At 68.6% G+C, this 114,126-nt stretch carries 110 protein-coding genes and 1 pseudogene (1 of these 111 only partly in view); 58 read left to right on the top strand and 53 right to left on the bottom strand.

What is annotated here, in order from left to right; all coding sequences use genetic code 11:
* Positions 1-154, top strand: partial view of an acyl-ACP desaturase gene (locus ACIA5H_RS13465; protein ID WP_355078608.1) — the end only. Its footprint begins 704 nt before the window's first position; only the last 154 of its 858 coding nucleotides appear in the window; its start codon lies off the left edge, out of view; it ends in the stop codon at positions 152-154.
* Positions 155-233: 79 nt separating this feature from the next.
* Here the strand turns inward: ACIA5H_RS13465 and ACIA5H_RS13460 are convergent, their stop codons facing one another.
* A complete protein-coding gene (locus ACIA5H_RS13460; RefSeq protein ID WP_397076175.1) occupies positions 234-1,637 on the bottom strand; it encodes a class II fumarate hydratase in 1,404 nt (467 codons plus the stop codon).
* A 421-nt stretch (positions 1,638-2,058) separates the two neighbouring features.
* Positions 2,059-3,102 (bottom strand): class II fructose-bisphosphatase, encoded by a 1,044-nt coding sequence (gene glpX / locus ACIA5H_RS13455; protein WP_356966745.1) that lies wholly within the window; start codon positions 3,100-3,102, stop codon positions 2,059-2,061.
* 127 nt (positions 3,103-3,229) lie between these two features.
* On the opposite strand from glpX, the gene ACIA5H_RS13450 reads away from it, so the two are divergent.
* Together ACIA5H_RS13450 and ACIA5H_RS13445 are read left to right on the top strand one after the other, a co-directional pair.
* Positions 3,230-3,796, top strand: a complete 567-nt coding sequence (locus tag ACIA5H_RS13450; protein ID WP_379255282.1) for a DUF4245 domain-containing protein — start codon at positions 3,230-3,232, stop codon at positions 3,794-3,796.
* 189 nt (positions 3,797-3,985) lie between these two features.
* A complete protein-coding gene (locus ACIA5H_RS13445) occupies positions 3,986-4,483 on the top strand; it encodes a GNAT family N-acetyltransferase (protein ID WP_397076172.1) in 498 nt (165 codons plus the stop codon).
* 18 nt (positions 4,484-4,501) lie between these two features.
* On the opposite strand, the gene ACIA5H_RS13440 is transcribed toward ACIA5H_RS13445, so the two are convergent.
* From ACIA5H_RS13440 to ACIA5H_RS13425, 4 genes are read right to left on the bottom strand one after another with little or no spacing between them, the layout of a single operon-like run.
* Entirely contained in the window at positions 4,502-4,846 is a 345-nt protein-coding gene (locus ACIA5H_RS13440) for a VOC family protein (protein ID WP_397076170.1), read from the bottom strand.
* On the bottom strand, positions 4,843-5,118 hold the full coding sequence (locus ACIA5H_RS13435; RefSeq protein WP_397076168.1) for an exodeoxyribonuclease VII small subunit: 276 nt from the start codon (positions 5,116-5,118) through the stop codon (positions 4,843-4,845). Before ACIA5H_RS13435 ends, ACIA5H_RS13440 begins: the two co-directional genes overlap by 4 nt.
* Position 5,119: 1 nt before the next feature.
* Positions 5,120-6,442 (bottom strand): exodeoxyribonuclease VII large subunit, encoded by a 1,323-nt coding sequence (gene xseA, locus ACIA5H_RS13430; protein WP_379255275.1) that lies wholly within the window; start codon positions 6,440-6,442, stop codon positions 5,120-5,122.
* On the bottom strand, positions 6,439-7,092 hold the full coding sequence (locus ACIA5H_RS13425) for a lipid droplet-associated protein (protein ID WP_397076165.1): 654 nt from the start codon (positions 7,090-7,092) through the stop codon (positions 6,439-6,441). The genes xseA and ACIA5H_RS13425 overlap by 4 nt, the downstream gene beginning before the upstream one ends.
* 253 nt (positions 7,093-7,345) lie before the next feature.
* On the opposite strand from ACIA5H_RS13425, the gene ACIA5H_RS13420 reads away from it, so the two are divergent.
* Positions 7,346-8,356, top strand: coding sequence for a 4-hydroxy-3-methylbut-2-enyl diphosphate reductase (locus ACIA5H_RS13420; protein WP_379255271.1), 1,011 nt, complete (start codon positions 7,346-7,348; stop codon positions 8,354-8,356).
* 57 nt (positions 8,357-8,413) lie between these two features.
* Here the strand turns inward: ACIA5H_RS13420 and ACIA5H_RS13415 are convergent, their stop codons facing one another.
* Together ACIA5H_RS13415 and ACIA5H_RS13410 are read right to left on the bottom strand one after the other, a co-directional pair.
* Positions 8,414-9,274, bottom strand: a complete 861-nt coding sequence (locus tag ACIA5H_RS13415; protein WP_379255269.1) for a DUF6542 domain-containing protein — start codon at positions 9,272-9,274, stop codon at positions 8,414-8,416.
* A gap of 58 nt (positions 9,275-9,332) precedes the next feature.
* Positions 9,333-10,478 (bottom strand): DNA recombination protein RmuC, encoded by a 1,146-nt coding sequence (locus ACIA5H_RS13410; protein WP_355078617.1) that lies wholly within the window; start codon positions 10,476-10,478, stop codon positions 9,333-9,335.
* Positions 10,479-10,786: 308 nt separating this feature from the next.
* Between ACIA5H_RS13410 and ACIA5H_RS13405 the strand changes: the two genes are divergently transcribed.
* Both ACIA5H_RS13405 and ACIA5H_RS13400 read left to right on the top strand, forming a co-directional pair.
* The gene (locus tag ACIA5H_RS13405) at positions 10,787-11,962 is read left to right on the top strand and encodes an exonuclease SbcCD subunit D (RefSeq protein ID WP_397076161.1); all 1,176 of its coding nucleotides are present in this window, start codon (positions 10,787-10,789) and stop codon (positions 11,960-11,962) included.
* A 34-nt stretch (positions 11,963-11,996) separates the two neighbouring features.
* Positions 11,997-15,197, top strand: a complete 3,201-nt coding sequence (locus ACIA5H_RS13400; protein ID WP_397076159.1) for an AAA family ATPase — start codon at positions 11,997-11,999, stop codon at positions 15,195-15,197.
* A 514-nt stretch (positions 15,198-15,711) separates the two neighbouring features.
* On the opposite strand, the gene ACIA5H_RS13395 is transcribed toward ACIA5H_RS13400, so the two are convergent.
* The 4 genes from ACIA5H_RS13395 to ACIA5H_RS13380 form a co-directional block, all read right to left on the bottom strand.
* Positions 15,712-16,254 carry a methylated-DNA--[protein]-cysteine S-methyltransferase gene (locus tag ACIA5H_RS13395; RefSeq protein WP_355078620.1) on the bottom strand — a complete coding sequence of 181 codons (543 nt, stop codon included), beginning with the start codon at positions 16,252-16,254 and terminating at the stop codon, positions 15,712-15,714.
* Positions 16,251-17,882 carry a DNA-3-methyladenine glycosylase 2 family protein gene (locus ACIA5H_RS13390; RefSeq protein ID WP_397076156.1) on the bottom strand — a complete coding sequence of 544 codons (1,632 nt, stop codon included), beginning with the start codon at positions 17,880-17,882 and terminating at the stop codon, positions 16,251-16,253. The genes ACIA5H_RS13395 and ACIA5H_RS13390 overlap by 4 nt, the downstream gene beginning before the upstream one ends.
* Positions 17,883-18,045: 163 nt before the next feature.
* Positions 18,046-18,249 carry a YbdD/YjiX family protein gene (locus ACIA5H_RS13385; protein WP_379255412.1) on the bottom strand — a complete coding sequence of 68 codons (204 nt, stop codon included), beginning with the start codon at positions 18,247-18,249 and terminating at the stop codon, positions 18,046-18,048.
* 53 nt (positions 18,250-18,302) lie between these two features.
* The gene (locus ACIA5H_RS13380; RefSeq protein WP_379255262.1) at positions 18,303-20,561 is read right to left on the bottom strand and encodes a carbon starvation CstA family protein; all 2,259 of its coding nucleotides are present in this window, start codon (positions 20,559-20,561) and stop codon (positions 18,303-18,305) included.
* Between the two features lie 203 nt (positions 20,562-20,764).
* On the opposite strand from ACIA5H_RS13380, the gene ACIA5H_RS13375 reads away from it, so the two are divergent.
* From ACIA5H_RS13375 to ACIA5H_RS13365, 3 genes are read left to right on the top strand one after another with little or no spacing between them, the layout of a single operon-like run.
* Positions 20,765-22,075, top strand: coding sequence for an ABC transporter substrate-binding protein (locus ACIA5H_RS13375; protein WP_379255261.1), 1,311 nt, complete (start codon positions 20,765-20,767; stop codon positions 22,073-22,075).
* 50 nt (positions 22,076-22,125) lie between these two features.
* Entirely contained in the window at positions 22,126-23,001 is an 876-nt protein-coding gene (locus ACIA5H_RS13370; RefSeq protein WP_397076477.1) for a carbohydrate ABC transporter permease, read from the top strand.
* Positions 23,002-23,054: 53 nt separating this feature from the next.
* Entirely contained in the window at positions 23,055-23,906 is an 852-nt protein-coding gene (locus tag ACIA5H_RS13365; protein ID WP_397076475.1) for a carbohydrate ABC transporter permease, read from the top strand.
* A gap of 85 nt (positions 23,907-23,991) precedes the next feature.
* Here the strand turns inward: ACIA5H_RS13365 and ACIA5H_RS13360 are convergent, their stop codons facing one another.
* The 3 genes from ACIA5H_RS13360 to ACIA5H_RS13350 are packed head-to-tail and all read right to left on the bottom strand — an operon-like array spanning position 23,992 to position 25,574.
* Positions 23,992-24,408, bottom strand: coding sequence for a VOC family protein (locus ACIA5H_RS13360; protein ID WP_397076153.1), 417 nt, complete (start codon positions 24,406-24,408; stop codon positions 23,992-23,994).
* Positions 24,409-24,418: 10 nt separating this feature from the next.
* A complete protein-coding gene (locus tag ACIA5H_RS13355; RefSeq protein WP_397076151.1) occupies positions 24,419-25,255 on the bottom strand; it encodes a helix-turn-helix domain-containing protein in 837 nt (278 codons plus the stop codon).
* 4 nt (positions 25,256-25,259) lie between these two features.
* Complete coding sequence (locus ACIA5H_RS13350; protein WP_397076473.1) at positions 25,260-25,574, bottom strand: NAD(P)H-binding protein; 315 nt, start codon at positions 25,572-25,574, stop codon at positions 25,260-25,262.
* 92 nt (positions 25,575-25,666) lie between these two features.
* Here ACIA5H_RS13350 and ACIA5H_RS13345 point away from each other — a divergent pair, with 92 nt between their 5' ends.
* The 4 genes from ACIA5H_RS13345 (at position 25,667) to ACIA5H_RS13330 (ending at position 29,528) form a co-directional block, all read left to right on the top strand.
* Positions 25,667-26,590: a zinc-binding alcohol dehydrogenase family protein gene (locus ACIA5H_RS13345; protein WP_379255258.1), complete on the top strand. Its 924-nt coding sequence runs from the start codon at positions 25,667-25,669 to the stop codon at positions 26,588-26,590.
* Between the two features lie 106 nt (positions 26,591-26,696).
* Positions 26,697-27,776: a redox-regulated ATPase YchF gene (gene ychF / locus ACIA5H_RS13340; protein WP_397076148.1), complete on the top strand. Its 1,080-nt coding sequence runs from the start codon at positions 26,697-26,699 to the stop codon at positions 27,774-27,776.
* Between the two features lie 266 nt (positions 27,777-28,042).
* Positions 28,043-29,005, top strand: a complete 963-nt coding sequence (locus ACIA5H_RS13335; RefSeq protein WP_397076146.1) for an RNA polymerase subunit sigma-70 — start codon at positions 28,043-28,045, stop codon at positions 29,003-29,005.
* Positions 29,006-29,042: 37 nt separating this feature from the next.
* Positions 29,043-29,528, top strand: a complete 486-nt coding sequence (locus ACIA5H_RS13330) for an SgcJ/EcaC family oxidoreductase (RefSeq protein ID WP_397076144.1) — start codon at positions 29,043-29,045, stop codon at positions 29,526-29,528.
* Positions 29,529-29,765: 237 nt separating this feature from the next.
* On the opposite strand, the gene ACIA5H_RS13325 is transcribed toward ACIA5H_RS13330, so the two are convergent.
* On the bottom strand, positions 29,766-30,761 hold the full coding sequence (locus ACIA5H_RS13325; RefSeq protein WP_397076142.1) for a helix-turn-helix transcriptional regulator: 996 nt from the start codon (positions 30,759-30,761) through the stop codon (positions 29,766-29,768).
* 103 nt (positions 30,762-30,864) lie between these two features.
* On the opposite strand from ACIA5H_RS13325, the gene ACIA5H_RS13320 reads away from it, so the two are divergent.
* Positions 30,865-31,263 carry a VOC family protein gene (locus tag ACIA5H_RS13320; RefSeq protein WP_364435253.1) on the top strand — a complete coding sequence of 133 codons (399 nt, stop codon included), beginning with the start codon at positions 30,865-30,867 and terminating at the stop codon, positions 31,261-31,263.
* Between the two features lie 105 nt (positions 31,264-31,368).
* On the opposite strand, the gene ACIA5H_RS13315 is transcribed toward ACIA5H_RS13320, so the two are convergent.
* Positions 31,369-32,331 (bottom strand): NAD-dependent epimerase/dehydratase family protein, encoded by a 963-nt coding sequence (locus ACIA5H_RS13315; protein WP_397076140.1) that lies wholly within the window; start codon positions 32,329-32,331, stop codon positions 31,369-31,371.
* 84 nt (positions 32,332-32,415) lie between these two features.
* On the opposite strand from ACIA5H_RS13315, the gene ACIA5H_RS13310 reads away from it, so the two are divergent.
* From ACIA5H_RS13310 to ACIA5H_RS13290, 5 genes are all read left to right on the top strand, one after another.
* Positions 32,416-33,033, top strand: coding sequence for a TetR/AcrR family transcriptional regulator (locus ACIA5H_RS13310; RefSeq protein ID WP_379256020.1), 618 nt, complete (start codon positions 32,416-32,418; stop codon positions 33,031-33,033).
* Positions 33,034-33,176: 143 nt separating this feature from the next.
* Positions 33,177-34,043 (top strand): hypothetical protein, encoded by an 867-nt coding sequence (locus ACIA5H_RS13305; protein ID WP_355078633.1) that lies wholly within the window; start codon positions 33,177-33,179, stop codon positions 34,041-34,043.
* A 225-nt stretch (positions 34,044-34,268) separates the two neighbouring features.
* Positions 34,269-34,679 (top strand): hypothetical protein, encoded by a 411-nt coding sequence (locus ACIA5H_RS13300; RefSeq protein ID WP_397076137.1) that lies wholly within the window; start codon positions 34,269-34,271, stop codon positions 34,677-34,679.
* A gap of 411 nt (positions 34,680-35,090) precedes the next feature.
* Positions 35,091-36,296 carry a glycoside hydrolase family 76 protein gene (locus ACIA5H_RS13295; protein WP_397076135.1) on the top strand — a complete coding sequence of 402 codons (1,206 nt, stop codon included), beginning with the start codon at positions 35,091-35,093 and terminating at the stop codon, positions 36,294-36,296.
* An 84-nt stretch (positions 36,297-36,380) separates the two neighbouring features.
* Positions 36,381-37,085: a MerR family transcriptional regulator gene (locus ACIA5H_RS13290; RefSeq protein ID WP_397076470.1), complete on the top strand. Its 705-nt coding sequence runs from the start codon at positions 36,381-36,383 to the stop codon at positions 37,083-37,085.
* A gap of 90 nt (positions 37,086-37,175) precedes the next feature.
* Here ACIA5H_RS13290 and ACIA5H_RS13285 read toward each other — a convergent pair whose 3' ends face one another.
* Positions 37,176-38,330 (bottom strand): transcription termination factor Rho, short form, encoded by a 1,155-nt coding sequence (locus ACIA5H_RS13285; protein WP_397076133.1) that lies wholly within the window; start codon positions 38,328-38,330, stop codon positions 37,176-37,178.
* A gap of 464 nt (positions 38,331-38,794) precedes the next feature.
* Entirely contained in the window at positions 38,795-39,412 is a 618-nt protein-coding gene (locus tag ACIA5H_RS13280; protein WP_397076131.1) for a dihydrofolate reductase family protein, read from the bottom strand.
* A gap of 563 nt (positions 39,413-39,975) precedes the next feature.
* Between ACIA5H_RS13280 and ACIA5H_RS13275 the strand changes: the two genes are divergently transcribed.
* From ACIA5H_RS13275 to ACIA5H_RS13265, 3 genes are all read left to right on the top strand, one after another.
* Entirely contained in the window at positions 39,976-42,432 is a 2,457-nt protein-coding gene (locus ACIA5H_RS13275) for an FHA domain-containing protein (RefSeq protein WP_397076129.1), read from the top strand.
* Positions 42,433-42,640: 208 nt separating this feature from the next.
* Positions 42,641-43,669, top strand: a complete 1,029-nt coding sequence (locus tag ACIA5H_RS13270) for a transglycosylase SLT domain-containing protein (protein ID WP_397076127.1) — start codon at positions 42,641-42,643, stop codon at positions 43,667-43,669.
* A 216-nt stretch (positions 43,670-43,885) separates the two neighbouring features.
* Positions 43,886-45,547: a hypothetical protein gene (locus tag ACIA5H_RS13265; protein WP_397076125.1), complete on the top strand. Its 1,662-nt coding sequence runs from the start codon at positions 43,886-43,888 to the stop codon at positions 45,545-45,547.
* Positions 45,548-45,714: 167 nt separating this feature from the next.
* Here the strand turns inward: ACIA5H_RS13265 and ACIA5H_RS13260 are convergent, their stop codons facing one another.
* A complete protein-coding gene (locus tag ACIA5H_RS13260) occupies positions 45,715-46,053 on the bottom strand; it encodes a VOC family protein (protein ID WP_364435224.1) in 339 nt (112 codons plus the stop codon).
* Between the two features lie 140 nt (positions 46,054-46,193).
* Here ACIA5H_RS13260 and ACIA5H_RS13255 point away from each other — a divergent pair, with 140 nt between their 5' ends.
* The 7 genes from ACIA5H_RS13255 to ACIA5H_RS13225 all read left to right on the top strand — a co-directional run bounded on the left by ACIA5H_RS13255 (position 46,194) and on the right by ACIA5H_RS13225 (position 52,721).
* Positions 46,194-47,588: a sigma 54-interacting transcriptional regulator gene (locus ACIA5H_RS13255; RefSeq protein ID WP_397076122.1), complete on the top strand. Its 1,395-nt coding sequence runs from the start codon at positions 46,194-46,196 to the stop codon at positions 47,586-47,588.
* A gap of 25 nt (positions 47,589-47,613) precedes the next feature.
* On the top strand, positions 47,614-49,563 hold the full coding sequence (locus ACIA5H_RS13250) for a VWA domain-containing protein (protein WP_379256007.1): 1,950 nt from the start codon (positions 47,614-47,616) through the stop codon (positions 49,561-49,563).
* 457 nt (positions 49,564-50,020) lie between these two features.
* The gene (locus ACIA5H_RS13245; RefSeq protein WP_397076120.1) at positions 50,021-50,374 is read left to right on the top strand and encodes a hypothetical protein; all 354 of its coding nucleotides are present in this window, start codon (positions 50,021-50,023) and stop codon (positions 50,372-50,374) included.
* A complete protein-coding gene (locus ACIA5H_RS13240; protein WP_379256005.1) occupies positions 50,364-51,197 on the top strand; it encodes a hypothetical protein in 834 nt (277 codons plus the stop codon). The genes ACIA5H_RS13245 and ACIA5H_RS13240 overlap by 11 nt, the downstream gene beginning before the upstream one ends.
* Positions 51,194-51,670: a roadblock/LC7 domain-containing protein gene (locus tag ACIA5H_RS13235; RefSeq protein ID WP_397076117.1), complete on the top strand. Its 477-nt coding sequence runs from the start codon at positions 51,194-51,196 to the stop codon at positions 51,668-51,670. The genes ACIA5H_RS13240 and ACIA5H_RS13235 overlap by 4 nt, the downstream gene beginning before the upstream one ends.
* 11 nt (positions 51,671-51,681) lie before the next feature.
* Positions 51,682-52,053 carry a hypothetical protein gene (locus tag ACIA5H_RS13230; RefSeq protein ID WP_281877699.1) on the top strand — a complete coding sequence of 124 codons (372 nt, stop codon included), beginning with the start codon at positions 51,682-51,684 and terminating at the stop codon, positions 52,051-52,053.
* Positions 52,054-52,136: 83 nt separating this feature from the next.
* The gene (locus tag ACIA5H_RS13225) at positions 52,137-52,721 is read left to right on the top strand and encodes an NADPH-dependent FMN reductase (protein ID WP_379256003.1); all 585 of its coding nucleotides are present in this window, start codon (positions 52,137-52,139) and stop codon (positions 52,719-52,721) included.
* A 138-nt stretch (positions 52,722-52,859) separates the two neighbouring features.
* On the opposite strand, the gene ACIA5H_RS13220 is transcribed toward ACIA5H_RS13225, so the two are convergent.
* Positions 52,860-53,342: a MarR family winged helix-turn-helix transcriptional regulator gene (locus ACIA5H_RS13220; RefSeq protein ID WP_355078648.1), complete on the bottom strand. Its 483-nt coding sequence runs from the start codon at positions 53,340-53,342 to the stop codon at positions 52,860-52,862.
* A gap of 71 nt (positions 53,343-53,413) precedes the next feature.
* Between ACIA5H_RS13220 and ACIA5H_RS13215 the strand changes: the two genes are divergently transcribed.
* Positions 53,414-54,871, top strand: a complete 1,458-nt coding sequence (locus tag ACIA5H_RS13215; RefSeq protein ID WP_397076114.1) for an MFS transporter — start codon at positions 53,414-53,416, stop codon at positions 54,869-54,871.
* A gap of 10 nt (positions 54,872-54,881) precedes the next feature.
* Here ACIA5H_RS13215 and ACIA5H_RS13210 read toward each other — a convergent pair whose 3' ends face one another.
* Positions 54,882-55,853, bottom strand: coding sequence for a helix-turn-helix transcriptional regulator (locus tag ACIA5H_RS13210; protein ID WP_397076112.1), 972 nt, complete (start codon positions 55,851-55,853; stop codon positions 54,882-54,884).
* An 88-nt stretch (positions 55,854-55,941) separates the two neighbouring features.
* On the opposite strand from ACIA5H_RS13210, the gene ACIA5H_RS13205 reads away from it, so the two are divergent.
* Entirely contained in the window at positions 55,942-56,583 is a 642-nt protein-coding gene (locus ACIA5H_RS13205; RefSeq protein WP_397076110.1) for a TIGR03086 family metal-binding protein, read from the top strand.
* 151 nt (positions 56,584-56,734) lie between these two features.
* Here ACIA5H_RS13205 and ACIA5H_RS13200 read toward each other — a convergent pair whose 3' ends face one another.
* From ACIA5H_RS13200 to ACIA5H_RS13185, 4 genes are read right to left on the bottom strand one after another with little or no spacing between them, the layout of a single operon-like run.
* A complete protein-coding gene (locus ACIA5H_RS13200; protein ID WP_397076108.1) occupies positions 56,735-57,709 on the bottom strand; it encodes a glycine betaine ABC transporter substrate-binding protein in 975 nt (324 codons plus the stop codon).
* A complete protein-coding gene (locus tag ACIA5H_RS13195; RefSeq protein ID WP_379255997.1) occupies positions 57,706-58,470 on the bottom strand; it encodes an ABC transporter permease in 765 nt (254 codons plus the stop codon). Before ACIA5H_RS13195 ends, ACIA5H_RS13200 begins: the two co-directional genes overlap by 4 nt.
* A complete protein-coding gene (locus tag ACIA5H_RS13190; RefSeq protein WP_356966665.1) occupies positions 58,467-59,666 on the bottom strand; it encodes an ATP-binding cassette domain-containing protein in 1,200 nt (399 codons plus the stop codon). The genes ACIA5H_RS13195 and ACIA5H_RS13190 overlap by 4 nt, the downstream gene beginning before the upstream one ends.
* Complete coding sequence (locus ACIA5H_RS13185; protein ID WP_355078669.1) at positions 59,659-60,309, bottom strand: ABC transporter permease; 651 nt, start codon at positions 60,307-60,309, stop codon at positions 59,659-59,661. The genes ACIA5H_RS13190 and ACIA5H_RS13185 overlap by 8 nt, the downstream gene beginning before the upstream one ends.
* 198 nt (positions 60,310-60,507) lie before the next feature.
* Here ACIA5H_RS13185 and ACIA5H_RS13180 point away from each other — a divergent pair, with 198 nt between their 5' ends.
* From ACIA5H_RS13180 to ACIA5H_RS13170, 3 genes are all read left to right on the top strand, one after another.
* A complete protein-coding gene (locus ACIA5H_RS13180; RefSeq protein ID WP_397076105.1) occupies positions 60,508-61,110 on the top strand; it encodes a CHAP domain-containing protein in 603 nt (200 codons plus the stop codon).
* Positions 61,111-61,339: 229 nt separating this feature from the next.
* Positions 61,340-62,467 (top strand): hypothetical protein, encoded by a 1,128-nt coding sequence (locus ACIA5H_RS13175; RefSeq protein WP_397076103.1) that lies wholly within the window; start codon positions 61,340-61,342, stop codon positions 62,465-62,467.
* A 176-nt stretch (positions 62,468-62,643) separates the two neighbouring features.
* Positions 62,644-63,357: a DUF1906 domain-containing protein gene (locus ACIA5H_RS13170; protein WP_379255993.1), complete on the top strand. Its 714-nt coding sequence runs from the start codon at positions 62,644-62,646 to the stop codon at positions 63,355-63,357.
* Positions 63,358-63,432: 75 nt separating this feature from the next.
* On the opposite strand, the gene ACIA5H_RS13165 is transcribed toward ACIA5H_RS13170, so the two are convergent.
* A complete protein-coding gene (locus tag ACIA5H_RS13165) occupies positions 63,433-63,810 on the bottom strand; it encodes a hypothetical protein (protein WP_379255991.1) in 378 nt (125 codons plus the stop codon).
* 129 nt (positions 63,811-63,939) lie between these two features.
* Positions 63,940-64,740, bottom strand: coding sequence for a hypothetical protein (locus ACIA5H_RS13160; protein ID WP_355078659.1), 801 nt, complete (start codon positions 64,738-64,740; stop codon positions 63,940-63,942).
* Between the two features lie 321 nt (positions 64,741-65,061).
* Between ACIA5H_RS13160 and ACIA5H_RS13155 the strand changes: the two genes are divergently transcribed.
* Positions 65,062-66,291: a mannosyltransferase gene (locus ACIA5H_RS13155; RefSeq protein ID WP_379255990.1), complete on the top strand. Its 1,230-nt coding sequence runs from the start codon at positions 65,062-65,064 to the stop codon at positions 66,289-66,291.
* A gap of 244 nt (positions 66,292-66,535) precedes the next feature.
* Here the strand turns inward: ACIA5H_RS13155 and ACIA5H_RS13150 are convergent, their stop codons facing one another.
* Both ACIA5H_RS13150 and ACIA5H_RS13145 read right to left on the bottom strand, forming a co-directional pair.
* Positions 66,536-66,823 (bottom strand): 4a-hydroxytetrahydrobiopterin dehydratase, encoded by a 288-nt coding sequence (locus ACIA5H_RS13150; protein ID WP_355080355.1) that lies wholly within the window; start codon positions 66,821-66,823, stop codon positions 66,536-66,538.
* Positions 66,824-66,875: 52 nt separating this feature from the next.
* Positions 66,876-67,052 carry a hypothetical protein gene (locus ACIA5H_RS13145; protein WP_356966658.1) on the bottom strand — a complete coding sequence of 59 codons (177 nt, stop codon included), beginning with the start codon at positions 67,050-67,052 and terminating at the stop codon, positions 66,876-66,878.
* A gap of 230 nt (positions 67,053-67,282) precedes the next feature.
* Here ACIA5H_RS13145 and typA point away from each other — a divergent pair, with 230 nt between their 5' ends.
* From typA to ACIA5H_RS13115, 6 genes are all read left to right on the top strand, one after another.
* Positions 67,283-69,181, top strand: a complete 1,899-nt coding sequence (gene typA, locus ACIA5H_RS13140) for a translational GTPase TypA (RefSeq protein WP_355080358.1) — start codon at positions 67,283-67,285, stop codon at positions 69,179-69,181.
* A 924-nt stretch (positions 69,182-70,105) separates the two neighbouring features.
* Entirely contained in the window at positions 70,106-71,833 is a 1,728-nt protein-coding gene (locus ACIA5H_RS13135; RefSeq protein WP_397076097.1) for an ABC transporter family substrate-binding protein, read from the top strand.
* A complete protein-coding gene (gene mshB / locus ACIA5H_RS13130) occupies positions 71,830-72,714 on the top strand; it encodes an N-acetyl-1-D-myo-inositol-2-amino-2-deoxy-alpha-D-glucopyranoside deacetylase (RefSeq protein ID WP_397076095.1) in 885 nt (294 codons plus the stop codon). The genes ACIA5H_RS13135 and mshB overlap by 4 nt, the downstream gene beginning before the upstream one ends.
* Before the next feature lie 189 nt (positions 72,715-72,903).
* Positions 72,904-74,373 carry an amino acid permease gene (locus tag ACIA5H_RS13125; protein ID WP_379255984.1) on the top strand — a complete coding sequence of 490 codons (1,470 nt, stop codon included), beginning with the start codon at positions 72,904-72,906 and terminating at the stop codon, positions 74,371-74,373.
* Between the two features lie 36 nt (positions 74,374-74,409).
* Positions 74,410-74,568 (top strand): hypothetical protein, encoded by a 159-nt coding sequence (locus ACIA5H_RS13120; RefSeq protein ID WP_169332723.1) that lies wholly within the window; start codon positions 74,410-74,412, stop codon positions 74,566-74,568.
* Positions 74,565-75,002, top strand: a complete 438-nt coding sequence (locus ACIA5H_RS13115) for a hypothetical protein (protein WP_379255982.1) — start codon at positions 74,565-74,567, stop codon at positions 75,000-75,002. The genes ACIA5H_RS13120 and ACIA5H_RS13115 overlap by 4 nt, the downstream gene beginning before the upstream one ends.
* Before the next feature lies 1 nt (position 75,003).
* On the opposite strand, the gene ACIA5H_RS13110 is transcribed toward ACIA5H_RS13115, so the two are convergent.
* The 3 genes from ACIA5H_RS13110 to ACIA5H_RS13100 all read right to left on the bottom strand — a co-directional run bounded on the left by ACIA5H_RS13110 (position 75,004) and on the right by ACIA5H_RS13100 (position 79,000).
* Positions 75,004-76,836 (bottom strand): APC family permease, encoded by a 1,833-nt coding sequence (locus tag ACIA5H_RS13110; RefSeq protein WP_397076467.1) that lies wholly within the window; start codon positions 76,834-76,836, stop codon positions 75,004-75,006.
* 65 nt (positions 76,837-76,901) lie between these two features.
* Positions 76,902-78,506 carry a PH domain-containing protein gene (locus ACIA5H_RS13105; protein ID WP_397076092.1) on the bottom strand — a complete coding sequence of 535 codons (1,605 nt, stop codon included), beginning with the start codon at positions 78,504-78,506 and terminating at the stop codon, positions 76,902-76,904.
* The gene (locus ACIA5H_RS13100; RefSeq protein ID WP_355080371.1) at positions 78,503-79,000 is read right to left on the bottom strand and encodes a PH domain-containing protein; all 498 of its coding nucleotides are present in this window, start codon (positions 78,998-79,000) and stop codon (positions 78,503-78,505) included. The genes ACIA5H_RS13105 and ACIA5H_RS13100 overlap by 4 nt, the downstream gene beginning before the upstream one ends.
* A gap of 427 nt (positions 79,001-79,427) precedes the next feature.
* Here ACIA5H_RS13100 and ACIA5H_RS13095 point away from each other — a divergent pair, with 427 nt between their 5' ends.
* The 4 genes from ACIA5H_RS13095 to pruA all read left to right on the top strand — a co-directional run bounded on the left by ACIA5H_RS13095 (position 79,428) and on the right by pruA (position 85,544).
* Positions 79,428-82,043, top strand: coding sequence for a bifunctional FO biosynthesis protein CofGH (locus ACIA5H_RS13095; RefSeq protein ID WP_379255978.1), 2,616 nt, complete (start codon positions 79,428-79,430; stop codon positions 82,041-82,043).
* A 307-nt stretch (positions 82,044-82,350) separates the two neighbouring features.
* Positions 82,351-82,674: a ferredoxin gene (gene fdxA / locus ACIA5H_RS13090; protein ID WP_014987978.1), complete on the top strand. Its 324-nt coding sequence runs from the start codon at positions 82,351-82,353 to the stop codon at positions 82,672-82,674.
* A complete protein-coding gene (gene dapC, locus ACIA5H_RS13085) occupies positions 82,671-83,792 on the top strand; it encodes a succinyldiaminopimelate transaminase (protein WP_397076089.1) in 1,122 nt (373 codons plus the stop codon). Before fdxA ends, dapC begins: the two co-directional genes overlap by 4 nt.
* A 117-nt stretch (positions 83,793-83,909) precedes the next feature.
* On the top strand, positions 83,910-85,544 hold the full coding sequence (pruA, locus tag ACIA5H_RS13080) for an L-glutamate gamma-semialdehyde dehydrogenase (RefSeq protein WP_397076087.1): 1,635 nt from the start codon (positions 83,910-83,912) through the stop codon (positions 85,542-85,544).
* Here pruA and ACIA5H_RS13075 read toward each other — a convergent pair whose 3' ends face one another.
* Positions 85,545-86,408, bottom strand: coding sequence for an oxygenase MpaB family protein (locus tag ACIA5H_RS13075; RefSeq protein WP_379255974.1), 864 nt, complete (start codon positions 86,406-86,408; stop codon positions 85,545-85,547).
* 168 nt (positions 86,409-86,576) lie between these two features.
* Between ACIA5H_RS13075 and ACIA5H_RS13070 the strand changes: the two genes are divergently transcribed.
* Positions 86,577-87,209, top strand: coding sequence for a TetR/AcrR family transcriptional regulator (locus tag ACIA5H_RS13070; protein ID WP_397076085.1), 633 nt, complete (start codon positions 86,577-86,579; stop codon positions 87,207-87,209).
* Between the two features lie 2 nt (positions 87,210-87,211).
* Here the strand turns inward: ACIA5H_RS13070 and ACIA5H_RS13065 are convergent, their stop codons facing one another.
* Positions 87,212-87,931 (bottom strand): hypothetical protein, encoded by a 720-nt coding sequence (locus tag ACIA5H_RS13065; protein ID WP_379255971.1) that lies wholly within the window; start codon positions 87,929-87,931, stop codon positions 87,212-87,214.
* 111 nt (positions 87,932-88,042) lie between these two features.
* Positions 88,043-88,894 (bottom strand): oxygenase MpaB family protein, encoded by an 852-nt coding sequence (locus ACIA5H_RS13060; RefSeq protein ID WP_397076082.1) that lies wholly within the window; start codon positions 88,892-88,894, stop codon positions 88,043-88,045.
* 137 nt (positions 88,895-89,031) lie between these two features.
* On the opposite strand from ACIA5H_RS13060, the gene ACIA5H_RS13055 reads away from it, so the two are divergent.
* The gene (locus ACIA5H_RS13055) at positions 89,032-90,450 is read left to right on the top strand and encodes an acyl-CoA synthetase (protein ID WP_397076080.1); all 1,419 of its coding nucleotides are present in this window, start codon (positions 89,032-89,034) and stop codon (positions 90,448-90,450) included.
* 45 nt (positions 90,451-90,495) lie between these two features.
* A complete protein-coding gene (locus tag ACIA5H_RS13050; RefSeq protein ID WP_355080388.1) occupies positions 90,496-90,882 on the top strand; it encodes a PPOX class F420-dependent oxidoreductase in 387 nt (128 codons plus the stop codon).
* A gap of 45 nt (positions 90,883-90,927) precedes the next feature.
* On the opposite strand, the gene dapD is transcribed toward ACIA5H_RS13050, so the two are convergent.
* Positions 90,928-91,875, bottom strand: a complete 948-nt coding sequence (dapD, locus tag ACIA5H_RS13045) for a 2,3,4,5-tetrahydropyridine-2,6-dicarboxylate N-succinyltransferase (RefSeq protein ID WP_379255967.1) — start codon at positions 91,873-91,875, stop codon at positions 90,928-90,930.
* Positions 91,876-92,219: 344 nt separating this feature from the next.
* Between dapD and dapE the strand changes: the two genes are divergently transcribed.
* The 6 genes from dapE to ACIA5H_RS13015 all read left to right on the top strand — a co-directional run bounded on the left by dapE (position 92,220) and on the right by ACIA5H_RS13015 (position 98,790).
* A complete protein-coding gene (dapE, locus tag ACIA5H_RS13040) occupies positions 92,220-93,323 on the top strand; it encodes a succinyl-diaminopimelate desuccinylase (RefSeq protein WP_397076077.1) in 1,104 nt (367 codons plus the stop codon).
* A 271-nt stretch (positions 93,324-93,594) separates the two neighbouring features.
* Positions 93,595-94,404: a TIGR00730 family Rossman fold protein gene (locus ACIA5H_RS13035; protein ID WP_397076075.1), complete on the top strand. Its 810-nt coding sequence runs from the start codon at positions 93,595-93,597 to the stop codon at positions 94,402-94,404.
* Positions 94,398-94,967 carry a TIGR00730 family Rossman fold protein gene (locus ACIA5H_RS13030; protein WP_379255965.1) on the top strand — a complete coding sequence of 190 codons (570 nt, stop codon included), beginning with the start codon at positions 94,398-94,400 and terminating at the stop codon, positions 94,965-94,967. Before ACIA5H_RS13035 ends, ACIA5H_RS13030 begins: the two co-directional genes overlap by 7 nt.
* A 4-nt stretch (positions 94,968-94,971) precedes the next feature.
* Positions 94,972-96,741 (top strand): long-chain-acyl-CoA synthetase, encoded by a 1,770-nt coding sequence (locus ACIA5H_RS13025; RefSeq protein ID WP_397076072.1) that lies wholly within the window; start codon positions 94,972-94,974, stop codon positions 96,739-96,741.
* A 229-nt stretch (positions 96,742-96,970) separates the two neighbouring features.
* Entirely contained in the window at positions 96,971-97,855 is an 885-nt protein-coding gene (folP, locus tag ACIA5H_RS13020; RefSeq protein WP_379255963.1) for a dihydropteroate synthase, read from the top strand.
* Positions 97,852-98,790 carry a glucosyl-3-phosphoglycerate synthase gene (locus tag ACIA5H_RS13015; protein ID WP_355080402.1) on the top strand — a complete coding sequence of 313 codons (939 nt, stop codon included), beginning with the start codon at positions 97,852-97,854 and terminating at the stop codon, positions 98,788-98,790. The genes folP and ACIA5H_RS13015 overlap by 4 nt, the downstream gene beginning before the upstream one ends.
* 28 nt (positions 98,791-98,818) lie before the next feature.
* Here the strand turns inward: ACIA5H_RS13015 and ACIA5H_RS13010 are convergent, their stop codons facing one another.
* From ACIA5H_RS13010 to sigE, 8 genes are all read right to left on the bottom strand, one after another.
* The gene (locus tag ACIA5H_RS13010; RefSeq protein ID WP_355080404.1) at positions 98,819-99,154 is read right to left on the bottom strand and encodes a hypothetical protein; all 336 of its coding nucleotides are present in this window, start codon (positions 99,152-99,154) and stop codon (positions 98,819-98,821) included.
* Between the two features lie 634 nt (positions 99,155-99,788).
* On the bottom strand, positions 99,789-100,142 hold the full coding sequence (locus tag ACIA5H_RS13005) for a hypothetical protein (protein WP_397076069.1): 354 nt from the start codon (positions 100,140-100,142) through the stop codon (positions 99,789-99,791).
* A 340-nt stretch (positions 100,143-100,482) separates the two neighbouring features.
* Entirely contained in the window at positions 100,483-101,340 is an 858-nt protein-coding gene (locus ACIA5H_RS13000) for a hypothetical protein (protein WP_355080407.1), read from the bottom strand.
* 51 nt (positions 101,341-101,391) lie between these two features.
* Positions 101,392-101,808, bottom strand: coding sequence for a Sec-independent protein translocase protein TatB (gene tatB, locus ACIA5H_RS12995; protein ID WP_067804157.1), 417 nt, complete (start codon positions 101,806-101,808; stop codon positions 101,392-101,394).
* Between the two features lie 124 nt (positions 101,809-101,932).
* Positions 101,933-102,148: a hypothetical protein gene (locus ACIA5H_RS12990; RefSeq protein ID WP_355080409.1), complete on the bottom strand. Its 216-nt coding sequence runs from the start codon at positions 102,146-102,148 to the stop codon at positions 101,933-101,935.
* Positions 102,149-102,260: 112 nt separating this feature from the next.
* Entirely contained in the window at positions 102,261-103,799 is a 1,539-nt protein-coding gene (locus ACIA5H_RS12985; protein WP_379255961.1) for a S1C family serine protease, read from the bottom strand.
* A gap of 10 nt (positions 103,800-103,809) precedes the next feature.
* Complete coding sequence (locus tag ACIA5H_RS12980; protein WP_379255960.1) at positions 103,810-104,208, bottom strand: hypothetical protein; 399 nt, start codon at positions 104,206-104,208, stop codon at positions 103,810-103,812.
* 61 nt (positions 104,209-104,269) lie between these two features.
* Entirely contained in the window at positions 104,270-104,929 is a 660-nt protein-coding gene (sigE, locus tag ACIA5H_RS12975; protein WP_355080414.1) for an RNA polymerase sigma factor SigE, read from the bottom strand.
* A 288-nt stretch (positions 104,930-105,217) separates the two neighbouring features.
* Between sigE and ACIA5H_RS12970 the strand changes: the two genes are divergently transcribed.
* The 3 genes from ACIA5H_RS12970 (at position 105,218) to ACIA5H_RS12960 (ending at position 106,615) form a co-directional block, all read left to right on the top strand.
* On the top strand, positions 105,218-105,850 hold the full coding sequence (locus tag ACIA5H_RS12970) for an O-methyltransferase (RefSeq protein ID WP_379255959.1): 633 nt from the start codon (positions 105,218-105,220) through the stop codon (positions 105,848-105,850).
* A gap of 76 nt (positions 105,851-105,926) precedes the next feature.
* A complete protein-coding gene (locus tag ACIA5H_RS12965; RefSeq protein ID WP_356966616.1) occupies positions 105,927-106,160 on the top strand; it encodes a hypothetical protein in 234 nt (77 codons plus the stop codon).
* 224 nt (positions 106,161-106,384) lie between these two features.
* On the top strand, positions 106,385-106,615 hold the full coding sequence (locus tag ACIA5H_RS12960; protein WP_356966614.1) for a hypothetical protein: 231 nt from the start codon (positions 106,385-106,387) through the stop codon (positions 106,613-106,615).
* Between the two features lie 16 nt (positions 106,616-106,631).
* On the opposite strand, the gene glgC is transcribed toward ACIA5H_RS12960, so the two are convergent.
* Positions 106,632-107,846 (bottom strand): glucose-1-phosphate adenylyltransferase, encoded by a 1,215-nt coding sequence (gene glgC / locus ACIA5H_RS12955; protein ID WP_355080419.1) that lies wholly within the window; start codon positions 107,844-107,846, stop codon positions 106,632-106,634.
* A gap of 137 nt (positions 107,847-107,983) precedes the next feature.
* Between glgC and glgA the strand changes: the two genes are divergently transcribed.
* Complete coding sequence (gene glgA / locus ACIA5H_RS12950; protein WP_379256034.1) at positions 107,984-109,138, top strand: glycogen synthase; 1,155 nt, start codon at positions 107,984-107,986, stop codon at positions 109,136-109,138.
* 9 nt (positions 109,139-109,147) lie between these two features.
* Here the strand turns inward: glgA and ACIA5H_RS12945 are convergent, their stop codons facing one another.
* The 7 genes and pseudogenes from ACIA5H_RS12945 to ACIA5H_RS12915 form a co-directional block, all read right to left on the bottom strand.
* A complete protein-coding gene (locus tag ACIA5H_RS12945; protein WP_379255957.1) occupies positions 109,148-110,023 on the bottom strand; it encodes a putative RNA methyltransferase in 876 nt (291 codons plus the stop codon).
* Positions 110,024-110,191, bottom strand: coding sequence for a DUF3117 domain-containing protein (locus ACIA5H_RS12940; RefSeq protein WP_011211259.1), 168 nt, complete (start codon positions 110,189-110,191; stop codon positions 110,024-110,026).
* A 139-nt stretch (positions 110,192-110,330) separates the two neighbouring features.
* On the bottom strand, positions 110,331-110,954 hold the full coding sequence (locus tag ACIA5H_RS12935) for a DNA-3-methyladenine glycosylase I (protein WP_397076063.1): 624 nt from the start codon (positions 110,952-110,954) through the stop codon (positions 110,331-110,333).
* The gene (locus ACIA5H_RS12930; RefSeq protein ID WP_039800550.1) at positions 110,921-111,241 is read right to left on the bottom strand and encodes a DivIVA domain-containing protein; all 321 of its coding nucleotides are present in this window, start codon (positions 111,239-111,241) and stop codon (positions 110,921-110,923) included. The genes ACIA5H_RS12935 and ACIA5H_RS12930 overlap by 34 nt, the downstream gene beginning before the upstream one ends.
* 48 nt (positions 111,242-111,289) lie before the next feature.
* Positions 111,290-112,426 carry an Mrp/NBP35 family ATP-binding protein gene (locus ACIA5H_RS12925; RefSeq protein ID WP_355080423.1) on the bottom strand — a complete coding sequence of 379 codons (1,137 nt, stop codon included), beginning with the start codon at positions 112,424-112,426 and terminating at the stop codon, positions 111,290-111,292.
* Positions 112,427-112,445: 19 nt separating this feature from the next.
* A complete protein-coding gene (locus tag ACIA5H_RS12920) occupies positions 112,446-113,306 on the bottom strand; it encodes a lytic murein transglycosylase (protein ID WP_356966607.1) in 861 nt (286 codons plus the stop codon).
* A 114-nt stretch (positions 113,307-113,420) separates the two neighbouring features.
* A pseudogene (locus ACIA5H_RS12915) lies at positions 113,421-114,126 on the bottom strand (lytic transglycosylase); the annotation flags it as partial.

Genomic DNA, 114,126 nt, shown 5'->3' with positions numbered 1-114,126 from the left:
TGTGGTGCTCGCCGAGGCGGGCATCTACGACCGCGCCAAGGAGGGTGAGTTGGTGTTCGCCCCGCTGCTGAAGCGGTGGAACATCTTCACCCGCACCGATTTCGGTCCGGAAGGGGAGCAGGCGCGCGAGGAGCTCGCGCACTTGCGCGACTGATCCGCATTTCCGGGCGCAGCGCACGAACGCCACCTCGACAGCCTTCCGGCTACCGAGGTGGCGTTCGTTTCGGCGCGGTTCAGTCCTGCTCCTTCACCTTCGCCATGGCGAGCACGTCGAGGCGGCGGTCGAGTTCCTCCTCGGTCAGCTTCTCGTCCAGCAGGCCGCGGTCGATGACCGTCTGGCGGATGGTCTTCTTCTCCCGCAGCGCTTCCTTCGCGACCGCCGCCGCCTCCTCGTAGCCGATCGCCGAGTTCAGGGGCGTCACGATCGAAGGCGACGACTCGGCGAGCGTGCGCAGGTGCTCGACATTGGCGACCAGGCCGCGCACGCACTTGTCGGCGAACAGCCGGGAGACGCTGGCCAGCAGGCGGATCGACTCCAGCAGGTTGCGCGCCATCACCGGGATGTACACGTTCAGCTCGAATGCGCCGTTCGCGCCCGCGAACGCCACCGCGGCATCGTTGCCGATCACCTGCGCGCCCACCTGGGTCACCGCCTCGGGCAGCACCGGGTTCACTTTGCCGGGCATGATCGAGCTGCCCGGTTGCAGATCCGGCAGCTGGATCTCGGCCAAGCCGGTGAGCGGCCCAGAGCCCATCCAACGAATGTCGTTGGCGATCTTGGTCAGGCTCACCGCGATCGTGCGGAGCGCGCCGGACGCCTCGACCAGACCGTCGCGCGCGGCCTGCGCCTCGAAGTGGTCCTCGGCCTCGCGCAGCGCATCGATGTCGGTGGCGCGCACGAGTTCCGTGACGACCTTCGCGCCGAAACCCTCGGGCGCGTTCAGCCCGGTGCCGACCGCCGTGCCGCCGATGGGCAGCTCGCCGAGCCGCGGGAGCGTGGCCATGATGCGGTCGATGCCCGCGGCGACCTGCCGGGTGTAGCCGCCGAACTCCTGGCCGAGGGTCACCGGGACGGCGTCCATAAGGTGCGTGCGGCCGGACTTCACCACGGTGCGCCATTCCGTCGACTTGTCCAGCAACGCCAGCCGCAGATGCTCCAGCGCGGGAACCAGATCGGTGATGACAGCTTCGGTGGCGGCGAGATGCGTTGCGGTGGGGAAGGTGTCGTTGGACGACTGGGACATGTTCACGTCGTCGTTCGGGTGGACGGTGACGCCCTTCGCCTTGGCGAGCGAGGCGATCACCTCGTTGGCGTTCATGTTCGAGCTGGTGCCGGAACCGGTTTGGAACACGTCGATCGGGAACTGATCGTCGTGTTCGCCACGCGCGATCTCGTTCGCCGCGGCGATGATGACATCGGCCTTCACGGGATCGAGCAGCCCCAGGTCGCGGTTGACCGTGGCGCACGCGGCCTTCAGCAAGCCGAGCGCGCGAATCTGCGCCCGCTCCAAGCCGCGTCCGCTGATCGGGAAGTTCTCCACGGCCCGCTGGGTCTGCGCCCGCCACAAAGCGTCCACCGGAACCCGGACCTCGCCCATGGTGTCGTGCTCGATGCGGTACTGCGTCTCCTCGCTCATGATCCCGACCCTATGCCGCGGCAGCGGCCCGTGGGGCAGCCACGCCTGAGGTCATTCGCACACCTCGGCAGGCCTTCGCTCGGGAATACGAACTGTTGTCCGGTTCCCCGCCCCACACGGCTCAAAGCTGTGTCCCCGTCCCGAACATGCGGGTACATGCGGTCCGCAAGAGGCGCACGAAGCGACGGGTGGAGGCTGCCGGGGGGCCATCAACGGCGCGCATCGGGTGCTGCCGGTTTCCAACCTGCAGGACCACCGACCCCAGCCCCCGATTTCGAGCGAAGCGAGACCGAGCATGCGCCGTTCGCGGCCCGGCTCGCGTTTGCGCGGCCACCGCGTCCGCGACGAAGTCGCCAGCGGTGGTCGCGCAAACGCGAGCCACAAGGGGGCCGCGAACACCAGCGCCGGAGGCGCTGCAAAATTACGGCAGCGGCGGGACCGCGTGTTCGTCGCCGATGAAATCGACAGAAGAGTATTCGCGCAGCTTGGTCAGGCGGTGGTAGGCGTCGATCATGCGGACCGTGCCGGACTTCGAGCGCATCACGATCGACTGGGTGGACGCGCCGCCGCCGTAGTAGCGCACGCCGCGCAGCAGGTCGCCGTCGGTCACGCCGGTGGCGCAGAAGAACACGTTCTCACCGGAGACGAGGTCCTCGGTGGTCAGTACGCGGTCGAGGTCGTGGCCCGCGTCGATGGCCTTCTGCCGCTCCTCGTCGTCCTTGGGCGCGAGCATGCCTTGCAGCTCGCCGCCCATACAGCGCATCGCGGCGGCGGCGATGATGCCCTCCGGGGTGCCGCCGATGCCGACCAGGATGTCGGTGCCGGAGTCGGGGCGGGCGGCGGCGATCGCGCCGGCGACGTCGCCGTCGGAGATCAGGCGGATGCGGGCGCCCGCGTCACGCACCTGCTGGATGAGCTCGGCGTGCCGGGGGCGATCCAGGATGCAGACGGTCAGGTCGGACTTCGCGGAATTCTTGGCCTTGGCGACCCGGCTGATGTTCTCCGCGATCGGGGCCGAGATATCGATCACGTGGGCAGCGTCGGGGCCCACGGCGATCTTGTGCATGTAGAACACCGCGGACGGGTCGAACATCGCGCCGCGTTCGGCGACCGCGAGCACCGAGATCGCGCCGGGCACGCCCTTGGACATCAGCGTGGTGCCGTCGATCGGGTCGACCGCGAAGTCCACTTCCGGGCCGGTGCCGTCGCCGACAGCCTCGCCGTTGTACAGCATGGGCGCCTCGTCCTTCTCGCCCTCGCCGATGACGACGATGCCGCGCATGGACACCGAGCTGACCAGCTGCCGCATGGCGTCGACGGCCGCGCCGTCGCCCCCCTCCTTGTCGCCGCGTCCGACCCACCGGCCCGCGGCCATCGCCCCTGCCTCGGTCACGCGGACCAGTTCGAGTGCGAGGTTGCGGTCGGGCGCCTCGCGGCGGCTAGGTGTGGGGGAAGTTGCCGTCATTGCGGGGCCTCCTGTGCGTCGGTACGTACCGGTCAATTGTCTCATTCGATGTGGCACGGCCGTACACCCCTGCTCGTGGTGCCGGGGTGCAGGGGGCGGCGTCGCCGCACGAGTGGATACTGGGAGCGTGTCGTACCAAAAGCCGCGCATCTTGAACGACTACCGGGATCTGTTCTGGTCGTTGATCCCGTTGGTCCTGATCGCGCTGGTGTTCGCCGGGCTGGCCAGCCAATGCAGTTTCGCCGCGAACGGTCCGACGCAGGGTCAGATCCCGCATTTCGACGCGCGCGCCGCGCTCACCGCCGACGCTCGTTCCCTGCCGTTCCCCATCCGCAACCCGGACCTGCCCGCGGACTGGACGCCGAACTCCGGCAGTCGCGAGTCCATCGGCGGCAACGGGGGCGGGCCGGTCAGCACGGTCGGCTACATCACGCCGCAGGGCACCTACATGCGGTTCACCCAGAGCAACGCGACCGAGGAGGCGCTGGCCAGGTTCGTGCTCGGGTCGCGCTACGCCAGTGGCACCGAGCAGGTCGGCGCGCAGAAATGGATCGTCTACGCCGAGCAGGGCTCGGAGACCGCGTGGATCGCCGACCTCGGCCAGTCCCGCGTGCTGATCACCGGCGCGGGCAACCAGGCGGCGTTCAGCACGCTCGCCCAGGCGATCACGGCGGCGCAACCGCTGAAGCCCTGAAATCCGCTTGTCTTCGGCGGCGCGCGTTCGTTAATTTTGCCGCGGCACGAGACACGTGCCGAACCGGTTTTCGGAGGTCGATGAATATGGCTGTCCTCAGCCGTCTTTCGCATGCCTTTCGCCGGTTCGCGCGCCAGTGATTTTTCCGCGGACGCGGACCGGTCTCTCTTCGACGACCAGGAGTGTCACGTGTCTGTTTCCCTTTCCCCCGACCTGCGCACCGAACGGCTGATCCTGCGGTCGTGGACCGCCGCTGCGGCGGCCGCCGTGCTCGATGGCCGCCGTCACGCCGAGTGGGCGGCGGATTTCCCTGCCGACGGCGATCGCGTCATCGCGGGCCTGCTCGTTGTGCACCCGGACTGGCTCGGCCCGTTCGGGCACCGGCTCGTCGTCGAGCGCTCGACCGGTCTCGTCGTCGGATCGATCGGGCTGTTCTGGCCGCCCGCCGGCGGTGCCCTCGAGCTCGGGTACGGCATCGTCGCCTCGCGGCGCGGTCGCGGGTACGCCACCGAGGCCACCGTCGCCCTCACGGCGCACGCGCTCACCGCACCCGGCGTTCGTGCGGTGCACGCCGAGGTGGAGCTGTCGAATCCGCCGTCGGCGCGGGTGCTGGAGAAGGCCGGATTCGAGCGGGTGAGCAGCGCGGACGGCGTCGCCCGGTTCCGCGCCGCGGCCGCATCGCGCTGACGAGGCCGGGGGCCGTCGTCAGCGGTGACTCACCACGTTGACGATGGTCCCGCTCGGATCGCGGACGAAGAAGCGGCGCACGCCCCACGGCTCGTCGCGCAAGGAGTAGACGACCTCGGAGCCCGCGGCGGTCACCGCCGCGTGCACGGCGTCGACGTCCTCCACCTCCACGCTCATGTCCGGCTGGAGCTGTTCGGCGTCCGGGCCGACGAGCAGGACCTGCGCGGTCGGGTTGGACGGCGAGGCCATCGTCACGACCCAGCCCAGGTCCATCGCCTCGTGGAAGCCGAGCAGCCGGTAGAAGTCGCGGCTCGCGGCCAGGTCGGTGGTGCGGATGTCGGGCGTGGCGCGGCGGATGGTCACTCTTGCCGCTCCAGGTCGGTGCGGTGCAGCGCGTCCTCGACGCGCTTGCGCGCGCCCGCCAGATGTTCCTCACAGCGGTTGGCCAGCGCCTCGCCGCGCTCCCACAGGGCGAGGGATTCATCGAGGTCGAGGCCGCCCTGTTCGAGGATCTTGACGACGTTGACGAGTTCGTCGCGCGCGCGTTCGTAGCCGAAACCGGCGATCTCGGCGGCGTCGTCGGCCGGGTCGGCGCCCGTCCTGTCGGCTTCGGTGGACTTGCCGGACTGGGCCAAGTCAGTTCCTCCCTGTGTCGGTGTTCTTGGCGCCGAGGGCCTGGGTGCCGAGCGCGGCGGCCGTGACAGCCCCGTCGGCGACCCGGATGCGCAGCTGGCTGCCTGCGGGCGCGTCCTCGATCGAACGCACCACCTCGCGTTCCCGGCCGGTGACCCGCTGCACGACAGCGTAGCCACGGGCGAGTGTGGCGGCGGGGCCGACGGCGGTGAGTTTCTCGCGCAGATGCCTGGTGGCCGTGGCTTCGGTGCGGACGAAGTGCTCGGCGCAGCGGTGCGTGGCCGTGCGCAGGCGTTCGATCTCTTCCTGGCGGCGATCGATCTCGCGCAGCGGATCGGCCAGCACGGGTCGCGAACGCAGCTGGGCGAGCGCCTCGGTCTCCCGGTCGACCCAACCCCGCAACGCCGCGGCGGTGCGTTCGCGCAGTTCACGAATGCAGGCCAGTTCGGCGGCGGCGTCCGGGACGATCCGTTTGGCGGCGTCGGTCGGCGTGGCCGCGCGCAGGTCGGCGACGAAGTCACTGAGCGGGTTGTCCGGTTCGTGGCCGATCGCGCTGACGATCGGCGTGGTCGCGGCCACGATGGCGCGGCACAGCGCCTCGTCGGAGAACGGCAGCAGGTCTTCGACGCTGCCGCCGCCGCGCGCGAGCACGATCACCTCGACGTCCGGATGCCGATCGAGCTCTGCCAGCGCCGTCAGCATCTGCGATACCGCGGTCGGCCCTTGCACGGCGGTGTTGCGAATCTCGAAACGCACCGCGGGCCAGCGACTGCGAGCGACGCTCAGCACATCGCGCTCCGCGGCGCTCGCGCGGCCGGTGATGAGGCCGACGGTTCCGGGAAGGAACGGGATCGGACGCTTGAGCCGGGGATCGAACAGGCCCTCGGCGTCCAACAGCGCCTTCAGCCGTTCGATGCGGGCCAGTAGTTCGCCGATGCCGACGGGGCGGATCTCCAGCACGCGCAGCGAGATCGTGCCGCGCCCGGTGAAGAAGGAGAGCTTGCCGTAGACGACCACCCGGCTGCCCTCTTGCAGGGGAATGGGGGATTTGCGGATCAGGTCGGGATCGCAGGTCACCGACAGCGACATGTCGGCGGACGGGTCGCGCAGCACCAGGAACGCGGTGCGGGTGCCGGGCCGGAGATTGATCTGGGTGATCTGGCCCTCCACCCAGATGCTGCCGAGCCGGTCGATCCACTGGGCGACCTTGATGGAGACCGAACGCACCGGCCACGGATGCTCGGCGGAGTTGGCCGGAGCGGCGGCGGGTTGGCCGGAGGTCTCCCGGCCAGCCGTCGGCGACGAGGGTGTCCGGGGTTCGGTCACTGGGCCTGCACAGTGGCGATCCGGTTCGTGAGCATGGTCACGAACGGCGCCCTGGCGCGGGTGTGCTGCTCGTACTCCAGCAGCGCGGTGAGGTCATCGATCGTCAGCAGGCGCAGGCGGGCGCGCAGCTGAGCCAGGGTCATGTTGGCGTAGTCGTAGCGGGTGGCGACTTCCGGTTCGGCGATGACGGGCGCTTCCGCGACGGGTTCGGGATCGGTATCCGGGTCCGGATCTTCGGCCGGTGGCTCGCCGATCGGCGTCACGGAGGCGACATGGCCGTTGGTCGCGCCTGCGCGGCTGTCGTCCGTGGCGAAGGATTCGGGCGCGGGGAACGCGTCGGGATCATCGGCGGTGTAGAGGTCGAATCGGCTGGCGCGCAGCGTGCTGGGGCTCGGGTCGTCGGCGAGGTCCTCGTCGAAGGTGGCCCACTCCGGCTGCTCGACCGGGCGGTTGGACAAACGGTCGAAAACCGCGTCGCCCTTCAGGGCCAGACTGGTGACGAACTGCTGGACGTGCATCGTCGTCTGCAGCACCTGACTGATGGCCGTGATCGGGAAATTCATTGCCGCCGTGGGTAGCCGACGGGATTCCTCGAGGGCGTATACGGCCGCGCCTGCGGCGACCCGGGCCAGAAAGGGTGGTCGAAACATGGTCCTAGCCTGCCGGAAATGGTGTGTTATGCAAAGGAGGGGCGCGCGGTTCGCGTATTCGCGGGTCGTAGCCGATCGGCGGGACCGCACACATATCGCGGAAATGCGCGCAGGAACCCGGCGGGCCGTCCGAAACAATCGTCGCACCCGGTCGTAGACCCCGGCTTACGATCCCGATCCGCGGGTCGCGGCGGGAATGTGACGGGCAACTCCCGGACGTGGCGCGATCCCGGGCCGCACGTATCCTGTGGGCATGTCTTCGGCCATTCCCTTGAACGTCGGAATCGCCCGCTCGGCAGGTGCCGGAAGCACCGTCGCCGACGGCGGAAAACGCGTGCTGCTCGCGGAGCCGCGCGGGTACTGCGCCGGCGTGGACCGGGCGGTCGAAACCGTCGAGAAGGCGCTGGAGAAGCACGGCGCGCCCATCTACGTGCGCAAGGAGATCGTGCACAACCGGCACGTCGTGGAGACGCTGCGCGACCGCGGTGTGATCTTCGTCGACGAGACCGACCAGGTCCCCGAGGGCGCGGTCGTCGTGTTCTCCGCGCACGGCGTGTCCCCCGCGGTGCACACGTCGGCCGCCGAGCGCAATCTGCACACCATCGATGCCACCTGCCCGCTGGTGACCAAGGTGCACCAGGAGGCGAAGCGGTTCGCCCGCGACGACTACGACATCCTGCTGATCGGTCACGAGGGCCACGAGGAGGTCGAGGGCACCGCGGGCGAGGCGCCCGAGCACGTCCAGCTGGTCGACGGGCCCGGCGCGGTGGACCAGGTCAGCGTGCGCGACGAGTCGAAGGTGATCTGGCTCTCACAGACCACGTTGAGCGTGGACGAGACGATGGAGACGGTGCAGCGGCTGCGCGAGCGCTTCCCCGCCCTGCAGGACCCGCCGAGCGACGACATCTGCTACGCCACGCAGAACCGCCAGGTCGCGGTGAAGGCGATGGCTCCGGAATGCGATCTGGTGATCGTGGTCGGCTCGCGCAACTCGTCGAACTCGGTGCGCTTGGTGGAGGTGGCGCTCGGTGCGGGCGCCAAGGCCGCGTATCTGGTGGACTTCGCCCGCGAGATCGACCCGGCCTGGCTCGACGGCGTCCGCACGATCGGCATCACCTCGGGCGCCTCGGTGCCCGAGATCCTGGTCCGCGGTGTGCTGGACAGCCTGGCCGAGCACGGCTACGGCGACGTCCAGCCGGTCACCACGGCCAACGAAACCCTCGTCTTCGCCCTTCCCCGCGAACTGCGCGACGCCCGGCGCTGACGCCGGGCCCGCACCGAGCGTGCGGTATCCAGCTCCGACCGCACCGAGCGACCTCGCCTACAGATTCTCTGGCCTGCGCCGTTCCGGGCGGTTCGAATCGCGTTCGCGATAGCGCACATTGGGCTGGGGGTGCGGCGGCGTCTCTCGGCGCCGGCCCGCGCCGCGCGGTGGTTCGGCTTCGGCCCGCGGCATGGCCCCGGTCGGGCGGGCAGGGCCCCGGGCGGGAGCCCGCCCTTCGCGCGGACGGGAGGGGGCGACGCGCGGCGGGGTATCGGCGACCTGCGCCGCGGGTCGGCGGGCCGGTCGGGGAGCTGGCTGTTCGGCGTCGGCCGACTCCGGCTCGGCGGGCTCGTCCTTCGGGCGGCGGGTTCTGCGGCGCGCGGAGTCCGGCAGGCCACGGGAGGGCCGGCCTGGCTTGGTCTTCTTCGCTGGTGACTTGCCCCAGCTGCCGCCACGGCGTGGCGCTTTGTCGCTCCCCTCTTCCCGGCGGTGCAGGTAGATCCGGGCGCCACCGATCAGCAGGACGACCACCGTGGCCAGCATCATGGTCGGGAACCGGTTCACCAGCGGGATCGCCAGGTTCAGCAGGATGTCCTTCATCGAGGTCGAGCCACGGCCGGTGAGCTGCTGATAGGCCAGCGGGACGGCGACGAAGAGCAGCAGTGGCGGCAGCACCATCGTGCTGAACAAGCCCCGGTAGCGAACGGCGGCGACGGCCGCCACACAGCCCACGATGTACAGCGCGGCGAACGTGCCGGTCAGCTCGGCACTGCCGCCGCTGGCATCGATCAGGAATCCCAGAAACGTGCAGGCAACCGCGATCAGGATCGCCGCGCCGACCGGGATCCCCGGCACCGACGGCAGGATCGAGCGTTGCGGCGCGGGCACCCGGGATCGCACACGTTCGGAAGCAGCCACGATATGCACACTAGTTGCCGCCGCTCTCGGCGGCGTGGCGGCACGGCCATAGTCCCGGTTACTCGCCCGCGTCGGCGAAGCTCACCGCGCGAGGCCGGGAATCCACACGCCCGATCTCAGGCACCTCCTGCTCGGCCATCTCGAGCTCGTGCAGTTTGCGCGCGGTGACCATCACTCGTGACTCCACCGAGGCCACTGTGTAATTGAAAGCCTCGACAGCTCTGCCGAGTTGCGCCCCCAGCCGATCCAGATGTTTCCCCGTCATGCCGAGCCGCTGGTACAGCTCACGGCCGAGCCGCTGCACGGTGGCCATGTCCTTGGAAAGTGCCTCCTGCCGCCAGCCGAAGGCGATGGTGCGCAGCAACGCGATCAGGGTGGTCGGTGTAGCGAGGATCACATTGCGGCCGAACGCGTACTCCAACAGCTCGGAGTCGGTGGTCAGGGCAGCGTCCAGGAACGGATCGCCGGGCACGAACAGCACCACGAATTCGGGTGCGGGGTCGAAGGCGGCCCAGTACGCCTTGTCCGACAGCTGGTCGACATGCGCGCGCAGATGTTTGGCGTGCCTGGTGAGCAGCTCGGCGCGCACGTCGGGGTCGTCGGAGCCGCAGGCGTCCAGGTAGGCGGCGAACGGCACCTTGGCGTCCACCACGATGTGCCTGCCGCCCGCCAGGCGCACCACCAGATCGGGTCGCACCGTGCGGTCGTCCTCGCCGTGACCGGTGCGGCTCACCTGGGTCCGGAAATCGCAATGCCTGGTCATCCCGGCCAGCTCGACCACCCGCTCCAGTTGGATCTCGCCCCATCGTCCCCGTACTTGCGGCGCGCGCAGCGCCGCGACCAGCCGGCCGGTCTCCCCGGTGAGCTGATGCGACGTGCGCTGCATGCTCGCGACCTGTTCGCGCAGGCTCGAATACGCGGTGAGCCGCTGTCGCTCGACCTGCTGGATGTGCTCGTTCAGCGCTCCGACCGCCGCCCGCAGTGGTTCCACCAGCGCGCCGACGGCGTGCGAATGCCTTCGCGCGGCATCCTCGTTGGCCGCGGTGAGCGACTGCCGCAGCAGCCGTTCGTTGTCCGCCGCCGCGGTGAGCCGCGCCTGGGCCGCCGCCGCGCGATGCCCGTCCCGCGCGGCGCGACCCAGCCAGCCGAGGCCGAGACCGGCGGCGAACACCAGCACGAGGGCGACGAGCATCGGTGCGGTCATAGCGGAGATAGTGCCGTACGTCACCGACAAGAACGAGCATCTGGCAACTGCCCGGCATCGCGTCGGAAACCGGCTGGGCCAGTGCGTTGCCGCATAGTTCACATAGCTGCTCGGATTCTGGCATCCGGAATCGCCGACGCCGTGGGATTCGGGAGGTCAAGAGGTGCGTGAGGTTTCGGCTCGTCGCCGAACGGGACCCCGGCGACTCGGACACGTCCGCTGGACACGCCGGGTTCCGGCCGGGCGAACCCGACTCAGCGGGCGGGGCGATTGAAGTCTGTCGGTGCCTTGCCCTACGGTTTCGCGGCATGCGGATGCTGCACACCTCGGACTGGCACATCGGGCGCACGTTCCACGGGGTCGATCTGCTTGCCGACCAGGCTCGTTCACTGACCGCCATCGCGGAGCTGGTAGCCGAGGAATCGGTCGATGTGGTGGTGCTGCCGGGTGACGTGTACGACCGATCGATTCCCAGCGCCGACGCGATCGCGGTGTGCAACCGGGGATTCGAGGCGATCCGCAGTGCGGGGGCTCGGATCGTGGCCACTTCGGGGAACCACGATTCGCCCGCTCGGCTGGGCGCCGGCGCGAGCTTCGCCGCCGCGGGCGGGCTGCATCTGCGCACCACCGTGGCCGACGCCGATCGGCCCGTGCTGCTGGAAGACGAGCACGGGCCGGTGGCGTTCTACGGCATCCCGTACTTGGAACCGGAGATCACCCGCGCGGAACTCGAAGTGCCGCAAGCGCGCTCGCACGCGGAGATCCTGGACGCGGCCATGGCTCGCGTACGGGCCGACATCGCGCGGCGGCCCGGGGTGCGGACGGTCGTGCTGGCGCACGCCTTCGTGGTCGGCGGGGAAGCCACCGGATCGGAGCGCTCCATCTCGGTCGGCGGCGTGGAGACGGTTCCGCTGGCCGCTTTCGACGGCATCGACTACGTGGCCCTCGGCCATTTGCATTCACCGCAGACGCTCGCGGAGGCGGTGCGCTACTCCGGCTCGCCGCTGCCGTATTCGTTCGGCGAGAACGCGCATCGCAAAGCGGTCTGGATCGTCGACTTGGATGCGTCCGGCCTGCGAGCGGTGCGCCGCCGGGACCTACCCACGGTGCGGGGCCTGAGCAAGCTGACCGGCACCCTGGACGAACTGCTGAGCGGCGCGGAGTACGGCGCGGCCGAACAGCACTACGTGTCCGCGGTGCTCACCGACGTCGCCCGCCCGGTCGACGCCATGCGCAAGCTGCGCGAACGGTTCCCCTACGCGGTGCACGTCGAATGGGTGCGGCCCGAGGGCAGCCCGGACCTGCGCTACCGTGAGCGAGTGCACGGCCGCCGCGACATCGAAGTAGCCCACAGCTTCCTCACCGACGTCCGCGGCGCACCCAGCTCGAGCGAGATGACCTGGCTGGAGCGGGCGCTGTCCGCCGCCGTCGCCGAACCGGAGCAGGTGGCCACCGTGGCCGCCGCCGAGGAACTGACCGCATGAGCGCCCTGCCCAGGCCGGGAGCAGGCGCGGCGGCATGAGGCTGCACAAGCTGGAGATGACCGCCTTCGGCCCGTTCGCCGCCACCACGGTCGTCGACTTCGACGCGCTCGGCGCCGACGGGCTGTTCCTGCTGCACGGCCAGACCGGCGCGGGCAAGACCACGGTGCTGGACGCCATCGCGTTCGCGCTCTACGGCCGGGTGCCCGGTGCGCGCGGGGAGAGCAAGCGCCTGCATTCCGATCACGCACCGGAGCAGACACCACCGGAGGTGGTGCTGGAGGCGACCTTGGGCGGGCGGCGACTGCGTCTGACCAGAAGCCCCGAGTTCCAGCGTCCCAAGCGGGACGGCACTGGCATGCGCACGATCAATCCGAAGGCGACGCTGGCCTGGCTGGACGGCCGAGGCGAAAACCTCTCCCGGATACCGGATATCGGCGAGGAGGTACTGCGCCTGCTCGGCATGAGCGCCGACCAGTTCTTCCAGGTGGTGCTGCTGCCCCAGGGCGACTTCGCCCGCTTCCTGCGCGCGGACAACGAAGATCGCGAGAAGCTGCTCGAAAAACTTTTCGACACGAAGCGTTTCGGCACCGCCGAGCAGTGGCTCGCCGACAAGCGCCGCGCCGCCGAAGCGGATCTGGATGCTCGTACCGACGGCATCAAGCGGCTGATCACGCAGGTGGGCATGGCCGCGGGGGTAGCGGATTCGGTCGGTACGGGCGAATGCGTCGGGTGGTCGCAGGATCTTTTGTCCACCGCGCGCGTCGACCTGGCCACGGCCGCGGCAGAAGTCGAACGCTGCCAGGCGGAATCGGCGCGCGTCCGGGAGCAGGCCGAACAGCAGCGTCGGCTACGCGAATTGCGTCGCCGCATGAGCTCGGCACGCGTGCAACTGGACGACTACGTGGCGGGCGCGGATCGGCGCGCCGCACTGCAAGCCGAACTCGACCTCGCTCGCCGAGCCGCGCCGGTCGTCGCCGCCATCGACGAAGCGCGTACGGCGGTGCAAACCCAGCGCAGGCGCGAGGGCGAAAAGCGCACGGCGGCAGAGCGGCTCGCAGCCCGCCTGCTGGAACCGGCGAGCGCCGACCTCGGCGGCGCCGAACTGGTCGACGGCGACCGGGTTCGCGATGACGCCGACATCGACGCGGCGGTCCAGCGCTGGAGCGCGCAGATCGGTGCGCTGGACGAAGTGCGCACCGACGCCGCGACCGCCACCCGGCTCGGCGGTGAACTCGACGCCCTGCGCACCGAGGACGCGACGCTGGCCCGGCGTGTCACCGAACTCGCCGCGCGGCGCGAGGAGCTGCCCGCCGTGCTCACCGCGGCCGAGGCCAGGCTGCGCGAGGCCGCCGAAGCGGTCGCCGCCCTGCCCGGCATCACCGCGGAGACCGAACGGTTGCAGGGGGCCGCCACGGCCGCGGTCGAGCTGGCCGCCCGGCGCACCGCGCTCGATCACGCCCGCATCGAGTTCGACGTCGCCCGCGCCGCGCATCTCGACGCCAAAGAACTCGTGCTGGATCTGCGTGAGCGCAGGCTGAGCGGAATGGCCGCCGAACTGGCCGGCGAGCTGGTCGACGGAAGCCCCTGCGCGGTTTGCGGTTCCGCGCAGCATCCCGCACCCGCCCAGCCGACCGACACCGCGGTGTCCAAGGACGAGGAGGAAGCCGCGGTGGCGGCCGAGCGTGCCGCGGAGGACATCCGCGATCGCGCGCTGGCTCGCATCACCGGCCTGGAGCGCGAGATCGAAGCGCTCGTCGCTCGCGGCGGCGATACCGACCGCGTCGAACTCGCCGCGGCCCTGCGCGCCGCGACCGACCGCTACGAGGACACTTCGGAACTGGCCGCCAACGCCGACGGGCTGGAAGCCGAACTCACGCGCCTGCGCGGCGACGAGGCGCGCCTGCACGACGAGCTGCGCGCATCCGAGGCGCGCCGCAGCGCGGTCGCCGCCACCGTCGCCTCCGCCGAAAGGCGCCTCGGCGAGCTCACCGACCGGCTGCGGAGCGCGGCGGGCGCCGACCTGACCATCGACCGCCGCCGTGCCCGGCTCGCCGCTCTCGTCGCCGAGGCGACCGCCCTGCGCGACGCCCGCGCCGAAGCGGTGGCGGCGCGTGAGCAGGTGTCCCTGATCGCCGATCGGGTCGAAAATCTCGCCGGCGTCGCGGGTTTCGTGCCGGAAGGCGAGTATGGCGGTTCGTCGTCGGCTCCGGGCTCCGCGTCGGTCACTACTGAGGGCTCGGCTCTGTCCGGTGGTCCGGCTCAGCTCCCGGAATCCGCCGAGACGGCCGCTTCGGACTCCGTCGGCGCCGAGGAACCGGCGCTTGTCGGCACTCGAACTCGCGACACGATGGGAGACGATGTCGCGCGCTTGACCGCCTACGCGAAAGTCGTCAACGCCGCGTCGCGTGACTCTCGGCGGCAGGCCGAGATCGAAGCGGAACTCGTGGCCGCCGACCGTGCCCGTGCCGCGGCGGAAGCGGTGCTGGCGGAACCGGAGATCCGAGCGGCGTCGGAGCAGGAGCCCGGCGACCCCGCCGAACTCGACGCGCTGGTGACGGCCGCGCAGACCGCGCTCAATGCCGCTGTGGCCGCCCATGCCGAGGCGAGCAGGCGAGCGAGTCAGCTCGAGGAGCTCGGCGGCCAACTCTGGGCCGCTGTGGATCGGATCGCCCCGGCGCAACGAGCGTTCGAGGAACTCCACGGTCTCGCCGACCTGGTCGCCGGGCGCGGTGCGAACAACCGCCGCATGTCCCTGCACTCCTACGTCCTGGCCGCACGCTTGGAGGAAGTCGCGCAGGCGGGCTCGCTGCGGCTACGCAGAATGTCCGGCGGCCGTTACGAATTCGTCCACTCGGACAAGGCAGGCCCGCGTGGTCGCCGAGGCGGCCTCGGCCTGGACATCCGTGACGACTACACCGGAGCCATCCGCCCGGCCAAGACGCTGTCCGGTGGCGAAACCTTCATGGCCTCGCTCTCGCTGGCGCTCGGCCTGGCCGACACCGTCGCCGCCGAATCCGGTGGCCTCGTGCTGGACACTCTGTTCATCGATGAGGGATTCGGCGGCCTGGACGCCGACACCCTGGACGCCGTGATGGGCGTGCTGGACGAACTCCGCGCGGGCGGACGCGTGGTCGGCGTGGTCAGCCACGTGGACGAGATGCGCCAGCGCATCCCCAGCCGCCTGCACGTCGTACGCGGCCGCGACGGCTCCCACCTCCAGGCGACCATCGCCTGAGCGCGGACTCCGGCTGCTCGGCGGTTGAGCCCTGCAGGCGGTGGGTGCACCCGGCCGTGGCGACACGCTGCCGACGGTTTACCGGCCGCTGCGTACCGGACGTGAACATATCGGCTGCACTGCCGAGCGGCCAGTCCGGACGCAGCGCATCACGTCCTCACCCGCGAGAGCCGGCCCGTAGGCAGCGGAGCGTGGGCGTGTTCGCCTCGCAACCGCCCAAACGACGTGCACGCTTCCGGCTGGAAATCAGCCGCGCGAATGGGCCACGGCGACCGTAGGCGTCCGCGCGACCTACCCGGATGAGCGGCACCGTACAGGCCGCGCGGGGGCACGCTGAGCTGCCCGGGCGCACCCTTGACTGAGCGTCGAGGACTGACGGTCGGCGATCAGCACGTTACGGCCTCGCCGAACGACAGGCTGTTGCCGTCTCGGGCCAGCACGCCGACGTGACGCACGCCGTTGCTGTAGGTCCTCCTGCTCGTGGCCGATGCCCTGCGCGGCGAGTCGCGAGACCTCAGCCCTCGTGGTCGAGCAGCCACCGTTTCACCGGCAATCCCCAGCGGAAGCCGCCGAGTGCGCCGCCGATGCGGAGGATCCGATGACAGGGCACGAAGAGGGCGGCGGCGTTGCGGGCGCAAGCGTTGGCCGCGGCGCGCGTGGCGTCGGGGCGGCCGGCGCGGGCGGCGAATTCGGTGTAGGTGAGTGGGCTTCCCGCCGGGACGGCGCGGAGCACTTCCCAGGCGTGCACGAGGAATTCCCCGGATTGCTGGCGAACGGGAATCGGGTCGATCGCGGTGAGATCGCCTTCGTGATAGGCGGTGACGGCACCGGTCACCTCGCCCAGCGAATCCCGCTGCCGCAGTCGGCCGGGCCGTAAGGCGGGATGGATCAGGCCGCGCAGGTTTTCCGCGTCGGAGGTCCAACCGGAGGCCAGCACCGCCCCGTCGGGGTCGACGAGCGTGGTGAACGGGCCGAGCGGTGTCTCCGTGACGGCGAAATCCGCTGTGACGGTGCGGGCGCTACCGACGTCGGTGCGGACGGCGAAGCTGGCGTTCATGATTCGACACTGCCTTTCGTAGTGGCGAGCGCGGGGACGACGGAAGGTGTGGCGCGGCTGGTCAGTGCCGTTTTCCACAGGTGCATGGACAAGTACGACCGCCACGGCACCCAGCGTGCGGTGTCCGTCAGATCGATGCCGAGCAGGCTCGCGCCGCGGCGGACGACCAAGTCGGTGCCGAGCAGGACGTCCGGATCGGCGAGCAGGCGCATGGTCACGTAATCGGCCGTCCACGGCCCGACACCGTCCAGCGCGAGCAGGTCGCGGCGCAGGTCGGCGGCGGTGCGCCCTTGGTGCAGCGCCAGCTCCCCGGAGGCGAGCGCCTCGGCGGCCGCGATGACGGATCGGATGCGCCGCGCCGGTCCGGTCAAAATATCGGCGCCGCGTTCGGCGATCACCTCGGGTGTCGGGAACAGCAGCGGGATCGGCCCGTCCACCCGTTCTCCGAGTGCCTCGACCAGTCGGGCGGTGTGCGTGGCGGCGGCGGCCACCGAGATCTGCTGCCCGATCATGGTGCGCAGCAATAGTTCTGCGCCGTCGACGCACCCGGGCACGCGGATGCCGGGGGTGAACGACGGGCGACCGATGTCGACCGGGTCGATCTCGGTCAGCGCTTCGCTCTCCGGCGGTGACCCCGCCCCCGCGTCCGGCAGATATTCGGCGGCCTGCTCAGGCGGCCGTTTCGGGGAGCCGCCGTGCGCCGTGGGCCCGACACCGAGTGCTTCATCGATGCCGACCGGGTCGGCGTCCAGGTCGAGCAGGTGCCGCAGCCTGGTCACCGTCGGCGCGAGGTCGCGCATGTCGTGCAGGGACAAATCCGCGCGCACATGGTCGCGCTGGAAGCTCAGCCGCGCGGTGGCGTGCCCGTGTGGCGTGCGCAGGTTCCTGGTGTAGGCGCGGTCCTCCCACAATTCCATGCCCGGCACCACGTGCGCGGACAGGAACCATTCCAGCCAGGCCCGGTCGAGCGGTTCCCGGTAGGGCAGCCGCAGCGTGAGCGAGCCGCTGCCGGACGGCGCGGGACGCGCGGGGGTTCCGGTTTTCGCGCGCTGCGCTTCGAGCCGCATGGTGGTGGGGCTGACCGCGAACACCTCGCGCACCGTGTCGTTGAACTGGCGGATCGAGGCGAAACCCGCCGCGAACGCGATGTCGGACATGGGCATCGCGGTGGTCTGGATCAGCAGCCGCGCCGTGTGCGCCCGGTGCGCCCTGGCCAGCGCCAGCGGCCCCGCGCCCAGTTCGGTGGTCAGTACCCGGGTGAGCTGCCGCTGGGAATAGCCGAGCGTGGCGGCCAGCCCCGGCACCCCGGCCCGCTCGACCACGCCGTCTCCGATCAGACGCATCGCCCGCGCGGCCAGATCCGCCCTGGTGTTCCACAGCGGCGAGCCGGGCGCCGCGTCCGGCAGGCAGCGGCGGCAGGCACGGTAACCCGCCTGCTGCGCCGCGGCGGCGGTCGGCAGGAACGACACGTTGGCCCGCTTCGGCGTGATCGCGGGACACGAAGGACGGCAATAGATTCCAGTGGTTCGCACCGCGGTGAAGAATTGCCCGTCGAATCGCGAATCCCGGGTCGACACCGCCCGGTAGCAACGTTCGAAATCCAATGCCGTGATCGTCACGCACACCACAATGGCAGCTGCGGCGAACCCGTGCTAGCGGGAATCGGCCACCAGTGCTGGGGGTAGCCGCGACCTCGCACGACGATGATGAGATCGCACAGCCGTTGCCCGGTCAACTGTTGTGAAAACTACCGAATCGGCATGTGGTGACGCGCGCCGAAAATCTTTTCGGTCAGCAGCACCGGTTGGCTGGATTGCGATCGGCCTCGGCATGCCGCTGCCGCCAGTACTCCCGCTCGGTCGGGATGGCGCAGCCGGGATGGCTGCGCCGCAGGTGCTCCACGTAACGCTGGTAGTCCTGCCCACCCAGGATCGAGTCGAACCACCAGACGCCCGCTCGGACGCCGTCGCCACAGGCGCGGGCCGCGGCGCGCAGCCGGGCGCCGAGCGGTCGCGCGGACCGATCGGCGCCCTGCTTCGCGGAGTCGCTCATTGCGCGTGTACGTGTGCCGCGCCGGAGGCGCGCGCCTTCCCGGTCGCGATCAACTCGTCCCACTCCTTCTGGACTTCCTTCTCCGCCGCGGTGGCGAGGAATCCGCTGGGCGCGAAGATCTTCGACGGCTGTTCCGGCGTCTCGGTGGTCGTCGACTCCCCGGAGCGCCAGGCGCGGAAGGCCACCAGCGCGCCCACCACCGCCACGATCAGTACCAGCACCGCGAAGATGATCGACAAAGTGCCCTGGATGAAGGTGTTGCGCACGATCGCGTTCATGTCGTCCTGGGTCTTCGCCGTCAGGCACAGCTTCCCGGCGTCCTGCGCCGCTTGGCAGATGCTGTGCTGCTTCCAGTAGCCGAGCTTCGGATCGGCGGAGAAGATCTTCTGCCACGACGCCGTCATCGTCACCAAGAGGTCCCAGACCAGTGGAATCGCCGGAATCCAGGCCCATTTCGCGAGGCCCTTCTTCACCACGATCACCAGCACGACAGTCAACGCGATGGCGGCCAGCAACTGATTGGCGATGCCGAACAGCGGGAACAGCGTGTTGATGCCGCCGAGCGGATCGGTCACACCCATCAGCAGGATCGAGCCCCACGCGCCGACCACGACGGCCGAGCACAGCCACGCGCCCACCCGCCAGGACGGATCACGGAACTTCTTCGCCGCGCCGCCGAAGTTGCCCAGCGCGTCCGACAGCATGAACCGGGCCACCCGGGTGCCCGCGTCGATCGTGGTGAGGATGAACAGCGCCTCGAACATGATCGCGAAGTGGTACCAGAACGACTTCATGCTCGCGCCGCCCAGGAATTGGTGGAACACCTCGGAGATGCCGACCGCCAGCGTCGGCGCGCCGCCCGTGCGGGAGATGATCGATGATTCGCCGACATCGCTCGCGGCCTGGCTCAGCTCCGCCGGAGTGATCGCCGGACCGCTGAGCCCGAGGCTATTGGTGTAGGCCGCGGCCTTCTCCGCGGTGCCACCGGTGAGACCGAGCGGCGCGTTCATCGCGAAGTACAGGTGCTGGTCGATGATCGAGGCGGTGATGATCGCCATGACCGCGACGAACGACTCCATCAGCATGCCGCCGTAGCCGATCATCCGCGCGTGCGATTCCTTCTCCAGCAGTTTCGGCGTGGTGCCGGAGGAAACGAGCGCGTGGAAGCCGCTCAGCGCGCCGCAGGCGATGGTGATGAACAGGAACGGGAACAGTGAACCCGCGAACGCCGGTCCGGTACCGCTGGACGCGAACGACGAGACGGCGGGCGCGTGCAGCACCGGCAACGTGACCAGGATGCCGACCGCGAGCAGCACGATGGTGCCCACCTTCATGAACGTCGACAGGTAGTCGCGCGGGGCGAGCAGCAGCCACACCGGGAGCACCGAGGCGACGAAACCGTAGGCGATCAGCAGCCAGGAGATGGTCACCGGCGAGAGCGTGAACCAGTCCGCGCCCCACTCGGTTTCCGACACCCAACCGCCGCCGACGATGGCCAGCAGCAACATGGCGAACCCGATCACGGAGACCTCGCCGACCTTGCCCGGCCGGAGGAACCGCAGGTACACACCCATGAACAGTGCGATCGGAATGGTCATGCCGATCGAGAACACTCCCCACGGGCTGTGCGCGAGCGCGTTGACCACCACCAGCGCGAGCACCGCCAGCAGGATCATCATGATCACCAGGACGCCCACGATGGCCGACCAGCCGCCGATCACGCCCAGCTCGTCGCGCGCCATCTGCCCCAGGCTGCGCCCGCGCCGCTTCATCGAGACCCACAGCACCAGGTAGTCCTGCACCGCGCCGGCCAGCACCACGCCGACCACGATCCAGATGGTCCCCGGCAGGTAGCCCATCTGCGCGGCCAGCACCGGACCGACCAGCGGCCCCGCGCCCGCGATGGCGGCGAAGTGGTGCCCGTAGAGCACCCGCCGGTCCATCGGCATGTAGTCCTTGCCGTTCTCCAGGATTTCGGCGGGTGTGGCCAGGTCGTCGCGTGGTTTGACGATCTTGCGTTCGATGAACCTGGCGTAGAACCGGTACGCGATGATGTAGGTGCACACCGCCGCGATCACGATCCACACCGCGTTCACCGATTCGCCGCGTGAGATGGCGAGCACCGCCCACGCTATGGCGCCGAGTGCGGCGATCCCCGCGAAGATCAATTTCTTGGCCGGTGTGATCGGGGACTTGTCGACCACGCCGACGGGCGGCAGATCGGGATCGGTCCGCAGATATTCGATTGTCGCCATCTGCCTACTCTCCTGTAAAACGCGCAGGATCTTGCTCAAACACGTGACAACGTAACCGATCGATGATCGCCGTCGTGCCGATTCCGGACGTCGGACGCGCACCGTAAAATATTGTTCATGTGTCGGCCGTCACCATGTGATTGCCGAACGTATGCTGCCATGCCGTTCGAGAAGCTCCACATCCGCCCTGGAGGAGGGCTGTGTTGCGTGCGAATCCCGTCGCCAGGGTCCGTCGCCGGACGCTGCTCGGGTCGGCGCTGGCCGCGCCACTACTGGCGAGCGGCGGCTGCGGCTCCGACGACGACGCGTTGACCTTCTTCTTCCAGGCCAGGCCGGAAGAGGCCAGGGTCCGGCTGACGATCATCGACGAGTTCCGGAAGCTGCATCCCGACATCAGGATTCGCACCATCATGTCGGGTCCGGACCCGCTCCAGCAGATGCTCACCTACTGCGCGGGCGGGAAATGCCCGGACGTGCTGATGGCGTGGGAGCTGACCTACGCGGGGCTGGCCGAGCGCGGGGTACTGCTGGATCTGAACACCCTGCTCGACCGCGATCCGCGGTACGCCACCCAGTTGCGCGCCGACAGCTATCCGGCGCTGTACGACACCTTCACCTACGCGGGCGGGCAGTACGCCCTGCCCGAACAGTGGTCCGGCGTCTTCCTGTACTACAACCGGGAGCTGTTCGACGGAACCGGGATCACTCCGCCCGCGCGCTGGCGCGACGCCTGGTCTTTCGACGAGTTCCTGGCCGCTGCCGAGGCGTTGACCAGGCATGACTCGTCTCGCACCCGGTGGGGGTTCGCCGACGCCTGGGTGCCGTACTTCTCGGCGGCCTGCTTCGGCATGAACAACGGCGCCGAATGGTTCTCGCCCTCGGTGCGTCCGACCAGGACCAACCTCGGCGATCCGCGGTTCGCCGAGGGATTCCAGTTCTACGCCGACCTCGCCGTACGCCACCGCGTGGCGCCGAAAGCCGCCGACACGCTTTCCGTCTCGGCCCCAGACCTGTTCCGGCGGGGCCGGGCCGCGATGGCGCTGGGCGGGCATTGGCTGTATTCCGAATTCGCCGGACACGACGATCTCCCGATCGACATCACGGTGCTGCCGGTGGGCCCGCACGGCGGTCCCGGCGCGATCACCGACGTCGGCAGCACGGGCCTGGCCATCGCCGCGGGCAGCCCGCGTGTCGAACAGGCCTGGGAATTCGTCAAATTCGCTACCGGACCGGTGGGTCAGGCGATCATCGCCGCGTCCGGGCTGTTCGTCCCCGTGCTCCAGTCGGCGATGAACTCACCGGGGTTCGCCGCCGCGCACCGGGAGGTCCGCAATCTCGAGGTGTTCACGGCCGGTCCGGCCAATTCCCGCCCGCTGCCGATCACCCCCGCTTGGGGGAAGGTGTCCGCCCTGCTCGAGCGCGGCTCCAACCGAGTGCTGCGCGGCGCCGCCACCGCCGCCTCGTTGGACGGCCGTTTCGCCTCCGACGTCGACGCGCTGCTGGAGACGCCATGATGGCAGGGCGGCGATCGCAAACATCGGGCAAAGCGGGGGTCGCGTCCCGATTGGCGCGGCGGCGCGAGCGGGCCGGTTGGGCATTCGTCGCACCCAACGTGGCGGCCGTCGCGGTTTTCTTGTTGTTCCCGTTGAGTTTTTCGCTCTATCTGAGTTTTCATTCGTGGGACCTGTTCAGTCCCATGCGATTTGTCGGTGTGGACAACTACCGGCGGCTGTTCATCTCGGACCCGTTGTTTCTCATCGCATTACGCAACACGGCCGTTTTCACGCTGCTGACCTTGGTGCCCACGGTGCTGATCGGACTCGCCGTCGCCGCCGCGCTGAATCGAAAATTGGCCGGCATAGGCGTATTTCGCACCATCGCTTTTCTGCCGTTGGTCGCCTCGGCGGTCGCCATGGCCGTGGTGTGGCGGTTCCTGTTCACCGACGACGGGCTGCTCAACGTCGCGCTCGGCTGGATCGGCATCGACGCGGTGCCCTGGCTGACCGACCCCGACTGGGCGCTGGTCTCGCTCAGCATCGTCACCGTGTGGAAGAGTGTGCCCTTCGCGACGGTCATCCTGCTCGCTGCCATGCAGGGCGTACCGGAGACGCTCTACGAGGCCGCCAAGATCGACGGAGCCGGGGCGCTGCGGCGATTCTTCGCGATCACCGTGCCGCTGATCCGGGGGCCGCTGTCGTTCGTCTTCATCATCACGATCATCAATTCGGTGCAGGCGTTCGACCAGGCATACGCGCTGACCGGCGGTAACGGGGGGCCGGAGACGGGTACGTACCTGCTGGGGATCATGTTGTTCCAGAACGCGTTCGGCTTCTACGAGGTCGGGTACGCCTCCGCGCTCGCCTGGGTGATCTTCGCGATCCTGTTCCTGCTGACACTGGTGCAACTGCGGATGGCCCGGCGGTCGGAGGTGGAACAGTGAACACCTACGAGGCGGTGCGGCGCGCGCTGCCGGTTCGACGCGACCGCGCGTTCATCGCGGTCGGCCGCGTCGACCGGGCTATCGTGCGGCGAGTGGTGCGCGGAACCGCGATATACGCGGTGCTGGTCGGCATCGGGTGGTGCGCGCTGCTGCCGATCCTGTGGGCGGTGTCGGGCTCGCTGAAACGGGACGGCGAGATCGCCGATGCGGCGTTCCTTCCGCAGCGGCCGCAGTGGTCGAACTACGAGAAGGTCTTCGATCTGCTGCCGATGGGGCGGATGCTGCTCAACACCACCATCTACGCGTTGTGCGTCACGGCGGGGCAGGTCTTCTTCTGCTCGTTGGCCGGTTATGCCTTCGCGCGTCTGCGTTTTCGTGGGCGCGACATGCTGTTCCTGGTCTACCTCGCGACGCTGATGGTGCCGTTGACCGTGACGGTGATTCCGCAGTTCCTGCTGATGCGGGCGTTCGGCTGGGTGGACACCCCGTGGGCGATGATCGTGCCCGGCCTGTTCGGCAGTGCGTTCGGCACGTATCTGATGCGGCAGTTCTTCCGCACGCTGCCCGAGGAACTCGAGGAGGCCGCCATCCTCGACGGCTGTTCCACCTGGCAGGTGTACTGGCGGGTGCTGCTGCCGCACACCCGTCCGGCTCTGATGGTGCTCGCCGTGCTCACCTGGATCACCGTGTGGAACGACTTCCTCTGGCCGCTGGTCATGATCCAGCGCGACGACGTCGCCACCGCGACACTGGGACTGGTCCGGCTGCAAGGCCAGTACTACACCCAGTGGCCCATCCTCATGGCCGCCGCGGTCGTCATCTTGCTCCCACTGCTGCTCATCTACGCGATAGCCCAGCGCGCGTTCATCCGCGGCATCGCGATGTCGGGCTTCGGCGGGCGCTGAGCGGGTGTGCTCGGTTCGCCTGATTCGCGCGCCTTTCCGGTTGCCGGTGCTCTTCGGTGACGCCCGCGCTTCGCCCTCAGGCCGATCAAGCGCCCCAGTAGGTGCCGAAGCTCCAGAGATTGCCTTCCGGGTCGCGGACCGTGAAGCCGCGTGAGCCGTAGTCCTCGTCGCGCAGGCCACGGACCACTTCGGCGCCCGCGGCGGTGGCGCGGGCGAACAGCGCGTCGGGCTCCTCGCAGACGAGATAGATCGAGTTGGTGCCGGTCGGGCGGGTACTGAACGGGCTGTCGTCCTTACCTGCCGAGCCGAACATGACACCGCCGCCCAGCGGCCAGCGCAGTTCCGCGTGCTCGACGATCGATGGGTCGTCCTCGCGGGCGTAGAGCGCGGCCTCCCGGAAGCCGAACGCCTCGATCAGGAAGGCGGCCATCGCGCGGGCATCGCGGAAAACGAGCGTGGGCCAGACGGCGGTGCGGGTGCTGACTTCTGTCGGATTCGTCATGCCTTCATCGTCATCCGGCGGACTCGTCCGGGGCTTGGACGGATGGAATCTCCTCGGCCAGCCACGCGGTCGGGCTGGTTCCGGCGAGGTCGGCGAAGTCTCGATCCAGATGAGCCTGGTCGTAATACCCGCACGTGGCGGCCACCTGGGCGATGGTGACGTAGGAGGGCGTGTGCGCCAGCATCCGGCGCGCCTGTTCGAAGCGCGTGATCCGGGCCGCGAGTTTCGGGCTCAGGCCGAACTCGCGCTTGAACCGGCGCGTCAGATGCTGTCTGGTCCACCCGACCTCCGCGGCGAGCGAGCCGACCGCGATTCCGCCGCAGGAACCGACCACCGCACGCCATGCCCAGGTGAGTTCTGGACCGACCACACGGACCGGATCGGCCAGCGCCGAGAGCACCCGATCGCAGACACCGAAACGCTCCGGCCAGCTCGGCGCGTACTGCAATCGCTCCCACAGCTCCGATCCGACAGGTCCGACGACGTCGGCGAATTCCACCGACGTGTCCCACAGCGCCGCTGCGGGCATGCCGAACAAGGTGCGGCAACCCAGCGGCGTGAGTGACACGGCCACACCTTCCTGACGACCGTCGTGCGCGATCAGCGCCGTGCTCGCTTGCAGGCCGCTCAGCACACACCGATAGTTCTGGGGCGACTGCCGTGGATCCGTCTGCTCGACGACGTCGATCGTGGGCCCGATCGCGACGATGAAAGTCATGTGCCGCGACGGCAACCCACGATGCATCCCCGCCGCGAACCCGGACATGCGATAACCGACGTACCGGTCGATGAACGAGGCGAGCGTGGGTGCCGGACGCGCCGTCACCACCTCGGAGGTCGGCTCCATGCGGTCACGCTACGCCGAGGGACCGACAGGAGTGCCTCGAGAGTTGAGGTGCGCGGACGATCGTCCAGTCCAGCGCCGAATCACGGACGACATGCTCCGCCGCGGACGTGCCGGCCAGGCTGTGCCGCAACAGCGGGCACGGGATCAGCGGCTTCACCACGAAGCGGGGGAACCGATCGTCGCCGGGTCCGGCGACTCGGGCGCTGTTGCTGACGATGACCATCCGCGCGAGGTCCGCCATAGCCATCGCCTCGACGATGGACCGCACGGCATCGGCGCGGACCCAACGCTCCGGCTGCTCTCCGCTGGTCTCGACCAGCGGTGAGATGTACCACTACAGCGTGTAGTGGACTGTGATCACCACCCGCGATCCGGTTACCGTTGCGCCTCCTGACGATTTCTGGAGGTGTGATGCGGCGGGTGCAGTACGAGCGCAGCGGTGGTCCCGAGGTGCTCGAGCTCGTCTCGGTCGAAGTCCCGACACCAGGGCCGGGTGAGCTTCTGGTCCGTGTCGAGGCGGTCGGGGTGACCCTGCCGGTGGTGCGGAAGGTGCGTGAGCAGCGCGAACCGATCGCGTTGGGCGGCGAGATCGCGGGCGAGGTGGTCGCGGTGGGCGAGGGCGTCGACCGATACGGGCCCGGCTACCGCGTGACCGGTCTCGTGTTCGGACACGGCTACGCCGACTACGCCCTGCTCTCGGCGGCCATGGCGTCGCCGATTCCGGACGGTGCGTCGGCGGTGGACGCGGTCGCGCTGGTGCGCAGCGGCCTGGTGGCGCTCGGTGCGCTCAGTGCCGCATCGCCCAGGGAAGGGGAGTCCGCCCTGATCACCGCCGCCGCGAGCGGCGTCGGTCACCTCGCGGTCCAGTTGGCGCGGGTCCGTGGCGCGGCGCGGGTGGTCGGCGCGGTGTCGGATCTCGCGAAGTCGGAGTTCGTGCGGGAACTCGGAGCCGACGACGTGGTCGAGTACGGCCAGGAGTCGTGGGGCGCTCCCGCCGACTACGTGCTGGACGCCGTCGGCGGCGATCTGCTCTCACCCGCGATCGCGGCGCTGGCTCCCGGTGGCCGGTTGATCGCCTACAGTTCCGGCGGCGGCACCATTCAGGCCTACGACCTGCTCGTCGGCGCGAAATCCGTCATCGGCTTCCAGATGGCCCGCATCGCGAAAACCCAGCCCGACGTCTACGAACACTGGCGCCAAGAACTCTGGCAATACTTCGCCTCCGGCCGACTACGCCCCGCCGTCCACGCCGAATACCCCCTCGACCAAGCCGCCGCAGCCCACGCCGCCATCGAAGCCCACGCCAACCTCGGCAAAGTCGTCCTCATCCCCTGAAACGGGCCGCGAGTGGCACATGGCTGCGGCGAAGTCCGAGAGACCCCTCCGCCATGTGCCACTCGCGGGAGAGCCGGGTCGGCGCGCCGCGTAGACTCTGTTCCTCGTGAGTCTCACCCTCGGAATTGTCGGTCTGCCCAACGTCGGCAAGTCGACGCTGTTCAATGCGTTGACCAAGAACGACGTGCTCGCCGCGAACTACCCGTTCGCGACCATCGAGCCGAACGTCGGCGTTGTGCCCCTGCCCGATCCGAGGCTGAACAAGCTGGCCGAGATCTTCTCCTCCGAGCGGATCGTGCCCGCCACCGTGTCGTTCGTCGACATCGCCGGCATCGTGAAGGGCGCGTCCGAGGGGGCGGGCCTGGGAAACAAGTTCCTCGCCAACATCCGCGAGGCCGACGCCATCTGCCAGGTGGTACGGGTGTTCGCCGATGACGACGTGGTGCACGTCGACGGCCGCGTCGACCCGGGCGCCGACATCGAGGTGATCGAGACCGAACTCATCCTGGCCGACCTGCAGACCCTGGAGAAGGCGGTCGTGCGGTTGGAGAAGGAAGCGAAGGTCAAGAAGGACCGCAAGCCGGTCGCCGACGCCGCGAAGGCCGCGCAGGAGATCCTCAACAGCGGCACCACCCTGTTCGCCGCGGCCGACAAGGTGGACACCGAGCTGCTGAAAGAGCTCTCGCTGCTCACCACGAAGCCCTTCCTCTACGTCTTCAACGCCGACGAGTCGGTGCTCACCGACGAGGCGAAGGTCGCCGAGCTGAAAGCTTCCGTCGCCCCGGCCGATTCGGTCTTCCTCGACGCCAAGGTGGAAGCCGAACTCCTCGAACTCGACGAGGAATCCGCCACCGAACTCCTCGAATCCATCGGCCAGACCGAACCCGGCCTGCACGCCTTGGCCCGCGCCGGCTTCCACACCCTCGGCCTGCAGACCTACCTCACCGCGGGCCCGAAAGAAGCCCGCGCCTGGACCATCCACCAGGGCGACACCGCCCCGAAGGCCGCCGGCGTCATCCACACCGACTTCGAACGCGGCTTCATCAAGGCCGAAGTGGTGGCCTTCGACGACCTCGTCGATGCAGGCTCCATGGCCGCCGCCAAAGCCGCGGGCAAGGTCCGCATGGAAGGCAAGGACTACGTCATGACCGACGGCGACGTGGTCGAGTTCCGCTTCAACGTCTGAGGCGCTGCGAAGAAGTAGGGTAGCGCGCACATCGTTGCTAGTAGAGACTCTGCTGGGCCCCGTCCGGTATCTCGGGCGGGGCCCAGCCGTACGGCCGGGCTGCGCGCCGGTCGGTTCGGTCAGCGCGGTATGCGGCTGAAGCGGATGGCCGAGAGGGCGGCCATGGCCGGGCTGTTGACGACCCGCGTGGTGGTCGACCCTTCCGCAGCGGATGACCACCGCAGTCGCCGATCCGGTGCTTGTGACGGTCGTGGAGATGAGGCGTGATGACGAGGGAAGAAGGCTTCGATCGTCGGATCGAACCGTTCCGGACGGAGCTGCTGGCGTACTGCTACCGGATGCTGGGCTCGGCGCACGACGCTGAGGACCTGGTCCAAGACACGTATCTGCGGGCGTGGCGGGCGCGGGAGCAGTACGACGAAACGCGCAGCTCACTGCGCACCTGGCTCTACCGGATCGCGACCAATGTCTGCCTGACCGCGCTGCAGACTCGCGGCGGCCGACCGCTGCCATCTGGATTGGTGGCAGCGGCGGATCCGCTCGGGCCTTTCGTGCGGGGAGAGCACGCCGCCTGGCTGCAGCCCTTACCGGATTCGTTGCTGGACAATGCCGATCCGTCCGGGATCGTGATCGATCACAGCAGCCTGCGCTTGGCATTCGCTTCCGCCCTGCAGCACCTGTCGGCGCGTCAGCGCGGTGCGCTGATCCTGCGTGAGGTGCTCAGCTTCTCCGCGACCGAGACGGCGGAAATTCTCGGCACCACCGTCGTATCGGTGAACAGCTCCCTGCAGCGGGCGCGCACCCGCCTGAAAGAGATCGGGGTCGGGTTGGAACCGGTCCGCGAACCGTCCACGACCGAGCAGCGCGCCTGGGTCGAGCGCTACATGACGGCGTTCGCGCACGCCGACATCGAGGGCCTCAAGCGTCTGCTCACCGAGGACGTCATCATGGAGATGCCGCCGATGCTCAACTGGTTCTCCGGCCGCGGCAACTACGGCCGGTTCATGGAATGGGTCTTCGAGGCGGCCGGGAAGGACTGGGTTCTCCAGCAGGTCGCCGCCAACGGCGGCCAACCCGGATTCGCGGCCTATCAGCGCGTCGGTGGCCGGTACGAACTGCACACGCTGCAGATCTTCACAGTCACCCCCGAGGGCATCAGCCGGAATTCGGTGTTCCAGGATCCCGAGATCTTCGCGGCTTTCGGCCTGGCGGCCCGACTCGACGCCTAGACCGGAAAGTTTCCTTCCAGCGGCGCGATGAGTTCGGATGCCGCCGCCGGCGTGTATTCCCGAGGTCGCCGGAACACTGCAGGCGATCCGACCACCAAGGGAGACTCCGATGTCGAACCATCGCGCCGCAGACGAGGCCGCGATCCAGGCCGTGCTGGCTGATTCCTACAAGGCGTGGGAGGCGGGCGACGCCGACGCCATGGTCGCCAACTACTCCGCGGACGCGACCGCCATCATGACGGGCTCGCTCCGCGACGGCCGTGAGGTGATCCGCCAGAACATGGCACTGGCCTTCGCGGGGCCGCTCGCGGGCAGCTCAACCTACAACAAACAGCTCAGCGTCCGCTTCATCGGCGAGGATGCCGCGATCGTCATCAGCGAATCCGCCATCCTGTTCGCCGGCGAGACCGAAGTTCCCACCGACGAGCGCAAGGTGAACGCGACGTGGGTCCTCCAGAAGCGCAACCATCAGTGGCTGATCGCCGCCTATCACAACAGCCCGGTACTGGCGCCTTCCCAGTGAGCCGCGGGGTGAACCAGCCACCGCACTGACTGGACGGCCCTCATCCGCCGATGTGGATGAGGGCCGCCCGTCGCAGGGTGTATCGCGCCCTCGCGCTGGCGCTGCGAAGACTGGTCGGGCTCCGTCGTTCCGCCAGCACTGCCCGCTAGCCGGTTTCGATCAGCGCGCTATGCGGCTACTTAAGACTTGGGGGTAGGGCTTGATCCGGCCCGGATCGGGTCTAAGTGCCCGGTGGGGCTACCTGTGGGTTTGGTATCGGCCGTCGGCGGCCGCGGTGAGTCGGTAGGCCAGGGCGCGTACGGCGTCTTTGAGGGTGTCGGGGTGTTCGATGACGAACGGGCGATTCAGGCCGGCGAGGACTGGGGGAATCCAGTCGAGTTGTTCGGCCCGGATTCGGACCCGGACCCACGGGCAAGTGTCGGCCGGCGGTGAGTCGATCTCGTGCATGGTCGCGATCGTCGCGGGGAGCAGCGGGCGGACCTGGCTGAGCGTGCCCTGCACTCGGATCGATACCTCGTGCCGGTAGGGCGCCGTGGCAAGTGCGGACAGCAGGTGAGCTGCCGGCTCGAATCCGGTGGGCGGAGTGAACGTTCCGGGCAGTGTGGTCACCGCGGTGATCCGGTCCAGCCGGAACTGGCGTAGTTCGTCGCTGTTGCTGTCCTGCCCTGTCAGGTACCACCGGCCGGAGTGGTCGACGAGCCCGTAGGGGTGCACGGTCCGCTCGCTGGGCCGCCCGTTTCGGTCGGTGTAGTCGATCGCGACCGGTCGGTGCTCGCGGGTGGCCTCGGCGAGGCGGAGCAGGACGGCGGTCTCGACAGCGACTTCCGGGCGAGCGTCGGCGGTGAACTCGACGGTGTTGATCAATGCGTCCAGCCGGGCCGTCAGGCGGGCGGGCAGGACGCGGCGGAGTTTGGCCGTCGCGCTGTCGGCTGCGCGGGCGGAAGCTGTCGATCGGTCGGCGCCGCGGTTGGTGAGGAGTCCGAGTAACACCGCCACCGCTTCGTCGTCAGTCAGCATCAGCGGCGGCATTCGGTACCCGTGGGCGAGCTGGTAGCCCCCGTAGCGGCCCCGAACCGATCGGACGGGGATATCCAGGTCGGTGAGATGGGTGACGTATCGCCTGACGGTGCGTTCATCGACGCCCAGCCGTCCGGCCAGTTCACCGACGGTATGGGTACCGCCGGCCTGCAACAACTCGAGCAGGGCCAGCACGCGGGCGGTGGGGCGCGTCATCGGGAAATTCTCGCATCTATACCGGGCGGAAACTGTCCGGTATCGACTCTACGGTGGCGTGCGGCGGCGGAACTTCCGCCTCATCCGACAGCAGGAGCACACAATGAAGCTAGTCTCGATCCGCCTGATCACCGATGACATCCAGCGGTTGGTCAGCTTCTATCAGCACGTGACCGGTGTCGAAGCAACTTGGGCTACACCGGATTTCGCTGAAATCGTCACGCCTGCCGGCGCACTCGCGATCGGAAGCACCCGCACCGTGGCGCTGTTCGCGGCAGGCAGCGCGCGCCCAGCCGACAACCACACCGCGATCATCGAATTCCTGGTCCCCGATGTCGATGCCGATTACCGACGGTTGCGGGATGCGGTCGAGGATTTCGTCAACGAGCCAACGACGATGCCGTGGGGGAACCGGTCGTTGCTGTTCCGCGATCCCGACGGCAACCTGATCAACCTCTTCACGCCGGTCACCGCGCAAGCCGTCGCCAAGTTCGCTTCTTGACACCCGCTCATCGGCATGAGCGCGCTCTCGAGTCGACTAGAGCCAGACACGTGAAAGCGGAACCTCGATCGGTGATGAGGCGGCTCCGCCCGATCCGCGCCGCGGCTAGATGGCCCGGCGGGTTTCGTCGAGACCTGCGATGCCCTCGGCGAAGCCGACGGCGGGCTCGTACTTCAGCTCGTGGCGGGCCAGGGTGATGTCGTATCGCCTTGGCAGGGCGAGGAATTCGATCTCGAATCGGGTCAGTGGCGGACGCCCGGGCAGCGGCAGGGTGGACCAGAGCCATTCGGCGGCACGGGCGAGGGCGAATAGCGGCCCGGACGGGACCGACCGAGTCGGCATCGACGCGCCCTGGGCAGCGAGCACGCCGGTCAGGAACTCGCGGACCGGCATCGGCTCGGCGTTGGTGATGAGGTACGTGCCGCCGGGCGTGCCCTCGCTCAGCGCGGCGGCGACAGCGGCGGCGACGTTGTCGACGTGGACATGTTCGAAACTTGCCATACCGTGATCGATCAGCGGCAGCTTGCCGGCGCGGGCGCGAGTGGCCAGGTCGGCCAGCTGCCCCGAACCCGGACCCCAGATGAAGGTGGGCCGCAGCACGATCGTCTCGATCACATCCGCGTGCGCGCGGATCAGGTGTTCGGCGGCGAGTTTCGCTTGGCCGTAGCGTGAGCTGGGCACGGCCGGGGTGGGCTGGGATTCGGTGATGTCGAGCAGCGGCCGACCGTCCTGCAGCACCGATTCACTGCTGATATAGACGAATCGGCGTACACCGTGCCGCACGGCCGCGGCCAGCACATCGCGCGTGCCCTCCACGATCGCCTCGTCGAGGGCCCGCTGCGGAGCCCACGTCGACACCAGCCCCGCCGCATGAACGACGACGTCGATACCGGCCAGCCGATCTTCCCAGGCCGCCACGTCCTCGAGGCTGCCCGGCACGACGGTTACCTGCGGAATGCGCCTGCCCGTGCCCCGGACCAACGTCGATACGTCGTGTCCGTCGGCCACCAGCCGATGCACCACACGTTGCCCCAAAAACCCGGTCGCACCCGTAAGCAGCACCTTCATCCCTATCTACCTTTCTCGAAAGTAACTTGACCGGTCATCATAGTATGATCGTAGCTTGACCGGTCGGCATAGTATTCTGGAGATATGCCTCGTCCCCCATCCGATTCCCGGCCGCGCCTGGTAGCGGCCGCCCGCGAGTTACTGCAACGCCAGGGCTATCAGGCCACCGGGCTCAGTGAGATCGTCGCTGCCAGCGGCGCCCCCCGGGGCTCGCTGTACTACCTGTTCCCGGGCGGGAAGCAGGAGCTGGCGGTCGCGGCGATCGAGGAATCCGCGGACGAGTTCACCCGGTTGATTCGGGAAACCGCCGCCCACGCGCCGGACGTGCGCTCCTTCTGCGAGCAATTCGCCCTGCACTTGAGCCGAGGACTCGTCGAATCGGGCTATCTGGGCGGGTGCCCGGTCAGCACGGTCACCCTCGATTCCGCTCCGCGCTCCACCGCCCTCACCCTCGCCTGCCGTGACGCCTATCGGCAATGGCGCACCGCCTTGACCCAGGCGCTGGTGCAGTACGGCATTCCGGCGGCGCGCGCCGAACGGCTCGCGGCACTCATGCTGTCAGCGGTCGAGGGGGCCATGATCATCGCTCGTGCCGAATGCTCCACCGTCCCGCTGGACGACATCCACCTCGACCTGGCCGCTCTCGCGATCGCAGCCACTGATTCCACCGGGACCCAAACGTCCAGGGCGACCGAAGGATAAGCTTCGGAACTCCAGACTCTGTCGTGCGTCTTATGGGACTGTCGCGGAGTGATCGGGCACTCGCCTCGACCGCGGTTCTGAGCATCCTGTACTGCCGAATTCGCTTTCAGGTCAGAGAAGTTCAGCGCGATAGGCTTTCGGTCATGAAGCGGCCAGACCAGAGCTCTCCGCCGACCTACGATGAAGCGCTGCGAATCGCGCGCGATCTGGTGCGGGATCCCGACACTCTTGTCCCATACCCCCACCAGGGGCTGGAGAATGCTCGCTACGGGCAAGGTTTCGCGTTCTTACAGACAATCGGAACCGACCGCGGCGAGATGGACGGCTACGTCCTGGTGACCACGACCAGTTACGGCAGCGGGCTACTGTCCGCGAGCGGAGACACCATCGAATCGGTAATCGCCGAACACTTGTCCCAAGCCGAACATGCCAACAGACACATCCCCGACAGCGAACTGTCGGTGGCGCACCGCCTGGCGCTCGAGGCCTACGACGGCGGCCTCACACGCATAGGCGAGATACCCCGGAGCGGAGCGATCGCTCCCGAGGTAGCCGACTACGCCGAGTTCCTTCTAATCGGACTGCGGCGCAGGGGCGTCCGAGGAGACTCGGCACGCAGCATCTTCGCCCGCAATGATTTTCTGATGCAAAGTCCGGCCGCTGGGCGTCGATACACGCAACCCTGCCCGCACTGCGACCGGCCGACGATCTATGAGGAACGCTACCCCCGCGCGGTCTGCGATCACTGCCTGAGCCGCACCACCGACCACGCCGGGCGCCGGGTCAGGGGTTTCAACACCAGTATGAGTGGCGGGATGATCTGCTACTACGCGGATACGCTCGAGCACCCGGACGGCTCCGGCTCCCAGAAGGAGGAATGCGTCGAGACCACTCGAACCGGTGCATGTTTTATCGACGGACACCCCGCGACCATGCAGGAGGCACGTTTCGGCGGGATCGTCGTCCAGATGGAGCCCCGCAAGTCGGCACGTCGGAGGTGGTTTCGGTAGGCCGAACGAGCCGTAGTGCCTGCATACCGCGTCGACCCAACCATCAGCACCCGTCAGCGGTGACCATCATCGTGGGGTAACGGTCGGACGTTGTGTCAGTCACCGCGTCAGGTCGGCATCAGTGCGCTGTCAGCCGCTCCGGACAAAGTATGCCCATCGAACAAAACAGGCCCGGACCGACACCGGTTCGGGCCACTGCCACAACGGATTTCGAAGGAGCGCAAAATGTCCGCCACCCTCACCCTGACCGACCAGGACAAGGCCACCGTCCGCTCTGCCGCCTACGGTGCGGTCTCCCTGCTCGCCGCCGCCTCCGTTGAGCCCCACAAGGCCGCCACCGCCGGCTCCATCGCGTTGACGTCGGCGACCGGCCGGGTCGGGCACGTGCTGAACGCGAAGTCCAAGGACATCCATCTGACCGGCAGGACCGTCGCCGAGCTCGCCGACCAGGTGCTGCCGGCCCTGGCCGCCGCGGTGGCTCTGCTCGACCAGCAGGATCCCGCCGAGGCCGACAACTTCCGCACCACCGTGCTGGTCGCCCTCGAAGCCGCTGCGGCAACGAGCCGCAACGGTCAGCCCGGCCCCGTCGTCGACGAGATGACCCGCAAGGTGGCTGCGGCTCTGCACGCCGCGTGAAAGAGCGGAGGCCAACCGCCGCGGGTCGCCGAATGAATCCCTGAGATTCCCTCAGCACCGTCGATCTCGGGCATACCGCGCTGACCGAACCAGCCAGCGCAGTATGCGGCTACTTAAGACTGGTGTCAGGGCTTGATCCCGGCCTGGATCGAGTCCCAGGTGCCCGGTGGGAGGCTCCCTATGCGGCTGCCCATTGGAGCGCGTTCGAAGGTCAGGTCGATGATGTTCGGGCATCCGTGCGGCGGTGTGGGCAGCGTTCCCGATCTCGGACCGGCAGGAGCCGCGCTGAGCGTTGCCGCCCGCACCTGGGGAGCCCGTCGCCGCCGCGCCGTAATGGTCGTTGCGCGATAGGATCGAGCTGCCCGGTTTCCGGCTCCGGTGATCGTTGTTCAGTAAAGGGAGTCCGAGCGGATGGATCGCCGGAAGAAGGAAATCAGTCGGCGCGGTGTGTTGCTGGCGGCCGGAGCAGCGATCGCACTCACCGCATTGGCCCAGCCCGCGCAGGCGGTGACGATCACGCGGAAAGTTTCCCCGGGCCCCGAGGAGCCGGGGAGGCGGGCGGACCTGGCGGAACAGGCCATCGTGCAGCGGCACGTGCGCACGCTCTGGGGTCAGCCGCAGATGCGGCTGGGCACGCTCGTCTGGCCAGGGTCCTTATTGGACCAGTCGTTCGCGCGATGGTGCTATTGGTGGCAAGCCCACCTTCTCGACTGTGCGGTGGACGCCGCGTATCGCGCCCGCACGCCCGAACGCATAGACCGGGTCGTCGCCATCGCGCGCGGTATCCGTACCCGCAACCTCACCGGCTGGACCAACCGGTACTACGACGATATGTCCTGGTTGGTATTGGCACTCGAACGCGCCGACCGGCTGCTCGGCGTCCGCTTCGGCGACGCCGTCGGCGAGCTGCGAGCCGGTTTGATCGAGGGATGGAATCCGGATGTCGGTGCGGTGCCCTGGCGGTCCGGCGACGAGTATTACAACACCCCCGCGATCGGTCCGACCGGCATCGCTATGGCGCGTTTGGGCGAACTTTCGCGCGCCGGACAACTCGCCGATTTCCTGCACACCCGATTGCGCGACACCGCCAGCGGCCTGGTTCTCGACGGTGTCCATGAGCCAGGCGGACGAGTAGAGCGGACCGTCCACACCTACTGCCAGGGGGTGACCATCGGGTTGGAAACCGAGCTGGCGCTTCGCACAGGTGAATCACACCATCGCAGGCGCGTGGCAGATCTCGTCGCCGCGGCGGGGGACAGGCTCACCGACGCCGGGGTGATCGTCGCGGCCTCCGGCGACGACTCCGGGCTGTTCATGGGCATCCTCGCCAGATATCTCGCGGAGGCCGCACTGTCCTTGGGCGACACCACCGCGGCGAATATCGTGCACGCTTCCGCGCAGGCGGCCTGGAAACACCGCGCCGAGGTGGACGGGCTACCACTGTTCGGTGTGGACTGGACCCGCCCGGTCACGGTGCCGGCGCATCCGGAAACCTTTCCCCAGTTCACCCACTCGTCCGCCGCTTCGTCGGCGAACCTGAGCAGCGATCTCTCGGTACAGCTGAGCGGGTGGATGCTGCTCGAAGCGGATCACCAGCTCATCGCCGCGGGCCGCTGAGCCCATGGGGGAAGCGCGGCGCGCAGGGACTTCTACCGCTTTTACCTGGAAGCCAGAGAGCAAAGACTCGATCGGAGGTGCAACCTGCGGCCCATCGACCTCGCCCGGGAACACGGGTTGTCCGCACAGGCGATCCGCAACTACGACGACGCGGGCATCCTCCCGCCGACCGAGCGCAGCGAGACCGGTTACCGGCGCTACACGCTCCTGCACAAGCAGGCGCTACGCGCTTTCCTGGCGTTGCGCGGTGGCCACGGGCACCAGCAGGCAATGGAGATCATGCGCGCGGCCAACCGCGGCGATACCGAGTCCGCCTACCGGCTCATCGACGCCTCCCACGTCGCGCTGCTCACCGAACGCGACACACGCACCGAGGTCGCCAAGGCCTTGGGCGGTCTGTCCACCGCGATGCCGACTCCGGTCCACGGTCGACCGTTGACCGTGGGCGAACTCGCGCGCCGAATCCGCGTGCACCCGGCGACCCTGCGCACCTGGGAGACCCAGGGCATCCTGCGCCCCGAACGCGATCGGGCAACGGGCTATCGCCAATACGGACCGGACTGCATACGCGACGCCGAGATCGCGCGACAATTGCGCCGAGGCGGCTACCTGCTGTCCCAGGTCGCGCAGTTCATCGAGTCACTGCGCGAGGCAGGCGGGGCGGACGCGCTGCGGGTTTTCCTCGACTCCTGGCAGGACCGGCTGACCGCGCGCAGCCGCAACCTGCTCGCCGGCGCGGCCCAGCTCGATGCCTACCTCACGATGCTCGATCGCACACCCCAGGAATGATCCACAATCCGCGGAGCCGCGAGGACTGTGTCGACTCGCTCGGTGCGGCGAGTGGGGTAGACGCCGGTCTCCAGGCGCAGTAGACCCTTGTCAGCCCGCGTTGCGAATCTGGGTCAGGAATTCCGGGTTGGTTCCGGTTTGGCGGAGGCCGGTCAGTAGCAGTTCGAGCGCTTGCTGCGGGTCGCGGCCCGAGAGGGTCTTGCGCAGGGACCCCGTGGCCGTGAGCTCGTCGGCGGACAGCAGCAGTTCCTCTTTGCGGGTGCTGGAGCGGTCGATGTCGATCGCGGGGAACAGACGGCGGTCGGCGAGGTGCCGATCGAGCTTCAGTTCGGCGTTTCCGGTCCCCTTGTATTCTTCGAAGATCACGGTGTCGGCGAGCGAGCCGGTCTCGACCAGGGCAGTGGCGATGATGGTGAGTGAGCCGCCGTGCTCGATATTTCGTGCGGCGCCGAGGAATTTCTTCGGTGGCGCGAGTGCCCCGGCGTCGACGCCGCCGGAGAGGATGCGGCCGGACCCGGCGGCCGCCAGGTTGTAGGCGCGGGCAAGCCGGGTCAGCGAGTCCAGCAGCACGACGACGTCGTGACCCATTTCGACGAGGCGTTTCGCGTGTTCGATGGCCAGTTCGGCGAGTGCGATGTGGTCCTGGGCCGGTTGGTCGAAGGTCGCGGCGGCGACCTCGGCCGGTACCGCGCGGGACAGGTCGGTCACCTCTTCCGGGCGTTCCCCGACCAATACCAGCATCAGCTGGCATTCGGGATGATTCTTGGCGATGCCGTGCGCGATGGCTTGCAGCACAGAGGTTTTGCCCGCCTTGGGCGGTGCGACGACCAGCGCGCGCTGGCCCTTGCCTATCGGCATGACCAGATCGGTGACGCGTGTGGTCAATTCATGCGGCTCGGTCTCCAGCCGTAGCCGGTCCTGGGGATAGATGGGGATCAAGTCGGCGAAGTGCGGTCGCGCTCTGGTATTGCCGGGTGGCAAGCCGTTGATGCTGTCCACTCCGACGAGCGGTGCGAGTTTGGCGCCTTCACGTTTCGGTCCGACCGTGCCGGTGACGGTATCGCCGCGGCGCAGGCCGTGCTCGCGGATCAAACGCGCGGGCACATGAGCGTCCCGCGGTCCGGGCAGATAACCGTCGACGTGCAGCGAGGCGTGGTTGTGCGTGATGTCGAGGATGCCGGTGACCGATTTAGTCCGGTTCTCCCCGGTGGGGCTGTCTTCACTGTGGATAGTGTTGTCTTGCATGGTTTTTCTCCTCGGGGGAATGAATGTGGCGGGTTGCCGATGAATGCCGCCTACGGGAATGACGCTCGTTGCATGCGCCGTTAGGTGGCCGGGCGCTGTCTGCTCCGGACGTGCTGCCGAGCGCACGGCATACGAGACCGCCGTGGCGACTGTGGATTCTTGTGGGAGGGAGTCGACACCTACATCCACAAGATGGAGACCGCCTCACGGTAGCGGCATCAGCGACAACACGCAATAGCGCCCGTTTGTTCCCCGCCGTTGATCAGCTGAACTGCTCAGGACGCGAGCACGACTGCGCGCTGCTCGAGAGAGCCGCTTCGCGCACCTTGTGAAGTCGCGAATATGCTGTGGCGCAGGCACTTCAGACCCAGGCTTGCCTGTTTGTCCAAGCGGGCGGCATGGAGTGTGTACCGCCGGCTGTGCTCGGGTGATGCGCGGCGGTCATCGGCGGACTCGTGCTCGGGTCAGTTCCTGCGTCGACGTTGCGAGTCAGGCGCCCAGTCCGGCTCCTGCGCCGCGGGGACGGCTCCGTCGGGCCGTACCCGGTAGACGATCTCGACCGACCCGCCCGGCAGCGCGCGCGAGGTTTCGAATTCCAAGCCCGTACCGACGCTCGAGGCATCAGTGAGGCGCATTCCGCCGCCGACCAGGAACGGCAGGACCACCAGCTCCAGCTTGTCGAGCGCGCCGAGCGCACGAAAGGTGTCGATCGTGCGGGGACCGCCGATGAGATGGACATCGCCACCGCGATTGGCGGCGCGCAAGCGCTCGAGCAGTCGAACCGGATCGCTTTCGACGATGACATCGTCGGGCGTGCCCTTCGGACGACGCGAGCCGAGCACGAACACCTGCAAGCCCGGCCACGGCCACCGGTCGTTCGTGAGCGCCGGTTCGAACGTCGTCCGGCCCATCAGCGCCGCCTCGACAGGCTCGAGGAATTCCGCGATGCCATGGCTGCCAGGCCCGTGGAGCGGATCCAGCACCTGGGGCGGCCAGCCGTTCGGAGTGGTCACATAACCGTCGGCACTCATGCACAGGCGTGCGCGGATCTGCATGCGGCTGTCTCCTGTCAGATCGGTCATGTGTGTCAGGACGGGCCCCCCGACCGAAAATCATCGGTCGCGGCGGCCGGCCCAGCCTTTCGGCATTGCGGCACAGGCGAAGTCGTGTGCACATCGGGAGTGGAACCGGTACGGGGTCGGCCGACGCTGTACCGGTAAGGAAGGCCGGGTGGCAAGCCGGTTTCGTTGCAAGAAAACGCAATCGGGCTGCGACGATCGGACGTTTTCGGAATAACTCCTGGGGCAATCGAGGATGATTTGAACATTGAATGATTTGGACTGCCCCGACCGGATTCGCTGACCCCGGCGCCGAATGCGGGAATATCGCGACGAGACGGGGCTCGCCTATCGATCCGAGCTGTAACGGCACGATCGGTTGTGATTCCCTGGATTCGACTGCTGTTTCTCGAATCCGGCGTGAGCAGGTGGCTGCGGACGAGGCTGCCCTACTGTCTTACATGCCTATTTGTACTGCTCAGCCGGGGTTCGTGTGGTGGAGCGAGATCGCGGCGGTGAGACTCGTGGCGAGATCGGGCGGTCGCGACTATTGCGGCTACCGTGTGGCGCGGTCGTATACTCCCTTTATGGCGGACGGATCATCCTCCACCGAATTGCCCGAGGCGCCGGTTCTCGTGGTCCAGACACGGGAACGCGTCTATCGGCTCCGCGCTGGTGGTGCCTATAACGTCGGTCGCGATCCGGCGGCCGATATCGTCGTCTCCGATCCCCGCGTTTCGTCGTTGCACGCCGTTCTGGAGCGTGGTGCGGACGGTTGGAAAATCGAGGACGCGCACAGTCTCAACGGCACGTTCTTCGACGGTCACCGCGTCGATCGGATGGTGATCGATCACGACGAGACGTTCCAGCTCGGACACGCGGTGGACGGCGAGAAATTGGCTTGCTCGGTGGAAACCCCACCCGAGCAGGAACCCGATGGCGATGCCGGCGGCGACACGATGATCGTGCCGAACCCCGGCTACGCTCTCGACGACGAAGCAACGGTCACGAAGTTCGATCCGGGCCTGCCCCGGCGGGTGTCGCGGTCGGCGCCTCCGGCGGACCACCCCAGCGCGGTGGTCCGGATAACGTCGCCCACTCTCCGAATCGGGCGCGCCGCGGACAACGACATCGTCGCGCACGATCTCATGGTCTCCCGCCATCACGCCGAGTTGCGGACGATCGGTGCGGGCAGATACCGGATCGTCGACCTCGACAGCCACAACGGCACCTACGTCAACGGAGCCCGCGTCGCCGCCGCCGATCTGTCCGAATCCGACTTGATCGGAATGGGCCATACCACCTTCCGGTTGGTCGGCGACGAACTGCGCGAGTTCGTCGACACCGGTGACGTATCGGTCTGCGTGCAGAACATCACCGTCCGGACACCCGAGGGCAAGGTGTTGATGGACAGCGTGAGGTTCCCCATCCCGGGACGATCGCTCGTGGGGGTGATCGGGCCGAGCGGGGCGGGCAAATCGACACTGCTCGGCGCGATCACCGGGTTGCGGCCCGCGACCGAGGGGACGGTGCTCTACGACGGCCGCGATCTGTACACCAACTACGACGAACTCCGCCACCGCATCGGATTGGTACCGCAGGAAGACATCCTGCACAACCAGCTTCCGACGCGCCGGGCGCTGCTCTACGCGGCCGAGCTGCGTTTCCCCGGTGACACGGGCCGCGAGGAGCGCGAGCAGCGGGTCGACGAGGTCCTCGACGAGCTCGGCTTGGCGCGGCACGCCGACACCCGCATCGATCGGCTCTCGGGTGGGCAGCGCAAACGCGTGAGCGTCGCACTGGAACTGCTGACCAAACCCTCCTTGCTGTTCCTCGACGAACCGACATCCGGTTTGGATCCCGGCCTGGACAAGACGGTCATGGAAATGCTGTCGGGACTGGCGCACGACGGGCGTACGGTCATCGTCGTCACCCACAGCGTCGCGAACCTCGATGCCTGCGACCGCCTGCTGGTCCTGGTGCCCGGCGGCCGGCTGGCCTACTACGGTCCGCCCGCGGAAGGGTTGCTGCAGTTCGGCGCGGGGAGCTGGGCCGAGGTGTTCCAGGCTTTCGACCGCGAGGAAGAGCGGGACTGGGCCGGTGAGTTCCGGGAGTCGCCACGCTACGACCGCTACGTGTCGGTCGGCCCGACCGACGATGTCGTCCCCGCGGAAGTGCACACACCGACGCCGCCGCCACCGTCGCAGTCCAAGTTCAGCCAGCTCAGCACGTTGTGCAGGCGTTACCTCGCGGTGATCGCCTCGGACCGCAGTTATCTGGCGCTGCTCGGTGTCATGCCCCTGCTGCTCGGTGGGTTGATCGCCGCCGTGCCGGCCGGTCAGGGATTCACCGGTGCGCCGGGAACGAACGTCGATGCCGCGACCAAGCTCATGATCCTGGCGTTCGCGGCATGCTTCGTCGGCACCGGCAACTCGATCCGGGAGATCGTCAAGGAACAGACGATCTATCGCAGAGAACGCGCGGCAGGATTGTCGGCCGGCGTCTATTTGATGTCGAAACTGCTGGTCCTCGGCGTGATCACCACGCTGCAGGCGGTAGTGCTCGTCCTGATCGGCACCATCGGGGTCAGTATGCCGCCCACGGGGCTGTTCACCTCGGTCGAGCTGGAATTGATGCTGATGATGGCGTTGCTCGGCATCTCGTCGCTGGCACTCGGCTTGCTGGTGTCGGTATCGGTGAACACCTCGGAGAAGACGCTGCCGTTGCTGATCGTGCTGTCCATGGCGCAACTGGTGCTCACCGGCGGTCTGGTGCGGCTGCCCGGCACTCCCGTCCTGGAACAGCTGGCATACATCGCGCCGGCTCGGTGGGGGTTCGCTGCGGGAGCCGCCACTCTCGACCTCGACACCCTCTCCCCGCATGAGGGGGGGCCCGACCCGCTGTGGAAACACACCATCGGCACCTGGGTGCTCGATATGGGAGTGGTCGCCGGTCTGGGAGCCATCTTCCTCGCGCTGGCCTGGTATCGCCTCTACCAACTGCGTCCACGGCGCCGCGGCGCCCGCCGCCCCGCGACGATCTGACGTCTTCGCGTGCCGCGCCGGCGCGCGCCCGTGGCGATCGGCTGCTCGAAGCCGCTACTCCCACAGCCGGGAAAGGGGCATGGGGCGTTGCGGGATACTCGACGGCGTCGGACTGGTAGGCCACGCACGGCCTGGTGAGCGTTGTCAGGCGTGAGGTGATGATGCTGGTATTCGCAAGGCCGCGGCCGACCGGGGCTGGGGCGTCTCGATGAGCACCGACCGCTGGGTGGTGAAGCTGGACCCGCCCGCGGACGCGAGCCCGGGCCTGAAGGCGGTCATCGAAGTGGGCCGCCAGACGATCCAGACGTCGGCGGATCTGCTGGCGACGGGTTCGCCTTCGCAGGCGCCGGATGTGGTCAAGTTGCTGCGCGACGAGAAGCTCGTCACCGGTGACGAGAAGAAGTCGGTCTTGGCCGAGGGTTACGCCAACCGGACGCAGGAGTTCGACGACATCAAGAACGACATCCGCAAGCAAGACGACAACGTCGATCTGTCCGCCTACGGCACCTACGACATCTCCAGCGGCACCTTCGTCGCTATCAGGCAGCATGTCAAAGATCTGCAGGCGACACTGGACGCGGCTCCCGGGGCGAGCCCGGGCAAGCAGTACATCGCTACGGACATCGAGATCAGGCTGGCGAACGCCGTGCTGAAGACGATCGACGACGTACACGACGAGCTCGCGAAGGCCACCGACCGCGTCCAAGCGCACGCGAAGAACATCGACGGCTCCGCGCCCACGTACACCCCCGCCTCGGCGGCAGGCAACTACGTGCCGAGCAACTACATGCAGCGCAGTTATTCACCCGGCCCCGGCTTCGTGCCTGCCGCGACGAGCGCTGATTACGCCCGCTACCAGGGCAACGTCTCGGTCGACGCCGCGATCGACGGCGCGCTCGACGCGCTCGGCATCACCGATCCGGTGGCCCGTGAGTACTGGAAGCGCGGCTACCGGGTTCTGATCGAACGAGAATCCGGCGGAAATCCCAACGCCGTGAACAATTGGGACAGCAACGCGGCCGCCGGACATGCGTCCAGGGGACTTACCCAGACGATCCCCAGCACCTTCCTTGGCTACCATGCCGCTGGAACCTCCAGCAACATTCACGATCCGGTGGCCAATGTCGCCGCCAGCATGAACTACGTCATGGAGCGGTACGGTGTCTCCCGCGACGGCCACGACCTGCAAGCGAAGGTTCAGCAAGCGGATCCGAATCGTTCGCCGAAGGGCTACTGAGCCCGGGGACGGGAGCGATCCGGATGGGACCTGCGATCTGTCCTGCGGGATTCGTTCCGCTGCCACTGAGCGGCTCCGATTGCTCGTCGGGTCGAACGGATTTCGATGACGAGTTATCTTTTCGTTCTCGGCCGGGTCGGTCGTCCGGTTCGACGGCCGAGGCAGCTATGGCGCGCTGCGTCTGGAACACTCGACCGTCGGAAAGGTTCTTTGCTGATGTTCCGTCGTTTCACGACCAACGCGCCCGCCGGGGCGTCGCCGATGGATGATCTGGTGGCAGGCGCGCTGCCGGATCGGGTGCAGATCGCGCATGAGCGATTGGCCCACCAGGACGATCCGGCGCTGCTCGAAGCATTATCGGAGCGTGAGCTCGCCGCCTCCCGCGAGTTGGCCGAGCTCGTGCGTGACTATGAACGCCACGAGAAACGGGCGCGCATCCAGGCGGCCGCCGACGCCGCGGAGCGGGTGCGGCGCACGGCCGCCGAGCTGGCCGAACGGGAAGCCGCCGACTTGCTGCGGGCCGCCCAGGCGATCGGTGAGCAGCGGCACAGCAGCAGCCCGCACGCGAAAGTCGCCCGCCTGCATCAGCGCAAGCCGAGGGTGCTGGGATTGCTGGCCGGAGTCGTCGCGTTCTCGATGCTGTTCTCCGCGGTGACGGTGCAGCAGAACATCGCGCCGTCCGGCGGTGCGACCAATCCGATGTTCTGGCTGTCCTACGGTCTGGAAGCGCTGATCAGCGCGGTACTCGTCGCGCTGATGCTGTCCACCGGGGACACCGCCGAGTGGGGCGTGATCGATCGGCTGTGGCAGGTCTACACCGTCGAGGGCGTCCTGCTGACGGCGAGTATCGCGTTGAACACGTTTCCCTACATCAGGACGGGCGAGGTGGCCGGGATCGGTATCCACGCGATCGCGCCCATCATGATCGGCGTCGCGCTCGTCACCCACCGGCTCGTCGCCGAGCGATACGGGCGCGCGATCGAGCAGGCGACCGCCGCCGTCCCCGACCACGAAGATCTCCAGGAACGACTGGCGGCGCTCACCCAGGTCGGCGGCGCCGGGAACCAGATCCTGCCGAGCATCCTCATGGAGCCGACGGCTCGCCGTGCGAGCGAATCCGCCGCGAGCGAGCCGCCCGCACCCGGCCGGGAGGGCGCGGCCCCCGCGGCTCCGCAGCACGGACAGGCCGCTGAGGCGGGGCAGAAGCAGCCCGCCGCCGAAGCCCCGATCGCCGCGCCCGCCGCTGCGGCGCCCGAACTCACCGAGCTGTGGCTGGCAACGACGCCGCTGCCCGCGATCGAACGGCCGTCCGCGGGCGGTCCGGAAGCGGCTGCCGCAGCCAGTCCGGACGAAGCTGTCCTGGACGCACGTCTGGCGGCGGCGGTGCGACAGACGCTCGACCGGATTCGCACCGGCAGGCAGGCGGAGCCGGGCGAGCAGCCGGTGGAGCCTTCCGTGGCCGTGCCCGAGCCGAGTGCCCCCGGATTCGCGGAGGCGGCCAACGAGCATGGTGCGCGCGGCGAGACCGCCGAGGCGCATCCCGAGTCGACGGCACACAGCGCGGCCGAGGCGGTCACCGAACATATGCTCTCGGCGGCCCCTGAGGTGCCCCCCGAGTCGAACGCCGTTGGCACGGTGGAGCCCACCGGGCACGTCGCGCTCTCGGAGGCTGCCGCGACGCGTTCGGAGTCGAATGGTCGTGCGCTGGAGCCGGGCATGGCCCAGCACTACGCACCCGATGGCAACGACCACGCGCCGCGGATGGAGCAGGTCACGCCGGTCGGTGCCGTGCACCCGTCTCCGGTCGTGCACGAACCGGAGGACCCCGCCGCGACCGCGCCGCACGCGTCCAACGAACCGCAACTCACCACGCGATGACATGAACGGGCCGTAATCCGTTCGGAGACAGCACGGTTCAGCAAGTCCGGCCGACTTGGCGAGTTCGTTTACGGACCGTCTTGCCGCTTACTTGCAAACGGACGGCGTGCCGGAGCGCGGACCGAATTTGCGGCGCGGCGCACCGGCCCACGGTGTCTGGGGCGTTTTCAGCCCTGAGCCTGCAGACTCCAGGTGCGCCCGTCGGGATCGCGCACCGTCATTTCCTTTGTGCCGTAATGGGTTGCCTCGAACGGTGCGACCACGTCGATATCGCTGTTCGGCTGGAACGCGTCGGCGTCGGTGACGGTCAGCACCAGTTGGGTGCGGGGCGTCTGATTGTTCGGGATCTCCGCGATGAAGACATAGGGTCCGTCGCCGTTGCGGAACAGCCCGGAGTTGTGGTCGGTGGTGAATTCCGGCTCATAGCCGAGGGCTAGGAAGAATCTCGCGGTCGCGCCCCAGTTGTGCGTCTCCACGTGGACGCCCTCGATGCCCTTCGTCGTCATATCGCTCTCTCCTCGGGTTGCTTCGGTTGTCCGGGATGTCGTCTTGATCGGCGCGCCATCCAAGCTAGCATGCTAGCAATCTAGCGTACATTGATTTCTTTCGGTCGACCCGATGGCGGAATGGACGTAGCGTCGAATTCGTGAAAGTTCCCGAACACCTGCCCACGACCGCGGGCGAGCTACGTTCGGCCGGCTACCTGCCGCGTGGCGTGAAGGCCGAGATCCGCGAGAACCTCCTGACGCTGCTGAGTTCCGGTGGCGACCCGTGGCCCGGCATCGTCGGGTTCGACCGGACGGTCGTGCCGCAGCTGGAACGCGCCCTGCTGGCGGGACACGACGTCGTGCTGCTCGGTGAGCGCGGCCAGGGCAAGACCCGGCTGCTGCGTACCCTGGTCGGCCTGCTGGACGAATGGACGCCCGTGATCGCGGGCGCCGAACTGGGCGAACATCCGCTCGACCCGATCAGCCCCGCCGGTCGTAGGCTCGCCGCCGAACTCGGCGACGACCTGCCCGTCACGTGGCGGCATCGCTCGCAGCGGTACGCCGAGAAGCTCGCCACGCCGGACACTTCCGTCGGCGACCTGATCGGCGACGTCGACCCGGTGAAGGTGGCCGAGGGCCGCAGTCTCGGTGACCCCGAGACCATCCATTTCGGACTCGTCCCGCGCGCGCATCGCGGCATCGTGGCGGTCAACGAGTTGCCAGATCTCGCCGAACGTATCCAGGTCGCGTTGCTGAACGTGATGGAGGAACGCGACATCCAGGTCCGCGGCTACACCCTGCGCCTTCCGCTGGACGTGCTGCTGGTCGCCACCGCCAACCCGGAGGACTACACCAACCGCGGCCGGATCATCACGCCGCTGAAAGACCGCTTCGGCGCGGAGATTCGCACTCACTACCCGCTCAGCGTGGAGGCCGAGGTGGCGCTGGTGCGCCAGGAGGCCGAGCTCGTTGCCGAAGTGGGCGACCCGCTGATCGAGGTGCTCGCCCGGTTCGTGCGGCAATTGCGCGAGTCGTCCGCGATCGACCAGCGGTCCGGCGTATCCGCTCGTTTCGCCGTGGCCGCGGCCGAGACGGTGGCCGCGGCGGCTTTGCGCAGGTCCGCGGTGACGGGGGAGAGCCCTGCCGTGGCGCGTCCGGTCGACCTGGAATCCGTTCCCGCCGTCTTGCGCGGCAAGCTGGAATTCGAGTCCGGCGAGGAGGGGCGTGAGCAGGAACATCTCACCCATCTGCTGCGCCGCTCGTTCTCCGAGACCGCGCGGGCCCTGCTCGGCGGATTGAATCTGCGGCCACTGGCCGAGGCGGTCGGGGACGGGCATCTGGTCACCACCGGCGAACGCGTGCCCGGCGCGGAGGTCCTCTCGGCATTGCCCGAACTGCCGGTCCTGCACGAGGTGGCCGGACGGCTCGGCGTCGATGCTGCCGATCCGCCGCCGCGGATCGCCTCGGCCGTCGAGTTCGCGCTGGAGGCGCTCTACCTGGCCCGGCAGATCGCGAAGGACTCCGACGACGGTCTGGCGGTGTACGGCCGATGACCGCCGCTGTTGCAGGCGAGGCATCGTGACGAACCCCGATCGCTACTCCTACGGCCCTTACCACGAGGGGCCCGATCCCTTGGCGCCCCCGCTGGACCTGCGCGAGGCACTGGACCGGATCGGTCGCGACGTGATGGAGGGCAGCTCGCCGCGCAACGCCCTGCAAGAGCTGCTGCGGCGCGGCACCCGCGGCACGCCGGGATTGGAGGAGCTGACTCGCCGGTTGTGGCAGCGCCGCGCGGAGATCGCTCGCAGCCACCGGCTGGACGGCACGTTGCAGCAGGTCCGGGAACTGCTGGAGGAGGCGCTGGAAGCCGAGCGCGGCGCACTGTTCCCCGACCCCTCCGACGACGCCAGGTTCGCCGAAGCGCAGCTGGACGCCCTGCCGTCGAGCACGGCCGCCGCCGTCACCGAACTCGCCGACTACGCCTGGCGATCGGAGACCGGCCGCGAGAACTATCAGAAGATCCGTGACCTGCTCGGCCGCGAGCTGCTGGAATCGCGCTTCCAGGGCATGAAACAGGCTTTGCGGAACACCACCCCGGAGGACGTCGAGCGGGTCGGACGGATGATGTCCGACCTCAACGACCTGCTCGCCGCCCATGCCAGGGGCGAGAACACCGAGCAGCGGTTCGCCGAGTTCATGGCCGAGCACGGCGAGTTCTTCCCCGAGAACCCGCGCGACACCGAGGAATTGATCGACGCGCTCGCGGCCCGAGCCGCCGCCGCGCAGCGCATGATGAATTCGATGACCGAGCAACAGCGCGCGGAGCTGTCCGAGTTGATCGGCCAGGCGTTCGGCGATCCGGCGATCGCCCAGCAGGTCGCCGCGCTGGACGCGCATCTGCGGGCGCTGCGTCCCGGTGAGGACTGGAACTCCGCGCGGCGGTTCCGCGGCGAGGATCCGCTCGGCCTCGGCGCGGGCGCGCAGGCCCTGCAAGATCTCGCCGAACTCGACGCGCTCGCCGAGCAACTCGGCCAGACCTACGCGGGCGCCCGGCTGGAGGACATCGATCTGGACGCGCTGGAGCGCCACCTCGGCGCGGACGCGAGCGTGGACGCCGCCCGGCTGGCCGAACTGGAACGCGAATTGCGCAGGCAAGGCATCTTCGAACGAGCGCAGGACGGCTCGCTCCGGTTGACGCCCAAGGCTTTGCGGCGTCTCGGCGAGGTGGCGCTGCGTGATGTCGTCGGGCGCTTGCGGTCTCGGCGCGGCGAACGGGACACCGCCGCGGCCGGCGCCGCGGGCGAGCCGACCGGCGGCTCCCGGGCCTGGCGCTTCGGTGATACCGAGCCGTGGGACGTGTCGCGGACCGTGCGCAATGCCGTGCTACGGTCGGCGTCGACGGGTAATCGCCAGGTGCGGCTGGACGTTTCCGACGTCGAGATCATGGAGACCGAGCAGCGCTCCAGGGCCGCCGTCGCGCTGTGCGTCGACACGTCCTGGTCGATGGTGCAGGACGGCAGATGGGTGCCGATGAAGCGCACCGCTCTCGCGCTGCACCATCTGATCGGCACCCGGTTCCGCTCCGACGCGTTGAGCGTGATCACCTTCGGCAGGCACGCGACGACCGTGGACATCGGCGAACTCACCGCGCTGGAAGGCGTTTGGGAACAGGGCACCAATCTGCACCACGCACTGCTGCTGGCCGCGGCGCACCTGCGCAGGCACCCGGACGCGGTGCCGGTCGTGCTCGTGGTCACCGACGGTGAGCCGACCGCGCACCTGGAGCCGGACGGGGAGACCTACTTCAACTGGCCACCCGCGCAACGCACGCTGGCGGTGACGATGGCGCAGGTCGACGCCTTGGCCAAGCTGGGTGCGTCGGTGACGGTGTTCATGCTCGGCGAGGACCCGCGCCTGGCCGCGTTCGTCGACCTGGTGGCCCGCCGCAGCGGCGGCCGGGTGGTGGCGCCCGGCCTGGACGGCTTGGGCGCCGCCGTGGTCAGCGACTACCTGCGCGGCAGGCGCTGAAGTCGCGGCTTCGCGGGCGGGCAGCGCGGCCGATCTGCCGATTGCTGCGAGATCACTACTTGCCCTTGCCGTCTCCGGGCACGTCCCTGCCGCCGTGCGCCGCGCACAGCGAGGAGACTCGCGCGGCTGTGTCGTTCCGGCGGTACACGTTCATGCGTGCGCGGACGCAGGCGTGCCGGGAAAGCGGCACGGGGGCCGTCGAGCGGCCGTATCGAGAATTTATTGTGGCCGGGTCGGCGTGTCGCAAAACGAAAACCGAAGGGTATAAATACCAATAGGTATTTGATACCGAAAGGTATTTATCGCGCGTTTCCAGGGACGATGTTTTTTACCGGAAATTTCTCACCGATTTGCTGTACATCGCGCGGTGCCCGTGTGTAGCGTCTGGAACCCGTAAACCCCCTCACATGACAAGTGGTGGCGCGTGATCGGAATCGACGGTTGTCTGAAACGCATCATGGATATTCCCGGTGCGCGCAGCGTGACGCTGGTGGACGGTGCGAGCGGTCTGGCGATCGCCGCCGACGGCAGGCACGACCTGGTGGACGAGCACGAAGATGCCGCTGCCACAACGGATGTGGTGCGCGCGGTGCTCGCCTGTCCGGCTTTGTCGACCGACGGCGACGACGTCACCGAGATCATCGTCTACGGCACCCGCGGATATCACCTGTTGAACCTGGTGAACGGCGACTTCGACGGACGGCTTTTCGTGCACGTGCTGTTCGACGAGGAGGCCGGAAATCTCGCGATGGCGCGATACCAGCTGCACGGAATTCTCGACGAATTGGCCGAGGACGCGCATGAGTCCTGAACTCGCGGTCGAATTGCGGCGGTTGGAGCAGGAAGGACGTACGGGGGTGCTGCACGCGGGCGACGGTGCTTTCCATCTCGCCGAAGGCGCGATCGTTTCCGCCGACTGTCGTCGCACCACCGGGCTGGACCGGCTGGTCGTCGAGGCGGGCGTGGCGACCGCCGAGGACTGGCGGCGCGCCGATGCGGGCGATCCCGGCCGTGTGCTGGGACGGCCACGGCTGGAAACCCTCGCGATGCTGTCGGTTTTCGACGCCGCCTATTTCTTGCTGGCCTCGCCCGCCGTCCCGGAGTTCCGCCCGGCCCCACCGCACTGGCTGGCCCCCGTCTGTCACATCACGCCCCGTGCACTCGTGCAGGAGTGCGCGCGGCGCGGCGATCCCGAGTCCGGGCCGTGGCCCGCCGACCTGGTCGATCGCGTCCCGGTCGTGCCGGTCCGCCGAGTGCGGCGACGGCGTTTGGTGGTCACCGGAGGGCAGGCGGAGGTGCTGGCCGCCGCGGATGGCAGGCGCAGCGTCGCGGAGATCGGTCGCGAACTCGGCCGTACCACCTACGGATGTCTGGTGGCGGTGCGGGATCTGACCGCGGCGGGCTTGATCGAGCCGCCCCTCGCGACGCCGGTCCCGGTGGCGGCCGGGCCGGTCGGGCTCGAGCCGGTGCGCCCCGAGTCCGTAGCGGTCGCGCCTGTGCTCGCCGAGCCGGGCCGGCTTCCCCGCCGCCGTGGCAGGCACTCGGCGCCACCGGTCCCGGTCGCCGATCGGTTGGAGCCGCCCGACCGGGACCTGCTCGTCCGCCTGCAAGCGGCTTTGGAGGAGCTCGCGTGACCACGCGAAAGAAACTGCTCGGCGATTGGATGGGAAGGTTGACCAAGGTGGCGATGTCCGGACCCGAACCGAACGCGGCGGTGCTCACGGAGTTGAAAGCGCTGCGCAATCGAGTTCCGCGGCTGACCGGCGCGCTGGTCGCGTCCAACGACGGACTGTTGGTCGCCCATGATCTGCCTGCGCAGATCGAGCCGAACGGGATGGCCGCCATGGCCGCCTCGCAGCTGTCGCTGTCGCACCGGCTTGCCACCACCGCGCACGGCGGCGGGTTCAGCGAGGTCGTGGTCCACGGCACCGGAGGGCATGTGGTCATCTACGCGGCGGGCTGGACGTCGCTGACCGTTTTGGCCGCCCCCGAGGTGAACATCGGCAGGCTGCATCTGGAATCCCGTCCGGCGGCCCGCGCGATCGCCGACTTGCTGACGCCGGTGACCACCGACGCGGGAAGCGAACAAGCAACGAAAACCCACTGAAAGGAAAGCATATGTCCAATATGGATCTGGCCCTCAAAGACATGATGGTGATCGACGGCGCGATCGGCGCCGCCGTCGTCGACTACAACAGCGGCATGGCGCTGGGCATGCTCGGCAGCTCCAAGTCCCTGGACCTCCAGGTCGCGGGTGCGGGCAACACCGAGGTGGTGCGCGCCAAGATGCGCACCATGGACCAGCTGGGGCTCAAAGAGGACATCGAGGACATCCTCATCACGCTGTCCGGGCAATACCACATCATCCGGCCGATGACCGGCCGCAAGTCCAAGGGCCTGTTCCTCTATCTGGCCCTGGACCGGGGACGGGCGAATCTGGCGATGGCCCGGCATCGCCTGCGGGGGATCGAAGAGGATCTGGAGGTCTGATCGGCGATCGAGCCGATTTGACCTGAACCGCTGTTCAGGTTCGACGCTGTTCTGGATACCGAACACGTCGAAGGGAATCCACCATGTCCGACCATCCGATCCGGCTCGCCCTGATCGTCGGCAGCACTCGAGCGGGCCGCTTCGGACCGACCGTCGCCAAGTGGTTCGCCACTCACGCCGAGCGGCGCGACGACGTCGACGTCGACGTTGTCGACCTGGCCGAAACGCCTCTGCCGGAACGACTTTCCCATCACCCCGAACCCGAGGCGGCGCGGGCGCTGGCAGCGGTCGGCCCCCGCCTGGCCGCGGCGGACGGGTTCGTCGTCGTGACACCCGAGTACAACCACAGTTATCCGGCGTCGGTCAAGAACGCCATCGACTGGCATCACACCGAATGGCGGGCCAAGCCGGTGGGATTCGTGTCCTACGGCGGCATCTCCGGTGGCTTGCGCGCGGTGGAGCACCTCAGGCAGGTGTTCGCCGAGCTGCACGCGGTCACCGTGCGCGACACGGTGAGCTTTCACGACGCGGGCAGGCGGTTCGATGCCGCGGGGCAGCCGACGGATCCGGAAATGCCGGTGGCCGCGGCCGATCAGCTGCTCGGCCAGCTGGTCTGGTGGGGCCGCGCGCTGCGGTCGGCCCGCGCCGAACATCCCTACACCGCATGAAGCTTTTTGCACTCGCCCAAGGTCGGGACCGCGGAGCCTGACGCCGTGGTCCCTGGGGCACGGGCGAATGGCGGACATCCGGTTCGATCGGAGGTGCGTAGCCGTGCGGCGGGCAGCCGGGTCCCGGCCGATCGTGCGTCACTCCAGCCCGGCTGGGCGCGGCCAGGGGTTGTCCTCCTTGTCCTCGACCGACTGGTTGAAACGCGCGATGAACCTGCTGAACTGGTCGATGTCGGCCTCGGTCCACTCGGCAACCACCGCGCCGATGCCTTGACGGCTCTGCTTTCGGTCGGAGGCCAAAAGATCGAGTCCCTTGGCGCTGGCGCGGATCTTGCGGGCGATGCCGCCGTCGGGGTCGGGCACCCGGTCGACCAACCCTTGCTTGCGCATCGCTCCGACCTGCCGGTTGATCGTCGAAACGTCCAGTTGAAACGCTTCGGACAGCTCACGCAGGCTCAGCGGATGGTCCAGTTCCAGTCTGGTCAGGATCAGGTACGCCGAGCGGTCGAGCTGGAAGCCGGGACGCCGGAGCACCGCGGCGGGGAAGTGCCTTGACAGCAGTGACAGCTCGAAGACGAGGCGGTACAGCGCCGCGTTGTCGCCGGGGCCGGATTCGGACATACCACACTATGTCGCGAGGATCACGTACTTACCAAATTGTGCAGCATACACACCATATGTACCGTGCACATGTGACTGTAGCTGCCGACGCGTCCTCGAGCGTCTCTGAATCCGGCGACCGGCCCCGTCCCTCGTCGGCACTGCTCATCGCGACGCTCGGCATGGTCGGTGTCGTCGTCTCCCTCATGCAGACGCTGGTCATCCCGATCATTCCGTCGCTGCCCACGCTGTTGCACACCTCCGCGTCCAACGCCTCCTGGGTCGTGACGGCCACGCTGCTGGCGGGCGCGGTGGCGACCCCGATCAGCGGCCGTCTGGGCGATATGTTCGGCAAGCGGCGCGTCTTGTTCGCGAATCTTCTTCTGCTGATCGCCGGTTCGGTGGTCTGCGCGTCCTTCTCCACCCTGGTGCCCGAGATCGTCGGTCGCTCGCTGCAAGGCGCGGCGGTCGGAGCCATCCCGCTCGGCATCAGCATCATGCGCGACGAATTGCCCGCCGAGCGGGTGGGTTCGGCGATGGCGATCATGAGCGCCACGCTCGGCGTCGGCGGCGCGATCGGCCTGCCGGTCGCGGCGGCCATCGCGCAGAACGCCGACTGGCACGCGCTGTTCTGGACCTCCGCCGCGCTCGGCGTCGTGTGCGCAGTCCTGGTTTTCGTGTTCGTCGCGGAGTCGCCGGTGCGCACGCCCGCCCGGTTCGACTTCGGCGGCGCCGTCGGTTTGTCGGTAGCCCTGCTCGCGCTGCTCGTCGCGATCACGAAAGGCGCGGACTGGGGTTGGGCCAGCGCCCGGATCCTGACCCTGTTCGCGGTGTCGGTGGTGGTGTTCCTCGGCTGGGGTGCTTTCGAACTGCGGCAGCGTTCACCGCTGGTGGACCTGCGGGTCTCGGCGCGGCCGAGGGTGCTGTTCACCAACGCGGCCTCGATCGCCGTCGGATTCTCGCTCTACGGCATGTCGCTGACCTTCCCGCAGCTGCTGATGGCGCCGGAGCAGACCGGATACGGCTTCGGGCTGTCCATGATCACCGCCGGGTTGGCGCTGGCCCCCACCGGCTTCGTGATGATGCTGCTGTCACCGGTGTCGGCGCGGCTGTCGGCCACCCGCGGGCCCAAGGTCACCCTCGCGCTCGGCTCCGCGGTGATCGCGGTCGGCTATCTGTGCGCGGTGGTGTTGATGAACAGCGTCTGGGAGATCATGCTCGCCGCGGTGATCGTCGCGGGCGGCGTCGGCCTGGCGTACGCGGCGATGCCCGCGCTGATCATGGGCGCGGTGCCGATCACCGAGACCGGCGCGGCCAACGGCCTCAACTCGCTGATGCGCTCGATCGGCACCTCGACCTCGGCCGCGGTGATGAGCGTGGTGCTGGCGCACATGACCATGCGGCTCGGCCCGCACCTGCTGCCCTCGCGCGACGGTTTCCACACCACCTTCCTCATCGCGATGGCCTCGGCGCTGGTCGCGATCGGTCTGACCGCCGTGATCCCGATGCGGAAGACCGCCGACGCGGCGACCACCACCGGGCATTCCTGACACCTGGGATTCAAGCGTCGGCGACGGCCTCGGTGTACCGGCGGCCCAGGGTGCGGATATGGGCGACGAGTTCCGGCGGGCCGTCGACGCGGAAGTCCATCATCAGCATGGACAGGTAGATGGCGATCGTCTCCAGCGCGTCCGCGCCCGTGTAGAGCACGCAGGTGTCCGCGTCCACCGGCTCGACCACGCCGACGGCGGGATTGATCCTGGCGATGACGGTCTCGGCGGGCGCGAGCACGGTCACCCGGGCCTGCACCCGCCACCCGGTGGTGGCGATGTGGCGCATGACGAAGGCGACCAGGTCGTCGTCGGGAAGCGAACGCTCGGCGAAACGACGGGAACTCGTCTCCGCGCGCTGCACGCGGGCGACCGGTATCGCTCGCCAGGAGTGGTCTTCCAGGCTGTAGGCGACCAGGTACCAGCGGCGTTGCCAGTTGATCAGCCGGTACGGCTCGATCTCGACGGACGACGCGGCCCCGGCTTCGGCGATCCGGGCCGTAGCTCCGTCGCGAATGGCGCCGGCGAGGGTGGTGAGCACGGCGGCGGGAACCGGTGCGTCCGGCTCGCGCGACCCCGTCGTGGCCGGGCCGATGGCCGTCGCATCCCGCAGTGCCGATACCTTGCGCTGCAATCGTTTCGGCAGGATCTGGTCCAGTTTGCCCAGTGCCTTCGTGACGTGCTCGGCGATGTCCGCGATGCCGGTGGAGCCGTCCTCGGCGAGGCCGACCGCGACCGCCACGGCCACCGCTTCGTCGTCGTCCAGCAGTAGGGGAGGCATGGTCGCGCCGCGGCCGAGCCGGTAGCCGCCGATCGCGCCGCGTCCGGCATGCACCGGGTAGCCCAGCTCGCGCAGCCGCTGAATGTCTTGCCGCAGTGTGCGATCGGTGACGCCGAGGCGCTCGGCCAGCTCCCGGCCGGTGTACGCACGGTCCTGTAGCAGGGCCAGCAACCGCAGCAGACGCGGTGTGGTCGATGCCACTTTCGCCCTCCTCGCTGATTAGGAACAAAAGTAGCCTAATGGCCGAATAGGCTTGTGTCATCAGCGAGAACGACCGAAAGGCTCCGACATGAACGCCACCGCCACCGCCGCCGCGACTCTGCTCCCCGTTTGGCGGGACGTGCTCGCCGATTCCTACCGTGCGCTGGAGAGCGTCGTCGCCGGTGTGCGAGCGGATCAGTGGCACCTGCCCACCCCGTGCTCGGATTGGGATGTGACGCAGGTGCTGCAGCACGCCGTCGGTGACCAGCTGGCCTACGCCCAGGCCCTCGGCATCGGAGAGGGCCCGGCCCACAACCCGTTCGCGCCTTCCGGCACGATCGACGGCGCCCCCGGGGACGCGGTGCGTGCGGCGGTCGAGCAGACCGCTTTCGCCTGGACCACGGTCGACGACGCCACCGAAACCGTGCCGACGCCGCTGCCGCACGGCGCGCTCGCCACTCCGGTGGCCGCGGTCATGTGCGCGCTGGATGCCGGGGTGCACGCCTGGGACATCGCGATCGCGACCGGCCAGCCGTCACCGTTGACCGACGAACTCGCCGCCGCCCTGCTCATCGCCGCGCGGGCCGCTCACCCCGCGCCCGGCAGCGGCGAGACGGCCGAGATCATCGAACCGCTGCGTCAGTGGGGTGCTTTCGCCGCGATCGTCGACGGTCCGGCCGACGGCGCTCTCGGAGAGCTCTTGCGCTACTTGGGCCGCGATCCGCGCTGAGCCTGCCTGGCAGGACGCTGGGCTCACCTGGTGAGCCCAGCGGACGGCGTACCGGGCCTGGCCTGATCCAGCGATGCGGCGTCCAACGCCTCAGGGACAGCGGATTCCTCCGATCAGCTGGTCGGAGGCGTCGCTCTCCACGCGACGGAAATCAGCGCGCGGTGACGAATCCCTGGGTGACCATCCAGTCCCTGGCCACCTCCGCCGGCTCGCGTCCGTCCACGTCGACCTGACGGTTGAGTTCGGTGATGGCCTCGTTCGTGAGGCGCTGCGAGATCGGCGTCAGGATCGTGTCCACCTGCGGATGCGCCTCGGCGAAACTCCGGCGCATCACCAGCGCCGCGTTGTACTTCGGGAAGAAGCCGCGATCATCTTGCAGCAGAACGAGATTCAGCGCCGGTATGCGTCCGTCGGTGGCCGCGACCGAGCCGAAGCGGCACTGCCTGCCGTCGGCGGTCGCCTGGTAGACCACGGCGTCCTGCACGATCTGCTTGCGGACCTTGCTCGCGTCGATCTCGTACTTGCGGGCCAGGCCGGGAAATCCGTCCTGGCGGACGTTGAACTCGGTGCCGACGCAGATCGCCGCGGCGGCCGGATCGGCGGCGGCCAGTCTGGCGTAGTCCGACAGCGTGCGCACACCGGTCTCCTGGGCGGTGCGGGCGCTCATGACCAGCGCGTAGGTGTTGTTCATCGGCGCGAGCGCCGTCCAGAGCATGCCGTGCGCGGCGAGGTCGGCGTCGCGCACCGCCTGGAACTGGCCGATCTCGTCCGGCACCGGTGTCTCGTTGCCGAGGTAGTTGATCCAGCCCGTTCCGGTGTAGTCGTAGGCGAGGTCGATCTGCCCGTGCAATTGGGCATCGCGCACGCTGTTGGAGCCCTGGATGTTGGTCAGGTCGCGCACCTCGGCGCCCGCCGCCGAGAGAGCGAACTCGATCAGATAGCCGAGGATGTTCTGCTCCGTGAAGTCTTTGGAACCCACCGTGACCTGCACACCCTCCAGTTCGGGCACGGGTCGGATGCTGCCGGGGCCGACACGCAGCGGCACCGCGCCGCCGGATTGCAGCCCGCAGGCGGCCAGCAACGTCAAGCCCAGGCCGAGGGCCAGCGTGCGCCACGCCCGGATCATTTCAGCCCCTTCGGCCCGAGAAACGCTTCGGCGAGCGCGCCGAGCCAGTCCACCAGCAGGGCCAGCGCCACCGCGAGCACCGCGCCGACCACCAGGGTGACGTTGTCGCGCAGCTTGTAGCCGGTGTCGATCAGAATGCCGAGCCCGCCCGCGCTCACCAGGAACGACAGCGTCGCGGTGCCGACCGCGAGCACCAGCGAAGTGCGCAGCCCGGCCAGTATGTAGGGCACCGCGAGCGGGAATTCGATGCGCCGCAACACCGTCACGGCCGACATGCCCTGGCCGCGTCCCGCATCGATGAGCGTCCGGTCCACTTGCTCATAGCCCAGAATGGTGTTGCGCAGCACCGGAAGCAGCGAATAGAACGCGATCGGCGCCACGCCGATCCAGAAGCCGGTGGTGCGGGTGGCCAGGTAGAACAGCACGATCAGGCCGATCGCCGGTGCGGCCGCGCCGATATTCGCGATACCGACGAAAACGGGTGTGAGCCTCCGGAATCCCGGTCGCGTGAGCAGGGTTGCGAGCGGGACGGCCACCGCGACGACGATCAGCACCACGGTCGCGGTGATCCGCACGTGCTGCCAGGTGACGGTCGCGACGTTGCCCGCGTTCAGGCTCGCTTGCTGGGTGACGGTCAGGTCGCGGGCGAACGCCCACACCAGCACGCCCGCGGTGAGCACGAGCACGACCACCGGCTGCACGACCAACCGGATGCGCTCGGCCCTGCGCTGGGTGGCGGGTGACGCGGCGGCGTTGGTCATGGTGCGCCGTCCGTCGCGGAGCGCCCGGCTCCGTGCTCGGCGCGCAGGGCCGACAGGTGGCCGACCAGGGTGTCGATGGTGATCAGCCCGGCGTACTCGCCGCGCGCGCCGGTCACCACCGCGGTCGCGCTCTGATGGGTGAGCAGGGCTTCGAGCGCGTCCTGCAGCGTCGATTTCAGCGCCAGCGTCTCCGGCACCGGCGTTCCCAGATCGCGCAGCGAATCGGCGTGGGCCAGTTGTTCGGCCGAGACCCAGCGGCGTGGCCTGCCCTGACCGTCCAGAACCAGCGCCCACGGCCAGTCGCGGTCCGCGAGCGCGGCGCGCAACTCGTCGACGGTGTCCTGTTCGGTGGCGGTGGGGCAGTCGCCGAGTTCGACATCCCCGACCCGGGTCAGGGTGAGCTGTTTGAGCGAGGCGTCCGCGCCGACGAAACCGGCGACCGTCTCGTCGGCCGGGTCGGCCAGGATCGCCGCGGGTGTGTCGTATTGCAGGATCCTGGACCGGTCGCCGAGCACGGCGATGCGGTCGCCGAGCTTGACCGCCTCGGTGAAATCGTGGGTGACGAAGACGATCGTCTTGCCGAGTTCGCCTTGCAGCCGCAGCAACTCGTCCTGCAGCAATCCCCGGGTGATCGGATCGACCGCGCCGAACGGCTCGTCCATCAGCAGCACGGGTGGGTCTGCCGCCAATGCCCTGGCCACGCCGACGCGCTGCTGCTGTCCGCCGGACAGCTGGCGGGGATAGCGGTCGCGGAAGGTGCCTGGATCGAGACCGACCAGCTCGAGCATCTCGTCGACCCGTGCCGCGACGCGCCGCCGGTCCCAGCCGATCAGGCCCGGTACGGTCGCGACGTTCTTCGCGACGGTCAGGTGCGGGAACAGTCCCGCCTGCTGGATCGAATAGCCGATGCCGCGGCGCAACCGGTCGGGCTGGATCGTGGCCGCGTCGCGGCCGTCGATCGTGATGGTTCCGGAGGTGGGCTCGATCAGCCGGTTGATCATTCGCATGGTGGTGGTCTTGCCACAGCCGGACGGCCCGACCAGGACCACGATCTCGCCGGCCGGGATGGTCAGCGAGACGCTGTCCACGGCCGGATCACGCTGTCCCGGATAGTGTTTGGTCACTGCGTGCAGCACGATCTCGACGCCGGAGACGACGGATGCCGCGCGGCCGTCGCTGGTTTCGGTTTCAGTCACGAATTCCCCTGGAAGTGGTGAGCCGCCCGACCAGGACGTAGATCCCGTCGAGGACGAGTGCGAGGACGACGACGAGGATCGTGCCGACCAGCGCCTGTGGCACCGCGTTCGGGCTGCCGAGGCGCGCGAGTCCGGAGAAGATCAGGTTCCCGAGTCCGGGGCCCTTGGCATATGCCGCGAGGGCGAGAATCCCCATGATCAGCTGGGTGCTCACCCGCATACCGGCCAGAATCGCGGGCCACGCCAGCGGCAGTTCGATCCGGGCGAGCACCCGCAGCCGGTTCATCCCGACGCCGCGGGCGGCGTCGGTCACGGCCGGATCCACCGAGGCGAGTCCGATGATGGTGTTGCGCATGATCGGCAGCAGCGCGTACACCACGAGCGCGGTGATCGTCGGTGCGACACCGAGGCCGAGCACCGGGATCAGCAGGCCGAGCAGCGCGAACGACGGTACGGTGAGCACCGCGCCTGCCAGCGCGGAGGCGATCGACGAGCCGAACGGGCTGCGGTAGACCAGGATTCCGATCAGAACCGAGACCACCGTCGCCAGCAGCACCGATTGCACCACGGCCGAGACGTGCAGGTAGGAGTCGACCAGCAACTGGTGCCGCCGGTGCACGATGAATGTCCACAGCGTGTCCAGGGCCGTACCTCCCCATCGGCTGGTCTCTCCGGAGACTAGCGCGGTTTTCCCGGTGCCGTCCATGATTTCGGCTCCACCGGGTTGCCCCTCCGCTCGGTCGCCGAAACCAGGCGGACGGCGCGGGGAACCGTTCGGCGTGCTCGTGCGTCGAATTCCATAAGCTCGACAACAAAGTCACACGAACGAATCGGGGGAGCGATGACACAACAACGGGGATCGCGATCGGGGCGGTGGGTCGCGCTCGCGTTGGTGGCGCTCGGCGTGGCCGCCGCCGGGATCGCCGGTGGTCTCTGGTGGCAGGACCGTACGGACCACCGGGCGATCGCGGGCGAGCGCCTCACCGAGTTCCCCGCGCTGGACCGTTCGGCGCTCGACGCGGCCCAGGCCGGAATCGTCGCGGTCGCCGAGCGCGAGTTCGCCGATCCCGGCGCGGGGACGAAATACGCGGAAGGAGCCGAGGAGGCGTGGTGCGCCGATTTCGTCAGCTGGGTGCTGCGCGAGGCCGGTGTGCCGCTGGCCAACCCGAATTCGGGTTCGTGGCGGATTCCCGGCGTCTATACCTTGCGGGAGTATTACGAGAGCGTCGGCCGGTTCGTCCCGAGCGGCTCGAACTATCGACCGCGGACCGGTGACGTGCTGCTGTACGGAGAGCCCAGTCCGTTCGGACAACACACGAACATCGTCCTGCGAGTCGAGGGCGGCCAGGTGACCACGATCGGCGGCAACGAGTACGGCGCGGTGCGCATCCACCGGTTCGTGCTGGGCGACATAACCGGGGTGGTCGGTTTCGGCCGATTGTGAAGATCACTTCCATCGAACGGGATTCGACCGATATGCGGGTGAAACGGGGTGCCGGATAGTCCTACGATGGGAGGCGGCGGCGCCCGGCAGCGCCGCCGCCGGTCCCCGCCCTGCTTCCCCCTCATCGGCAGGACGGGGATCTCGGGCCGCAGTGCGTTCCGGGGTGGGACGAGATCGGTCGCGTACCGTGTCGGGTGTCCATCGAGAGGTGAGGGTTGCGGAACTAGCGATGCATCCGACCGACGAACCGAGTAGTGCGCCCGGCTGGATCGACTACGCCGAGTTCGGCGAGCGTTTCGTCACGCACGCCGTGAACGCCGCTCGTATCGAGTCCGCGGTCTCCGGCATGGCGGGCCGCGGCATGACCATCGGCCCTGTCTCGATCGGCCCGGCCGGGCTCGCCGGATTCGTCGCCGAGGGGAAGGTCGGCGCCCCGCGCGTACTGCGCAGCGGCCCGAAGGTCACCTTCGACGTCACCGTTCCGGTGTCGCTCACCTTGAAGGTGCTGCTCGGCGGCCGGAAACTGCGGCTGGAGGCCAGGGTGGAGATCGATCTGACCCTGCACGCCCGCACCGCCGAACCCGTGCTCGTCGTCATCGATATCCCACCGATCACCCAGCGGGACATCAGTTTCGTCTTGCGCGCCCAGGCGGTGGATTCGGCGTGGGAATGGTTGCTCGACCCGATCGCGGGCGTGGTGCAGCGAGAGGTCGCCTCCCGGGTGAACGCCATGCTTGCCGACCCGCAGACCCGCAGGGGGCTGGTGTTCGACCTCGAGGCCATGGTCGCGGGCAAGCGTTCGCCGTATCGCGACGAGCTCGCGTTCGATTGGATCGGCTACGACGAGTTCGGGCATCGGTTCTTCTCCCGCATCGTGACGCGCGAGCGAGTGTGTGACGTGGTGGAACGGCTGGCGGGCAGGCTGATCGAGGTCGGTCCGCTGCGGACCGGACCGCGCGCGAGCGCCGTCGTGACCGTTCGGGGAACGGTACGGATGCCGCGGCTGACGAACCGGTCGACGGAGCCGGTCGCGTTCGATCTGACCCTGCCGGTGAGCCTGGACATCACGGTCGACGTGCTGAAAGCCAATCGCTATCGCGCTGACGTCGAGGTGCCTTTGGTACTCACCGCCCGCGCTGCCGACCCCTTGCGGGTGGTGATCGACGTGCCGCCGCCCGACCCGGCCGACATTCGGATGGAATTCACCGCGCAGGGCGCCCGCGCGGCCGCGCTCGGTGCGCTCGCCGGGATAAAGAAGCAGGTCGTGGCGCAGGTGGCGGCGGTGATCCGCAAAGAACTGGCCGACCCGGCGATGCGCACCATCGATGTCGCCGCGCGCATCGACGGCATTGTGTGACCGGTCGCGTCGTCGAGCGTATGTGGCGAATGTGAAACGTGATTCTCCTGGGTCTAGCGGTTCCAGTGTGAATATGGTGAAATGAGTTCACGTTCGAGGCTCCCGGCGCGCGGTGATTTGGGGAAGGTGCGCCGGGCACGCTGCCATCCATGTCGGGTTGCGCGAAGGAGTCGACGATGCGTTCCAATTCGGTATCCCGGCGTGATCTGTTCGCCTACACGGCCGCCGCGGCCGTGGTCGGCATGACCGCCGCGGCAGCTCCCGCCTCCGCGCGACCCGTGCTGGGCACCCTCATCGATTACGCCGGAGGCGTTCCCTCCGCTGCGGCGATCCGCGACGCCGGACATATCGGCGTGATCCGCTACGTGTCCGATCGCAGGCCCGGCGCCGAGTGGATGGCGGGCAAACCGCTGCGATCCCCGGAGGTCGACGACCTAAAAGCGGCCGGACTGCAGATCGTCTCGTGCTACCAATTCGGCAAGGGACCGACCGCGGACTGGCGTGGCGGGCTGGAGGCGGGCAAGCGGCACGCCGAGCGCGGGCTCGCGTTGCACCGCGCCGCCGGTGGCCCGGACAACGTGCCCATCTACGCGTCCATCGACGACAACCCCTCCCCGGTCGACTTCGCCACCATGATCGCGCCGTACCTACTGGGCTGGCAGGCCGTGCTCGGCACGGAGAACACCGGCGTCTACGCGAACACCCCGACCATCGAGCTGGCCCGCGCCGCGAGCCTGGGTTCCTGGTACTGGCAGCACAACTGGGGCACACCCAAGGGCTTCGTGCACCCCGCCGCCAACCTGCACCAGGTCGAGATCGACAAGCAATCCATCGACGGTGTGGGGATCGATGTGAACAATGTGCTCACACCCGAATACGGGCAGTGGTGAGCAGCTGCCGCAGTACGTGCCTGCTCGTCTCCACCCCGTCTTTCGAGCGAAGCGAGACCGAGCGGCTGCCGAATATTACGTCTGGCAGTGGCTTATCGGGGTGACGCGCAGGTCGGGCTCGTCGTCCGGAACGACCCGCAGGGAGGGGCGGCTGTCCGGAGCCTCGTGATCGCCGAGCCAGGAGAGCAACGACCACCGGGACAGGCCGGAGAACGCGGAGCCGAGGCTGGCGAACGAGAACGACGAGATCGCCGACCCGAACGATCCCACGGATCCGATCGACAGCACCGAGCCCACGCTGCCGATGGACAGGACCGAGTAGGCCGAGCCGATCGACAGGATGGAACCCTCCGAGCGGATCGACAGGATGGAACGGTGCGAGCGCCTGCTCCGGATCGAATGACCCGGCTGTCTCGAACAGTCCGCGGATTTCGAGAAATCGGTGGTCGCCATAGATAGCGGTCTACCACAGTCCGGCCACCTCGTGTGGCTGCGCGGCAGATCGATACGAGGTATTCGCCGAGTCACCGCAACGCCGAAAGGGCGACGACCCCGATGGAGTCGCCGCCCTCGACCGGAAGCTCAGCCTACGGTGAAGAATCCGAGCGTCGGCAGGAAGGAGCAGGTCCGCGCCTCCGCGTCACCGGACTGGGTGGTCAGCGAGCCGGAGACGACCGCGACGACGCGGCCGTTGCCCGTGTCGGCGATCGCGGACAGCGTGGCGGGGCCGTCCGGGTTGATCTTGGCCTCGTCGGTCAGCGGCAGGACGCCCGACTGGCGGGTGTCGAGGTTCAGCCACTGCACCGTCATCGGCGGGTTCTGCACCGGCGTCGGCCCCTTGGTGCCGAGCGCGGTGAAGACGAACCCGGTCTGTCCCGCCTGCGGGCCGGGTGGCGGCAGCGTGGCGGGCCCGGGCACGGCGAGGGCGGTGCCCACCGAGTCGGCGGACGGGCCGATGCAGCCCTTGCCGATGCTCGGGTAGAGGAACTGGGCGATCACCGGTCCGTCCTGCGGCACCTCGGGGCCTCCGCCGCCGCTGCCGTCCAGGAAGGTGATGATCCGTTCCAGCGTCGACTTGATCTGCGGCGGAAGGTTCAAGGTGGCCAGCAGCCTGCGGGCCTGATCGAGGATGGCCGACTGCGGACCCGCGACGCCGGCCGGGCTCGCGATATCCGCGGGGCCCGCGACGGCGCCGACGATGGCTGGGGCGAGCGCGGCCAGCGCGTCCACGGGAACGCCTTCGGGCACCATGGGAACGCTGTTCGTAGTCGCCACGGGGGCGGTCGCGGGAGCCGCGATTGCTGTCGTCGGCGCGGCGAGCGTGGCACTCGCCGCGACGGCGAGTGCGGACAATGCGATCCGCGATCCTCGGGTGCGAAGCACTGGTCTGGCCGTCCTTACCTCGGGGTACATCTGGGTTCGATTGCTAAAAGCCATCGTTTCGGGGGTCACTCTAGGGACATTGCGGCTATGTGTACAGCTGCGGCGTCCGGAAAGCGCCGTGGACGATCAGTGTTAGCAGAAGATACCGCGCCCAGATGTTACTGATGTGAAAGTTGATGCAAATGTTATCGGTGGTTCGAGGGTGGAACCGACCGGATTCGCGCTGCGGCTAATCTAATCGGTGCCGTCCGCGCTGTCGCCTCGACATCGAACTCCGGGCGCGCCAACCGACGCACCGCACCCGAGCCGAAAGCCAGCGATTTGAATCGTCACCTCCGATGGGCCGTGTCGGTGCTTGGCCTGTCCGTGCTGGCCCGGCTGCTCTGGATGCTGCTGTCCCCGAATGGGATGAACCTCGTCGACCTGCATGTCTACGTCGGCGGGTCGGCCGCGTTGTTGACCGATCAGCTCTACGACTTCACCTATGCGGAGAAGACTCCGGACTTCCCGTTGCCGTTCACTTATCCGCCTTTCGCGGCGTTGGTGTTCTTCCCGCTGCACTATCTGCCGTTCACCCTGGTCGCGGTGGCTTGGTTGCTGGCCATCGCCGCGGCGCTGTACGCGGTGGTGCACGTCAGTCTCGAGCTGCTGTTCGGGGCGCAGCGGCTGCGCACACCGCAGTGGCGGGCCGCCACCGTCGGGTGGACCGCGCTCGGGCTGTGGCTGGAGCCGGTCCGAACCACGATGGACTACGGCCAGGTCAATGTCTTCCTGGTGCTCGGTGGGATGCTCGCGGTTCGCAGTTCGCGGTGGTGGCTGTCGGGTGGACTGGTCGGAATAGTCGCGGGCATCAAACTGACGCCGGCGATCACCGGGTTGTACTTCGTCGCGCGCAAGCGCTGGGCGACGGTGGCGTGGTCGGCCGTGGTCTTCGGCGCGACGGTAGGGCTGAGTTTCCTGATCGCGCCGGTCGAGGCGCGTCGGTATTTCGGCACACTGCTCGGTGACGCCGACCGGATCGGTCCGGTGGGCTCGGTGTGGAACCAGTCGCTGCGGGGCACACTGAGTCGCATCCTCGGCTACGACGTCGAGTCCGGCCCGTGGTGGATCGCGGCCGTGCTCGTCGTGGCGGTGCTGGCGTTCCTGGCTTGGCGCGCGCTCGGCGCGGACGACCGGCTCGGCACGCTGATCGTGGTGCAACTGTTCGGACTGATGGTCTCGCCCATCTCGTGGTCGCATCACTGGGTGTGGCTGCTGCCTACGGTGCTCTGGGTGGTGTACGGGCCGCTGCGCCGGGCGCCCGGCGCGCGGGTGATCGCCGGGTACTGGCTGGTGACCATGCTCGTCGGCGTGCCGTGGGTGCTGTCGTTCTTCCAGGATTCGATCTGGACCATCTCGCGCCCGGGCGTACTGGCCTGGCTCGGCGCCGTCGACGTGCTCGGCGTCCTGGCGTTCTACCTCTGGGTGATCCGCTTCGGAGCCAGGTACACGCGATCGGCCGAGGACGAAGAAGCGCGCGCAACCACCGAGGGCCCCGCGCGCACCGCATAAGGTACTCGCCCGACTCTGCTTCGATCAGCGTCGAGCGGCGATCAGCGGAGACTCGAACTTCCGGCTGGAACGCGACACGGCGGCCCAACCCGCGGTTTCGAGCGAAGCGAGACCGAGCATGTTCCCTTCGCGGCCCGGCTCGCGTCCGAGTGGCCGCCGCGTTCGCGACGCAGTCGCCAGCGGCGGTCGCTCGGACGCGAGCCATAAGAGGGCCGCGAACACGCAGCGCCGAAGGCGCTGCAAATCAACACAGCCGGTCTATTTCATGTGCCAGTGCTACATCCAGCGCGGTGAGCCCGCCCGCCGAGTGTGTCGACAAGCTGAATGTGACCTTGCGCCAGCGGATATCGATGTCGGGGTGATGGTTCGCCTCCTCCGCTACTTCGGCGACGCGGCGCACCAGTTCGATGCCCGCGGGGAAGGTGGCCGCCTCGACGGTGCGCGTCAGGTTGTCCCCTGACCTGGACCACTCCGGCAATTCGGTGAGAGCGTCGACGATTTCGGGTTCGGAGAGCAGTGCCTGCTGCGCCATAACACTCCTTACTACTCGCCTCGGGCCGCCCCGGAAAGGGTGGCGGCGGGGGTCAGGCAGCGCGCGCCTGCTTGAGTGCCTTCTTCAGATCCTTGCCGGTGACACCGGCCGCTTCGCACTTCTTCATCCGCATGATGACCACGGGGCACTTCACGCAGCGCGTCTTCTTCCGACAGCACTTCTTCTTCGGTTTCAGGCTCGAAACCTTCTTGGCTTTGACCTTGCCCACGGCGGTTAGCATACCCTTAGTACAAAGGCTGAAACGGTGCCTCGAACCGACTGCCGGTAGGGTATAGCTCGCCGCGCTGCCTGGTGAGTTTCGATTCTCCACCTGTTCGCAGGGAGACCGGCGTGTGCGTCAGGCCCCGGAGGCGGCAGCCTGCGTAATCACGGAGAGTCCGTGCACGCCGGACACCGAGCACCGTCGGCTCCAACACCGAACAGCAGGAGGATTCAGGCGTGTCGTCTGCACGCGATTTTCGCAACGTCGCCATCGTGGCTCACGTCGACCACGGCAAGACGACCCTGGTCGACGCCATGCTGCGCCAGTCGGGCGCCTTCGCCGAGCGGGCCGAGCCCGTCGATCGGGTGATGGACTCCGGCGACCTGGAACGCGAGAAGGGCATCACCATTCTCGCCAAGAACACGGCGGTGCACCGGCATCACCCGGACGGCTCGGTCACCGTGATCAACGTCATCGACACCCCCGGCCACGCCGACTTCGGTGGCGAGGTCGAGCGCGGCCTGTCCATGGTGGACGGCGTGGTGCTGCTGGTGGACGCGTCCGAGGGGCCGCTGCCGCAGACCCGGTTCGTGCTGCGCAAGGCGCTGGCCGCGTCGCTGCCGGTGATCCTGGTCGTGAACAAGACCGACCGCCCCGACGCCCGCATCGAAGAGGTCGTCGAGGAGAGCCACGACCTACTGCTGGACCTGGCCTCCGATCTCGACGACGCCGCCGCCGAGGCCGCCGAGCTCGCGCTCGACCTTCCGGTGCTGTACGCCTCCGGTCGTGAGGGCAAGGCGTCCAAGGAGCGTCCGGAGAACGGCAACGCCCCGGCCGCGGAGAATCTGGACGCGCTGTTCGACGTGCTGCTGGAATACATCCCCGCGCCGAAGGGCGATGCGTCCGCGCCGCTGCAGGCGCACGTCACCAACCTGGACGCCTCGGCGTTCCTCGGTCGTCTCGCGCTGGTCCGCATCCACAACGGCGAACTGCGCAAGGGACAGAACGTCGCGTGGATGCACGCCGACGGCGTCAAGCAGGTGAAGATCACCGAACTGCTGCAGACCGTCGGCGTGGAGCGCAAGCCGGGCGAGCTGGCGGTGGCGGGCGACATCGTCGCCATCGCGGGCATTCCGGACATCATGATCGGCGACACCCTCGCCGACATCGATGATCCGGTCGCGCTGCCGCGCATCACCGTCGACGAGCCCGCCATCTCGGTCACCATCGGCACCAACACCTCGCCGCTGGTCGGCCGGGTGCAAGGGCACAAGTTGACCGCCCGCATGGTGAAGGCGCGTTTGGACCAGGAGCTGGTCGGCAACGTGTCGCTGCGCGTGCTCGACATCGGGCGCCCGGACGCCTGGGAGGTGCAGGGCCGCGGTGAGCTGGCGCTGGCCATCCTGGTCGAGACCATGCGCCGGGAGGGCTTCGAGCTGACCGTCGGCAAGCCGCAGGTGGTCACCAAGCAGGTCGACGGCAAGGTGCACGAGCCGTACGAGGAGCTGACCATCGACTGCCCCGAGGAGTACCTCGGCGCGATCACCCAGTTGCTGGCCGCCCGCAAGGGCAAGATGGTGCAGATGAGCAACCACGCCGCGGGCTGGGTGCGGATGGAGTTCATCGTTCCCTCCCGTGGCCTGATCGGTTTCCGCACCGACTTCCTCACCGAGACCCGCGGCACCGGCATCGCCAACGCCGTGTCGCACGGCTACGCGCCGTGGGCGGGCGAGATCCGGGCCAGGCACACCGGCTCGCTGGTCTCCGACCGGTCGGGCTCGGTGACGCCGTTCGCGATGATCCAGCTGGCCGACCGCGGGCAGTTCTTCGTGGAGCCGGGCGCGGACACCTACGAGGGGCATGTCGTCGGCGTCAATCCGCGCGCGGAGGATCTGGACATCAACGTCACGCGCGAGAAGAAGCTGACCAACATGCGCAGCTCCACCGCCGACGTGATCGAGACCTTGGCCAAGCCGTTGCAGCTGGATCTCGAAGGCGCCATGGAGTTCTGCGCCGCCGACGAGTGCGTGGAGGTCACCCCGGAGGTGGTCCGGGTGCGCAAGGTGGTCCTCGGGCAGAACGAGCGCGCACGGGAACTGTCCCGGCGCAAGGCGCGCGACCGCGCGGCGCTGTAATAACTTGTGTGCCACGGTATTCGGTGTCACCGCGGGTGGCACCGAATACCGGGCAGAACCGCTGGTCGGGCAGTCGCGGGCGCTCGCATCGTGTGGGTGTACCGCGAGCCTCGCGTTCGACTCGGGCCCCGCGGGTGTGATCGCAATTCCTCGCATCACCAGGCATGGTGGCAATCGGAAGAAATTCGAGACGGCCCCGTGATGCGTGCCGTGGTGAAGTCGGGTGCCCCATATTCGAGGGCTGATCGGTTTCGTTGTCGGTAATTTCGATTTGTGATCGTCTCAGCCCTTGGTATGCAGGTCCGAAATCGGTTCGTTCGCGTGGAATAAGTTTCCGAGGCGACGGCTGGTGGGAAATTTGGTAATTGTCGACCACTACCCGTCATGAGGGCAGTGGTGGCGGGTGAAAATAATTGTCTGTGCCGTGCGCCTGTTTTATGTTGTCGGCACCCGTGGTCATCCAGAGCTGTGAGCGCAATGAGATTTCTCATGCTATCGAGGGGCCTCGACGCTGGTTGGGCCAGCCCCTGTGTGGGTTGTCGCCGTGTCGGCCGAATGGTCGACGAAAAGAATTCGTCTCCCGTTCGGCGTGTCGGTGCAAACGTTCACTTCATGTCCGAGTCGGCAGCGCGTGTGGTTGCGTAAACGACACCGATGCGCATACGGATTGCGGTGCGTAGGGCGCGGCGGGCTATTGTGCCGCGACGGTACGCCGAATATTTGCCGAGGTTCGACACGGTTTGTATGGGTGATGTCACGACCCTGCGACGCTGCTGTGTTTCCGCGCTACGCATATCCGTTCGACCGGGTTGTTTCCGCGCTGGTCAGCAGGAATCTGGGAACGGACTCGACCGTACGGTAGAGTTCCCAAGCGTGAAAGTGGGCGCAGGAAAACGCGCAGCGTGGCGCACGTTGTTGCCGGCCGTGGCAGTGCTGACCTTGATCAGCAGCTGTGCGGCGAATCCGCCGCCGCCCATCGAGAGCACCGACAGTCCGAAGACCACACCGGTCAAGCCCGCGGAGACGACCGTCGTCGTCGCTTTGGACACCATCGGCACCGCGTTCAACCCACATCTGCGCTCGGACCAATCCGCCGCCACCTCGGCGATCGCCTCCCTGGTCCTGCCGAGTCCGTTCCGGCCGGTGCTCGATCCGGCGCGGCCAGGGACGACGGCCTGGGTGCCGGATTCGTCGCTGCTGGTCTCCGCCGAAGTCACCGCGCAGGAACCGTTCACGATCACCTACAAATTGCGCAACGAAGCGTCCTGGTCGGATGGCGCGCCGATCGCGGCCGAGGACTTCCGCTACCTGTGGCAGGAGATGATCTCCGAGCCGGGCGTCGTCGACCCGGCCGGCTACCGGATGATCTCGGACGTCAATTCGTCGGCGGGCGGCAAGACGGTCACCGTCGTGATGACGCAGCCCTACCCCGGCTGGCGGGAGCTGTTCACCGATCTGCTGCCGTCTCATCTGCTCAAGGACGCGCCCGGCGGATTCGCCAGGGGGATGAACGGTCAGGTCAACGGTGTCCGGGTGTCCGGGGGGCCGTTCGGGATCCGCTCGGCGGACCCGGGCCGTGATGAGATGCTGCTGGAACGCAACGACCGCTTCTGGGGCACACCGGCGATGCCGGGCCAGATCCTGCTCCGCCGCGGCGGCACCACCGCGCAGCTGGCGGGCTCGCTGCGTACCGGCGACGTACAGATGGCGCTGGTCCACGGGGGCGTGGCGACCCAGGCGCAACTGGGGGCGATTCCCTCCGTGCGCACCACGATCATGCCGCAGTCGCGAGTGCTGCAGATGGCGCTCAACGGACGCAAAGGCGACTTGAGCGATCCCCGGGTCCGCTCGGGTGTGCTGGCCCTGCTGGACCCTGCCCTGCTGGCCACGGTCGGCGCGCAGACCGGCAACTGGGTGGAACCGGCGCGCGCGCAGGTGCTCGCACCATCCGATCCCGGATACGCCCCGACCGCTCCGCCGCGTCCATCGGCGGAGGAGGCGTTCGCGCTGCTCGCCGCCGCGGGGTACGGCCGGGCGCCGGAGCCGCCGCCGGCGACCTCCCCGACCTCGCCCGCCCCGCAGCCGCGCACCGTCGGCAAGGACGGCAAGCCGCTGGCCGTGCGCATCGGCGCGGTCGACCGGGACGCCACCGCCTTGGCCGTGGCCAATACCGCCGCCGACCAGCTGCGCAGCGCGGGCATCGACGCCACGGTGCGCAGTGTCGCCGCCGACGAGTTGTACGGCAAGGAACTGCTCGAGGGCACGGTCGACGCGATCGTCGGCTGGGAGGTGGCCGGTTCCGATCCGGCGACCGTGCTGGCTTCCAGGTATGGCTGCCCGCCGCCCGCGCTGCCAGGTGTCACCGGCCCGGCGCAGGCCATCGCCGAGGCGGCGCAGCGGGCGCCGAGCAACCTGTCCGGCGTGTGCGATCCGACCCTGCAACCCGCGATCGACGACGCCCTGCGGGGCGGCGACGTGGGACGGGTGCTCGCCGAAGCCGAACCCAAACTGTGGGCCATGGCGACCGTGCTGCCGATCGTGCAGGACAACGCCGTCGCCGCGTCCGGTCCTCGGCTGGACGGCTCCTCGCTCAGCGGCGCGATCCAGGTCGGCATCTTCGGCGACGCGTCCATGTGGCGCAGGATCCCGTGACCGCGGGGACCGGTGGGCTGCTTCTGGTACACGCCCACCCGGACGACGAGTCCATCACCACCGGCGGCACGATCGCGCACTACCGCCGTCGCGGCGTGCCGGTCACCGTGATCACCTGCACCCTCGGTGAGGAGGGCGAGGTGATCGGCGCCGACTGGGCGCTGCTCGCGGCGGATCACGCCGACCAGCTCGGCGGCTATCGCATTCTCGAGCTGACCCGCGCGCTGGACGCGCTGGACGCGGGTCCGCCGCACTTGCTCGGGGGCGCGGGACGCTGGCGTGACTCCGGAATGGCGGGCACACCCGCCGCGAACAAGCCGCGCGTCTTCGTGCGCTCCGGAGACGAGGCGGTGCGGGCTCTCACGGACGTCGTCCTTCGTCTGCGGCCGCGCGTGGTCGTCGGCTACGACCCGAACGGCGGCTACGGCCATCCGGACCACATCCGGGCGCACGAGATCACCACGGCCGCCGTGCATGCCGCCGCCGGCGAAGGCTGGGATGTTCCGAAGTACTACTGGACCGTCACCGACGCCGACATGCTGCGTCTGCACACCGCGGCGCTGGCCCGGCGCACGGCCGCGGGCCTGCCCGGCGCGCTGCCGCCCGGTTGGCGACTGCCCGCCGAGGGCGAACTGGCGAGCGTGCCCAGCGACGCGGTTACCACCACGATCGACGTCTCCGAGGTGCTTTCGGCCAAGCGCGCCGCGCTGCGGGCGCACGCCACACAGGTCACGGTCGCGCCGTCCGGCCGGGAATTCGCCTTGTCGAACGGTATCGCTCAGCCGGTGTTGCCCGAGGAGCACTTCATCCTGGTGCGGGGTCGGCGCGGTCCGCTCGGTCCGGACGGGCGGGAGCACGATTTGTTCGCCGCCCCGGAGTGACTGATCTCGTCGACGGCGGTGCGGCCGCTACCCGAGATTTACGGACATTCCACATAATTCGCCCGCCGTTTTCGGAACTTGTCCGGGCGGCGACCTCCTGTACCCCCAGGGCTGGCAGTTGGCGGTATCGGCGCGGCGGGTACGGTTCGGCGTGATCTCGGCACATCGAAACGGAGGATCCGTCGGTTCATGGCAGCGCGCGGCGACAACGCCCACCTCAGCATCGAGGACCACGGATACCACAAGAGTCTGAAGCCGCGCCAGCTACAGATGATCGCGATCGGCGGCGCCATCGGCACCGGCCTGTTCCTCGGCGCCGGTGGGCGGCTGGCCAGTGCCGGACCCGGGTTGTTCCTGGTCTACGGCGTGTGCGGGTTCTTCGCGTTCCTCATCCTGCGCGCGCTCGGCGAATTGGTCCTGCACCGGCCGTCGTCCGGGTCGTTCGTCTCCTACGCGCGCGAGTTCTTCGGTGAGAAGGCGGCGTTCGTCGCGGGCTGGATGTACTTCCTGAACTGGTCGATGACCGGCATCGCCGACACCACCGCGATCGCGCAGTACTTCCACTATTGGTCCGGGTTCTCCGCCGTTCCGCAATGGTTGCTCGCGCTGATCGCGCTGGTCCTCGTGCTGGGCGTCAACCTGATCTCGGTGAAGTGGTTCGGTGAGATGGAGTTCTGGGCCGCGCTGGTGAAGGTATTCGCGCTCAGCGCGTTCCTGATCGTCGGCACGATCTTCTTGCTCGGCCGCTTCACGGTGCGGGGCGCCGCGACCGGGACCAGCGTGATCGCCGATCACGGCGGCCTGTTCCCGACCGGCGTCATGCCGTTGGTCGTGGTGGTGTCCGGTGTCGTATTCGCTTATGCCGCTGTCGAATTGGTCGGCACCGCGGCGGGGGAGACGGAGCATCCGGAGCAGGTCATGCCACGGGCGATCAATTCGGTGATCCTCCGGATCGCCGTCTTCTACGTCGGTTCGCTGGTCCTGCTCGGATTGCTGCTGCCGTACACGCGATACACGGCCGACGAGAGTCCGTTCGTCACCTTCTTCACCATGCTGGGCGTCCCCGGCATCGGCAGCGTGATGAATCTCGTGGTGCTGACCGCGGCGTTCTCCAGCCTGAACGCCGGCCTCTACTCGACCGGCCGCATCCTGCGGTCGATGTCGATCAACGGCAGCGCGCCGAAATTCACCGGGGTGATGGGCAGCAACGGCGTTCCCTACGGCGGCATCCTGCTCACCAGCCTGATCGCGCTGGTCGGCATCGCGCTCAACGGCCTCGTCCCGGATCAGGCGTTCGAGATCGTGCTGAACATGGCGTCGCTCGGCATCGTCGCCTCCTGGGCCACCATCGTGTTGTGCCAGCTGCAGTTGTGGCGCTGGTCCACCCGGGGACGTATCCAGCGGCCCGCCTTCCGCATGTTCGGCGCGCCCTACACCGGTCTGCTCACGCTGGTGTTCCTGTTCTTCGTCGTCGTGCTGACGGGGTTCGACTATCCGGTGGGGACCTGGACCGTCGCGACCATCGCCCTGATCGTCCCCGCGCTGATCGTCGGCTGGTTCGCCGCGCGTAAACGAGTGCTGGCCATAGCGGCGCAGCGTGGCGACCCGACCGGCGAACCTCCGGTGGTCGCCGCCCTGCCTGCCGACCGGGAGAACTGATCGTGCGCCCGATCGCGCCGGAATAGACTCGGCAGTATGTACAACTGGGAGGTCCAGAACGCGATCGCGGCGTTCGTCGACAGCATGCGGCCGCACTGGCAGGAGCAGCACGACCTGTATATGACGGTGCTGTACGCGTTCGCCGACATGCAGAGCCACTTGTTGACCCTCCTCGGCTACCCGCCGGTGCCGTGACGACGAAGATCGACGACCACGCAGGCGATCGCGCTCCCGTGGCATCCGGCGCCACCCGTATCCCCGTAGGCCTCCTCGGCTCGGTGATCCTCGTGATCCTGATCGTGGACGCCCTGCTCACCCTTGCGCTCGAGGTGCTCTACCTGCCGATCTATCTGGGCTCGGTCGTTTTCCCGGTCTCCGCCGCCGTGGCGGGAGTGGTGAACGTCCTGCTCGTCGCGGGTGCGCGAACGGTGACCCGGCGTCCCGCGCTGCTGGGCCTTCCGCTGGTCGCGTGGGCGTTCGGCTTCCTGGTCTGCGCGAGCGCCGGGCCCGGCGGTGACATTCTGCTCGGCAGTGATTGGCGGACGGCGCTGTTGCTGTTCGCCGGGCTGCTGCCGCCGCTGGCCTACCTCTACGTCCAGGCGAACGCGCACGTCTTCGGCCGCCGCTGACTCACGCGAGCCGGACCGCCAGGGTCGCGATCACGGCCTCGGTGCGAACGCGCAGCGCGGCTGTGAGCACCGGTCCGCGCGGATTGTGCAGCGGGCGTTGCCACCAGTGCCGGGCTTCGACATGCGCCAGCAGCACTGTGACACCCAGCCCGGCGGCGGTCTGCTTGCGGACGTAGCCGACGAGCGTCGACACCAGGCTGCGATGCGGGCAGGGGAGCACCGCGAGCGGCACACCGGGATCCCACTCCTTCCACTGGGCGCTGAGCCGTTTGGTCGTGGCCGGATCGATGTCCGCGGCCACCGCGACGATCTCGCCCCGCATGCGCAGCGCGGCTTCCAAGGCGCGATAGGTCACTTCGCTCATGGTGACCACCGGGACGACCACCAACTCCTTGGCCTCCGGCGCCGGTCGCGGCGGCGGCGGGATTTCACGCAGTCGCAGCTGACGCGCGACGCCGGCGTAGTAGTTCTCGATCCGGAAGAAGAGGCCCACCAGCGCGGGAATGATGAGCAGCAGCAGCCACGCGCCCTCGGTGAACTTCTCCGCGAGCAGGACGACGCCCGCGACGGCGGTGAGCGTCGCGCCGAATCCGTTCAGCAGTGCCCGCGGCAACCACCCGCGGTCGCGCACTCGCCACCAGTGCAGGACCAGACCGGTCTGGCTGATGGTGAACCCGATGAAGACGCCGATCGCGAAAACCGGCAGCAGCCGGTGGGTTTCGGCGTCGACCGCCAGCAGCACCAGCCCGGCCAGCAAGGCGAGTGCCGTGACCCCGTACCGGAAGACCGGACGCTCCGACCGCAGCGCGAACAGCGACGGCGCCCTGTGGTCCTTGGCCAGCAGCGCCAGCAGCACCGGGAGCCCGCCGAAACTGGTGTTCGCCGCAAGCAGCAGCACCGCGGTGACCGCGAGATTGGTGAGGTAGAACAGCCAGCCGGTGCCGAACGCGGCCGCCGCCAGCTGGGCCAAGATGGTCACATCCGGGCGCGGCGTGACGTGGTGCTCGCGGATCAGCACGGCCAGGCCGAGCAGCATCGCGCCGAGCAGGATGCCAAGCGCCACCTCGGTGTGCTGCGCGCGGCGCACCGCGGGGGTGCGGAAAGCGGGCACGGCGTTGGCGATCGCTTCCACACCGGTCAGCGACGAGCATCCCGCCGCGAAGGCCTTGAGCAGCAGAACGATTCCGAGCGCCTCGACCGGCTCGATCGGACCCGGGTCGCCGCCGATCATCGCGGCCGGCTCCGGCCGCAGCAGCCCGACAACGATCACACCGCCGATCAGGACGACGAACAGGATCGTCGGCCCCATCAGCACCCGCGCGGATTCCGCCACTCCGATCAGGTTGATCACGGTCAGCGCCGCGAGGCCGATCAGCGTCATCGGTAGCAGTTCGTGGGCCAGGGCGGGAAAGGCGCTGGCCAGGCTGGCCGCGCCGGCGGCGAGGCTCACCGCGACGGTCAGCACGTAGTCCACGACCAGGCTGGCGGCCGCGAGCAGCGCGGCGGGCCTGCCGAGCTGCTTCTTGGCGACCGCGTACGCGCCGCCGCCGTCCGGATGCACGGCGATCACTTGCCGGTAGGAGAGCACCAGTACGAGCAACAGTGCGGCGATCGCGCAGGCAACCGGCAGCGTCCAGGAGACGGCCGCCGCGCCCGCCGCGACCAGCACCAGCACGATCGCCTCTGGTCCGTAGGCCACGCTGGACAACGCGTCCAGGGAGAGCGCGGCGAGCCCGCCCACCGCGGTCAAACGGAACTTGTCCGCTCGCTGCATCTGCCGAACCCGGCGGTCGGCGATCCGCGGCTCCGTATGGTGCGGCTCGGTCTTGGTCACCACAGCGTCCATTGAACTCCGCCGCCGCTCGGCAACCGATCAGCGACACCTGGGCGGGGGTGGGTTCAGCGGGTGCCGGGCAGTCCTGGTGTGACGGCTTGGATGAGTTCCCATGCTCGGTCGGCGGGGAGGTCGACCACGGAGTAGCGCTTCTTGCCCGCCGCGGTGGCCGCGACAACTGTGGCGACCCCGGCGCGCCGTTGGAAGAAGGTTCGACGCACTGTCCAGCCGATGATGCCGGGGGCCTCGAGGCAGTCGCGGTCGCGGTCGAGTGATCCGGCCCGGGTGATCAGCCAGGTGGGGCTGGTGGTCGTGCGGGGCAGTACCGCGTGTCCGAGGCCGCGATAGCGGTCCTCGGCGAGGGCGAGCGCGAGGGCGAGCGTGAGGCCGGGCAGCAGCCACCACCACGGCGAATAGTGCTGTCCCGCAAGGGAGATGACGACCAGCGCGGCGGCGATGAGCACGACCGGCGCGAGCGCGCGGGTATGCCTGCGTCGCCGTGCGGCCGGGCCGTGCGCGATCAGCGGGGCGCTGCCCGGCGCCGGGACGGTGTGCGCGTCCGCCGCGCCCGAACCGGTGGGCCTCGCCTCCGGCTGGACGGGAAACTCGTTGTCTCGCACTTCCTCTGGGGCGAGCAGATGGCCGAGGGTGTGCTCCACGGCGCTACGCGGGGCCTGCGGAAGGATTCGCTGCCGCGGGTTCTGCCCGGTCATGATCGCCTCGAGTTCGGCGCCGCCCGCAAGGCGCAGCAGCAGCGGTTCGGAGACCGTCGCTCCGCGCAGCCGGGCTCGGTCGAGGGTGATCTGGCGGGTGGTGAACAGGCCGTGGCGCAGCTGCAAGGTCTTGCCGTCGTCGCGGACGCGCAACCCGAAATAGGTGGTCAGATAGTGCGCGCACGCGGCAGCGCTGACCACGACGACGATGACGCCCAGCAGCGCGGCCGCGGCGAGCGCGAGGACGAGCACGCCGCCGTCTTCCACGTCGTGCACGGCGTCGGACCGGAAAACGATCTCACCGAGCCCGTATTGCAGCGCGAAGCCGACGATCGGCGCGATGATCGCGAACCCGGTCAGCGACAACGGGGCGTAGCGCACCCACGCCGGACTCCAGTGCCCGATCTCTCCCGCCCGGGTACGCGGGGCCGTGAAACCACCGGAGCTGTTCTGCTGCGGCTCTTTTCGTTCTTCGTCCGGACCCACCCTGGCCGCCGTATGGGCGAGCAGCGCGGCGCGCAACGGCGGGACGACGCGGGCATCCAGGGCGTCGAGCTTGAACTTCTCGCCCGATTCCGCATGCTGGCCGGTCCCGATCGCCAGCACCGCCAGGCCGAGAGCCCGGTGCAGCAGGTCCGCTTCGATGTCCACCGAGCGGATCCGCGACCGCGGCACCGACAGTTTCTTGCGTTCCAGCAGCCCGGTGCGCAATTCCACGTGTGTTGGCCCGACCCGATACGTCGTGGTGAACCAGCGGGTCAGCGCGAACCCGACGATCAACGCGAGCGGGATGACGCTCCACACGTGGTTGCCGCTGCTGGTCCCGAGGATCACCGAACCGATCAGCACCGGGATGAACTTCACCACTTCGGTGATCGGATGGACCAGCAGCATCCGCTTGTCCAGCCGCTGCCAGGGCGGCCCGTCCTGCTCGGCGCCGGTCGTCTCGGGGATCATGTCGCGTCTCCGCGGTGCTGGGCGGCGATCCGGGTGAGCCGGGCCACGGTTTCCTCGGCGACCGGAAGGTCGAGCGCGCCGATCTGCACCGCACCCGCGGAGGAGGCGGTGGTCACGGTGACGGTCGCCAATCCGAGCAGGCGTTCGAGCGGACCGCGTTCGGTGTCGACGGTCTGCACGCGGGAGATCGGCGCTACCCGGCTCTCCTGGGTGAGCCAGCCGACCCGGGTGTAGACCGCGTCGTCGGTGACCTCCCAGCGGTGCACCGCGTACCGCCACCACGGCGCGACACCGATGTTCAGCGCGGCGGGCACGAGCGCGACCAGGAAGAATCCCAGCTGCCACCCGCGATGCGCGGAGTCGACCACCGCCCACACCAGCAGGGCCGCGAACGGGATCACCCACGTCAGGACGGCCTGCACAGTCCACAGGAGCTTCGCCTTCGGGCTGGGGCGCCAGGCCGGATCGGCCATGATCGTGCGCGGCTGCGACATGCCGCCAATCGTTGCACGATCACGCGGTCGCCGTCGCGGTCGATGGTGAGCGGCCTACCGCGACGGCGCGGACCCGGCGGAAGGGTGAGCGCAAGGCCGCGGAGGGCTTCCTGCCGTGGAATGAGCCTCGTTGTGTGACAACCGTTTCGGGCGCATCTGGCGGTCGCCGAGGAGTTGGCCCCCGGCCTCACCTGCGAGGGTCTGGTGTGCCGGAACGGTCGAATCGGCGGCGCTCACCGACGCCACGATCGATGACCGAACGCGGGCCGCGCGGCGCGGGTGCCCCGGAATAGCCTCGGGTACCGCACAGTTGTCAACGCTCAACGGTGCTCCACGTCCCCGTGTGGGCTCCGTGGCGAGCGGAGCCGTGACTCGTCCGCTTCGTCGCAACCAGCACTGGAGGGAGACAGTTCCGGATGTGTAGCGCATGATCGAGGGCGTGACCGACCTACCGAACCCGAGCGTCCCATCCGCGCCGCCCAGTCCATCGGCCATGCGCCGGGCGCTGCGCAGGGCCCGCGACGGTGTCACGTTGAACGTGGACGAGGCCGCGGTGCTGCTGCACGCGACCGGTGACGACCTGGCCGACCTCTGTCGTAGCGCCGCGCGGGTGCGCGACGCCGGGCTGGCGTCCGCGGGGCGTCCGAAGACGATCAGCTATTCCCGCAATGTCTTCATCCCGTTGACCAGGCTGTGCCGGGACAAGTGCCACTACTGCACCTTCGTCACGGTGCCCGGCAAGTTGCGCGCCGAGGGCAAGGGCATGTTCCTCGAGCCCGACGAGGTGCTCGACATCGCACGCAGGGGCGCTGCCCTCGGCTGCAAAGAGGCGCTGTTCACGCTGGGTGACCGGCCCGAGGATCGCTGGCCGGAGGCCGCGCAGTGGCTCGACGAGCGCGGCTACGACTCCACGCTGGACTACCTGCGCGCCGTGTCGATCATGGTGCTGGAGGAGACCGGCCTGCTGCCGCACCTGAACCCGGGCGTGATGTCGTGGGAGGAGATCGCGCGGCTCAAGCCGGTGGCGCAGTCCATGGGCATGATGCTGGAGACCACCTCGGCCCGGTTGTTCACCGAGAAGGGCAACTGCCATTACGGCAGTCCCGACAAGGACCCGGCCGTGCGGCTGCGGGCGATCACCGACGCGGGACGGCTCTCGGTGCCCTATACCACCGGGATCCTGGTCGGCATCGGCGAGACGATGGCGGAGCGGGCCGAGTCGATCATGGCGATTCGCAAGCAGCACAAGGCTTTCGGACACATCCAGGAAGTCATCGTGCAGAACTTCCGCGCCAAGGACGACACCGCCATGCGGGACGTGCCGGACGCGGGCCTGGAGGAATTCCTCGCCACCATCGCGGTCACCCGCGTGCTGCTCGGGCCGGACGTGCCGGTGCAGGCGCCGCCGAACCTGGTCTCGCACGCCGAGTGCCGCGCGCTGATCGACGCGGGCATCGACGACTGGGGCGGCGTCTCGCCGGTGACGCCCGACCACGTGAACCCGGAGCGGCCGTGGCCGAACCTGGACACGTTGCGGGAGATCACCGAGGCGGCGGGCTATCAGCTGGTCGAGCGGACCTCCGCGCACCCGAAGTACGTGCGAGCGGGCAATCCGTGGGTCGATCCGCGGATCGGCGCGCACGTCGCCGCGCTCACCGACCCGGTGACGGGGCTGGCGAATCCGGACGCGATCCCGGTCGGCCTGCCCTGGCAGGAGCCGGACGAGTCCTGGGAGTCGGCCGGACGCGTCGACCTCAACACCGCCATCGACACCGAGGGCCGCAACACCGAGGCCCGCAGCGACGCTGCCCTCGGGCAGGACATCGTCGGCGCCTTCGGCGACTGGGACACCATTCGTGAACAGGCCCGCGATCTCGCCGTCGCCGTTCCGCAGCGGCTGGACTCCGACGTGCTCGCCGCGCTGCGCGCCGCCGAACGCGATCCGGCCGGGCTCAGCGACGCCGATTATCTGGCGCTGGCCACGGCGGACGGCGCCGAGTTGGACGCGGTCGCCGCGCTGGCCGATCAACTGCGCCGCGACACCGTCGGCGACGACGTCACCTACGTGGTGAACCGGAACATCAACTTCACCAACATCTGCTACACCGGGTGCCGGTTCTGCGCGTTCGCCCAGCGCAAGGGCGATGCGGACGCGTTCACCCTGAGCACGCACGAGGTGGCCGACCGGGCATGGGAGGCGCATGTCGACGGCGCCACCGAGGTGTGCATGCAGGGCGGCATCGACCCCGACCTGCCGGTCACCGGGTACGCGGATCTGGTGCGGGCGGTCAAGCAGCGGGTGCCGTCGATGCATGTGCACGCCTTCAGCCCGATGGAGATCGTGAACGGCGCCTCGCGCGGCGGCCAGAGCGTCCGGGAGTGGCTGGTCGCCCTGAAGGAGGCGGGCCTGGACACCATCCCCGGCACCGCCGCGGAGATCCTGGACGACGAGGTGCGCTGGGTGCTCACCAAGGGCAAACTGCCCACCTCGGCGTGGATCGAGGTGATCACCACGGCGCACCAGGTGGGCATCCGGTCCAGTTCGACCATGATGTACGGCCACGTGGACAACCCGAAGCACTGGGTCGGTCATCTGCGGGTGCTGCGTGGAATCCAGGACGAGACCGGCGGTTTCACCGAATTCGTGCTGCTGCCGTTCGTGCACCAGAGCGCCCCGCTGTACCTGGCGGGCGCCGCGCGGCCCGGGCCGACCAACCGGGACAACCGCGCCGCGCACGCGCTGGCCAGGATCATGCTGCACGGCCGGATCCACAACATCCAGACCAGCTGGGTCAAGCTGGGCACCACCGGAACGCGGGTGATGCTCAACAGTGGCGCCAACGATCTGGGCGGCACGTTGATGGAGGAGACCATCTCCCGGATGGCGGGCTCGCAGCACGGCTCGGCCAAGACGGTCGCCGAGTTGGTGGAGATCGCCTCCGGCATCGGACGACCGGCCCGGGAACGGACGACGACCTACGGCGTCCCGAAGCACAAGCGGTTGTCTGCCGCTCCGGGGCTCCAGGCGGTACTGGTCGACTGACGAGGGAGCCGCGCCGGGCGGCCCGGCGACGGCGATAGGTTCCGGCCCGCGGTGCGATCGGATTTCCGGTCGGCCGCGGGCAGCCGGGACCGGCGCAATACCGGCCCCGCCGTTGCGCGTTCCGGCGCTACCTCCCACAACGCGGCCCCCAGCGCGTACGTCGGGTGGCGGAGTCGAATCGAGCCTCGCGTCGGCGTGCGCGATCCCCGAAGTTAGGGCAGGCTGACCAGTAGTAACGTGTGGTTGCCGGGATAGGGTTTCGCCGGGCGGACTATCCCGCAGGCGAGGACAGACTAGGAGAGCGGCAGTGCCGTACATCATCGCTGAACCGTGCGTTGACGTGAAGGACAAGGCATGCATCGAGGAATGCCCCGTGGACTGCATCTACGAGGGTGGTCGCATGCTGTACATCCATCCCGACGAATGCGTGGACTGTGGTGCATGTGAGCCGGTGTGCCCGGTGGAGGCGATCTTCTACGAAGACGACACCCCGGACCAGTGGAGCGGATACGTCAACGCCAACGTCGATTTCTTCGACGAGCTGGGCTCGCCCGGCGGCGCGACCAAGGTCGGCAAGGTCGACTACGACCCGCCGTTCATCAAGGAACTGCCCCCGATGGCGAGTGAGTGAGACCTGACGTGTCACCGCGTGGCCGGGTCAGCAGTCTGCTGCCCGATTTTCCCTGGGACACCATCGCTTCGGTGAAGGTGAAGGCGGCCGCCCACTCCGGCGGGATCGTCGACCTGTCCGTCGGCACTCCGGTCGACCCGGTCGACCCGCTGATCCGGACGGCGCTGAACTCCGTCGCTGCGGTCCCCGGTTACCCGACCACGCATGGCACCCCCGAGCTCCGCGCGGCCGCGGTCGACGCGCTGAAGCGGCGCTACGGGATCACCGGACTCGAGCCCGCGGCCGTGCTGCCCGCGATCGGCACCAAAGAGCTGATCGCGGGGCTGCCCCGGCTACTCGGGCTCGGCTCGGGCGACCTGGTCGTCATCCCCGAGGTCGCCTACCCCACCTACGAGGTCGGCGCGCTGCTGGCGGGCGCGCAGGTGCTGCGCGCGGACGGGCTGACCCGGCTCGGTCCGCAGACGCCCGCGCTGATCTACGTGAACTCGCCGTCCAACCCGACCGGCCGGATACTCGGCGTCGAACATCTGCGCAAAGTGGTCGCCTTCGCGCGGGAGCGCGGCGTGATCGTCGCCTCCGACGAGTGCTACCTGGGACTGACCTGGGAGGGTCGCGGCGTCTCCTTGCTCGACCCCGAGGTATGCGACGGCGACCACACCAACCTGCTGGCCGTGCATTCGTTGTCCAAGACCTCCAACCTGGCCAGCTATCGCGCCGGATTCGTGACGGGCGACCCGGAGCTGGTCGCGGAACTGCTCGAAGTGCGCAAGCACGCGGGCATGATGGTGCCGTTGCCGATCCAGGCCGCGATGACCGCCGCGCTCAGCGACGACGCGCACGAGGCGCGCCAGCGCGAGCGGTACCGCGCCCGACGCGACGTGTTGCGAAAGGCTCTGGAGGCCGCGGGTTTCCGGATCGATCACTCCGAGGCCGGCCTGTATCTGTGGTCGACGCGTGGTGAGCCGTGCCGGACCACGTTGGAATGGCTGGCCGATCGCGGCATCCTCGCCGCGCCCGGCGACTTCTACGGCCCCGGCGCGAGCGAGCACGTGCGGATCGCGCTGACCGCGACCGACGAGCGGATCGCGGCGGCGGCCGAACGGCTCGCCGCGGGCTGACACCTTCGTCGTCGCTGCGCGCGGGCGCGGCCATCGCTCGAGGCCGCGGTCGCGCAACGGGCACAGCGAGGCGTGTCGGCGTCCGCGCCCGCCCTGCCCGGCGAGCTAGCCTGAGGTATGGACGCTGTCACGGTTGTCCCCACGCCCGGCAACGAGCCGGTGCACTCCTACGCGCAGGGAAGCCCCGAACGGGAGTTACTCCTCGGCAAGCTGGCCGAGCTGTCCGCGGAACCCGTCGACGTGCCGCTGGTCATCGGCGGCAAGCATCGACCCGGCCTCGGCGAACGGCACGACATCGTCACACCGCATCGGCATCGGCACGTGCTGGGGACCTACACGGACACCACCCATTCGGAAGCGCACGGAGCCATCGACGCCGCGATGGCCGCCGCCCCGGGGTGGCGGGCGCTGCCGTTCGAGGAGCGCGCCGCGGTGCTGCTGCGCGCCGCGGACCTGCTGGCCGGGCCGTGGCGGGAGACGATCGCCGCGGCCACCATGCTCGGGCAGTCGAAGTCGGCCCAGCAAGCCGAGATCGATGCGCCGTGCGAGCTGGTCGACTTCTGGCGGTTCAACGTCGCGTTCGCGCGGCAGATCTTGGAGCAACAGCCCAGCTCCAGCGCCGGGGTGTGGAACCGGATGGACTATCGGCCGCTGGAAGGGTTCGTCTACGCCATCACACCGTTCAACTTCACCGCCATCGCCGGGAATCTGCCGACCGCGCCCGCGCTGATGGGCAACACGGTGGTGTGGAAGCCGTCGCCGACGCAGACGTTGTCGGCGTTCCACACGATGCGGCTGCTGGAGGCGGCGGGATTGCCGCCCGGCGTGATCAACATGGTCACCGGCGACGGGGTGCAACTGTCGGAGGTGGCCTTGGCCGATCCGCGGCTGGCCGGTATCCATTTCACCGGTTCCACCAAGACGTTCCAGTACCTCTGGCAGCAAGTGGGCACGAATATCGGTCGGTATCAGGGCTATCCGCGCCTGGTGGGGGAGACCGGCGGCAAAGACTTCATCGTCGCGCACTCCTCGGCCGACCCCGGCGCGCTGCGCACCGCCCTGATTCGCGGCGCCTACGAGTATCAGGGTCAAAAGTGCTCGGCGGCCTCGCGCGCTTACATCGCGCGGTCGGTCTGGCGCGCGATGGGGGACGAGTTCCTGCACGACGCCGACCGGCTGAGCTACGGCGACGTCGCGGATCTGTCGAATTTCGGTGGAGCGCTGATCGATCGGCGCGCGTACGACAAGAATGCGGCGGCCATCCGGCGCGCCGCGGACGCGGACGTCACCATCCCGGTCGGCGGAACCTACGACGACAGCGAAGGCTGGTTCGTCCGGCCGACCGTATTCCTGACCGACAATCCGCACGACGAATCGTTCGCCACCGAGTATTTCGGCCCGATCCTTTCGGTGTACGTCTACGACGACGCCGAACCCGGCTCCTACAGTGCGATACTCGCCGAAGTCGAGTCGGCTGCGCCTTACGCGCTGACCGGAGCGGTGTTCGCGCAGGACCGGTACGCGATCGAAGAGGCCGACGCCGCACTGCGTTTCGCGGCGGGCAACTTCTACGTCAACGACAAGCCCACGGGTGCGGTGGTGGGGCAGCAGCCGTTCGGCGGCGCACGCGCCTCCGGCACCGACGACAAGGCGGGCTCGCCGTTGAACCTGCTGCGCTGGGTCGCACCGCGGACGATCAAGGAGACCTTCGTGCCGCCCGTCGACTTCCGCTACCCGCACATGGAGAGGTGATCAGACCAGCGGCTTTCCCTGCCGCAGGCGCCTGCGCAGGTCGAACAGATAGGCGTTGAGCGGGAACATGCGTGCCGCCGCGGGCAGCCGGCCGTGCACGGCTCCGAGGATCCGCAGCAGCCGGTCCAACCGCCGCTGGTCGCGGTCGGTCCAGGTCATGCCCATCTCGTCGCGCAGGTGCTGGGGAAGCAGGCCGGTGACGATGAAGCGCTGCAATCCGGCGAAGACCACCTGCACCGGTCGCGGCATCATCTTCAGGTCGATCAGACCGTTGAAGTAGTCCCGCAGCTCCGGCTCGATGCCGCGCTGCTTCAGGTTCTCGTCCCAGTACCGCTGGAACTCCGTGCGATTCACCGGCCACATCTCCGGCCGCATCTGCAGGGTGGTGCCCAGGCGGGCGGCGTAGGTGTAGAAGGCGTCGGCGGTCGCGTCGTCCATCGGGCCGTGCATCCGGGTGTAGAGGTCATCGATGCCCCAGTACAGGCACGCGGCGACCCATAGCTGGAGATTCGGGTCGAAGGCGTTGTACTTGACCGGGCTCGCGGCGGTGGAGCGCACCGACCGGTGCGACACGTTGACGGCCTCCCGGTAGGCGTCGCGTTCGTCATCCGACCCGAGCAGCGCCACGGCGATGTAGGTGAGGGTGGTGCGCAGCCGCTTGATCGGGTGCAGCGTGACCTTGCCGCTGTCGACGGTGCTCTCCAGCACGCCGCGGCCGACCGGGCGCAGGCTCAACTGCATGATGACGTTCGCCGCGCCGCCGAGGAACGCGGCGACGCCGTCGACGTACTGCGCGACCGTCTCGGGGGTGAGGGTCTGGCTCGGATCCGGTTCGTGCTCGGCGGTGCGCAGCGGCGCGGTCATCGTCGACCTCGTCTTTCGTGTCCGCCCGATCCCAGAGAATCGGTCGATGAGAAGATAATGTCCTAACTTTCTCATCGACTCGGTGGGCTGTCAATCGCCGGGGATAGGCGGTGATGGTGTGCAATGCTGAAAGTGTCATCGTGTCGCTGTCGCGGATAGGGTTGAGGAATGGCCAGGCTGACCAGGCTGCTGCCGCTGGTGCGCAGCGCCGCCCCGGAGGATCGCAACCAGACGCGGGTACTGGACGCGGCGCTGCTGGCGTTCCTCGACTTCGGTATCAAGCGCACCAGCATGGTGGAAGTGGCGCGTCGCGGCGGATTGTCGCTGGCCACGCTCTACCGCCGCTTCGCGAGCAAATCCGATCTGATCCGGGCCGTCGGACTGCGGCAGACGCGCGACTTCATCCAGGAGGTCGACGCCGCGCTCCAGCGTCAGGTCGATCGCGACGCGAGCGCCGAGGACCAGATCGTCGAACTTTTCGCCGCGTTCATCAACGGCCTACGAGGAAACCAGCTGATCCACCGGCTGCTGGCCACCGAGCCCGAACTCGTGCTGCCGTACCTCACCACCCAGGGCGCGCCGGTCATCGAACTCGGCCGGGATTACCTGGCCGAGTTCGTCACGCGGTTGCAGCGGGAAGGCAAGTTGCCGGAATACGATCCGGAGCCGCTGGCCGAGATGATCGCTCGCACCGCGCTGTCACTGGCGCTGACCCCGCAGACCGTGATCCCGCTCGGCGACGACGCATCGATCCGGCAGTTCGCCCGCGACCACGTCGTGGTGTCCTTCCGGGTGCGCTGACGTCAGCGGTGCTGCGGAAGGCCGAAGAGCATCGCCCCGAGCGCGGCCATGACATCCGCGGTCTGCTCGGCCGCGGTGCCGTGGGTGTGCGCGGTCACCGCGAAACCGGGGCCGTAGGACGTCGAGGCGACCTCCGGCTCGCCGAAATCCGACCAGCCCCATTTGCTGCCCTGGACGAAGGGCCATCGTGCCGTGCCCCAGTTCTGCTCGGTGCCGTCTCGGGCCGTCGATCCCGCTGCGGCCATCCATCCGAAGATCGGTGATCCGGGATCGGTGCGCAATTTGGTGGCGAGGAAGTCGGACACGTTCGCCGTGCTGGTCGCCCCCGCGCCCCAACTGGGTCCTGGCACCGTCTGGGCGAGGCCGTATTCGGCGGCGATGGCCGCGATGGCCTGTGGATACTTGGCCTCCATCACGGTCGCGGCTCCATCGTCTGAGTAGCGGATCATTTGCTCGCCCAGCATGCGGTCCTCGGCCGAGCCGTCGCCGTGGCGCAGGGCGTAGTCGGCCAGGAAGAGCTTGGACAGCGACAGGCTGGAGCGCGACTCGTGTTCGTTCGGTGTTCCCCAGCCGATGCCGACCGAGGTGCGTACGGAGATCGCCGTGCGCGGCGGCACTGCGGCCACTTCCGTTTCGGCGGATTCGTCGGCACGGGCGACCGGCGCGGCCAGCGCCAGGAACCCGCAGGCGATCAGCGCGGTCAACGTCGTTCGGTAGCCCATCGTTTCCTCCTGGCTGGTGGCGTCACGTCGCGTCGGACGGCGCTGTGCAGGCACGATCAGCAATACGAGATGCGATTGCCCACCAGTAACTGGAATGAAACGAGGGTTGGCTCAGACGAGACGAAGGCCGAGTCGACGCCGGATGCGCATATCCAGGAGATAGGCGTTCAGCGGGAACGCGCGGATCGTTCGCGGTAGCCGGGACTCGGCGGCCCCGACGGCGCGCAGAAGGTGGCCGAGTACGCGTTCGTCGCGGTAGGTCCAGGTCATCCCCATCTCGTCGCGCAGGTGCCGGGGCAGCAATCCGGTCACGAAGAAGCGGTGCAGGCGCCCGAAAGCCAGCTGCGCGGGTCGCGGCAGCATGCGTAGGTCGATGAGGTCGTCGAAGTAGGCACGGACCGTCGGATCGATGCTGGTCGCCGCGAGATTCGCGCTCCAGTACTCGGCGAAGGCGCGGCGGTCGGGAGGCCACATCGCTGCGGGCATCTGGAGGGTGGTGCCGAGCCTGGCGCCGAGACGGTAGAACGCGTCGGCCGTCGCTTCGTCCATCGGGCCGTGCATGCGCTCGTACAGATCCCGCGCTCCCCAATGCAGGCAGGCCGCGACCCAGAGTTGCAAGGTGGGATCGAAGGCGTTGTAGTGCACCGGGCTCGAGTCGGTGGAGTGGACCGGGCGATGCGAGACGTTGATCGCTTCTCGGTAGGCGGCGCGTTCCTCGTCGGTGCCGAGCATCGCTACGGAAAGGTAGGTCAACGTGGTGCGCAGCCGTTTGACCGGATGCAACATGACGTTTCCGCTGTCGACGGTGCTCTCCAGCACGCCGTAACCGACCGGAGGAGCGCTCAGCTGCATGATGACGTTCGCGACGCCGCCGAACAGGCCGGCCACGCCGTCGAGGTATCGCCCGATGTCGAAGGAGTCCGGCGATTCGGGACGATGCGTCGCGGAAAGTGGCCTCGTCATCGTCGACCTCGCAGTGCTGAGAAAGCTATGCACCAACGTTCTCACCACATCAGCGGGAGTGTCAACCGTCACATTCGACGCCGGCCGGCGCGGGATGCCGCGACACCGCCGCTGATCCGGCGAAGTAGCGTGAGCGAATGCCGTTCGGTCCGCCGCTGCTGCTCAGCTCCCTGAACCCGCTCGCCGTCGCAGGCGGAGCGGACATCCCCGACGCCGTCACCATCGACGGCGCCACCCTCTCCCGCAGCGATCTGCTGGGCGCCGCCACTTCGGTGGCCGAACGCGTCGCGCGCGCGGAACGAGTGGCGGTGTTCGCCGAGCCGACCGTGGAAACCGTGCTCGCGGTGGTCGGCTGCCTGATCGCGGGCGTCACGGTGGTTCCGGTGCCCCCGGACTCCGGAACCGCGGAACGGGCGCACATCCTGGCCGATTCGAGCGCTCAGGCGTGGCTGGGGAAAGCGCCGGAGGGCGCCCACCTACCCGTGGTGCCGGTGCGGCGGCACGCCAGGTCATGGCACACCTACCCCGAACCCGACCCGGCCACCACGGCTTTCGTGCTGTACACCTCGGGAACCACCGGCCTGCCCAAAGGCGTGCTACTCAGTCGCGGCGCGATCGCCGCGGGTCTGGACGCCCTGGCCGAGGCATGGGCTTGGACCGCGAGGGACACGCTGGTGCACGGGCTTCCATTGTTCCATGTGCACGGGCTGATCCTCGGCCTGCTCGGTCCGCTGCGGGTGGGCAGTCCGCTGATCCACACCGGTAAGCCGACGCCACAGGCGTACGCGGCGGCCAAGGGTTCGCTGTACTTCGGCGTGCCCACCGTGTGGTCGCGGGTGGTCGACGACCCCGACGCGGCGAAGCAATTGGCCGACGCGCGGCTGCTGGTTTCCGGTAGCGCGCCGCTGCCGGTTCCGGTGTTCGAGCGATTGCGCGAGTTGACCGGACACGCGCCGGTCGAGCGCTACGGCATGAGCGAAACCATGATCACGCTGTCCACCCGGGCCGATGGTGAGCGCAGACCGGGCTGGGTCGGATTGCCGGTGCGTGGTGTGCGCACCCGGATCCGGGACGAGTCCGGTGCTCCGGTGCCGCACGACGGCGAGAGCATCGGGGGCTTGGAAGTGTCCGGACCGATGCTCTTCGACGGTTACCTGAATCGCCCGGAGGCGACCGCGCGGACCTGGACCGAGGACGGGTGGTTCCGGACCGGCGACGTCGCCGCCATCGACCCGAAAGGCTTTCATCGCATCGTCGGCCGGGAATCGGTGGATCTGATCAAGTCCGGTGGTTACCGGGTCGGCGCGGGCGAGGTCGAGACCGTGCTGCTCGGTCACCCCGCGGTCGCGGAAGCCGCGGTGGTCGGCCTGCCCGACGACGATCTCGGCCAGCGCATCACCGCCTTCGTCGTGCTGCGCGGCGCCGCGACCGAGCGTGAGTTGATCGACCATGTGGCCGAAGAACTTTCGGTGCACAAACGCCCGCGCGAGATCCGCGTGGTCGACGCGCTGCCGCGCAACGCCATGGGCAAGGTGCAGAAGAAGAAGCTGGGCTGACCGCGGGGTTGACCTCGAGTTAGGTAGAGGTTCTACGGTCGGCGCATGACTGCGACTCTGACCACCGAACACATCGACTACCTGCACACCCAGCGGCTGGGCCGGCTGGCCACCGTCCGGCCCGACGGCACCCCGCAGAACAACCCCGTCGGCTTCCGCTACAACGCCGACCTGGGCACCATCGACATCGCGGGTTGGAACATGGGCGACTCGTGGAAATTCCGCAACCTCGCCACCAACGACCACGTCGCCTTCGTCGTCGACGACGTCGCGTCGGTCCAACCGTGGCGCGTCCGCTGCCTCGAGATCCGCGGCACCGCCGAAGCACTCACCGACGTCGACCCGTACATCCCCGGCGTCTCCCGCGAAATGATCCGCATCCATCCCCACCGAGTCATCGCCTTCGGGCTCTCGGAAGCGCCTTCGGCCTGATCCGAACTCCGCGAGTGGCACCACCATGTGCCACTCGCGGAACGTTCAGTCGTTGGCGTGGAGGTCGGCGTTGAGTTCGATGCCGGTGCCCTTGCGGGGGACTACTTCGACGGCGCCGGTGGTGGAGTTGCGGCGGAAGAGGAGGTTGTCGCGGCCTGCGAGTTCGGCGGCCTTGACCAAGGTGCCGTCGGGTGTGGTGACCTTCGTGCCCGCGGTGAGGTAGAGGCCGGCCTCGAGAACGCAGTCGTTGCCGAGGGGGATGCCGAGGCCGGAGTTCGCGCCGAGCAGGGACCGTTCGCCGATGGAGATGACCGTGGTGCCGCCGCCGGAGAGGGTGCCCATGGTGGACGCGCCGCCGCCGATGTCGGAGCCGTCGCCGACCACGACGCCCGCGGAGACGCGGCCCTCGATCATGGACGCGCCGAGGGTGCCCGCGTTGAAGTTCACGAAGCCCTCGTGCATGACGGTGGTGCCGGAGGCCAGGTGCGCGCCGAGGCGGACCCGGTCGGCGTCGCCGATGCGGACGCCGGAGGGCAGCACGTAGTCGACCATGCGCGGGAACTTGTCCACGCTGTACACCGTGACGGGGCCGCGGGCGCGCAGCTTGGCGCGGGTGGCCTCGAAGCCCTCCACCGCGGCGGGGCCGTGGTTGGTCCACACCACGTTGGTGAGCAGGCCGAACTGGCCGTCCAGGCTCACCTCGTGCGGCTTGACCAGGCGGTGCGAGAGCAGGTGCAGGCGCAGGTAGACGTCGTGCGCGTCCACCGGGGCGGCGGACAGGTCGGCGATCGTGGTGTGCACCGCGATCACGTCGACCCCGCGGGCGTCGTCGAAGCCGAGCAGAGCCGCGTACTCCGCGGGCGCCTCGTCCAGCCGCTTGCTGCCGGTCTCGGCGAACTCGCCCAGCTGCGGGTTCGGGTACCACGTGTCCAGCACGGTCCCGTCCGCGGTCACGTTGGCGATACCGATTGCTGCTGCTCCCTGGATACTCACGGCCTAGAGGTTACCGACCCGCCACCGGCAATGGTGCGGCTGCTCCGGAGACCGCGATCACCAGGCTCGATACGCCTCCAGCTCCAGGACCGGTCGGCCGAGTGCCCTGGTCAGCAGTCGCGCCGACGCTCGATCGCCCGATCAACGAGACCACTGCGCCGACCGGAGATACGCGCAACGGCCGCACTGTCGCACGCCGAACAGTGTCTGGGCCGAGAATGACCGCACCATCGCCTGGACGACTCAGGCGAGATGCCTGCGCACGATGACGGTCCCGGACGATGCGGCGGCACACCGACCGGTACCGGCGGGCCTCGCGGGTGAGCGGTCGTAGGGTGAAGCGCGTGACCATCGACCTGCATGCGGACCCGATCACACTGACCGCCGCCCTCGTTGACATCCCGAGCGTCTCGCGCGACGAGGCCGCCATCACCGACGCGGTGGAGCGGGCACTGCTGGAGCAGACGACGGACTTCGAGATCCTCCGGCACGGGAACGTGGTGCTGGCACGCACCCACCGCGGGTTGCCGACCCGGGTGATCCTGGCCGGGCACTTGGACACCGTGCCGATCGCCGACAACGTGCCCGGCCGGTTCGCGGTGGGCCCGACGGGCGAACAGGTCTTCTACGGCTGCGGCTCGGTGGACATGAAATCCGGCGACGCGGTCTTCCTGCATCTGGCCGCCACCGTCGCCGACCCGGTGCACGACCTGACCCTGATCTTCTACGACGGCGAGGAGATCGCCGCCGAGTTCAACGGCCTCGGGCACATCGAACGTGACCTGCCCGACTGGCTCAGCGGCGACCTCGCGGTGCTCGGCGAACCGTCCGGCGGCTGGATCGAGGCCGGTTGCCAGGGCACGCTGCGCGTGCGGCTGAGCGCCTCGGGCGTGCGCGCGCACTCGGCGCGAGCATGGCTGGGCGACAACGCGATTCACCGCTTGGCCCCGGTCTTGCAGCGGCTCGCCGACTACCGCGCCCGGGAAGTGGACATCGACGGCTGCGTCTATCGCGAGGGTCTGTCCGCGGTCCGGGTCACCGGCGGCGTGGCGGGCAACGTGGTGCCGGACGCCGCCGAGCTGGACGTCAACTTCCGTTTCGCGCCCGACCGCACCGTCGACCAAGCCGTCGAGCACGTGCGCGAGGTCTTCGCCGGGCTCGAGTTGTCCTTCGAAGTGACCGACTCGGCGCCGGGCGCGTTGCCGGGGCTGACCGCTCCGGCGGCCAAGGACCTGATCGCGTCGGTACAGCGCCACGGCGGCGGCGGTGTGCGCGCGAAGTACGGCTGGACCGACGTCTCGCGTTTCGCGGCTCGCGGCATCCCCGCCGTCAACTTCGGCCCCGGCGATCCCAATCTCGCGCACAAACGCGACGAACACGTGCCGGTCGACCAGATCGCCGCCGTCACCGCCATGCTGCGCAGCTACCTGAGCGGCACTTCCGGCTGAACGGCTGCGGCTGCGCGCCCGGCGACTCCGCCCGGATGCTTTCGGGCGCGCTGGAGGTCCGGTTGCTGTCAACTCGGCCACGCGGTCGATCTCCGCCGATGGCTGCGATCGGCCCGACTCCGTCTCGCCGCCCGGGCGATTCGCGCGGTGGCGTGCGCCTCGTCCGCCCAGATTGCGACCGCGTCTCGCCCCGCCTGCGTCCGGCTGAACATCGGACGACTTCTCCCGTCCAGCCCGTGAGACCGTCCTGCCGGGCGGTAGCGTGGAACGCATGTCCACCGACGCCGCGGACCGTGAGGTCGCCAACAAGCCGAAGTCGACACCGAAGTTCCGCGGGCCGATCATGTTCCGCCGCGACCGTGCCGACGGCGTCAGCACCGCCGACCGGAATTTGCTGGACAAGCGCGGCGACACGGACTGGGTGCACACCGATCCATGGCGCGTGCTGCGTATCCAGGCCGAGTTCGTCGAGGGCTTCGGCGCTCTCGCCGAGGTGCCCCGAGCGGTGACGGTCTTCGGTTCGGCGCGCACCTCCGCCGACCACCCGGAGTACCAGGCCGGACTTGCCATCGGCGCCGCGCTGGCGCGGGCGGGTTTCGCGGTGATCACCGGCGGCGGTCCCGGCGCGATGGAGGCGGCCAACCGAGGAGCCTGCGAGGCGGGCGGCTACTCCATCGGTCTCGGCATCGAGCTGCCGTTCGAGCAGAGCCTCAACGACTGGGTCGACCTGGGCATCAATTTCCGGTACTTCTTCGTCCGCAAGACGATGTTCGTGAAGTACTCGCAGGCGTTCATCTGCCTGCCCGGCGGCTTCGGCACGCTCGACGAGTTGTTCGAGGCGCTGACGCTCGTGCAGACCCACAAGATCACCCGGTTCCCGATCATCCTGTTCGGCACCAGGTATTGGTCCGGCTTGGTCGATTGGTTGCGCGATTCGCTGGGCGGGTCCGGCAAGATCTCTCCGGGCGACCTCGGACTGCTGCACGTGACCGACAGCGTCGAGGAGGTCGTGAACATCATTCAGGCGGCCGCGATAGCGGGCGGCGCCGAGGACGCGATCGGGACGGAGGATCAGTGGTGAGCGAGCGGCCTTTCGCCGTCTGTGTCTACTGTTCGGCGAGCACGACCGACCAGGACTATCTTTCGCTGGCCGCCCGGGTGGGCACCGAGATCGCCCGGCGCGGTTGGCAACTGGTGTCCGGCGGCGGTCACGTCTCGATGATGGGCGCGATCGCCACCGCGGCGCGCGCCGGCGGCGCGAACACCATCGGTGTGATCCCCAAGCACCTGGTGCACCGGGAGGTCGCCGACGTCGACGCCGACGAACTGGTCGTCACCGACACCATGCGCCAGCGCAAGCAGGTGATGGAGGACCGCGCCGACGCCTTCCTCACCCTGCCCGGCGGCATCGGCACACTCGAGGAGTTCTTCGAGACCTGGACCGGCGGATATCTGGGGCAGCACGAGAAACCCGTCGTTGTGCTGGATCCCAATGGATTCTTCCGCGGGTTGTTCTCCTGGCTGGACGAGTTGTACGAGCGGAAGTTCGTGCCCCAGACAGCGTTGTCCCGGATTACGGTGGTGACCGATCTCCCGTCCGCTTTCGCGGCGTTGGAGGCGCGCCTACCCCGTGAGGAGAGCTGAAGACGTGAGCACCGATGCCCGCTCGACGGTGAGTTTGGTCGACCTCGCCCGGCATCTCCCCGCGATGGCCCTGGACGCGCCCGGCATGCTCCGCAACGCGTTGAACATGCTCGTGACGCCGGATTCCAAGTCGTCTGTCGGGCTGTATTTCCAGCGCAACGCCCACCGGCATCCGGACCGCTTGTTCCTGCGGTTCGAGGGCGCGAGCTACACCTACGGCGAGGCCAACGCGGAGGTGAACCGGTACGCGAGCGTGCTCGCCGCGCGCGGGGTGCGGCGCGGCGACGTGGTGGGCGTGCTGATGACCAACCGGCCGGAAACCCTGTTCGTCGTGCTGGCGACGGTCAAGCTCGGGGCCACCGTCGGATTGCTCAACCATCATCAGCGCGACCAGGTGCTGGCGCACAGCCTCGGCTTGCTCGACAGCGTGCTGAACGTGGTGGGCGCGGAGTGCGCCGAGGCGATCGACTCGCTGCCCGAACCGCCCGCCAACGTGCTCGCGGCCGACGAACTCCGCGACGCGGCCCGCGACGCCGACGCCGGCGACCCGCCGAGCTGTGCGGAGGTCACCGCGCGCGAGCGGGCCTTCCTCATCTTCACCTCCGGCACCACCGGACTGCCGAAGGCCAGCGTCATGACCCACCTGCGCTGGACCAAGAGCATGGGTGGACTCGGTGGCCTGGGAATCCGCTTGCGCGGCAACGACACCCTGTACTGCTGCCTGCCGCTGTACCACAACAACGCGCTCACGGTCGCGTTGTCCGCGGTCCTGGCCGCGGGCGGCACGTTCGCCCTCGGCCGGAGTTTCTCCGCGTCCCGGTTCTGGGACGAGGTCGTTCGCGAACAGGCCACGGCGTTCATCTACATCGGCGAACTGTGCCGCTACCTGATCAACCAGCCGGCCGAGCCGACCGACCGGCAGCACCTGATCCGGCTCGCCGTCGGCAACGGATTGCGTCCGGAATTGTGGGACGAGTTCAAGTCCCGGTTCGGCATCGAGCGCATCGTGGAGTTCTACGGTGCGAGCGAGGCGAACATCGCCTTCGTCAACGCGTTCGGCGTGGACCGGACGGCGGGTTTCGGTCCGCTGCCGTATGCCGTCGTGGCGTACGACGAGGAGACCGGAAAGGCGAAGCGCGACAAGAACGGCCGCCTGCGCCGGGTCGGCACCGGTGGCGTCGGCCTGCTGTTGGCCAAGGTCACCGACCGCTCCCCGTTCGACGGTTACACCGACAAGGCCGCCTCCGAGGCCAAGCTGGTGCGCGACGGCTTCGAATCAGGGGACGTCTGGTTCGACACCGGCGACCTGGTGCGCGACCAGGGCTGGCACCACATCGCGTTCGTGGACCGGCTCGGCGACACGTTCCGCTGGAAGGGGGAGAACGTGGCGACCACCGAAGTGGAGGGCGCGCTGAGCAAGGCGGAGTCGATCGAGCAGGCGGTGGTCTACGGCGTGGACATCCCCGGAACCGACGGCAAGGCGGGCATGGCCGCGGTGACGCTGCATCCGGGCGCGGAATTCGACGGTGCGGCGGTGGCGAAGCTGGCCTACGACCAATTGCCCGGTTACGCCGTGCCGCTGTTCATTCGCATCGTGCACGAGCTGGAACAGACTTCGACGTTCAAGAGCCGCAAGGTGGACCTGCGCAAGCAGGGCTACGCCGACGATCCCGACAGCACGCTGTACGTGCTCGCGGGCCGCACCGAGGGATACATCCCCGCCTACGCCGATTACGCCGCCGACGTAGCCGCGGGCCGCGCCCCGAAGAGCTGACGGCCATCTGCGGAAAGAGCCTGGTGGCGGTGGTTCCCCCACCTCCGCCGGAGGACTGTTGGCTGATCTTGTGGCACTCGACTGGTACGGTCTGAGAATTAGGAGACCACTGGTTTCGTGAGCACACGGGTCACTCGTGGGGTACGCCCAAGCCCCGGCGACACGACCTGTCCGCGATCCCTGTCTCCTGATTTGTACGGCCTGATTCGCGGAGAGGCGGGAGAGCGACATGTTCAGCTCGACCGCGGCCCCGCTTCCCACGCTGTGCGGGCGGCCGGTGGCGACGGATCGGGCGCTCGTGATGGCGATCGTGAACCGCACCCCGGACTCGTTCTACGACCGCGGCGCCACGTTCACCGATGCGGCGGCCATGGATGCCGTGGCGCGCGCGGTGGACGAGGGCGCCGATCTCGTCGACATAGGCGGGGTGAAAGCCGGGCCGGGTGATTCGGTGGACGCGGCCGAGGAGACGCGCCGGGTGGTGCCGTTCGTCGCGGCCATTCGCGCGAAGTACCCGGAGCTACTGATCAGCGTCGATACCTGGCGCGCCGATGTTGCGTTGGCGGCGGTGGGCGAGGGGGCGGATCTGATCAACGACACCTGGGCCGGCGCCGACCCCGATCTCGTTCCGGTGGCGGCCGCGCACGGTGCGGGTGTGGTGTGCAGCCATACCGGTGGCGCGGTGCCGCGCACCAGGCCGCACCGCGTCCGCTACACCGACGTGGTGGAGGAGGTCACCGAAACGGTGGTGCGGGCCGCCGAGGAAGCGCTCGCCGCGGGAGTGCGCCGGGATTCGATCCTGATCGATCCGACGCATGATTTCGGCAAAAACACTTATCACGGTCTCGAACTGTTGCGCCGAGTCGACGTTCTTGTAAAAACCGGATGGCCAGTCTTGATGGCGCTGAGCAACAAGGATTTCATCGGGGAGACTCTAGGTGTCGGTCTTTCCGAACGGCTGGAGGGCACATTGGCGGCGACAGCGTGGTCGGCGGCGGCAGGCGCCAGAGTCTTTCGTGTCCACGAAGTCGCAGCGACCCGGCGGGTCGTGGACATGATCGCCGCTATCCAGGGCATCCGGCCCCCCGCACGAACCTTGCGAGGTCTGGCATGACATTTCAACACCGTGAGCCCGCCTGGGCGACGACCAATACCTGGGACACCCCGAACTGGCGCGTGGACGAACTCGTCTCCGCGAAAGCCGGGCGCACCGTGTCGGTGGTGCTGCCCGCGCTGAACGAAGAACGGACCGTGGCCGACGTGGTGGCCAGCATCCGGCCGCTGCTCGGCACGCTGGTGGACGAGCTGATCGTGCTGGACTCCGGCTCGACCGACGCCACCGCGGAGCGGGCCCGCGCCGCGGGCGCCGAGGTGATCAGCCGCGAGCAGGCGGTTCCGGAGCTGGAGCCGGTTGCGGGCAAGGGCGAAGTGCTGTGGCGCTCGCTGGCGGTGACCAGCGGCGATCTGATCGCCTTCGTCGACTCCGACCTCATCGACCCGGATCCCGCCTTCGTGCCGAAGCTGCTCGGTCCGCTGCTCACGGTGGACGACATGCACCTGGCCAAAGCGTATTACCGCAGGCCGTTGCGGCAAGGCGGCGCGGTGGACGCGCATGGCGGCGGCCGCGTCACCGAACTGGTCGCCCGGCCCCTGCTGGCCGCGCTGCGACCGGAGCTGTCGCAGGTGTTGCAGCCGCTCGGCGGTGAGTACGCGGGCACCCGCGAACTGCTCACCTCGGTGCCGTTCGCCCCGGGCTACGGGGTGGAGATCGGGCTGTTGCTCGACACCTACGACCGGCTCGGCATGTCCGCGATCGGCCAGGTCAACCTGGGTGTGCGCACGCATCGCAACCGCCCGCTGGCCGACCTGGGGGTGATGAGCCGCCAGATCCTCGGCACCGTGCTCGGTCGCAGCGGTATCCAGGACTCCGGCGCCGCGCTGACCCAGTTCCCGCTGATCGGCGACGAGTTCACCGCGCACCGCACCGAGGTCTCCCTGCTGGACCGTCCGCCGATGAACACTCTCCGGCCCGCCTGCGCCGCGGCCTGATCCGTTCTCGCGCCGCATGCGGATGCGGTCAGGCCCCTTCCGCGTGCGGGTCGCGCATGTATCCCGCCTCGATCAGAGTCCGGAAGGCCGCGTACTTGTAGACGCACTCGGAGGGTTCGCAGATCCGGTGGCGCTGCATGAGTTCGTGCGCCTCCGCCACCGTCAACGGCTCGACGGGTAGTCGCTGCGGCCTGCCGATCGGACAGACCGGGAGCGCGGGAGCGGGCAGTTGTTCCGCGATCACGTGCTCGGTGACGCCGACCCGGCGCCGCCGGTTCGCCGGTCCGTGCAGCAACCCGATGGTGGCGAGCAGGCTCGCCGCGCCGACGAGCGAGCAGAGGACGGCGATCTGGGTGGCGGTCACGGCGCATTTCTCCTCTCGGTGGGGCGGGCCGGGCAGAACGTGGCGGGGCCGAAGCGCAACGCACCGTCACCAACGTGTAGTTAATTTTCAGCAAATCAAGTGTGGGCCGAGTGAGCGCGTCGTGCAAGTGGGATTGGGCGCGCCGCCGACCGGTATGTGCGGCTCTGTGGCCGGTTATTCCCGCCGACCGGCGGTCCAATCCGTCACACGTACGAACTTCGAGCTCATCAGCCGGTGAATGGGTCCCCTCGATGCGCTGCATCGGGGAAGTGGAGTGCCGCCGCGCTCGGCCGGAACCTGGGCGACGAGGGAGATGGCCGTCTCATCCGCGCGTCGAGTCCCCGTCGCTGTTCCGGCACTTGTGCCCCGACGTCAGGACGACTGCCTCGGCGTATCCGAAGGCCGGTGGCCGTGGACGCTGGACCGGTCAACGCGGCTTCGACCCCCCCGGGGGTCCGGGGCTGACCGTTCCACCACGTGTGCCGACGTGACCGACTCGTGTGACAGCAGGGTGAGCAATTACCCGAGTGCCGCGCGCTTGGAGCCGGCGCTTCGCGCATCGGGTCCGGCCGCGGCGCGTTGAGCCCGAGAAATCGGTGAATTGCCGCTGTGCCGGTCGTTGGTTAACCGAAGGCTATTGGTTGCGGCGACGATGATCCGCCAGCAATACCTGGTTCGCATCGTCCTCGGTCGCTGAATCCGCGGCTGCGTCACGGGGCTCGTCGGCCTCGGTGCCGGATCGCTCGCGTTCCTCGCGCCCGGGATCGACCGACTCGGCGTCGGTATTCGGCGAGCCGGATTCCGGTTGACCGTCCACTGGGCCGTCCGCCTCGGGCGACGGAGCCGACTGCTCCCGCGCGAGCCGGGCCTGGAGATCGGCGACGGTCACATGAGCCTTCGACCCAGTCGGCCGCAGCAGCACACTGATGATCAGGCCGACCAGGCCCACCGCCAGTACGGCCCCGCCGATCAGCAATAGCGGATTCACGATTTCCTCCTTGCCGGACGCCTCACGCGGCCGTTTCTCGGAGAGCGGTTATCGTCCAGCTATTCAATCATCCGCGTATGAACACACTCGGGGGAGGGGTGGTGATCTGGGGCACATGATGTGCGGCTGCTTTTTAAGTCGAGAGAGTCGCTGTGAACAGGTGATCAGCGGAGGCAATGGTGCCCGTTAGGTTGCTCGAGCCATTTTGCTGCTGCGCCGATTGCGCGCGTTCTGCGCTCGGTAATGATGACCAGATATTTGCTGAAATCCATTGTCTCAGTATGCCCGACGCGCCGGGCATCTCGGGGCGGATCCGCAGCGCCTTCACCCGGGGCGCGGCTCAGCGGCGCAGACCCGTTGCGGGCGATCTGTTCTCGGGATCGTGGCGGTAGACCGGCGTGAGGAGCTCGGCCTCCAGCGGTTCGCCGGTGGCACGGTCGAAGCGACAGGCGATCAGCACGGAGAAGAGGTGATTGCTCGCTCGTTCGTGCAGGGTGGCCAGCCGGGTGGCGAGCAGCCGGATCGCGCCGAGCGAGCCCGGCGGATGCATGCCGTCGATCATCAGTACGCTGCCCCGCCCGTCGGGCCTGGGAAGCCTGCCCAGGTAGGCGATGTCGTGCGGTTCGGGTCCGCCCGGCCGGTAGACCCGTCGGGCCGCCCGGTCCTCGATGCCCCGGCGCGCGTCACCCATTCTGGCTACGGCGCGGCGCAATCGTGGGTCCGCGGCGACCAACTGACGCAAGCTCGGGGACAGTTCCGGCCCGCCCAGCACGATCAAGCCGTCCCGCCGCAAATCGACCGGACGGCCCGGTAGGAAATGTTCGACCGCCACGCTGAAACCGAGTTCGCGTAGCAGCTCGGCCAATCGTTGCGGCGCCGCGGGATCCGGCGCGCCGATCACCCGCCCTGCGCGCACCTCCGGGACGAGCACGGTGAGCGAGCCGTGCCCGAAGAACAGTCCTTCCGGCGCGGGTCCCTGCGTGCTCACCTGGTGGATACGGGCCCGGGAAAGCCCGGCCGCCGCACCGATTCTGGCGAACGTCCAGCCTTCGGCATGGAGCTCCCGGATCACGGCACGCCGAATCCTGGTCAGTTCGTTGATGGTCTGCTGGGCCGCCGCCACCCCGTCGGTGGCCGCCTTCAGTCGCTCGACCTTGTCCTCGATCGCGAACACGCGCGCCACGTCATCGGCCGACATGTGCGAAGTCTAGACAGCTGAACAGCTCAATGTGTCTAGTCTTCTTGACGTTCAGGTGGCGTCGGTGTCGATCGGAGGACGTTCGTTGCGCTCCAACGGCTTATCCAACTTGGGCATCGGATAGTCCGGCATCCCGCTGTTCGTGCTGTACAGGTCCTTGGGATCGGGCAGCGCGCTGTCGAAATCCCGGAACAGCGAATCATCGCCGTTGAGAAGATGTTTGGTCACCATCGCCCGCGGCGTCATACCGCGCAGCTGGTTCAGGTCGGCCAGCGGTTTACGCAGATCCTCGAACTCCGGCCCCAATTCCTCTTTCAGCTGAGACGTGGCGCCACTCGCGTAATCGCGCACCTGCCGCAGGCTGCGCGTGGTCCAGCGCACGGCACCGGGCAAGCGCTCCGGGCCGAGAATCACGAGGGCGGCGACGAGCAGGATGACCATCTCGCTCCAGCCGATGTTGCTGAACACGTAACCAGGCTACCTGGCCCGGTCAGCGGGTCGTCCATTGATAGCCGACCGGGAAATGAACGGTGGGTGTTGTCCGGGCTCTTCCAGGCCGTACAGCATCCACCGCACGTACAAGAAAAGGAATCTATGTGGGGTAGATCACAATCTTGCCGTTGTGTATTCCGCCGTAGCAGTACTCCACGCCGTCCGTCGCGACCGCGGTGTGCCCTCCACCCGGGCGGCAGTCGAACCAGTCGACGTAAGTGTCGTTCGTGGTAGCACCGGCCGGTGCTGCGGACAGCCCCACGGTGGCGACCGCCGCCATAGTGGATCCGAGAATGAAAATGGCGAGATGACGCATCACAGCCCTCCCCGTGCTGCTGGATTTCGACAGCGTGACTCTATCCGCCGCGTTTTGCGGCGTCTAGCGAAAATAACTGGGGTTCTGCGTTATTAGTTGGCGCGGGGAACTGCTAGTCGGATTCCAGGGTCACCGGGACGTCGACTCGGCGGCCGTCGCGGATGAGCTGGACGACCACGGTCTGGCCGATCTTGCTGGACTGTTCGGCCACCGTGAACTCATCGGAGCTGGTGACCTCCCGATCGCCGACGCGCACGATGACATCGCCTTCGACGATGCCCGCCCGCGCGGCAGGGCCGTTCGGCGACACGTCGGCCACCGCGGCTCCGCTCATGACGTCATTGGCGACCGTCTTGGTGCGGAGGGACAGACCCATCGTCGGATGGTGCACCACACCGTCACGGATCAAGGTCTGCGCGACCTCGGTCATCTTGTCCACCGGGATGGCGAAGCCGAGGCCGACCGAGCCGCCGGTCTCGCTGCGGATGGCGGTGTTGATGCCGATGACCCGGCCGTCCATGTCCACCAGCGCGCCACCGGAGTTACCCGGGTTGATCGACGCGTCGGTCTGCACGGCGTCGATCACGGCCTTCGTGTCGCTGCCCTCGCCCTCCAGTTTCACCGGGCGGTGCAAGGCGCTGACGATGCCGGAGGTGACGGTCTTGCTCAGGCCGAGCGGCGATCCGATGGCCAGCACGTCGTCGCCGACCTGCACGTTGCCGGATTTGCCGAGCTGGGCGACGGTGAGATTCTTCACATCGACCTTCAGGACGGCCAGGTCGGTCTTCGGGTCGCGGCCGACGATCTGGGCGGGCACCCTGGTGCCGTCGGAGAACTGCACCTGGATCGCGGATCGGTTGGTCTTGTCCTGGGCGGCCATCGAGACGACGTGGTTGTTGGTGACGACGTAGCCGCCGCCGTCGATCACCACGCCGGAGCCGGTGGCGCCGTTCTCACCGACGGTCACGCGGATGGAGACGACCGAGGGCAACACGGCGTTGGCGACCTTTGCGATCAGGCCGTGCGGGCGGTCTCCGTCGCCGCCCTGTTCGAGGGCCACCTTGCGGGAGGTGAGCGTCGAGGCGGTTTCCGCGGTCAGGCGGCCGACCAGCCCGCCGAGCAGGCCGATGACGAGTGCGACGAGCGCGAGCAGGGCCAGCGCCTTGGGCGCGACTCGGGAGCCGAACAGCACTTCGCGGGCGCTGAGCTTCTCGGCCTGCGGCAGCGCGTGCGGTTTGGGTGTGGGCACCGCGGGGGCTCCGAGGCGGGCGACCGCCTCCGGGTCGCGCCATGGATCGGCCGGCCCGGCAGCGGGAGCCTGGCCACCGGCCGCGTCGGGATCGCGCTGCAGGAGTTCGCTGGAGCCTTCTGGACGGCCGAAAGCCTCGGCCAGGACCGCCTCGGGCGGACGGTTCTGCAGTTCGGGACCGGATTGCGGCGCCGCGCCCGCCTTACGGAGCGGCAGCGGCTCGGCGAACGAACCGGACAGGCCGGACGGTCTGCGGAAGGCCCGGGCCGTGTGCGTGTCGACATGGGGCCGGTAGACCGGGCGCGGACCGAGCACGGGTGCGTCCGGAGGACGTAGATTCCCGCGGTTGGCCGCCGAATCCGAGGTGTCGGCCGATCCGGAATTCGTCGATTCGGTGGTCACTCGGGAAACTCTACTTGCGCCACCACGTGGTCCACCGGGTCGCGGTGAACGAATCGGTCAGAAACCCGAAAACCGCGTCGTTACGCCCGGACTGACCGGAGGTCGGGGAGGGCGTCCGGCCACTGGACGCGCCGCCGGGCAACTCCGCGAGGGGAATCCTGGTCAGGCTGTCGTGCAGCCCGGTCGGAATCGCGACCTGGCCTGCGTGCCGCAGTGCGATGCGCGCCTGTTGCTGGGCATCGACCTCGGCCGCGCATTCGGGACACAGCGAGAGGTGCTGAGCGGCACGCAGGTAGGCGTTCATCCGCAACTCACCGTCCACGTACGCCGCGATCGCCTCGCTCGCCAAATGCTCGGTGGGGCGAAAACGGGGCGGACGACGACCGGACGTGCTGAAGTCGCCACTCATTCGGTGCTCACCCTTCCAACCGACATCGACCGATGTTCGGGCGATGCCGGCTTCCGACGAATCACCCTATGTTCGCGTCAGCGGCGAACCGCTGCTCACTTCCATTATGCGCAAGGTAGTCGCGCAGGGCTTGGCGTCCACGGTGGATCCGACTGCGCACAGTGCCCAGTTTCACGCCGAGCGTAGCGCCGATCTCCTCGTAGGACAGCCCCTCGATATCGCACAGGACCACGGCCGCGCGGAACTCCGGCGCGAGCGAATCCAGGGCCGATTGCAGGTCGGGATCCAGCCGGGCGTCGTGGTAGGCCTGTTCCGGCCCCGGGCCCTCGGCGGGCACCCGGTCGTAGTCCTCGGGCAGCGCTTCCATCCTGATCCGGTTGCGGCGGCGCACCATGTCCAGGAACAGGTTGGTGGTGATGCGGTGCAGCCATCCCTCGAAGGTGCCCGGTTGGTAATTCGACAGCGAACGGAACACCCGGATGAACGTCTCCTGGGTGAGGTCCTCCGCGTCCTGTGCGTCGCCGGAGAGTCGGTAAGCCAGGCGATAGACCCGGTCCGCGTGCTCGCGGACGAGTTCGTCCCACGTTGGCATCGCCGACCGGTCGCCGGTGGCATCGAAGGCAGCAGTCCCGGTCAGCTCGACCGCGTCCTCGGCGGACTCGGCCTCGACCGGCAGGATCTGCTCGGGCAGGGTGGCGTATTCGCGCGCCGCATCGACCATGTGGATGGGGCTACCTCCTACTAGGGACCGCAAACGTCGGGAACTCGCTCGGGGCCGGGTCTACGGTCCGTCACGTACGGATACAACCGACAACCGGTATGTCGTTGTTCCCGCGTCCCGTGTTAAGGCACGGTCGGTGGTCTTGCGATGCCCATACTCTTTCTGGTCCTGATATGGCCGGGTTATGGAGATGCTGAGGGTCACCTGAGAAAACCGGCGGCGGAAATGGCGGGCGGCGCGTGTTGTCCGGAACGCCGAGATCACCCGCCCGGCGTTAGCCTCATACCCGTGGCATCGAATCTGGAGCGGAATCTCGCCTATGTGGAGGAATCCGTCGTGGAAGACGAAATCCTCGTCAGCGCGCGGGAACGGGCCACCGAACTCGGCGCGATACCCGTGCCGCCCTCGGTGGGTGCGCTGCTGAGCATGTACGCGCAGTTGCTCGGTGCGCGCGCGGTGGTCGAGGTCGGCACCGGCGCGGGCATCAGCGGCCTGTGGCTGCTCGACGGCATGCGCGAGGACGGCACGCTCACCACCATCGATTCGGAGCCGGAACACCAGCGCGCGGCCAAGGAGGCGTTCCGCGCCGCCGACATCCCGCCCGCGCGCACCCGCCTGATCAACGGGCGGGCGCTGGACGTGCTGCCCCGGCTGGCCGACGGCGCCTACGACCTGGTCTTCATCGACGCCGCCCCGCTGGAGCACCCGGAGTACGTCGCTCAGGCCGTGCGGCTGCTGCGCGACGGCGGCGCCATCCTGCTGCACAACGCGCTGCTGGGCGGGCGCGTACCCGATCCGGCGCAACGTGATCCGGCCACGCAGGCGGTGCGCGCCGCAACCCGCGCCATCGCGGAGAATCCGGAACTCACCTGTGTGCTGATTCCGGTCGGCGACGGATTGCTCTGCGCCTCACGCGGTTAGCGATTCGCGCGGCAGTCTGATTCCCCCCTGGAATCCGGGGTATGCGCTGAGAAAGAACTCAGTGAGGAAAACAGTTATGCGTGAACTAACACCCCTCGAAGTAGCGGCTATGGGGGAAGTCGTGACCGAACGGCGCACGAGCTGGTTGCGGCCGACGATGATGGCCCTGCTGCTCGTGATTCTGGGAGCGGTGCTGGTGATGGTGGTGGTGAGCAACACCGATTTCGACACCGGCCCGGCGAAAACCACGCCTACCCCCGGTCCCTGTGAGCCGTTCTGCACCCAGAACGTCGCCCCGCCCGCCCCGTAATCCCGCCGTCGACCGTGCGCGTACTCCGGCCGAATAGGCCTGCCGCCGAAGTTTTTTCGGAATTCCTGGCCGCCGTGCCGTTTCTCATCGCAGCCGCACCACCCGGCGGCGTTCGCGAAACAGCCACCGAACGAGCACGGTTCGGCGCATGATGCCGCGAAAGACCGAAGATCCCCGATACTGGTGGAAGTCATGTTCCGAGTGGATCCGGAGGCGGGTGCGGCATGGTGATGATGATGTTTCTCTGGGACGAAGACGAGCGTCGTCCGAAGCCGATTCATTGGGGCCGGACCATGATCGCTTTCGCCGCGGTGCTGTTGTTCGCCGTGCTGGTGGTCTATTTGGTGAGTACCGCCGATTTCGGTGGCGCCTCGAAATCCACCGTGCCGCGCACCCCGGGCCCTTGCGCGCCGTTCTGCATCAATTCGCCCGCGCCCGAGCCGGGCGCGCCCTAGCCCGATCCAGGCGGTACTACACCCAGACGCCCTTGCCGACCGTGACGACACCGCCGTTGCTCACGGCGAAGCGGCTGCGGTCGCGCGCCAGGTCCACTCCGATGATCTCGCCCTCGCCGACGACGACGTTCTTGTCCAGAATGGCGTGCCGTACCACCGCGCCGCGCCCGATCCGCACGCCGGGCATGAGCACGCACCCCTCGACAGTGGCGCCGTCGTCGACCATGACGTTGCCGCTGAGCACCGAATTGCGGACGGTGGCGGCCGACAGGATGCTGCCCGCGCCCACGATGCATTCCTGCGCCAGCCCGCCCTGGGCGAACTTGGCGGGAGGAAGGTTCTCGGTCGCCCCGCGGATCGGCCAGTGACGGTTGTAGAGATTGAACACCGGATGCACCGAGACCAAATCCATGTGCGCGTCGTAGAACGCGTCGATGGTCCCGACATCGCGCCAGTAGCCGCGGTCGCGGTCGGTGGCGCCCGGCACGTCGTTGTCGGCGAAGTCGTAGACACCGGCCTGCCCCGCCGCGACGAGGGCCGGGATGATGTCGCCGCCCATGTCGTGGTCTGAGTCGGAGTTGTCCGCGTCCGCCCGGATCGAGTCCACCAGCACCTTGGTGGTGAAGACGTAGTTGCCCATGGACGCGAACGTGACGTTCGGGTCGTCCGGGGTGCCGGGCGGATGCGCGGGCTTCTCCAGGAACTGCGTGATGCGGCCGGACTCGTCGCTGTCGATGCAGCCGAACGCGCTCGCCTGGCTGCGCGGCACCCGGATGCCGGCCACGGTTACGCCGGCGCCGGAATCGATGTGATGGCGCACCATCTGCTCCGGGTCCATCCGGTAGACGTGATCGGCGCCGAAAACCGCGATGTATTCCGGGTCCTCGTCGTAGATCAGGTTCAGTGATTGCAGGATCGCGTCCGCGCTGCCGGTGTACCAGCGCGGTCCCAGCCGCTGCTGGGCGGGCACGGGGGTGATGTACTCGCCCGCGAAACCGGACAACCGCCAGGTCTGCGAGATGTGCCGGTCGAGCGAATGCGACTTGTACTGGGTGAGCACGCACAGCCGCAGGAAACCCGCGTTGACCAGATTGCTGAGTACGAAATCGATGAGACGGTAGGCGCCGCCGAACGGGACGGCGGGCTTGGCGCGGTCGGCCGTGAGTGGAAAGAGTCGCTTGCCCTCACCACCGGCGAGCACGATTCCGAGTACGTGCGGCTGGCTCCTCACACCTGCCAAACTACCGGGTGAAGCGCCCGTGAGTGGCCGCCGCGGGCGCGAACGTTTAGTTTGGATCGGTGAGTTTCGGCACGGATGGCGGACGTTCGCCGGTGGATTCCGGCGAACGGGACCGGCTTCGCGTCGCGATGCTGACCCGCGAGTATCCGCCCGAGGTGTACGGCGGGGCCGGGGTGCACGTCACGCAGTTGACGGCGCATTTGCGTCAACTGTGCGAGGTGACCGTGCATTGCATGGGTGTCGACCGCGCCGATGCCGTGGTCCACCAACCGGATCCGTCGCTCTACGCCGCCAACGCCGCGCTGCAGATGATGTCCGCCCAGTTGCGGATGGCCGACGCGGTGGGCGATGTGGACGTGGTGCACTCACATACCTGGTACAGCGGCTTGGCCGGTCATCTGGCCGCGGCCCTCTACGGCGTCCCGCACGTGCTGACCGCCCATTCCCTGGAGCCGCGCAGGCCGTGGAAGGCCGAGCAGCTCGGCGGCGGCTACCGGCTGTCGTCCTGGTCGGAGCGCAACGCCGTCGAGCACGCCGACGCCGTCATCGCGGTGAGCGAGGGCATGCGCCACGACGTGCTCGACGCCTACCCCGCGGTGGACCCGGACCGTGTGCACGTGGTGCACAACGGCATCGACGGGGCGGTCTGGCACCCCGGCCCCCCGGCGGGCGGCGAGCCGTCGGTCCTCGCCGAACTCGGCGTGCGGGCCGACCTTCCCCTCGTCGCCTTCGTCGGCCGCATCACGCGCCAGAAGGGCGTCGGCCACCTGCTGGCCGCCGCCCGCGACTTCGACCCCGACATCCAGCTCGTGCTGTGCGCGGGCGCGCCGGACACGCCGGAGCTGGAGCACGAGGTCGCCACGGCCGTCCAGGAGCTGCGACAGCGGCGCGGTGGGGTGTTCTGGGTGCGCGAGATGCTGCCGACCGAGCGGATCCGGCAGATTCTCGCCGCGGCGGCCCTGTTCGTGTGCCCGTCGGTGTACGAGCCGCTGGGCATCGTCAATCTGGAGGCGATGGCCTGCGCGACCGCGGTGGTCGCCTCCGACGTGGGCGGCATCCCCGAGGTGGTCGACGACCGCAACGGCCGACTGGTGCACTACGACGCGGGCGCAGCCGAGGACTACGAGCACGGACTCGCCGCCGCCGTGAACGAAGTGGCCGGTGATCCGGAGCTGTCCGCTCGGCTGGGCGCCGCGGGGCGCGAGCGCGCGATCTCCGAATTCGACTGGTCACGCATCGCGGCGCGCACGGTCGCGGTCTACGACGAGGTCAGAAAAGGCTGAGCCGGGCGATCAGGCCGCTCGGCGGTAGGTGCCGACGACGACCGACGCGGTGACCTCGACGGTCTCCGGCAGCCGCGCGAGACGCTCCGCTCCGGCGGCCGCGTGATGCGCGGACGGACCCATGCCGACCACATGTCCGACATCGGTTCTGGCGAGCGTCATCGGATACTCGATCAATGTCCGGTCCACGGGTTCGAGATGTCCCGTCATCGCGGCGTCGAGCCTGCTGTTCTTGTCGGGGTCGACCCGCACCATGTCCAGCGGCTCGATCAGTTCGCCCAAGTGGCGCTCGGTGGGTGTGGCGACAACGAAGCGACCGTCCTCGGTGAGCACCCTGGCGATCTCGCCGGGATTGCGCGGGGCGAAGACGGAGAGTACGCAGGCGAGCGCGCCGTCGCGGATCGGTAACCCGCGCCATGCGTCGGCCAGCACCGCCGCGGCGCGCGGGTGCGCGCGGGCGCACCGCCGGACGGCGGGTTTGGCCACGTCCAGCCCGATGCCGACAGCCGGGGGAGCGGCGTCGAGTGCCCGAGCGAGGTAGTAGCCGGTGCCCGCGCCGACCTCCAGCACCGGACCGTCCGTCCGGCGCGCCGTGGCGGCGCGCGCCACAGCGTCCGCGATCGGCCTGAAGTGGCCCTCGCTCTGGAAGGCGGCGCGGGCGTCGAGCATGGCCGCGGTGTCCCCGGTCATCTTGGTCGACGCACCGGTCAGCAGGCTGACGTAACCCTGCCTGGCGACGTCGAAACTGTGGCCGCGACCGCAGCGCAGTGCTCGATCCCGCGGTTCGAGCGCGAGCGACGCGGCGTCCCGGTGCGCCCGCAGGCATTCCGGGCAGGCCAGGACGTCGGCCGCGTCGGCGAGGGCCGAGTGCTCAGCCGGGGCCACTCAGCTCGTGACGCTCTTCAGTTCGTCACCGAGCGCCGCTGCTTCGTCCGGCGTGAGCTCGACGACCAGACGCCCGCCACCCTCGAGTGGAACCCGCATGACGATTCCACGCCCTTCTTTGGTTGCCTCGAGGGGACCGTCCCCGGTACGGGGCTTCATGGCCGCCATCCTCTGCTCCCTCCAGATCTGCGCGGTCCTTGCGCACTTTTTGGAACTCCAGTTGTCACCAACCAGCGAGCTCGCCGGCGTTTGGCGAGCTACACCCGTCCCATTCTTCCCTATCGCCGATAGGGACGGATAGCTGAGTTCAAAAAGTGACCGGTCGGCCCGTCTCGGGCCGGGCGCTGCCCACCCAGCAGTCGGCCACATGATCATCGACCATTCCGGTCGCCTGCATCAGGGCGTACGCCGTGGTCGGTCCGACGAACCGGAATCCACGCCGTTTCAATTCTTTTGCCATGGCGGTGGATTCGGGCGTGGTGGCGGGCACGTCGGCGCCGGAGCGCGGGCGCGGGCGCGGCAGCGGGGCAAACGACCAGAGCAACGCGTCCAAGCCGACGTCGAGGTCACGCGCGACGCGTGCGTTGGCGATGGCCGCGTCGATCTTGAGGCGGTTGCGGACGATGCCGGCGTCGGCCATCAGCCGGGCGACGTCGTCGTCACCGAACTCCGCGACTCGCGCGATCGAGAAATCGGCGAACGCCGCGCGGAAGGCCGGGCGTTTGCGCAGGATGGTCAGCCAGGACAACCCGGATTGGAACGCCTCCAAGCAGAGCCGTTCGAACAACGCGTCGTCGCCGTGCAGGGGCTTGCCCCACTCGTAGTCGTGGTAGTCCCGGTAGAGCTGGGAATCCAACGGCCACGCGCAGCGGATCAGTCCGTCGTCGGCGAGGGCGCTCATTTCGACTCCGGCGCGATCGGCGTCTGCCATCGCGCGGCCTGCGCCTCGGCCAGCTGGTGCTGGAGCTCATCGATCCGCGCGGCCAGCCGGGCCAGCGCCCAATCCACCTCTCCGGCTTTGTAGCCGCGCACCACCTGCTGGAATCGCAACGCGCGCACGTCCGCCCCGGTGATCCCCTCCACCGGCAGCACGGTGGCCGTCGTACCCTCCGGCAGCGGCCCGAGTTCCTCCGCCCGCCCGAACACCGCACTGGCCAGTAGGAACAGCACCGCGGCGACCAAGCCGACGATCAGCACGTACAACAGCATGGTGAGCATGGGACCGAGCTTATTAGCGAGCACTGACAGTCGGGCTCGCGCGTGGCCCTACAAATGCCGGGTGGTGTCGATGCCGAGCGACATGCCCGCGAGGCCGCGGCGGCGGACGGCGAGCTTGTCGGCGACCTCCAACAGGGCCTTGGCGGCCGAGTTCTCCGGATCGCGCAGCACGATCGGAGTGCCTTCGTCGCCCGCTTCGCGCAGCGCCTGTTCGATGGGGATCTGTCCGAGCAGCGGCACGGTCGCACCGACGGCGCGGGTGAGCCGGTCGGCGACGGCCTGACCGCCGCCGGAACCGTACAGGTCCATCCGGGTGCCGTCCGGCAGGTCCAGCCAGGACATGTTCTCCACCACGCCCGCGATGCGCTGCCGGGTCTGCAACGCGATCGCGCCCGCCCGCTCGGCCACCTCCGCGGCGGCGGGCTGCGGGGTGGTGACGACCAGGATCTCGGCGTTCGGGATCAGCTGTGCGATGGAGATCGCGACATCGCCGGTGCCCGGCGGCAGATCCAGCAAAAGGATGTCGAGGTCGCCCCAGAACACGTCGGCGAGGAACTGCTGCAACGCACGGTGCAGCATCGGGCCGCGCCAGACCACGGGGGTGTTTCCCTGGGTGAACTGCGCGATCGAGATCATCTTCACGTCGTGCGCGACCGGCGGCATGATCATCCGCTCCACCTGCGTCGGCCTGGCGTCGGTGCCGAGCATGCGCGGGATGGAATGACCGTAGATGTCCGCGTCCAGCACGCCGACCGACAGGCCACGCGCGGCCATGGCCGCGGCGAGGTTGACCGTCACGCTGGACTTGCCGACGCCGCCCTTTCCGGAGGCGACGGCGTAGACGCGGGTCAGCGAGCCGGGCTGGGCGAAGGGGATGACCGGATCGGCGGAGTCGCCGCGCAGCTGCTTGCGCAGTGCGGTGCGCTGCTCGTCGTCCATCACGTCGAGGTCGACGCTGACGGCGCCAACACCAGGCACGTCGGCGATGGCCTTGCTCACCCGCTGCGTGATCTCGGTGCGCAGGGGGCAGCCCGCCGTCGTCAGATAGATCTCCACGTGGACATCGCTATCGGCGCCGATGACGACGCTTTTCACCATGCCCAGCTCGGTGATCGGCTTGCGGATCTCCGGGTCGTCGACCTTCGCGAGGGCACCCCGCACATCCGATTCCGTAACCACTGGCATGGCCGGAATTTTAGGCGTGTCAAATTTTGGGCAGGTCTCCGGCCCGGGGTGCGACCCCTGTGCTGTAGGAGGTCTCCCATGCCATGACGTTCGCGACGTAGGCCATGGAGTGGTTGTAGCGCAGGATCGCCTTGGACTGTTGCGCCAGGTCGCGCATGTTCAGGCCGCCGTCGCAGAGGTACCTCCCCGCCGTCAGCGCGGCGTCGAAGAGGTTCTGCGGATCGGCGATGCCGTCGCCGTTGCCGTCGGCCCCGTAGCGCTTCCAGGTGTCGGGCAGGAACTGCATCGGGCCGATCGCGCGGTCGTAGCTGTCCAAGCCGTCCAGCGCGCCGTCGTCGGAATCCCGGACGACGTGGTTGCCGTTGAGCGAACCGTCCAGCACGGGGCCGTAGACGGGGCTGAGCGGGTTGCCGTCGGCGTCGGCTTTGCCGCCGTACGCGTGGGTGGACTCGACCCGGCCGATACCGGCCAGCAGCGACCACGGCATGCCGCACACCGGGTTCTCGGCGGCCAGGACCCGTTCCGCGTTCTGATAGGCGGCGACGGCGATGCCGGGGACGCCGAGCGGCCCGGCCTGCATGGCGGCGGCCTGCCGACCACTGGGCAGCGCAACGGTTTTCACCACGGGTGTCGCTGTGGGAGCGGCCTTGGCCATTGCGTGAGCGAGGAATTCGGTCCCGGCGACGGGCTCGACCACCGATTGCGCGGCGCCCTGAACGTCCTGGCCCTCCGGCGTATGGACGGCGGTCGCGAGCGGCGCTGCCTCGCCTACCTCGGAGGCGGCCGTGACGGATACGAGCCCTGCGGGAACCAATCCGGTCAGCGCGATGACGGAACTCCGTCGAACGGTGGCAGGCGGTTGTTTTCGATGACGCCCCACGGTGTGGTGACCCTCCCATGGCTCGCTGTGAGCCGTTTGTTATGGAACCAAGAGGAAGGGTACCGCATCCGAGATCTGTTTGTTACTGCTTCGTGATCTGATGTCAGGTTTGAATCATTGCTGGGGCGCGGGCGGCGCGGGAAGTGGGATGACGATGCCGAACGGCAGGGTGATTCCGGGCGACGGCGTGGGTGTGGGTTCGGCGGCGGTCGCCGATTCGGGTTCCGGTGCGGGTGGTGTGGTGTTGGCGGGTTCGGATTCGCCGCGAGACTCGTTGTCGCGGGCGGGTAGGTCACCCGGGATGGGGGCAGGTTCGGCGGTGGCGAGCGTGGTGTCCGGCTGTCCGCATCCGGCGGCGAGCTGGTCCTGTGTGCCGGGTTGTCCTGCGGGAGCGGGCTGTCCCGCTGTAGCGGCCTCTGCGGCTTCGCCCGCCCCGGCGGGATCGGTGGAACCCGGGTTGCGCGGCTCGGCCGCTGCGGCGCCGTAAGGCTGCTGCGGTGCGAGCGGTACGCGGGCGGTTCCGGGTAGGTCCGGGAACGGCATCGGAGCGGGAACCGATTGCCCGACACAGGGATTCACCGGCGCTGGAGCCGGGCAGAAGATCCCGCACGGGATCGGCGGCAGACCGGGAAGCGTGATCATCACCTGCGTCGGCTGCGGTCGCGGCCGGGGCGCTCGATACTGTCCGGCCGGATCCGTCGTCGGGGTGGTGGTGCGCACCGCGCTCATGTCCGTGCCCGGCCCCACCGGCGGCAACGACCCCGGCGCCACCAGATCCGGCGACACCCGCACCTGCGTCGGCGAACCACCCGACCGATAC

The organism is Nocardia sp. NPDC051900 (assembly GCF_044452545.1).
In the GTDB taxonomy this organism is placed as follows: domain Bacteria; phylum Actinomycetota; class Actinomycetes; order Mycobacteriales; family Mycobacteriaceae; genus Nocardia; species Nocardia sichangensis.
This window is presented reverse-complemented; position numbering and strand designations above follow the sequence as displayed.

Coding starts and splice junctions, on each gene's coding strand:
- ACIA5H_RS13230 (WP_281877699.1), top strand. CDS start 51,682: ATGTCCAATATGGATCTGGCCCTCAAAGACATGATGGTGATCGACGGC.
- ACIA5H_RS13170 (WP_379255993.1), top strand. CDS start 62,644: ATGCGTTCCAATTCGGTATCCCGGCGTGATCTGTTCGCCTACACGGCC.
- ACIA5H_RS13275 (WP_397076129.1), top strand. CDS start 39,976: ATGGCGGACGGATCATCCTCCACCGAATTGCCCGAGGCGCCGGTTCTC.
- ACIA5H_RS13035 (WP_397076075.1), top strand. CDS start 93,595: ATGTCCACCGACGCCGCGGACCGTGAGGTCGCCAACAAGCCGAAGTCG.
- ACIA5H_RS13060 (WP_397076082.1), bottom strand. CDS start 88,894: ATGACGAGGCCACTTTCCGCGACGCATCGTCCCGAATCGCCGGACTCC.
- glpX (WP_356966745.1), bottom strand. CDS start 3,102: ATGACGGCAACTTCCCCCACACCTAGCCGCCGCGAGGCGCCCGACCGC.
- ACIA5H_RS12990 (WP_355080409.1), bottom strand. CDS start 102,148: ATGCGTCATCTCGCCATTTTCATTCTCGGATCCACTATGGCGGCGGTC.
- ACIA5H_RS13050 (WP_355080388.1), top strand. CDS start 90,496: ATGACTGCGACTCTGACCACCGAACACATCGACTACCTGCACACCCAG.
- ACIA5H_RS13000 (WP_355080407.1), bottom strand. CDS start 101,340: ATGTCGGCCGATGACGTGGCGCGCGTGTTCGCGATCGAGGACAAGGTC.
- ACIA5H_RS13240 (WP_379256005.1), top strand. CDS start 50,364: ATGAGTCCTGAACTCGCGGTCGAATTGCGGCGGTTGGAGCAGGAAGGA.
- ACIA5H_RS13220 (WP_355078648.1), bottom strand. CDS start 53,342: ATGTCCGAATCCGGCCCCGGCGACAACGCGGCGCTGTACCGCCTCGTC.
- ACIA5H_RS13125 (WP_379255984.1), top strand. CDS start 72,904: ATGGCAGCGCGCGGCGACAACGCCCACCTCAGCATCGAGGACCACGGA.
- ACIA5H_RS13165 (WP_379255991.1), bottom strand. CDS start 63,810: ATGGCGACCACCGATTTCTCGAAATCCGCGGACTGTTCGAGACAGCCG.
- ACIA5H_RS13150 (WP_355080355.1), bottom strand. CDS start 66,823: ATGGCGCAGCAGGCACTGCTCTCCGAACCCGAAATCGTCGACGCTCTC.
- ACIA5H_RS13200 (WP_397076108.1), bottom strand. CDS start 57,709: ATGATCCGGGCGTGGCGCACGCTGGCCCTCGGCCTGGGCTTGACGTTG.
- ACIA5H_RS13260 (WP_364435224.1), bottom strand. CDS start 46,053: ATGACGACGAAGGGCATCGAGGGCGTCCACGTGGAGACGCACAACTGG.
- ACIA5H_RS13065 (WP_379255971.1), bottom strand. CDS start 87,931: ATGGGCTACCGAACGACGTTGACCGCGCTGATCGCCTGCGGGTTCCTG.
- ACIA5H_RS13205 (WP_397076110.1), top strand. CDS start 55,942: ATGAACGCCACCGCCACCGCCGCCGCGACTCTGCTCCCCGTTTGGCGG.
- ACIA5H_RS12925 (WP_355080423.1), bottom strand. CDS start 112,426: ATGCCAGTGGTTACGGAATCGGATGTGCGGGGTGCCCTCGCGAAGGTC.
- ACIA5H_RS13400 (WP_397076159.1), top strand. CDS start 11,997: ATGAGGCTGCACAAGCTGGAGATGACCGCCTTCGGCCCGTTCGCCGCC.
- ACIA5H_RS13405 (WP_397076161.1), top strand. CDS start 10,787: ATGCGGATGCTGCACACCTCGGACTGGCACATCGGGCGCACGTTCCAC.
- ACIA5H_RS13305 (WP_355078633.1), top strand. CDS start 33,177: ATGAAGCGGCCAGACCAGAGCTCTCCGCCGACCTACGATGAAGCGCTG.
- ACIA5H_RS13120 (WP_169332723.1), top strand. CDS start 74,410: ATGTACAACTGGGAGGTCCAGAACGCGATCGCGGCGTTCGTCGACAGC.
- ACIA5H_RS13425 (WP_397076165.1), bottom strand. CDS start 7,092: ATGTTTCGACCACCCTTTCTGGCCCGGGTCGCCGCAGGCGCGGCCGTA.
- ACIA5H_RS13395 (WP_355078620.1), bottom strand. CDS start 16,254: ATGAACGCCAGCTTCGCCGTCCGCACCGACGTCGGTAGCGCCCGCACC.
- ACIA5H_RS13380 (WP_379255262.1), bottom strand. CDS start 20,561: ATGGCGACAATCGAATATCTGCGGACCGATCCCGATCTGCCGCCCGTC.
- ACIA5H_RS13345 (WP_379255258.1), top strand. CDS start 25,667: ATGCGGCGGGTGCAGTACGAGCGCAGCGGTGGTCCCGAGGTGCTCGAG.
- ACIA5H_RS13295 (WP_397076135.1), top strand. CDS start 35,091: ATGGATCGCCGGAAGAAGGAAATCAGTCGGCGCGGTGTGTTGCTGGCG.
- ACIA5H_RS13015 (WP_355080402.1), top strand. CDS start 97,852: ATGACATTTCAACACCGTGAGCCCGCCTGGGCGACGACCAATACCTGG.
- ACIA5H_RS13070 (WP_397076085.1), top strand. CDS start 86,577: ATGGCCAGGCTGACCAGGCTGCTGCCGCTGGTGCGCAGCGCCGCCCCG.
- ACIA5H_RS13270 (WP_397076127.1), top strand. CDS start 42,641: ATGAGCACCGACCGCTGGGTGGTGAAGCTGGACCCGCCCGCGGACGCG.
- ACIA5H_RS12940 (WP_011211259.1), bottom strand. CDS start 110,191: ATGGCGGCCATGAAGCCCCGTACCGGGGACGGTCCCCTCGAGGCAACC.
- ACIA5H_RS13075 (WP_379255974.1), bottom strand. CDS start 86,408: ATGACCGCGCCGCTGCGCACCGCCGAGCACGAACCGGATCCGAGCCAG.
- ACIA5H_RS13195 (WP_379255997.1), bottom strand. CDS start 58,470: ATGACCAACGCCGCCGCGTCACCCGCCACCCAGCGCAGGGCCGAGCGC.
- ACIA5H_RS13105 (WP_397076092.1), bottom strand. CDS start 78,506: ATGATCCCCGAGACGACCGGCGCCGAGCAGGACGGGCCGCCCTGGCAG.
- ACIA5H_RS13310 (WP_379256020.1), top strand. CDS start 32,416: ATGCCTCGTCCCCCATCCGATTCCCGGCCGCGCCTGGTAGCGGCCGCC.
- ACIA5H_RS13300 (WP_397076137.1), top strand. CDS start 34,269: ATGTCCGCCACCCTCACCCTGACCGACCAGGACAAGGCCACCGTCCGC.
- ACIA5H_RS13335 (WP_397076146.1), top strand. CDS start 28,043: ATGACGAGGGAAGAAGGCTTCGATCGTCGGATCGAACCGTTCCGGACG.
- ACIA5H_RS12965 (WP_356966616.1), top strand. CDS start 105,927: ATGCGTGAACTAACACCCCTCGAAGTAGCGGCTATGGGGGAAGTCGTG.
- ACIA5H_RS13285 (WP_397076133.1), bottom strand. CDS start 38,330: ATGCAAGACAACACTATCCACAGTGAAGACAGCCCCACCGGGGAGAAC.
- ACIA5H_RS13180 (WP_397076105.1), top strand. CDS start 60,508: ATGACACAACAACGGGGATCGCGATCGGGGCGGTGGGTCGCGCTCGCG.
- ACIA5H_RS13360 (WP_397076153.1), bottom strand. CDS start 24,408: ATGACGAATCCGACAGAAGTCAGCACCCGCACCGCCGTCTGGCCCACG.
- ACIA5H_RS13410 (WP_355078617.1), bottom strand. CDS start 10,478: ATGACCGCACCGATGCTCGTCGCCCTCGTGCTGGTGTTCGCCGCCGGT.
- ACIA5H_RS13355 (WP_397076151.1), bottom strand. CDS start 25,255: ATGGAGCCGACCTCCGAGGTGGTGACGGCGCGTCCGGCACCCACGCTC.
- ACIA5H_RS13460 (WP_397076175.1), bottom strand. CDS start 1,637: ATGAGCGAGGAGACGCAGTACCGCATCGAGCACGACACCATGGGCGAG.
- ACIA5H_RS13280 (WP_397076131.1), bottom strand. CDS start 39,412: ATGACCGATCTGACAGGAGACAGCCGCATGCAGATCCGCGCACGCCTG.
- ACIA5H_RS13225 (WP_379256003.1), top strand. CDS start 52,137: ATGTCCGACCATCCGATCCGGCTCGCCCTGATCGTCGGCAGCACTCGA.
- glgA (WP_379256034.1), top strand. CDS start 107,984: ATGCTGACCCGCGAGTATCCGCCCGAGGTGTACGGCGGGGCCGGGGTG.
- folP (WP_379255963.1), top strand. CDS start 96,971: ATGTTCAGCTCGACCGCGGCCCCGCTTCCCACGCTGTGCGGGCGGCCG.
- pruA (WP_397076087.1), top strand. CDS start 83,910: ATGGACGCTGTCACGGTTGTCCCCACGCCCGGCAACGAGCCGGTGCAC.
- ACIA5H_RS12980 (WP_379255960.1), bottom strand. CDS start 104,208: ATGAGTGGCGACTTCAGCACGTCCGGTCGTCGTCCGCCCCGTTTTCGC.
- ACIA5H_RS13265 (WP_397076125.1), top strand. CDS start 43,886: ATGTTCCGTCGTTTCACGACCAACGCGCCCGCCGGGGCGTCGCCGATG.
- ACIA5H_RS13315 (WP_397076140.1), bottom strand. CDS start 32,331: ATGAAGGTGCTGCTTACGGGTGCGACCGGGTTTTTGGGGCAACGTGTG.
- ACIA5H_RS13055 (WP_397076080.1), top strand. CDS start 89,032: ATGCCGTTCGGTCCGCCGCTGCTGCTCAGCTCCCTGAACCCGCTCGCC.
- ACIA5H_RS12930 (WP_039800550.1), bottom strand. CDS start 111,241: ATGCTCACCATGCTGTTGTACGTGCTGATCGTCGGCTTGGTCGCCGCG.
- ACIA5H_RS13095 (WP_379255978.1), top strand. CDS start 79,428: ATGATCGAGGGCGTGACCGACCTACCGAACCCGAGCGTCCCATCCGCG.
- ACIA5H_RS13100 (WP_355080371.1), bottom strand. CDS start 79,000: ATGTCGCAGCCGCGCACGATCATGGCCGATCCGGCCTGGCGCCCCAGC.
- ACIA5H_RS12960 (WP_356966614.1), top strand. CDS start 106,385: ATGGTGATGATGATGTTTCTCTGGGACGAAGACGAGCGTCGTCCGAAG.
- ACIA5H_RS13245 (WP_397076120.1), top strand. CDS start 50,021: ATGGATATTCCCGGTGCGCGCAGCGTGACGCTGGTGGACGGTGCGAGC.
- ACIA5H_RS13325 (WP_397076142.1), bottom strand. CDS start 30,761: ATGACGCGCCCCACCGCCCGCGTGCTGGCCCTGCTCGAGTTGTTGCAG.
- sigE (WP_355080414.1), bottom strand. CDS start 104,929: ATGGTCGATGCGGCGCGCGAATACGCCACCCTGCCCGAGCAGATCCTG.
- ACIA5H_RS12935 (WP_397076063.1), bottom strand. CDS start 110,954: ATGGCAGACGCCGATCGCGCCGGAGTCGAAATGAGCGCCCTCGCCGAC.
- ACIA5H_RS13420 (WP_379255271.1), top strand. CDS start 7,346: ATGTCTTCGGCCATTCCCTTGAACGTCGGAATCGCCCGCTCGGCAGGT.
- ACIA5H_RS13175 (WP_397076103.1), top strand. CDS start 61,340: ATGCATCCGACCGACGAACCGAGTAGTGCGCCCGGCTGGATCGACTAC.
- ACIA5H_RS13320 (WP_364435253.1), top strand. CDS start 30,865: ATGAAGCTAGTCTCGATCCGCCTGATCACCGATGACATCCAGCGGTTG.
- ACIA5H_RS13330 (WP_397076144.1), top strand. CDS start 29,043: ATGCCGCCGCCGGCGTGTATTCCCGAGGTCGCCGGAACACTGCAGGCG.